The 112,571-nt window shown below is 60.1% G+C and carries 111 protein-coding genes, 3 tRNA genes and 1 other RNA gene (1 of these 115 running past the window's edge); 37 read left to right on the plus strand and 78 right to left on the minus strand.

The genetic code is table 11. The features are described from left to right. The 3 genes from ACXYMP_RS07175 to gabT all read right to left on the minus strand — a co-directional run. The coding region (locus ACXYMP_RS07175; protein ID WP_458905353.1) for a HAMP domain-containing protein at window positions 1-2,009 on the minus strand (2,009 nt) is incomplete at its 3' end. 186 nt (window positions 2,010-2,195) lie between these two features. Then, complete coding sequence (locus tag ACXYMP_RS07180; protein WP_298566121.1) at window positions 2,196-3,410, minus strand: acyl-CoA dehydrogenase; 1,215 nt, start codon at window positions 3,408-3,410, stop codon at window positions 2,196-2,198. 3 nt (window positions 3,411-3,413) lie between these two features. Next, window positions 3,414-4,709 carry a 4-aminobutyrate--2-oxoglutarate transaminase gene (gabT, locus tag ACXYMP_RS07185; protein WP_298566119.1) on the minus strand — a complete coding sequence of 432 codons (1,296 nt, stop codon included), beginning with the start codon at window positions 4,707-4,709 and terminating at the stop codon, window positions 3,414-3,416. A 137-nt stretch (window positions 4,710-4,846) separates the two neighbouring features. Between gabT and ACXYMP_RS07190 the strand changes: the two genes are divergently transcribed. Further along, entirely contained in the window at window positions 4,847-5,428 is a 582-nt protein-coding gene (locus ACXYMP_RS07190) for a cupin domain-containing protein (RefSeq protein ID WP_458905356.1), read from the plus strand. Window positions 5,429-5,436: 8 nt separating this feature from the next. After that, window positions 5,437-6,546: a CaiB/BaiF CoA transferase family protein gene (locus ACXYMP_RS07195; protein WP_298566116.1), complete on the plus strand. Its 1,110-nt coding sequence runs from the start codon at window positions 5,437-5,439 to the stop codon at window positions 6,544-6,546. A gap of 44 nt (window positions 6,547-6,590) precedes the next feature. On the opposite strand, the gene ACXYMP_RS07200 is transcribed toward ACXYMP_RS07195, so the two are convergent. The 15 genes from ACXYMP_RS07200 to ACXYMP_RS07270 all read right to left on the minus strand — a co-directional run bounded on the left by ACXYMP_RS07200 (window position 6,591) and on the right by ACXYMP_RS07270 (window position 22,424). Beyond that, window positions 6,591-7,316 (minus strand): hypothetical protein, encoded by a 726-nt coding sequence (locus ACXYMP_RS07200; protein WP_458905358.1) that lies wholly within the window; start codon window positions 7,314-7,316, stop codon window positions 6,591-6,593. Further along, the gene (locus ACXYMP_RS07205) at window positions 7,313-8,539 is read right to left on the minus strand and encodes an invasion associated locus B family protein (RefSeq protein WP_458905360.1); all 1,227 of its coding nucleotides are present in this window, start codon (window positions 8,537-8,539) and stop codon (window positions 7,313-7,315) included. Before ACXYMP_RS07205 ends, ACXYMP_RS07200 begins: the two co-directional genes overlap by 4 nt. Window positions 8,540-8,779: 240 nt before the next feature. Then, window positions 8,780-10,315, minus strand: a complete 1,536-nt coding sequence (locus tag ACXYMP_RS07210; protein WP_458905362.1) for a Stealth CR1 domain-containing protein — start codon at window positions 10,313-10,315, stop codon at window positions 8,780-8,782. 93 nt (window positions 10,316-10,408) lie between these two features. Beyond that, window positions 10,409-10,855: a homoprotocatechuate degradation operon regulator HpaR gene (gene hpaR, locus ACXYMP_RS07215; RefSeq protein WP_298566109.1), complete on the minus strand. Its 447-nt coding sequence runs from the start codon at window positions 10,853-10,855 to the stop codon at window positions 10,409-10,411. 199 nt (window positions 10,856-11,054) lie between these two features. Beyond that, window positions 11,055-11,537: a fasciclin domain-containing protein gene (locus ACXYMP_RS07220; RefSeq protein ID WP_298566107.1), complete on the minus strand. Its 483-nt coding sequence runs from the start codon at window positions 11,535-11,537 to the stop codon at window positions 11,055-11,057. 245 nt (window positions 11,538-11,782) lie between these two features. Next, a complete protein-coding gene (locus ACXYMP_RS07225; protein WP_458905365.1) occupies window positions 11,783-12,868 on the minus strand; it encodes an ABC transporter ATP-binding protein in 1,086 nt (361 codons plus the stop codon). 3 nt (window positions 12,869-12,871) lie between these two features. Then, window positions 12,872-13,675, minus strand: coding sequence for an ABC transporter permease (locus tag ACXYMP_RS07230; protein ID WP_458905367.1), 804 nt, complete (start codon window positions 13,673-13,675; stop codon window positions 12,872-12,874). Continuing rightward, entirely contained in the window at window positions 13,672-14,658 is a 987-nt protein-coding gene (locus ACXYMP_RS07235; RefSeq protein ID WP_298566103.1) for an ABC transporter permease, read from the minus strand. The genes ACXYMP_RS07230 and ACXYMP_RS07235 overlap by 4 nt, the downstream gene beginning before the upstream one ends. A 73-nt stretch (window positions 14,659-14,731) precedes the next feature. Continuing rightward, the gene (locus ACXYMP_RS07240; RefSeq protein WP_298566101.1) at window positions 14,732-15,841 is read right to left on the minus strand and encodes an ABC transporter substrate-binding protein; all 1,110 of its coding nucleotides are present in this window, start codon (window positions 15,839-15,841) and stop codon (window positions 14,732-14,734) included. Window positions 15,842-15,897: 56 nt separating this feature from the next. Beyond that, window positions 15,898-17,007, minus strand: coding sequence for an NAD/NADP octopine/nopaline dehydrogenase family protein (locus ACXYMP_RS07245; protein ID WP_458905370.1), 1,110 nt, complete (start codon window positions 17,005-17,007; stop codon window positions 15,898-15,900). 40 nt (window positions 17,008-17,047) lie between these two features. Next, window positions 17,048-17,638 (minus strand): peroxidase-related enzyme, encoded by a 591-nt coding sequence (locus tag ACXYMP_RS07250; RefSeq protein WP_298566098.1) that lies wholly within the window; start codon window positions 17,636-17,638, stop codon window positions 17,048-17,050. Beyond that, window positions 17,635-18,114: a hypothetical protein gene (locus ACXYMP_RS07255; protein ID WP_458905373.1), complete on the minus strand. Its 480-nt coding sequence runs from the start codon at window positions 18,112-18,114 to the stop codon at window positions 17,635-17,637. Before ACXYMP_RS07255 ends, ACXYMP_RS07250 begins: the two co-directional genes overlap by 4 nt. Then, a complete protein-coding gene (locus ACXYMP_RS07260) occupies window positions 18,114-19,580 on the minus strand; it encodes an NAD(P)-binding domain-containing protein (RefSeq protein WP_458905375.1) in 1,467 nt (488 codons plus the stop codon). The genes ACXYMP_RS07255 and ACXYMP_RS07260 overlap by 1 nt, the downstream gene beginning before the upstream one ends. Window positions 19,581-19,620: 40 nt before the next feature. Beyond that, on the minus strand, window positions 19,621-20,967 hold the full coding sequence (locus ACXYMP_RS07265; RefSeq protein WP_458905377.1) for an MFS transporter: 1,347 nt from the start codon (window positions 20,965-20,967) through the stop codon (window positions 19,621-19,623). Continuing rightward, window positions 20,964-22,424, minus strand: a complete 1,461-nt coding sequence (locus tag ACXYMP_RS07270) for an aminotransferase class V-fold PLP-dependent enzyme (protein WP_298566094.1) — start codon at window positions 22,422-22,424, stop codon at window positions 20,964-20,966. Before ACXYMP_RS07270 ends, ACXYMP_RS07265 begins: the two co-directional genes overlap by 4 nt. A gap of 101 nt (window positions 22,425-22,525) precedes the next feature. Here ACXYMP_RS07270 and ACXYMP_RS07275 point away from each other — a divergent pair, with 101 nt between their 5' ends. Continuing rightward, complete coding sequence (locus ACXYMP_RS07275; protein WP_298566093.1) at window positions 22,526-22,990, plus strand: Lrp/AsnC family transcriptional regulator; 465 nt, start codon at window positions 22,526-22,528, stop codon at window positions 22,988-22,990. 129 nt (window positions 22,991-23,119) lie between these two features. Here ACXYMP_RS07275 and tdh read toward each other — a convergent pair whose 3' ends face one another. The 14 genes from tdh to ACXYMP_RS07345 form a co-directional block, all read right to left on the minus strand. Next, window positions 23,120-24,148, minus strand: a complete 1,029-nt coding sequence (tdh, locus tag ACXYMP_RS07280; protein ID WP_458906487.1) for an L-threonine 3-dehydrogenase — start codon at window positions 24,146-24,148, stop codon at window positions 23,120-23,122. A gap of 14 nt (window positions 24,149-24,162) precedes the next feature. Beyond that, entirely contained in the window at window positions 24,163-25,350 is a 1,188-nt protein-coding gene (locus tag ACXYMP_RS07285) for a glycine C-acetyltransferase (protein WP_458905380.1), read from the minus strand. Between the two features lie 96 nt (window positions 25,351-25,446). After that, window positions 25,447-26,007 (minus strand): helix-turn-helix domain-containing protein, encoded by a 561-nt coding sequence (locus ACXYMP_RS07290; protein ID WP_458905382.1) that lies wholly within the window; start codon window positions 26,005-26,007, stop codon window positions 25,447-25,449. Between the two features lie 313 nt (window positions 26,008-26,320). Beyond that, window positions 26,321-26,410, minus strand: a tRNA-Ser gene (locus ACXYMP_RS07295). Between the two features lie 77 nt (window positions 26,411-26,487). Next, window positions 26,488-27,330, minus strand: a complete 843-nt coding sequence (locus ACXYMP_RS07300; RefSeq protein ID WP_458905384.1) for a class I SAM-dependent methyltransferase — start codon at window positions 27,328-27,330, stop codon at window positions 26,488-26,490. 28 nt (window positions 27,331-27,358) lie between these two features. Then, a complete protein-coding gene (locus ACXYMP_RS07305) occupies window positions 27,359-28,075 on the minus strand; it encodes an alanyl-tRNA editing protein (protein WP_298566078.1) in 717 nt (238 codons plus the stop codon). Further along, window positions 28,068-30,548, minus strand: a complete 2,481-nt coding sequence (locus ACXYMP_RS07310; RefSeq protein WP_458905387.1) for a DUF3772 domain-containing protein — start codon at window positions 30,546-30,548, stop codon at window positions 28,068-28,070. The genes ACXYMP_RS07305 and ACXYMP_RS07310 overlap by 8 nt, the downstream gene beginning before the upstream one ends. Beyond that, window positions 30,545-31,582 (minus strand): cysteine synthase A, encoded by a 1,038-nt coding sequence (locus ACXYMP_RS07315; RefSeq protein ID WP_458905389.1) that lies wholly within the window; start codon window positions 31,580-31,582, stop codon window positions 30,545-30,547. The genes ACXYMP_RS07310 and ACXYMP_RS07315 overlap by 4 nt, the downstream gene beginning before the upstream one ends. An 84-nt stretch (window positions 31,583-31,666) precedes the next feature. Beyond that, the gene (locus tag ACXYMP_RS07320) at window positions 31,667-32,797 is read right to left on the minus strand and encodes an NUDIX domain-containing protein (protein WP_458906489.1); all 1,131 of its coding nucleotides are present in this window, start codon (window positions 32,795-32,797) and stop codon (window positions 31,667-31,669) included. 13 nt (window positions 32,798-32,810) lie between these two features. After that, window positions 32,811-33,251: a TrgA family protein gene (locus tag ACXYMP_RS07325; RefSeq protein ID WP_298566075.1), complete on the minus strand. Its 441-nt coding sequence runs from the start codon at window positions 33,249-33,251 to the stop codon at window positions 32,811-32,813. 138 nt (window positions 33,252-33,389) lie between these two features. After that, on the minus strand, window positions 33,390-34,595 hold the full coding sequence (locus tag ACXYMP_RS07330; RefSeq protein ID WP_298566074.1) for an SAM-dependent methyltransferase: 1,206 nt from the start codon (window positions 34,593-34,595) through the stop codon (window positions 33,390-33,392). Between the two features lie 350 nt (window positions 34,596-34,945). Beyond that, the gene (locus tag ACXYMP_RS07335) at window positions 34,946-36,172 is read right to left on the minus strand and encodes an aminotransferase class V-fold PLP-dependent enzyme (protein ID WP_458905392.1); all 1,227 of its coding nucleotides are present in this window, start codon (window positions 36,170-36,172) and stop codon (window positions 34,946-34,948) included. A gap of 178 nt (window positions 36,173-36,350) precedes the next feature. Next, on the minus strand, window positions 36,351-37,985 hold the full coding sequence (locus ACXYMP_RS07340) for a BCCT family transporter (protein ID WP_298566072.1): 1,635 nt from the start codon (window positions 37,983-37,985) through the stop codon (window positions 36,351-36,353). A 47-nt stretch (window positions 37,986-38,032) separates the two neighbouring features. Beyond that, on the minus strand, window positions 38,033-38,446 hold the full coding sequence (locus tag ACXYMP_RS07345) for a universal stress protein (RefSeq protein WP_458905394.1): 414 nt from the start codon (window positions 38,444-38,446) through the stop codon (window positions 38,033-38,035). 410 nt (window positions 38,447-38,856) lie between these two features. Here ACXYMP_RS07345 and ACXYMP_RS07350 point away from each other — a divergent pair, with 410 nt between their 5' ends. Then, window positions 38,857-39,339 carry an Hsp20/alpha crystallin family protein gene (locus ACXYMP_RS07350; RefSeq protein WP_298566070.1) on the plus strand — a complete coding sequence of 161 codons (483 nt, stop codon included), beginning with the start codon at window positions 38,857-38,859 and terminating at the stop codon, window positions 39,337-39,339. 154 nt (window positions 39,340-39,493) lie between these two features. On the opposite strand, the gene ACXYMP_RS07355 is transcribed toward ACXYMP_RS07350, so the two are convergent. From ACXYMP_RS07355 to ACXYMP_RS07375, 5 genes are all read right to left on the minus strand, one after another. Further along, entirely contained in the window at window positions 39,494-39,943 is a 450-nt protein-coding gene (locus ACXYMP_RS07355; RefSeq protein WP_458905397.1) for a hypothetical protein, read from the minus strand. A 176-nt stretch (window positions 39,944-40,119) separates the two neighbouring features. Continuing rightward, entirely contained in the window at window positions 40,120-41,112 is a 993-nt protein-coding gene (gene acuI, locus ACXYMP_RS07360) for an acryloyl-CoA reductase (RefSeq protein ID WP_458905399.1), read from the minus strand. Between the two features lie 10 nt (window positions 41,113-41,122). Continuing rightward, window positions 41,123-42,223, minus strand: coding sequence for a dimethylsulfoniopropionate demethylase (locus tag ACXYMP_RS07365; RefSeq protein WP_458905401.1), 1,101 nt, complete (start codon window positions 42,221-42,223; stop codon window positions 41,123-41,125). 33 nt (window positions 42,224-42,256) lie between these two features. Beyond that, on the minus strand, window positions 42,257-42,892 hold the full coding sequence (locus ACXYMP_RS07370) for a DUF1326 domain-containing protein (protein ID WP_248365620.1): 636 nt from the start codon (window positions 42,890-42,892) through the stop codon (window positions 42,257-42,259). A 1-nt stretch (window position 42,893) separates the two neighbouring features. Next, window positions 42,894-43,646 (minus strand): DUF2182 domain-containing protein, encoded by a 753-nt coding sequence (locus ACXYMP_RS07375; RefSeq protein ID WP_458905404.1) that lies wholly within the window; start codon window positions 43,644-43,646, stop codon window positions 42,894-42,896. Between the two features lie 116 nt (window positions 43,647-43,762). Here ACXYMP_RS07375 and ACXYMP_RS07380 point away from each other — a divergent pair, with 116 nt between their 5' ends. Then, window positions 43,763-44,494, plus strand: coding sequence for a FadR/GntR family transcriptional regulator (locus ACXYMP_RS07380; protein ID WP_458905406.1), 732 nt, complete (start codon window positions 43,763-43,765; stop codon window positions 44,492-44,494). Here the strand turns inward: ACXYMP_RS07380 and ACXYMP_RS07385 are convergent. Continuing rightward, window positions 44,491-45,354: a hypothetical protein gene (locus ACXYMP_RS07385; protein WP_458905408.1), complete on the minus strand. Its 864-nt coding sequence runs from the start codon at window positions 45,352-45,354 to the stop codon at window positions 44,491-44,493. The two genes, ACXYMP_RS07380 and ACXYMP_RS07385, sit on opposite strands and share 4 nt — an antisense overlap. 3 nt (window positions 45,355-45,357) lie before the next feature. On the opposite strand from ACXYMP_RS07385, the gene ssrA reads away from it, so the two are divergent. The 8 genes from ssrA (at window position 45,358) to ACXYMP_RS07425 (ending at window position 50,450) form a co-directional block, all read left to right on the plus strand. Further along, window positions 45,358-45,709: a transfer-messenger RNA gene (gene ssrA / locus ACXYMP_RS07390) on the plus strand. 182 nt (window positions 45,710-45,891) lie between these two features. Further along, complete coding sequence (locus ACXYMP_RS07395; RefSeq protein ID WP_298566063.1) at window positions 45,892-46,323, plus strand: nuclear transport factor 2 family protein; 432 nt, start codon at window positions 45,892-45,894, stop codon at window positions 46,321-46,323. A 48-nt stretch (window positions 46,324-46,371) separates the two neighbouring features. Next, complete coding sequence (gene chrA, locus ACXYMP_RS07400) at window positions 46,372-47,646, plus strand: chromate efflux transporter (protein ID WP_458905410.1); 1,275 nt, start codon at window positions 46,372-46,374, stop codon at window positions 47,644-47,646. A gap of 67 nt (window positions 47,647-47,713) precedes the next feature. Then, complete coding sequence (locus tag ACXYMP_RS07405) at window positions 47,714-48,271, plus strand: SspB family protein (RefSeq protein ID WP_298566061.1); 558 nt, start codon at window positions 47,714-47,716, stop codon at window positions 48,269-48,271. 95 nt (window positions 48,272-48,366) lie between these two features. Next, a complete protein-coding gene (gene fumC / locus ACXYMP_RS07410; protein WP_298566060.1) occupies window positions 48,367-49,761 on the plus strand; it encodes a class II fumarate hydratase in 1,395 nt (464 codons plus the stop codon). Next, window positions 49,761-49,958 (plus strand): DUF4169 family protein, encoded by a 198-nt coding sequence (locus ACXYMP_RS07415; RefSeq protein WP_298566059.1) that lies wholly within the window; start codon window positions 49,761-49,763, stop codon window positions 49,956-49,958. Before fumC ends, ACXYMP_RS07415 begins: the two co-directional genes overlap by 1 nt. Then, window positions 49,955-50,185, plus strand: a complete 231-nt coding sequence (locus tag ACXYMP_RS07420) for a ribbon-helix-helix domain-containing protein (RefSeq protein WP_298566058.1) — start codon at window positions 49,955-49,957, stop codon at window positions 50,183-50,185. Before ACXYMP_RS07415 ends, ACXYMP_RS07420 begins: the two co-directional genes overlap by 4 nt. A 34-nt stretch (window positions 50,186-50,219) precedes the next feature. Further along, window positions 50,220-50,450 carry an N-(5'-phosphoribosyl)anthranilate isomerase gene (locus ACXYMP_RS07425; protein ID WP_298566057.1) on the plus strand — a complete coding sequence of 77 codons (231 nt, stop codon included), beginning with the start codon at window positions 50,220-50,222 and terminating at the stop codon, window positions 50,448-50,450. A gap of 13 nt (window positions 50,451-50,463) precedes the next feature. On the opposite strand, the gene ACXYMP_RS07430 is transcribed toward ACXYMP_RS07425, so the two are convergent. The 3 genes from ACXYMP_RS07430 to ACXYMP_RS07440 all read right to left on the minus strand — a co-directional run bounded on the left by ACXYMP_RS07430 (window position 50,464) and on the right by ACXYMP_RS07440 (window position 53,948). Continuing rightward, on the minus strand, window positions 50,464-51,837 hold the full coding sequence (locus ACXYMP_RS07430) for a cytochrome P450 (RefSeq protein WP_298566056.1): 1,374 nt from the start codon (window positions 51,835-51,837) through the stop codon (window positions 50,464-50,466). Next, complete coding sequence (locus ACXYMP_RS07435) at window positions 51,834-53,123, minus strand: hypothetical protein (protein WP_458905414.1); 1,290 nt, start codon at window positions 53,121-53,123, stop codon at window positions 51,834-51,836. The genes ACXYMP_RS07430 and ACXYMP_RS07435 overlap by 4 nt, the downstream gene beginning before the upstream one ends. Window positions 53,124-53,195: 72 nt before the next feature. Then, complete coding sequence (locus ACXYMP_RS07440) at window positions 53,196-53,948, minus strand: cytochrome c biogenesis CcdA family protein (protein ID WP_298566054.1); 753 nt, start codon at window positions 53,946-53,948, stop codon at window positions 53,196-53,198. Window positions 53,949-54,063: 115 nt separating this feature from the next. Between ACXYMP_RS07440 and ACXYMP_RS07445 the strand changes: the two genes are divergently transcribed. Beyond that, window positions 54,064-54,291, plus strand: coding sequence for a sulfurtransferase TusA family protein (locus tag ACXYMP_RS07445; protein WP_298566053.1), 228 nt, complete (start codon window positions 54,064-54,066; stop codon window positions 54,289-54,291). Between the two features lie 74 nt (window positions 54,292-54,365). Here the strand turns inward: ACXYMP_RS07445 and ACXYMP_RS07450 are convergent, their stop codons facing one another. Further along, window positions 54,366-57,179, minus strand: coding sequence for an Rne/Rng family ribonuclease (locus tag ACXYMP_RS07450; RefSeq protein WP_458905417.1), 2,814 nt, complete (start codon window positions 57,177-57,179; stop codon window positions 54,366-54,368). Window positions 57,180-57,765: 586 nt separating this feature from the next. Further along, window positions 57,766-60,306 (minus strand): penicillin-binding protein 1A, encoded by a 2,541-nt coding sequence (locus ACXYMP_RS07455; protein WP_298566051.1) that lies wholly within the window; start codon window positions 60,304-60,306, stop codon window positions 57,766-57,768. A gap of 198 nt (window positions 60,307-60,504) precedes the next feature. Here ACXYMP_RS07455 and ACXYMP_RS07460 point away from each other — a divergent pair, with 198 nt between their 5' ends. Both ACXYMP_RS07460 and ACXYMP_RS07465 read left to right on the plus strand, forming a co-directional pair. Next, window positions 60,505-62,331, plus strand: a complete 1,827-nt coding sequence (locus ACXYMP_RS07460; protein WP_458905420.1) for a M3 family oligoendopeptidase — start codon at window positions 60,505-60,507, stop codon at window positions 62,329-62,331. 260 nt (window positions 62,332-62,591) lie between these two features. Continuing rightward, window positions 62,592-63,371 (plus strand): NERD domain-containing protein, encoded by a 780-nt coding sequence (locus tag ACXYMP_RS07465; protein WP_458905422.1) that lies wholly within the window; start codon window positions 62,592-62,594, stop codon window positions 63,369-63,371. Between the two features lie 88 nt (window positions 63,372-63,459). On the opposite strand, the gene ACXYMP_RS07470 is transcribed toward ACXYMP_RS07465, so the two are convergent. The 4 genes from ACXYMP_RS07470 to ACXYMP_RS07485 all read right to left on the minus strand — a co-directional run bounded on the left by ACXYMP_RS07470 (window position 63,460) and on the right by ACXYMP_RS07485 (window position 67,524). Continuing rightward, a complete protein-coding gene (locus tag ACXYMP_RS07470) occupies window positions 63,460-63,729 on the minus strand; it encodes a DksA/TraR family C4-type zinc finger protein (RefSeq protein ID WP_298566047.1) in 270 nt (89 codons plus the stop codon). A gap of 203 nt (window positions 63,730-63,932) precedes the next feature. After that, window positions 63,933-64,829 (minus strand): RNA polymerase sigma factor RpoH, encoded by an 897-nt coding sequence (rpoH, locus tag ACXYMP_RS07475; protein ID WP_298566045.1) that lies wholly within the window; start codon window positions 64,827-64,829, stop codon window positions 63,933-63,935. A gap of 181 nt (window positions 64,830-65,010) precedes the next feature. After that, entirely contained in the window at window positions 65,011-66,456 is a 1,446-nt protein-coding gene (gene cls / locus ACXYMP_RS07480) for a cardiolipin synthase (RefSeq protein WP_458905424.1), read from the minus strand. A gap of 33 nt (window positions 66,457-66,489) precedes the next feature. Next, window positions 66,490-67,524 (minus strand): RluA family pseudouridine synthase, encoded by a 1,035-nt coding sequence (locus ACXYMP_RS07485; RefSeq protein ID WP_458905426.1) that lies wholly within the window; start codon window positions 67,522-67,524, stop codon window positions 66,490-66,492. On the opposite strand from ACXYMP_RS07485, the gene ACXYMP_RS07490 reads away from it, so the two are divergent. Then, complete coding sequence (locus ACXYMP_RS07490) at window positions 67,523-67,858, plus strand: DUF6476 family protein (protein ID WP_298566042.1); 336 nt, start codon at window positions 67,523-67,525, stop codon at window positions 67,856-67,858. The two genes, ACXYMP_RS07485 and ACXYMP_RS07490, sit on opposite strands and share 2 nt — an antisense overlap. A gap of 38 nt (window positions 67,859-67,896) precedes the next feature. Here ACXYMP_RS07490 and ACXYMP_RS07495 read toward each other — a convergent pair. Further along, window positions 67,897-67,973: transfer RNA gene (locus ACXYMP_RS07495), tRNA-His, on the minus strand. A gap of 106 nt (window positions 67,974-68,079) precedes the next feature. On the opposite strand from ACXYMP_RS07495, the gene ACXYMP_RS07500 reads away from it, so the two are divergent. Beyond that, window positions 68,080-68,292, plus strand: a complete 213-nt coding sequence (locus tag ACXYMP_RS07500; protein WP_298566041.1) for a DUF6324 family protein — start codon at window positions 68,080-68,082, stop codon at window positions 68,290-68,292. Window positions 68,293-68,307: 15 nt separating this feature from the next. On the opposite strand, the gene ACXYMP_RS07505 is transcribed toward ACXYMP_RS07500, so the two are convergent. Beyond that, the gene (locus ACXYMP_RS07505; RefSeq protein ID WP_458905429.1) at window positions 68,308-68,742 is read right to left on the minus strand and encodes an MmcB family DNA repair protein; all 435 of its coding nucleotides are present in this window, start codon (window positions 68,740-68,742) and stop codon (window positions 68,308-68,310) included. A gap of 396 nt (window positions 68,743-69,138) precedes the next feature. Continuing rightward, complete coding sequence (locus ACXYMP_RS07510; RefSeq protein ID WP_298566039.1) at window positions 69,139-69,615, minus strand: hypothetical protein; 477 nt, start codon at window positions 69,613-69,615, stop codon at window positions 69,139-69,141. A 227-nt stretch (window positions 69,616-69,842) separates the two neighbouring features. On the opposite strand from ACXYMP_RS07510, the gene ACXYMP_RS07515 reads away from it, so the two are divergent. After that, entirely contained in the window at window positions 69,843-70,280 is a 438-nt protein-coding gene (locus tag ACXYMP_RS07515) for a c-type cytochrome (protein ID WP_298566038.1), read from the plus strand. Between the two features lie 49 nt (window positions 70,281-70,329). On the opposite strand, the gene ACXYMP_RS07520 is transcribed toward ACXYMP_RS07515, so the two are convergent. The 8 genes from ACXYMP_RS07520 to ACXYMP_RS07555 form a co-directional block, all read right to left on the minus strand. Further along, a complete protein-coding gene (locus ACXYMP_RS07520) occupies window positions 70,330-71,121 on the minus strand; it encodes a DUF6782 family putative metallopeptidase (protein WP_458905432.1) in 792 nt (263 codons plus the stop codon). An 84-nt stretch (window positions 71,122-71,205) separates the two neighbouring features. Next, window positions 71,206-71,508, minus strand: coding sequence for a hypothetical protein (locus ACXYMP_RS07525; protein ID WP_298566036.1), 303 nt, complete (start codon window positions 71,506-71,508; stop codon window positions 71,206-71,208). Between the two features lie 154 nt (window positions 71,509-71,662). Beyond that, on the minus strand, window positions 71,663-72,130 hold the full coding sequence (gene nusB, locus ACXYMP_RS07530; protein ID WP_248365650.1) for a transcription antitermination factor NusB: 468 nt from the start codon (window positions 72,128-72,130) through the stop codon (window positions 71,663-71,665). After that, window positions 72,127-72,678, minus strand: a complete 552-nt coding sequence (locus ACXYMP_RS07535) for a 6,7-dimethyl-8-ribityllumazine synthase (RefSeq protein ID WP_248365651.1) — start codon at window positions 72,676-72,678, stop codon at window positions 72,127-72,129. Before ACXYMP_RS07535 ends, nusB begins: the two co-directional genes overlap by 4 nt. 3 nt (window positions 72,679-72,681) lie before the next feature. Next, the gene (ribB, locus tag ACXYMP_RS07540; protein WP_458905435.1) at window positions 72,682-73,815 is read right to left on the minus strand and encodes a 3,4-dihydroxy-2-butanone-4-phosphate synthase; all 1,134 of its coding nucleotides are present in this window, start codon (window positions 73,813-73,815) and stop codon (window positions 72,682-72,684) included. A gap of 86 nt (window positions 73,816-73,901) precedes the next feature. Beyond that, a complete protein-coding gene (locus ACXYMP_RS07545) occupies window positions 73,902-74,891 on the minus strand; it encodes an NYN domain-containing protein (RefSeq protein ID WP_458905437.1) in 990 nt (329 codons plus the stop codon). Between the two features lie 63 nt (window positions 74,892-74,954). Beyond that, window positions 74,955-75,920 (minus strand): MBL fold metallo-hydrolase, encoded by a 966-nt coding sequence (locus ACXYMP_RS07550; protein ID WP_298566031.1) that lies wholly within the window; start codon window positions 75,918-75,920, stop codon window positions 74,955-74,957. Window positions 75,921-75,997: 77 nt separating this feature from the next. Further along, window positions 75,998-76,585, minus strand: coding sequence for a riboflavin synthase (locus ACXYMP_RS07555; RefSeq protein ID WP_298566029.1), 588 nt, complete (start codon window positions 76,583-76,585; stop codon window positions 75,998-76,000). 253 nt (window positions 76,586-76,838) lie between these two features. Between ACXYMP_RS07555 and ACXYMP_RS07560 the strand changes: the two genes are divergently transcribed. From ACXYMP_RS07560 to ACXYMP_RS07570, 3 genes are all read left to right on the plus strand, one after another. Next, a complete protein-coding gene (locus tag ACXYMP_RS07560) occupies window positions 76,839-78,131 on the plus strand; it encodes a capsule biosynthesis protein (RefSeq protein WP_458905440.1) in 1,293 nt (430 codons plus the stop codon). 94 nt (window positions 78,132-78,225) lie between these two features. Further along, on the plus strand, window positions 78,226-79,374 hold the full coding sequence (locus tag ACXYMP_RS07565; protein ID WP_298566025.1) for a polysaccharide biosynthesis/export family protein: 1,149 nt from the start codon (window positions 78,226-78,228) through the stop codon (window positions 79,372-79,374). An 11-nt stretch (window positions 79,375-79,385) separates the two neighbouring features. After that, window positions 79,386-81,449, plus strand: a complete 2,064-nt coding sequence (locus tag ACXYMP_RS07570) for a capsular polysaccharide biosynthesis protein (protein WP_458905443.1) — start codon at window positions 79,386-79,388, stop codon at window positions 81,447-81,449. A gap of 16 nt (window positions 81,450-81,465) precedes the next feature. Here ACXYMP_RS07570 and ribD read toward each other — a convergent pair whose 3' ends face one another. Then, window positions 81,466-82,563: a bifunctional diaminohydroxyphosphoribosylaminopyrimidine deaminase/5-amino-6-(5-phosphoribosylamino)uracil reductase RibD gene (gene ribD, locus ACXYMP_RS07575; RefSeq protein ID WP_458905445.1), complete on the minus strand. Its 1,098-nt coding sequence runs from the start codon at window positions 82,561-82,563 to the stop codon at window positions 81,466-81,468. Next, entirely contained in the window at window positions 82,560-83,030 is a 471-nt protein-coding gene (nrdR, locus tag ACXYMP_RS07580; protein ID WP_298566019.1) for a transcriptional regulator NrdR, read from the minus strand. The genes ribD and nrdR overlap by 4 nt, the downstream gene beginning before the upstream one ends. A gap of 218 nt (window positions 83,031-83,248) precedes the next feature. On the opposite strand from nrdR, the gene ACXYMP_RS07585 reads away from it, so the two are divergent. After that, entirely contained in the window at window positions 83,249-83,452 is a 204-nt protein-coding gene (locus ACXYMP_RS07585) for a dodecin family protein (RefSeq protein ID WP_298566018.1), read from the plus strand. A 233-nt stretch (window positions 83,453-83,685) separates the two neighbouring features. Here the strand turns inward: ACXYMP_RS07585 and ACXYMP_RS07590 are convergent, their stop codons facing one another. The 5 genes from ACXYMP_RS07590 to ACXYMP_RS07610 all read right to left on the minus strand — a co-directional run bounded on the left by ACXYMP_RS07590 (window position 83,686) and on the right by ACXYMP_RS07610 (window position 90,392). Next, complete coding sequence (locus ACXYMP_RS07590) at window positions 83,686-84,111, minus strand: secondary thiamine-phosphate synthase enzyme YjbQ (RefSeq protein ID WP_298566179.1); 426 nt, start codon at window positions 84,109-84,111, stop codon at window positions 83,686-83,688. Window positions 84,112-84,676: 565 nt separating this feature from the next. Continuing rightward, complete coding sequence (locus ACXYMP_RS07595; RefSeq protein WP_298566017.1) at window positions 84,677-85,594, minus strand: Stf0 family sulfotransferase; 918 nt, start codon at window positions 85,592-85,594, stop codon at window positions 84,677-84,679. 21 nt (window positions 85,595-85,615) lie between these two features. Then, entirely contained in the window at window positions 85,616-87,604 is a 1,989-nt protein-coding gene (gene rpoD / locus ACXYMP_RS07600) for an RNA polymerase sigma factor RpoD (protein ID WP_298566015.1), read from the minus strand. 180 nt (window positions 87,605-87,784) lie between these two features. Next, the gene (dnaG, locus tag ACXYMP_RS07605; protein WP_458905450.1) at window positions 87,785-89,752 is read right to left on the minus strand and encodes a DNA primase; all 1,968 of its coding nucleotides are present in this window, start codon (window positions 89,750-89,752) and stop codon (window positions 87,785-87,787) included. Window positions 89,753-89,804: 52 nt separating this feature from the next. Next, the gene (locus tag ACXYMP_RS07610) at window positions 89,805-90,392 is read right to left on the minus strand and encodes a TetR/AcrR family transcriptional regulator (RefSeq protein ID WP_458905452.1); all 588 of its coding nucleotides are present in this window, start codon (window positions 90,390-90,392) and stop codon (window positions 89,805-89,807) included. A 141-nt stretch (window positions 90,393-90,533) separates the two neighbouring features. Here ACXYMP_RS07610 and ACXYMP_RS07615 point away from each other — a divergent pair, with 141 nt between their 5' ends. The 7 genes from ACXYMP_RS07615 to ACXYMP_RS07645 all read left to right on the plus strand — a co-directional run bounded on the left by ACXYMP_RS07615 (window position 90,534) and on the right by ACXYMP_RS07645 (window position 96,554). Further along, window positions 90,534-90,821, plus strand: a complete 288-nt coding sequence (locus ACXYMP_RS07615; RefSeq protein WP_298566010.1) for a hypothetical protein — start codon at window positions 90,534-90,536, stop codon at window positions 90,819-90,821. A gap of 131 nt (window positions 90,822-90,952) precedes the next feature. Then, a complete protein-coding gene (locus ACXYMP_RS07620) occupies window positions 90,953-92,239 on the plus strand; it encodes a homoserine dehydrogenase (RefSeq protein ID WP_298566178.1) in 1,287 nt (428 codons plus the stop codon). A gap of 7 nt (window positions 92,240-92,246) precedes the next feature. Next, window positions 92,247-93,017, plus strand: a complete 771-nt coding sequence (locus ACXYMP_RS07625; protein ID WP_458905454.1) for a ceramidase domain-containing protein — start codon at window positions 92,247-92,249, stop codon at window positions 93,015-93,017. 84 nt (window positions 93,018-93,101) lie between these two features. Continuing rightward, window positions 93,102-94,073 (plus strand): class II fructose-bisphosphatase, encoded by a 972-nt coding sequence (gene glpX / locus ACXYMP_RS07630; RefSeq protein ID WP_298566007.1) that lies wholly within the window; start codon window positions 93,102-93,104, stop codon window positions 94,071-94,073. After that, entirely contained in the window at window positions 94,073-94,642 is a 570-nt protein-coding gene (locus tag ACXYMP_RS07635; RefSeq protein WP_458905457.1) for a cysteine hydrolase family protein, read from the plus strand. The genes glpX and ACXYMP_RS07635 overlap by 1 nt, the downstream gene beginning before the upstream one ends. Next, window positions 94,639-96,387: a single-stranded-DNA-specific exonuclease RecJ gene (gene recJ, locus ACXYMP_RS07640; RefSeq protein ID WP_298566003.1), complete on the plus strand. Its 1,749-nt coding sequence runs from the start codon at window positions 94,639-94,641 to the stop codon at window positions 96,385-96,387. Before ACXYMP_RS07635 ends, recJ begins: the two co-directional genes overlap by 4 nt. 92 nt (window positions 96,388-96,479) lie before the next feature. Further along, window positions 96,480-96,554 (plus strand) — tRNA-Glu (locus ACXYMP_RS07645). 120 nt (window positions 96,555-96,674) lie between these two features. Here ACXYMP_RS07645 and ACXYMP_RS07650 read toward each other — a convergent pair. From ACXYMP_RS07650 to ACXYMP_RS07670, 5 genes are all read right to left on the minus strand, one after another. Next, window positions 96,675-97,031 carry a hypothetical protein gene (locus ACXYMP_RS07650; protein WP_298566001.1) on the minus strand — a complete coding sequence of 119 codons (357 nt, stop codon included), beginning with the start codon at window positions 97,029-97,031 and terminating at the stop codon, window positions 96,675-96,677. A gap of 45 nt (window positions 97,032-97,076) precedes the next feature. Then, on the minus strand, window positions 97,077-98,159 hold the full coding sequence (locus ACXYMP_RS07655; RefSeq protein ID WP_298565999.1) for a GGDEF domain-containing protein: 1,083 nt from the start codon (window positions 98,157-98,159) through the stop codon (window positions 97,077-97,079). Continuing rightward, complete coding sequence (locus ACXYMP_RS07660) at window positions 98,156-98,752, minus strand: heme NO-binding domain-containing protein (RefSeq protein WP_458905460.1); 597 nt, start codon at window positions 98,750-98,752, stop codon at window positions 98,156-98,158. The genes ACXYMP_RS07655 and ACXYMP_RS07660 overlap by 4 nt, the downstream gene beginning before the upstream one ends. Before the next feature lie 84 nt (window positions 98,753-98,836). After that, the gene (locus ACXYMP_RS07665) at window positions 98,837-99,532 is read right to left on the minus strand and encodes an HAD family hydrolase (protein ID WP_458905462.1); all 696 of its coding nucleotides are present in this window, start codon (window positions 99,530-99,532) and stop codon (window positions 98,837-98,839) included. Window positions 99,533-99,574: 42 nt separating this feature from the next. Beyond that, window positions 99,575-99,853, minus strand: coding sequence for a DUF3572 domain-containing protein (locus ACXYMP_RS07670; RefSeq protein ID WP_458905464.1), 279 nt, complete (start codon window positions 99,851-99,853; stop codon window positions 99,575-99,577). 100 nt (window positions 99,854-99,953) lie between these two features. Between ACXYMP_RS07670 and ACXYMP_RS07675 the strand changes: the two genes are divergently transcribed. Next, entirely contained in the window at window positions 99,954-101,339 is a 1,386-nt protein-coding gene (locus tag ACXYMP_RS07675; RefSeq protein WP_458905466.1) for a diguanylate cyclase domain-containing protein, read from the plus strand. A 63-nt stretch (window positions 101,340-101,402) separates the two neighbouring features. Here ACXYMP_RS07675 and ACXYMP_RS07680 read toward each other — a convergent pair whose 3' ends face one another. From ACXYMP_RS07680 to ACXYMP_RS07695, 4 genes are all read right to left on the minus strand, one after another. Next, complete coding sequence (locus tag ACXYMP_RS07680) at window positions 101,403-101,918, minus strand: periplasmic heavy metal sensor (RefSeq protein ID WP_458905468.1); 516 nt, start codon at window positions 101,916-101,918, stop codon at window positions 101,403-101,405. Next, the gene (locus tag ACXYMP_RS07685; protein WP_458905470.1) at window positions 101,915-102,334 is read right to left on the minus strand and encodes a hypothetical protein; all 420 of its coding nucleotides are present in this window, start codon (window positions 102,332-102,334) and stop codon (window positions 101,915-101,917) included. The genes ACXYMP_RS07680 and ACXYMP_RS07685 overlap by 4 nt, the downstream gene beginning before the upstream one ends. Then, window positions 102,321-102,908 (minus strand): RNA polymerase sigma factor, encoded by a 588-nt coding sequence (locus ACXYMP_RS07690; RefSeq protein ID WP_298565988.1) that lies wholly within the window; start codon window positions 102,906-102,908, stop codon window positions 102,321-102,323. Before ACXYMP_RS07690 ends, ACXYMP_RS07685 begins: the two co-directional genes overlap by 14 nt. Before the next feature lie 78 nt (window positions 102,909-102,986). Next, on the minus strand, window positions 102,987-103,631 hold the full coding sequence (locus tag ACXYMP_RS07695; RefSeq protein ID WP_458905473.1) for an EF-hand domain-containing protein: 645 nt from the start codon (window positions 103,629-103,631) through the stop codon (window positions 102,987-102,989). A gap of 198 nt (window positions 103,632-103,829) precedes the next feature. Between ACXYMP_RS07695 and ACXYMP_RS07700 the strand changes: the two genes are divergently transcribed. Further along, entirely contained in the window at window positions 103,830-104,249 is a 420-nt protein-coding gene (locus ACXYMP_RS07700; protein WP_298565985.1) for a DUF983 domain-containing protein, read from the plus strand. A gap of 9 nt (window positions 104,250-104,258) precedes the next feature. Further along, window positions 104,259-104,972 carry an NUDIX hydrolase gene (locus ACXYMP_RS07705; RefSeq protein WP_298565983.1) on the plus strand — a complete coding sequence of 238 codons (714 nt, stop codon included), beginning with the start codon at window positions 104,259-104,261 and terminating at the stop codon, window positions 104,970-104,972. A 3-nt stretch (window positions 104,973-104,975) separates the two neighbouring features. Here ACXYMP_RS07705 and ACXYMP_RS07710 read toward each other — a convergent pair whose 3' ends face one another. From ACXYMP_RS07710 to ACXYMP_RS07720, 3 genes are all read right to left on the minus strand, one after another. Further along, entirely contained in the window at window positions 104,976-105,881 is a 906-nt protein-coding gene (locus ACXYMP_RS07710; RefSeq protein WP_298565982.1) for an EamA family transporter, read from the minus strand. A gap of 41 nt (window positions 105,882-105,922) precedes the next feature. Further along, complete coding sequence (locus ACXYMP_RS07715) at window positions 105,923-106,444, minus strand: lipocalin family protein (protein WP_298565980.1); 522 nt, start codon at window positions 106,442-106,444, stop codon at window positions 105,923-105,925. A gap of 94 nt (window positions 106,445-106,538) precedes the next feature. Beyond that, window positions 106,539-107,582 carry an aldo/keto reductase gene (locus ACXYMP_RS07720; RefSeq protein WP_458905476.1) on the minus strand — a complete coding sequence of 348 codons (1,044 nt, stop codon included), beginning with the start codon at window positions 107,580-107,582 and terminating at the stop codon, window positions 106,539-106,541. 158 nt (window positions 107,583-107,740) lie between these two features. Here ACXYMP_RS07720 and ACXYMP_RS07725 point away from each other — a divergent pair, with 158 nt between their 5' ends. Then, on the plus strand, window positions 107,741-108,349 hold the full coding sequence (locus ACXYMP_RS07725; protein ID WP_298565977.1) for an ImuA family protein: 609 nt from the start codon (window positions 107,741-107,743) through the stop codon (window positions 108,347-108,349). A 21-nt stretch (window positions 108,350-108,370) separates the two neighbouring features. On the opposite strand, the gene ACXYMP_RS07730 is transcribed toward ACXYMP_RS07725, so the two are convergent. Further along, window positions 108,371-109,150 (minus strand): SDR family oxidoreductase, encoded by a 780-nt coding sequence (locus tag ACXYMP_RS07730; RefSeq protein ID WP_298565975.1) that lies wholly within the window; start codon window positions 109,148-109,150, stop codon window positions 108,371-108,373. 121 nt (window positions 109,151-109,271) lie between these two features. Between ACXYMP_RS07730 and ACXYMP_RS07735 the strand changes: the two genes are divergently transcribed. The 3 genes from ACXYMP_RS07735 to ACXYMP_RS07745 form a co-directional block, all read left to right on the plus strand. Beyond that, the gene (locus ACXYMP_RS07735; RefSeq protein WP_458905479.1) at window positions 109,272-110,879 is read left to right on the plus strand and encodes a peptide chain release factor 3; all 1,608 of its coding nucleotides are present in this window, start codon (window positions 109,272-109,274) and stop codon (window positions 110,877-110,879) included. 4 nt (window positions 110,880-110,883) lie between these two features. Continuing rightward, window positions 110,884-111,540, plus strand: coding sequence for a hypothetical protein (locus ACXYMP_RS07740; protein ID WP_458905481.1), 657 nt, complete (start codon window positions 110,884-110,886; stop codon window positions 111,538-111,540). 150 nt (window positions 111,541-111,690) lie between these two features. Beyond that, window positions 111,691-112,571: the 5' portion of a DEAD/DEAH box helicase gene (locus tag ACXYMP_RS07745; RefSeq protein ID WP_298565970.1), read on the plus strand. It continues 583 nt past the right edge of the window; 881 of the gene's 1,464 nt are visible here — the first part of the coding sequence; it begins with the start codon at window positions 111,691-111,693; its stop codon lies beyond the right edge, outside the window.

The following is a 112,571-nucleotide window of genomic DNA, read 5'->3' on the forward strand; positions in this document are numbered from 1 at the left end:
GCTGCGCGACGCGCCTCCGCCTCGGCCAGCGCGCGCTGCGCTGACGTCACGTCCTTGCCAAGAAACACAATCCGCAAAAGAACGCCCTTGCTGTCCAGAACAGGCGCAAAACTGCCTTCAACATCGATCTCTTTTTTCGACCCGAGCGACAATGTGAAAACACCGACGGTCGCGATGCCCTGCCCTGCCGCAGCGACAGCTTCCTTCACCCTTTCGTCGGAGGAAAGGTCCGAGAGCGCGACGGCCTCCAAGGCGCGCGCATCGCAATCAAGCGCTTCTCGCAACAGGCCATTGGCGCCAATCACGGTCCCCGACAGATCAATGTCCAACCGGATCTGGTGTGCTTCGATCGTGTCTTGCAAAGCCCGGTTCAGGAAGTCATTGGTGATGTCTTTAATTTCTACGACATATCCGATCAGGTTTTCGTCAGCATCCCATACCCTGTTGATATCTATTGTATTTCTAACCTCTCCCACAGCGTCTTCCATCTGAATTGGGAACTGGTCTGCGCCGGCCAACGCGTCGCGCAATCTTGGCTTCAAACCATCTGCCAGAAGGTTATCGAACGACGTGCCAACGACATTGCCTGCCGAAAACTCAGGACTGACAGATTGATAGGCAGCCTCGTTCTGGGCAAACATTTGCAATGCCGCAGCGTTTGCATGCGTGACGACCCCTGCCGGATCAAGCATCAGCATGGAGGAAGATGAGTTGCTGAACGCCGCCCCGCGAAAGCTGCTTTCCTCGTGGGTGTGCTTGGCCTCTGCCAGACTTGTTCGAAAATTTGCCAGTGTTCTGGCGATTGCGCCGATTTCGTCTTGGCGGTCTGTGCCTGCAATCTGCGTTGAAAATGCACCGCCCGCGACCGCGCTCATATCTGCGCCAACCTGCACCAGCGGCCGCGCCACCCCGCGTGCGATCATGACCGCAACGACCGAAACGGCCAACAGAACGGGCAACGCCTTCATGATGAGCAGCGACAAGACCCTGTTTGCAGACTGAAACACCTCTGCCTGGTGTTTCTGGGCGACGATGGCCCAACCCGTGCCATAGGCCGTGAGCGGCGCATAGGCGGTCACGATCGGCACACCCTTTGCGGACACCTCCTTCATGACCCCGCTTGACCCGCCAAGCGCAAGTCGGCTTGCTTCAGACGTTATTTCATGGCGCCCGACCCAGTTTTCTTCAGCAAATCGCGAGGTCGACCGGGCCAGCCCGTCAGGGCCGACAAGGATCACCTCTCCGCTTTCACCCAATTCTGCGGCCTGATTGGTGATGGCGTTGATCGGTTGGGACGCAAGCTGATACGCCAGCACACCTTCTCGTTCATTGCGGCGATTGAACACCGGCATCGCGATGAACGCCGCAGGGGCCGCGTTGCTGGGTGCATAGGCCTCATAGTCCGCGAACGCGATTTCACCATCTTCAAGCGTCATCGCTGCGCGATAGGCACGACCCAACCCACTGTCCTTGTAGGGGCCAGTGTTCAGATTTGTTGCAAAATCTCGTTCCTTGGACACCGAATAGATCAGGTTCCCGTCCAGATCCAAAAGAAACACATCATAATAGCCATAGGCCGTTTGCATCGACCGAAATTCCGGGTGAATTTGCGCATGAACCGTCGAATAGGTGCTGTCATCGCCGGCCCAGGCCAATTCATGCCGCAGCCCCTCTGCATGCGGGTTTTCGTCGATATATAGCCGCTGGAGCGCTTTTTCCCGATTGCCATCCAGAACTTTCCAGGCACGGGTCAGGCTTTTCAGCGCGCGCGCCGTCGCGCTGCGTTTTGCTGACACAACAAGGTCGGCGCGGTTTCGCTCCATCGCGCGTTCCACTTGCACACGGCGGCTTTCGACAAGCGCCTGCATCATCTGTTCGGTCCCCGCCAGCAGCGAAGCCCGGCTTTCGCGATAGGACACGAAAACCGCGCCACACACGGATATTCCGACCAGTAGGATCATCACCACCGGCAACAGGTGGGCGATCCGATAGCGTGCAAGATGGTGCATTGAAGCCTCCGTTCCCAACAAGTCGGCCTGCCGTCCGCACTAAGAGCGTCACAAACCGCTTCGATCAGTCCTGCGGTTCGCCTTCAGGCCATAGAGCAGGCATAGAAGTCGGGCGGTGAACATTGGCTTAAACCAAATGCAAAAAAGGCGCCCGAAGGCGCCCTTTTTATCTAAATTTGCTCGTATTCAGAAGAAAGCTTGCAGCCCCGTTTGCGCACGGCCAAGGATCAGCGCGTGCACGTCATGGGTGCCTTCATAGGTGTTCACCGTCTCAAGGTTGACCATGTGGCGGATCACGTGGAAATCCTGACTGATGCCGTTGCCACCATGCATATCACGGGCGTGGCGCGCGATCTCCAGCGCCTTGCCGCAATTGTTGCGTTTGATGATCGACACCATTTCGGGCGCGGCCTTGGCAACGTCCATCAAGCGCCCAACCCGCAGGGCAGCTTGCAGGCCAAGGCTGATCTCGGTCTGCATGTTGGCAAGTTTCAACTGAAACAGCTGTGTTTGCGCCAAGGGCTTACCGAATTGCTTCCGATCCAACCCATATTGACGCGCGGCGTGCCAACAGGCCTCTGCCGCCCCCATTGCCCCCCATGCGATGCCATAGCGCGCGCGATTCAGACATCCGAACGGACCCTTAAGGCCTTCCACATCAGGCAGCAGAGCGTCCTCGGACACTTCGACATTTGCCATGACAATCTCTCCGGTGATCGAGGCACGCAGGGACAGCTTGCCCTCGATTTTTGGAGCGCTCAGACCTTTCATGCCCTTCTCAAGCACGAAGCCTTTGATCTTGCCGCCATGGGCGTCTGATTTGGCCCAGACCACGAAGACATCCGCGATCGGCGCGTTCGAAATCCACATTTTGGACCCGTTCAGCACATAGCCGCCATCGACTTTCTTCGCCGTCGTTTTCAACGACCCGGGATCGGAGCCCGCATCCGGTTCGGTCAGACCAAAACAGCCGATCCATTCACCCGAGGCCAGTTTGGGCAGGTATTTCTTGCGCTGATCTTCCGTGCCGTAGGCATAGATCGGATACATCACCAGCGACGATTGCACCGACATCATCGACCGATAGCCGCTGTCCACACGCTCTACCTCGCGCGCCACAAGGCCATAGGTGACATAGCCGCCACCAAGCCCGCCATATTCTTCAGGGATGGTGGTGCCCAACAGGCCCATTTCACCCATCTCGGCGAAAATAGCCGGGTCGGTTTCTTCCTTGGCGAAGGCATCGGTGACACGCGGCATCAGTTTTTCCTGCGCATAGGCGAAGGCGCTGTCGCGGATCATGCGTTCGTCTTCTTCCAACTGGTCTTCCAGCAGAAACGGGTCTTCCCAGTTGAAACTTCCAAGTCCGGGCTGGGATTGCGGGGCGAGGGTCTTGGCCATGTGTCAGGCTCCTTTCGCGGTCATGGCGGCCTCGATCGAGGCCTCCAGAATATCGAGTGCTTCGTCAAGTTGGCCCATGGGCACCGTTAAAGGCGGCAACAGGCGCACGGCGTTGCCACGGGTGCCACAGGGCAGAATGATCAGCCCCCGCGCCTCGGCCTCGGCGACGATGGCTTGGGTCAGCGCCACATCGGGCGCGTTCGTTTCGCGGTCGGTGACCAGTTCGAACGCCACCATCGCGCCCAGCCCGCGCACGTCACCGATCGCTTCCATGCCTTGACGCGATGCGATGTCAGTCAGGCGGGCCTGGATCTTGTCCCCAATTTCAACCGCGCGGTCGCAAAGCTGTTCTTCCTCGATCACGTCCAGCACGGCATGGGCTGCGGCGACCGCCAGCGGATTGCCGGCATAGGTGCCCCCGACGCCGCCCACCGGCGCTGCGTCCACGATCTCTTTCCGGCCCGTGACGGCGGACAGCGGGAAGCCCCCTGCCAGACCTTTGGCCATGGTCACAAGATCTGCAGCGACGCCAGAATGTTCAAAGCCAAACATCTTGCCGGTCCGCGCCATGCCTGCCTGCACCTCGTCAGCAATCAGGACGATGCCATGTTCATCGCAGATTTTCCGCAACGCGCGCAGGAATTCTGGCGGGGCAATGTTGAACCCGCCTTCCCCTTGCACAGGCTCAATGATCATCGCAGCGACCCGTTCGGGGTCGATCGAGCTTTTGAACATGTTGTCGAGCACCGACAGCGACACCTCGACCGAGGTGCCGTGGAAGGCATTCGGGAAGGGAACATGCACGACTTCGGGTGGCATTGCGCCGAAGGCTTTCTTGTAAGGCGTCACCTTGCCACACAGCGCCATCCCCATCAGGGTGCGCCCGTGAAAGGCGCCGGTGAACGCGATCACACCCGACCGGCCGGTATGCGCGCGTGCCATTTTCACCGCGTTCTCGACCGCTTCTGCACCGGTGGTGACCAGCATGGTTTTCTTGGCAAAGTCGCCCGGCGTGACCGCGTTCAGGCGCTCGGCCAGCTTGACGTAACCTTCGTAGGGGGCGACGTGGAAACAGGTGTGGGTGAAGGCCTCGGCCTGCTGGGCCACGGCGGCCATCACCTTAGGGTGACGGTGGCCGGTGTTGTTCACCGCGATGCCCACGGCAAAGTCGATGAACCGCTTGCCGTCCACGTCCCAAAGCTCTGCATTTTCAGCGCGCGCGGCATAGATGCCCCGTGTGGCGACCCCATTGGCAACCGCGTCATTGCGCCGGGCCTTCAGTTGTTCGGTGTTCGACATGCGATCCCCCATTTCGAAATTTGATTCCGCACCATATTGCGCAAAATCCTGCGCAATGCTATCAAAATTTTGCGCAGGATTTACAAAGGCGATCAGTCGCGCAAGATCCGGCAAGATCGCAGCGGGAAGGAAAAGTGATGCAGGACGAGTTCGATGTCGGCACACGACTGAAATCGCTCAGACAGCAATTTGGCTTGTCTCAGAGGCAGTTGGCTGAAGCAGCAAATGTGCCGCATGGTCAGATCTCGATGATCGAGCGGAACCACTCCTCGCCCTCCGTCGCCTCTCTGCGCAAGATATTGGGCGGATTGAACATGTCCATGTCCGAGTTTTTTGAGCCCGAAGCGCCCGCGACTCATCAGGTGTTCTTCACGCCGTCCGAGCTACGCGACCTGACATCGGCGCTGTATCAGGACAACGAAGCCGCACGGCGGATGATCACCATCAAGCAGGTCGGTGACGCCAAGGCGCACGGGCTTCAGGTGCTGCAAGAGCTTTACGAACCCGGCGCAGATACCGGCGAGACGATGATCGAACACGAAGCCAATGAAGGCGGCATCGTCGTTGAAGGCGAGTTGGAAATCACCGTCGGCGACGACACCCGCGTGCTGAAAGCGGGTGACGCCTATCTGTTCAACTCGCGCGAACCGCACCGCTTTCGCAACATCTCGGACCGCCCTGCCCGCATCGTGTCCGCCTGCACCCCGCCATACCTCTAGGAGCCGCCATGCACCCGCTTGAAGGACTGAAAGTCGTAGAACTCGCCCGCATTCTGGCCGGACCGTGGATCGGTCAATCGCTGGCTGATCTGGGGGCTGACGTGGTGAAGGTGGAAAGCCCCGAGGGGGACGACACCCGCAAATGGGGGCCACCGTTCATTGAGCGTGAAGGCGACAAAACCGCCGCCTATTATTACTGCGCGAACCGGGGCAAAGAGTGCGTGACCGCCGATTTCCGCACCCAGGAAGGCCAGCAGATCGTGCGCGATCTGGTCAAGGACGCAGACATCCTGATCGAGAATTTCAAGGTCGGCGGGCTGGCCAAATACGGGCTGGATTACGACAGCCTCGCCAAGCTGAACCCGCGGCTGATCTACTGCTCGGTCACGGGGTTCGGGCAGGATGGGCCGTGGGCGAACCGCGCGGGTTATGACTTTCTGCTGCAAGGGCTGTCTGGGCTGATGTCGGTGACGGGCGACCCGGCAGGCCAGCCGCAAAAGGTGGGCGTCGCGATCACCGATATCGTCACCGGGCTTTACGGCACCATCGGTATTCTGGCCGCTGTCGAACAACGCCACCGCACCGGGCGGGGGCAACAAATTGACATGAGCCTTTTGGATTGCGCCACAGCCATCATGGCCAATCAGGCGATGAACTATCTGGCGACCGGCACCAGCCCAATGCGCATGGGCAATGAACACCCCAACATTGCGCCGTATCAGGTCTGTCCGGTGCAGGATGGACACATCATCCTGGCCGTGGGCAATGACGGACAGTTCCAGCGTTTTTGCCAGGTGATCGGGCGCGATGATCTGGCAGGCGACCCGCGCTTTGCCACCAATCAAGACCGCGTGGCCAATCGAGCCGCCCTGACACCGGAAATCGACGTTGGCCTTTCCAACTGGTTGATGGCGGACCTACTGGCGGCGTTGGAGGCAGCGACCGTTCCCGCAGGGCCGATCAACACGATGGCGCAAACCTTTGCCAACCCGCAGTTGGATCATCGCGGGATGCAAATTACCCCCGACGGTGTGCCGGGCGTGCGAGGACCGTGGGTCTTTTCAGACGCCGAGCTGAAGCTGAATAAAACCGCGCCACGCCTGCCAAAGGTGACCTGAGCAGGACGCGGGCGCAACTGGCAGTCAGCGCGACAAAAGGCTGATCACTTCTTTTTTCGCCCCGGCACGACCACGATCGGCGCGTCACCTCCGCCGATGATCCCCCGCGTGAACATCACCACCTGAAGCGCTTCAACAAGCTCGTTCGCCGCCTTTGCAGGCGCGTCCACGTCAAAGCCAAACACGTTGACTGTTGTCGCAGAACGCTTCAGCGCGCCAGACAAGGTGCGCAGATCCCGGCCCACTTCCGGCGTGACCTTGATCAAGATGACATGCGTGTTGTCTGGGAAGGTCAGTCCGGGGGCGTCAATCCTTGCCCCGCCGGGGCCCGTGTCGCGCACATCACCGCCCGACAGCACCACAATCACATTTGCTGGTGCCTTCACATCCAGCCCGCGCACGGCCACGGCCATCGCACGCAGCAAGGGGTCTTCGGGGTGCGATGCATCGTTGCGGAAGCTTAATAGCTTGTCCTTGACGTCATCCGCCGACACGCGGCTCAGCCGTTCCACCTTGGGGTCCATCCCGTTTGCAAATGCGACGGCCTGAAGGTCGATCTTCGCCCAATGATCCCCAAGGTTGCGCCGCAATGTTCTGGCAAAACGCTGTGCGGCCTGCGCTGTAAAGCCACGCGCATCCGCGCTGACATCGGCGACAATGGTCACCCCAACTTCCCCGTCTGCACGCGCCTTCTGGCCCGCCAAGAGCAGCACTGCACAAGACAGAACCACCACCGCAACGCCGTGTTTTAAGTGTTTCAATCCGATCATTTCAGCCACTCCCTGATCTCCGGGCGGTCGCAGTCACGCGCCATCTTGCGAAAAGCGGCGGTGAACCCCAGCGCCGAAAACTCGAAACTATGTTTGGATTTGCCGTTCAAGCCAGTGCCGCGGATCTGAACGGTCTTGCCGGCGCGGATGGCGCGCACGATTCTGGCCGACACAAAGCCATCGCCAATATCGACCGGTCGCACCCGCCCCTCGTCCAGCTTCAGCTTGATTTTGCGCCCATCCACGATGGCCGTGATCGGATAATCCTTGTGAAACCGATTGGGAGTCACGAAATCGAAATAGAGCGCGTTTCCCCGCTCGTTGGGATCGGTGTGAATTTCCATCCGTGGCGTCGAGAAGAAACGCACACCGTTGACTTGCTTGGCTTCGGTCACGATGGCACAGGTGCCAAGCTTGGTGTCGCGAAAACTGACCCAATCATCAAAACGCTTGAAGCGCGGATAGTCGGAAAAATCCTTGCGGTAGGGCCTGAATTTTTCGGCCAGCAGCGCATTGGCGACAGGACGGGTCAAATAGCGCGAAGGCTTGAAGCCGTTTTCCGTCGCATAGCGTTCAATCAGGTCGCGCTCTGCTGGCGACAGTGCCGCACGGTCGGCGGTCGTGGCGTTGGTATAGGTGCGCAGCAAAAACCAGCGTATGTGCAGCACATCGCGCGTCTTAAGATCCAAGGCCTGTTCGCGTGCCAAGGCCTTGGGGTCTTCGCGCGACGCGTTTAAAATGCCGCGAGGCAGACCGCAATTCTTGGTCAGTGCAGCGCCAATGCCCTTTGCCGTCAGACCAAGAAACCGACCCGAATGGTAGACCCCTGAGCTGGCGCGCACGGTCACGTCAAGTGGCGCCGCGTCACTGGCCCTGTTGGACAGCATCGTCCAGAACTTCGTCTTGGGCACGGCGCGCGCACGCGTGTCTTCAAAGGACGGAAAAGGCGCGCGGGTGTTGTCACGCACAAGCTCGACCGCTTCCCATCGTCTAGCATGTTCCACCCCGACCGAGATCAAATTCGACTTGCGGGATTTGCGAAAGCTCACGACAAGCCCCGGTGCTTTTTCGCTGGTCTTTCTGTCGGGCGCAAAGATCAGGCTGCAGGTATCGTCCTGTCCACGCTTCACGACATAGTCCGGCATCGCCGCAGCCTGCCCCGCACCTATCGCGCAGAACAGAACTGAGCTGACCAGTTGCAATCCAAACCTCAAACCACGCATCCGCACCTCCCAAGCACTGGCTGAACACTGGCGGCCGGACAGGTCTGGTCGCGCGCCAACCAAGGGCTTCCCCCCGTCAATGCGACCCGACCCCGAAGGCCAGCCTTGCCAAAACACTATCGCAGCATAGACGGCTATTTACCGGAAGGACAAAGGAAATATTATCTTGACCAGCGCAGGATCACCCCACCAAACCGACGGCCTGGAAGGGTCGCAAAGAGACCACCCACGCACGTGACCCTAGGGCAAGACCTTGCGCTTCACGTTGCCCAAAACCCGGCGGATCTTGCGCGGCAAGGGTGCCTTTTCCCATTCAGAGCGCATGTCGGTGTCCACCTGGGGCGCCTCTTGGGAATAAAGTTGCTCTAGCGTGTGTTCCATGACTTTTCGGTTCGCGCCGACGAATTCCGAGGGTTTCGTGTCATTCACGCAGAAGGTTTGCGGACGGGTCCATTCGCTGTCAAGAATACTTGGAAAGATGCTTTCAAACAGCGGATTGGCCAGATCGAAATAGCGATAGCGTATCCGCCCCAGAACCGATTTTCCCAACGATGCGGAGTAGTTCATATACAGGTGTCCGGCGATCGAATGATCGTCGACCGATCGGATCCGGTTGGGCAGCGTGCTCTGCCAGGCTTCGGGCAGATCGCGTTCCATCTGCTCCATGACAAGCCGGTCGACACAAACGGGGGTGTGTTTGTATTTGCGAAACGCGAAGGTGCCAAACAATTTCTCCAGCAGGCGCTGGTTATTGCGCGCCGCAGCATCGACGGCGTTCTCGGGCGTGAACAAGGGCTTGTGCGGAACGGCGGTTCGTTGCGACGGGAACTGATAGGCGCGGCCCAGTTCGTCAAAGAAGGTCGCGACAGAAACGGGCGCTCCCAACAGCACGTCGTCGTTGAAATAGAGATAGCGTTGCGACAGCCCCGGAATACGGTGAAGATTGGCCCCGATGGCGTGCGAATTGAAACAAGGCAGGTGATCATGCGACGGGAAGATTTCCCGGTGGTCGATGATCGAAACCTCGTCCAACAGATCCCCCAGAAAGTCAGGGGTTTGGTCATCGGTCACGATGTAGATCTTTCCCAGATCGACAAAATACCGCTGCAGCGAGCGGATCGAATACAGCAGCTCTTGCCCGGACAGAAACCGCGTCGGCGCGTTCGCGTTCAGGGTGCCCTGATTGAGCGGCGTGCCGTTCTTTTTGCTTTGCCATTTCGGGTCAGCCCCGTCGACCCAAGTGTAAACGACATCCACTTTTTCGTTGTATGGCGCTCGTTCGGAAAGCACTTTCGTATTGCCAAGAACCGGAAGTGTCTGGCCCAGATATTCAACCACCTCAAGATTTTGCAGATAGTCCTCTGAGGCTTCGATCTCGGCCACACCGCTGCCGGCGCGCCACACGTTCTGCTCCGGGACTTTTCGGCAAAACTCGATCTCGATCCCACTGTCAGCGCCGAAAAGCTCTACTTGATCAATGACATACCGTTTATAGGCAATGGTTGATATTGCGTCGGTGATGGCGGGATCAATCTCGATCAACTGGCGTCCCATTTGGTGCGAGATATGAATGCACTGGGCCTTGAACCGAGCGGTAATTTCGGTCCGTTCCGCGGGCGTGCAACACAGCCAAAGCTTGGGCCGCGGCGACATCGTGATGTCTGCAAGGATCGGTCGCTGCCCCAGATCGCGGCAGGTTTTAACGATTTCATCTAGCAAAACACGCTGAACATCGCGCACGGTCGCGCGGCCGGATACTGAAACTTTGTTTGACATGATGACCTCGAAAACGATGGCGCTGAGTAGGACAGAACAAGAGCCGTGTCAACGAACCCGCGGGCTTTGTTCATGCCTGCAAGCGCCCTTCTTCTATGCGAGTGTCTCTAGCAAATCCAGCAGGGCCTCGTAGCGGTCTTTGCCAAGTTTTTGCACGTAGCCATCGGCGATGCGCGCCGCGTGTTCAAGATTGTCGTCGATGATCTGTTGACCCACTGGGGTGATGGCAAGGGTCTGGCGCCGACGGTCTGATGCGTCGGGTGTGCGCGTCACCAGCCCTTTTGCAACCATGGTCTGAATAATCCGCGTCAAGCTGGGCAATAACAGACAGGTGCGTTCGCTCAGATGTGTCGCGTCTTGCGCGCCATGCTCTGACAGAACCCTTAGAATGCGCCACTGCTGTTCGGTGATACCAGTGTCGGCCAGCATCTCGCGCACCGGGCCCATCACGTTTTCACGCGCGCGCATCAGGGCAATCGGTAGCGACCGCCGGGTGGTCGGCAATCGGACCGGGGCTGTTTTGCCTTTGGTCGGGGACATGGAAGCTCCTGCAACAGGTTGATCATCACATAAGAAGATCCACGGGTCTTGGATACAACCAAAAAAATCGCCCCGCCCCACGCGCCCATTTTTTTGAAACAGGGCGTTTGGGACAGGGCGAGGTTGCGGGCCGAGGGGGATCATGCCCGCAGGGCCTGGGGGCGGCTTTGCGCCCCCAGGCCAGAAACGTTGACCTGCCTTACTTCGGCATGATCACGGCGTCGATCACGTGGATGACGCCATTTGACGCTTCGATATCGGCTTGAACGACGTTCGCGCCGTCAATCATCACACCAGACGTCGCATCGACCATTGCCATTGCGCCGTTGACGGTCGGCACTTCCATGCTTTTGCCTGCAATGTCACCTGACATCACTTTGCCTGACACCACGTGGTAAGTCAGGATCGCGGTCAGTTGGTCTTTGTTTTCTGGCATCAGAAGCGTTTCGACCGTGCCTTCGGGCAAAGCGGCAAAGGCTTCGTCTGTCGGAGCGAAGACGGTGAAGGGACCGTCACCTTTAAGGGTCTCAACGAGACCTGCGGCCTGAACAGCAGCAACAAGTGTTGAGAAGCTACCAGCTTCGACGGCTGTATCGACGATATCTTTGGAGTGGTTGTCCGCGAAGGCTGGGGTCGCCAGCAAAGCCACGGCCGAAAGCGAGAGAAAAGTTCTGCGAAACATTGTATTTCCTTTTCTTGGACAAGTTGTGATCTGTGAAAGGAATACGGTCCGCCATTGGATGCGGATCAAAAAAAATAAACAGGGGGGCGCAGAACAGCCAAAAAATCCCGCTTTAGAAAGCCCGCCTCTCAAGCCCTGCTGGACGGTTCTGCAACAGACAAATCTAAGTCCCCTTCAGAAATGTCGCTGGTTGCGCAAAGCACAAGTGTCCCCAAGAGGACTGACAGTCGCAAGGCTTGGCCCGCTCAGTCGTTCAGCACCGCCATGTTGTCCGCGTCCCAGCCGATCCACACCGGGTCGTTGCCGACGGACTGGCCGGTTTCGGCATCCACATAGGCCTTGAGCAGCGCATCGCCCCCGTCGCCCACCGCAATCTCCATCGCCATACGCGACCCAAGGAAGGTCTTGCCCACCACACGCCCTTGCACCGCGTTGCCGGTCTGCGGACGTTCGGCGTGGAAGTCGAGTTTTTCCAGACGCACCGAAGCGGTGATCTGTTGGCCTTCGCCGGGCAGTTTATCGGGTGCTTTGCCCATCAGCGTAGCGCCGTGCCAATCCATCACCACCTTGTCGCCCTCGGTGCCGCGCATCTGGCCCGACAACAGGTTGGTTTCGCCGATGAACTCGGCCACGAAACGACTGGCGGGGCGGAAATACAGCTCTTCTGGCGTGCCGTCTTGTTCCACCCGGCCCTGGTTCATCACCACGATCCGGTCGGACATGGTCAGCGCCTCTTCCTGATCGTGGGTGACGAAGAAGAAGGTCTTGTGGGTGCGGCGCTGGATCGACTTCAGCTCCTGCTGGACCTGTCCGCGCAACTTGGCATCCAACGCGCCCAGCGGTTCGTCCAGCAGCAACAGCGCCGGATCGGGCGCCAGCGCACGGGCCAGTGCGACGCGCTGCCGCTGGCCACCAGACAATTGAACCGGATAGCGGTCGCCAAAGGCGTCCAGCTCCAGAAAGGACATGATTTCGCCCGAGCGGCGTTTGATTTCCGCCTTGCTCATGCCCTTCAGCTCCAACCCGAACGAGATGTTCTGTGCCACGGTCATATGTGGAAACAGCGCGTAATCCTGAAACACCATGTTCACATGGCGCTTCTCAGGCGGTTGATTGGTCACGTCTTCACCGTCAAGGATCACGCGGCCGGTGGTCGGACGTTCGAACCCGCCAAGAATGCGCAGCGTCGTCGACTTGCCGCAGCCCGACGGGCCAAGGAAGGTCACGAACTCGCCCAGTGCGATGTCCAGCGTCAGGTTGTCCAGCGCGACGGTCGGGCCGAAATGTTTCGACAGCCCTTCGATGCGGACGAGTGGTGTCTGGTCGGTCATGGCTCAACTTTCCTTGTTCATGCGGCGGGTGAAACGCTCGGCCCAGATGCCGATGGCGGCAGTCAGGATCAGCGCAACGGTTGCGATGGCGTTGATCTCCGGGCTCATGCCAGACCGAAGTTTTGCAAAGATCAGCACCGGCAAGGTCGGCTCGTATCCACCCAGGAAGAACGAGCGGACGAAGTCGTCAAACGAGAGCAGCAGGCAGAAGATCGACGCGCCCAGAATGGCGGGCACCAGATAGGGCAAGGTGATGCGGATGAAGGTGACCAGCGGGTCGGCGCCTAGGTCACGCGCCGCCTCGATCTGGCTTTTGGGCAGGGTCGACAGCCGCGCCATTACCACCAGCACCACAAAGGGCACGTTGTGGACGGCGTGCGCCCAGACAATTGCGCCCATGCCCGGCTCGATCCCCAGATAGCGGGCATAGATGCGAAACGCGATCGCCGAGATGATCCCCGGCACCAGCGCAGGTAACACCGTCATGCCGAACATGACCGAACGTCCAATGAACTTGCGCCCCTCCAGCAACACCGCGATCCACGTGCCAACCATCACTGAAATCAGCGTCGACAGAACCGCGATGGCGATCGAATACCCGAAGGTCGACAGAACCTCAGCATTGGCGAACACACCTGTGTACCAGTCCAAAGTCCAAGACCGGATCGGGAAACCGATGAACTTTGAATCCTTGAAGCCCATGATGATCATCAGGATCAGCGGCACGAAGACATAAAGGACAAAGGCCCAATAGATGCAGCTCAGGAAAATGCGGTTGCCGCGGAAGAGTTCTGGGCGATCGTTCATTTCTGCTCTCCTTTGCGCAGCGCGTTCATTGCTTTCTGGAACGTCGCCGTGATGATAAGGGCGGCCATGAACATGATGGTGGCAAAGGCGGCCCCCGTGGGCCATTCATCGCCCGCCACATGGAAGAAACCCGCGATGGTTTCGGCAAACACCGTGGTCGACGGCCCGCCCAGCAGAACCGGCGTCGCGTAAAACCCGGTCGAGATCAGGAAAACCAGCGTGCAACCCGACGAGATGCCTTCGATGGTCAAGGGCAGCGACACCCGGCGAAACCGCGTCCACGCGCCTGCCCCAAGATCGGCCGCGGCTTCGTTCATACTTTGCGGCAGTTTTTCCAGCGCGGAATACAGCGGCAGCAGCATGTAAAGCGCGGTCAGATAGACGATGCCGACCCCCATCGAAAAGCTTGTATACATAAAGGGAATGGGCCGGTCGATCAGACCCAGCCATTTCAGGACAAGGTTCACTGCCCCCGTGTTGCCCAGCAGGATCATGATCGCATAGGTGCGCACGATCTCGCCCACCCAGAACGGGATCAGCAGAAGCAGCAGGAACAGCATCTGGTTCTTGCGGCTGACATGGCGGGCCAGAAAATAGGCGACCGGATAGGTGATGATCAGGGTGCAGAAGGTAAACACCCCGGCAAAGGCCAGCGTGCGGAAAAACGGCATCCAGAAGATACTATCCCCAAAGAAACGCGCATAGCTGTCCAGTGTGAAATGCTGTTCCACACCGGGTGCGACCGGATAGGCATCGGTCAGCGACACCCGAACCATCTGCAACATCGGCCCAAGGTGCTGGGTCAGCACCCAGAGAACCGGAAAGGCGGCAAGGATCAGGAACTGGCGGCGCGGCGAGGCCGTCGCCAGCCGCATCAGCGTGTGATACGGCCCCCATTCAACCAAGCGGCCCCAAAATGTGCGGCCCGAAGTGTCGTGCGTCTCAGCGCGCTTGCCCCGCTGCGAGGATGCGTCATAGGTCATTCGATGGTCTTTCGGAAGGTCAGGGCCCCTGCCCCGCACCGGGCGGGACAGGAACGGGTTTCCTGAAGCGGTATCAGGCGGCCTTGATCGCCTCGACCGCCGGGTCAACAAGCCCGTATTTCAACTCGTTCGCTTCGGCGCGGAAAAACTGCAGGTTGGCCAGCTGCTCTTCCGGGAACGAGGTCGACTTCTTCTCGAGGTCGCTGAGGTATTGTGATGCGTCCTTGTAGGTCGAGATGAAGCCCGACGCCTTGGTCATTGCCGCGCCAATCTCGGGCGAAGCAAGGATGGCATCAAGGAAGGTATAGGCGTTGTCCGCATTCGGCGCGTTGTTCGCGATGTTGTAGGTATAGACAAAGCCATACGACCCTTCGCGCGGGATGGTCATGGCCAACGGGAAGCCATCATTGATCAAGGCTGCTGCCGGACCGTTCCACGAATGGCCCAACGCGATGTCCTGATTGACCATCATCTGCTGGAATTCTGCCCCGCCATCATAATACTTGCGCACCAGAGGCTTCTTCTCGATCAGGAACTGCTTGGCCTCTTCGACGATCTGCGCGGCCTTCTCGGGGTCATCCATATATTCGACCATATTGCCGTCATACCCCTTCATCAGCATCACAATCGACATCATGTCCTGAATGATATAGGCGGTCTGACCGCTGTATTTCTCGCTAAACAGCGTGTCCCAGGTCAGCGCCTCTTCTTCGCTTACCAGTTCGGTGTTGTAGGACAGAACTTCCATCCCCGACAGGATCGGCGCGCCCCATTTGTTGCCATTGATCGTCGACCAATCGCTTTCCGAGAAAGTCGGGTTGATTTTGCCCCAGTTTGTCAGCCGGTCTGTGTCGAGCGGCGCCAGAAGGTCATTGTCGATGAACTGCAGGAACCGGTGGCCGGCGACGGTCATGATATCGACGGTCGGGTTCGGCTGTTCGGCGGCCAGCAGGTTGAACTGCTTGCCCTGGTCATCGACCAGACGGACATTGACCTTGATGCCGGTCTCGGCCTCGAACTGTTCCTTGAACGCTTCGGGCACGAAGTCGTTGTAGGTCCAGATGTTCACCTCACCGCCCGATTGGGCTGCAGCACGACGCAGATAGAACGGTGACGCCAGCGCTGCACCAGTGGTGGCGGCAGTGCCAAGAAAACGGCGGCGGCTGTAAAGCAGTTTTGACATATCAGGTCTCCTTGTTGGTTTAGTGGTCTTCTTCTTGGTTATTGTCTTGTCGTCGTTCAGGCGCTGGCAGGTTGGCGCAGCACACCCGTTTTTGCTGCCCTTCTCAGATCATCAAGGTCATAGCGGCCAAGGTCCAGCGCTTTCAGGATTTCATTTTCTGCTTCGAAGTCCCGGCCATACATGGCGGAAAAAATCTGAATGCCTGCCTCGTGCAGCTTCGCCGGGTGACCGGTCAGACGCCCAAGTGCTGCGGTCAGCACAAGCCCGTAAGGCACATCCTCGGTCACATAACGGCTGTCGGCGGTGGCCGGACCAACGCCCCCATTGCCCTGCGCGTGCATCTGTTGGTTCATCTCGGAAATCGAGGCGACGGGCACGTGAAACGACAGGTGGAAATGCTCAAAGATCGTTTTGACCTCCAGCCCCAGGGCCTGTGCGATCTCTAACCGTTCGCGGTCCAGTTCTTCCAGCAAACGACCCACTTTGGGGGTGACGTTCTGGCCCTGCGACCATGTTTCGCCCTGCTCCATCCGGGTGATGTTGCCCAAGGCAATCCCCATATGGTTCTGCGGATTGAGGTTGGACAACGAAATGGCCAAAAGCCCGTCGCGCGGCTGGAACCGATCGCCGAACAGCGCTTGACACAGGCTCAAGGCCTCCTCGGACCGGTCTTCCGGCACGGTGCACAGATCCACACGGCTGCGCACGGTGTTCACCCGCACCTCGGTGCCCGATTGCCGCCGTCCGGTGCAGATCGTGGTCCCCCAAGCGGTGATCGGGACCGTCACGCCACGCGCCGCCAGCAGTTGCATCAGATAGACCGCCCCAAGCGAGGCATGGGACGAGATGATCACCTGATGGCGCGGCTTGATATGCGGAGCCAGCGCGTCCAGCACGGCCTTATGGCCATAGCCGGGCAGTGCGATGATCAAAACGTCATTGTCGCGCGCCAGCATCGCGGCACTGTCAGCGATGCGAGGTGTCAGCGTAGTCTCGACCGCACCAATGGCGGTCAGGGGTGCACCGTCGGCAAGCTCCGACGTGCCCTCGCCCGACGGCGACCACAACATCGGATCGTGACCTGCCTTATGCAACAGCGCCGCCGTTCCAAACGCGATCGAGCCTGCGCCCGCCAATCCTACCGTTTTGCCCACCTGTTCTCCCATCGTTTTGCCTTGTAGCTCTCTTTCAAATTCGGGCGCCACCTTACGCCGCGTCTGTCGACACCCGCACCGGATCGCCCAGCACATGCATCAAGCGGTTGGCCCAGCCAAACAACGACGCCGACAGGATCAGGTCCAGCACCTCGGCCGCGTCCAGCCCGGCGGCTTTCAGCGCGTCCATATGCGCCAGTCCGGCCCGTGACGGCGCTTCAGACAGCGCCACGGCGAAGTCGAAGATCGCCCGGTCGCGTTCGGTCAGATCCGCCTTCGCACCGTCGCGGAACAGCTTGTCCGTCACCTCGGTCGATGTCTCTAGCTGCGCGTGGCGCGCGGCATGAACGGCGGCGCAATAGATGCAATGGTTGACCATCGAGGCCCCTAGTGCGCCCAGCTCCCGCTCGGCCCGGCTCATCCCGCCCGTGTCATACATAATGGCATTAAACAGCGGCGACCGCACCTTCAGGCTTTCCACGTCATGCGCAAGGGTCAGCACGTATTCCGACACCTTGGTGTTCGACGGCGTGACCTGCAGCGCATCCAGTTGCGCCTCGGTGGCGGCTTTCAGGTCCACCGGGGTCACGCGCGGCTGCCAATGCGGGACGTTGCGGGTGAATTTCGTGATCACCTTGGTCATGCAAACGCCCCCTTCATCAAACGCAGCCCGGCAATCACCCGGATCTGATAGGCCAGAAACGCGTTCAATTCCGCCAGCCGCACGATATCGGCATCCGCCACCCCGGCCGCTTGCAGGCCCGAAACATCAGCCGCCGCAACATTGCGCGTGTCAGCTGCGACCTTGTCCATGAATGCCACAACCTCGGCCAAACCCAGCGCTGCCCCGTCATTTTCCGGGTCAGCCAGATCGGCAAACGCACCTGCCCCGTCGGCATATTGCGCGGCAAGGTCCGCTTCATCGTTCAACGTCGCGATCCGCGCTGCCAACGCTGCCCGCAGGTCATGCGACCACGGGCCTTCATCTTTCGGGCGCAATACGGCGTCTTCGGCGGCCTGCGTCATCTCGAAGATCGCTGCACGCCCTTCGACGGCCGCCGCTAAACCACCTTCGGTCGTTATCCCTGCCTGACGCAGCGCAGTCGTGACCAAAGCCATCAGGCCACCTCCCCCTTCTCACTTTCCGTGATCAGGTCGGTGGGCACCCATTCGCTGCCATCCAGTTCCGGCTTGTCGTAGTCCAGCATGGCTTGCCAGTGCTTGGTGAGGTCCTCGGTGTAAAGCTTCGCCGCAATCTCGCGGGTCATCCAGTTTGCGCCCTCTGATATCCCCGGAATATCGCCCGAGACCTTGCCCAAACTCGCCGACGCACCGTAGTTGAAGCAGTAAACATTGGACAGCCACTGCGCGGTGCCCGGCACTTTTTCGCGGAACGTGAAATCGTGGTTCAAGTAGGGGAAGCGCCCCAGATCGCGCGACGGTTCATCCGCCGGCGGCGTGTAAACATCCTGCCACAGCAGGATATTGGTCGCCGCGTCGCCGAACTCGGTCCGCGACAGCGGGTCGATGGTGAAGCCGGTGCCAAGGATCACGAAATCCGCCTCATACGCCGTGCCATCGGCGAACCCCACTTCGACCGCGCCGTTCTTTTCGACCGTCGTTTGCACCGCTTTACCGAAGTGAAAATACGCGTTCGGATGACGACTGACCCGGTTGGTCGAGCCATGCGGCGGCGGCGTTTGCGTGGAGAAGGAATACTGCATGAAGCGCCAACGCCATTCATCCGGCAGGCTGGCATAACCCGCGGTGAACCCGAACGACCCGATCCCCATCATCTTGTTGATGGTCGGCATTTCTTTGCGGCGGATCAGGTGGCGCACTTCAGCCGCGCCATGCTCCAACGCCTCAGCGGCATTGTCCACGGCGGACGCGCCCACGCCCACCACCGCCACGCGCTTGCCTTTCAGATTGGCAAAGTCGATCTCGTCGGCACTATGCGCCCAGAACCTGCGGTCCAGACCCTGCACAAAGCCGGGAATGTTCGGCTGCCCGGTGCCATCGCGCCCGGTGGCAAAGACCAATTTACGGCACAGGATCGACTTCTCCTTCGCGCCGGACAGGTGCAGCCGCAACAAATCCCCCTCAGGCTCAACCAGATCGACGGCCACGTTGTTCTCGGTCGGGATGTCCAAAACCTGCCGATACCATTGCAGGTACTCCATCCACATCGGGCGCGGGATCTTGTCCAGCGCGTCCCATTCCTTTGTGCCGAACTGCGCGCGATACCACGCCTGAAAGCTCAACGCACCATGCCCAAAGGCCGGACCCGTCAGCTCTTTGGGCGAGCGCAACGTCTCCATCCGTGCATAGGTCAGCCACGGGCCTTCCAGCCCCTCGGGGCTGCGATCCAGCACCCGCATGTTGTGAATGCCACCGGTTTTCAGCGCCAGCCACGCCACCATGCCGCACATGCCACCACCGATGATCACCACATCATTGACCCCGTCACGCGCAGGCACCCAGGCCTTGCCGGGCCAGCAGAGGAACGTCAGATCCTCACGCAGCCGCGCCTCCAGTGCAGGCAAGCCTTGGCCATCTATCGGCGTTGCGGTGTCATGTGTCATGTCGTCTTTCCTTTAGGTATCAGATCCGGTCCCGAAGCGGTCAGGCAGACTGGCTGTCAGACCATTCCGGGTGGAGAACATCGATATGGAAGGGATGGGCATGCCGGTGCCGGGCCCCGTGCGCCGGAGTGTCGCGCAAATGTGGGTGATCGCTGGGCAAGTCGGGATGAACGTGTGAGCGGGTCAGCGGATCGGCGGCGGGCCAGACCCGTATTGCCAATAGGGCCACACCTGCGGTGAGCGCCGACAAAACCAGCAGCGATGGCGTCAACCCGGCAAGGGCCGCAAGTTGTCCAGCCAGCGGATACGCCACCAGCCATCCGACATGAGACAACGAGAATTGCGCCGCAAAGACCGACGCGCGGTCCACCGCACGGGCCGACCGTGCGATCACCAAGCCGCCCGGCGTCAGCACCAGTGACGCCGCCAAACCAAACGCCAGCCAAAGCGCCAAGTGGCCTACATAGCCCAACGGCAAAGCAATCCCGAACCCAAGCGCTGCATGCGTCATCGTGCCCACCGCCATCACGCGACGTTCATCCAGTCTTTCAATCAGGCGCGGCACCAGCACGGCACCGATCGCAGCCCCCAGCCCGTAGAGGGTCATCAGGATTGGGAAATGCCGCTCTGCATCGCCCAGCGTTGTGCCCGCCAGCACTACCGAGTTGACCAAAACCCAGGCCATGCTCAGCGACAGTGCAAAATTGAACAAGAACAGTCCCCGCAGCCGCGGCGTCTTGCGATAGATATGCAGTCCGTTCAGTGCACGGGTCAGGAACGGCCCCTTGCGCTGCGCGCCCGTGTCCGCTGGGAAACGCGTGATCAGCAGCCCCAGGATGGACCCCACGAAGGCCAGCGCAGCGACCCAGAACAGGAACTCTGCCTCGATCAGTTGCAGCACGATGGCGGCGATCACCGGTGACAGCACCGATTCCAGCGTGTAGGCGATGCGCGACCAGACCAATGCCCGGCTATAGGCGTGCTCGTCCGGCAGCACGTCCGGGATCACCGACTGAAACAGCGGCGTAAACCCGGACGAGACCGCGAAAAACACCAGCGCCAGTGCTGCGATCTGCCACGTCTCGGTGGCGAAGGCCATGGGCAGCAGCAGCAGCATCCGCGCCACGTTCAGCCCCACCATGACCCGCTTGCGCGGGGCGCCTGCCAACAAGGCTTCGGCCAGTGGCGCAATGCCCACATAGGCAACCATCTTCACCGCCAACAGAAAGCCAAGGATCTGCCCCGCCGCCGCAGCGCCACCGATACGGTAAGCCGCCAGCGACATTGCCACCGTCATCAGCCCGATCGCCAACAACGAACACACCTGCGCGGCGAAAAGCCGCCGGAAGGTCGGATTGGCAAGGGGGCTGATACGGGCTGCGGTCATGAGGCGAGCGTATCCTTGGGCAAGGCTTGGGCTTTGAACCGGGCGGTACTGGTATCGACGCAATACTGATCGGCCCAATCTTGGGCGATCCGCGACAGATCGTCCACAGCCTTGATGATAAAATCTGCCTTCTCGTCGGTCATCAAGGCAGATAGGTTCAGCCGCACCCAGCCGGGCTTCGCCGTCTCCTCGCCCTGTTCCAAAGCCGCGATGGTCGCATCGGAATCGGCCTTGCCCAGACCCAGCAAACGGTGGCCATACGGCCCGGCACAGGCACAGCCGCCACGTGCCTGCACGCCGGTCAGATCGCTGAGCAGTCGGGTGAAGAACTGGTGATGCACCTGCCCCCCTTCCCCGTCCTGCACGCGGAAGGAAAAGATCGGCAAAGCGTCGGCGTCGGGCAGGCCCAAAACCTCAAGCCGGTCGTTGCCAGCCCAGATTTTCAGGGCCCGCGCCCTAAGTGCCGCTTGCCGCTTGTCGAGCCAATCCTGCCCCAGCGCCTCTTTCACCAGCATCGCCAGTGCCGCGCGAATATCGCCGGTCACGTTGGGCGTGCCGCCTTCTTCGCGCGCCGCGAGGTTTTCAGAATAGACATGCCCCCACGGCGACACGAAACTGACCGTGCCACCTCCGGGCAGTGTCGGCGTGGCACGGCAGGCGATCGCGTCGCGGATCACCGCAACACCGCTGGACCCCGGACCGCCGGGAAACTTGTGCACGGAAAAGACGATGGCATCCTTCTGGGCATCACTGCCCGGCTTCATATCCATCGCGCAATAGGGTCCGGCACAGCCGTAGTCCCAGATCGCCAGCGCGCCATGGGCGCGCAGCATCCGGGTCACCGCGTCCACATCGGTCAGGATACCAGTGACATTGGACGCCGCCGAGAACGTGCCGACGATCCGCGCAGCCCCCTGCGCCGCCTGCAATGCACGCGCGAGGTCATCCAGATCGACGCCACCGCCCGGGGCTTCGGTCACCTCGATCACCTCGGCCCCGGTTTCGCGCCATGGCAGGATGTTGGAATGATGCTCATACGGGCCGGTCAAGACCACCACGCGCTGCCCGTCCCTGACCATTTTGGCCAGGTCCAGCAAGCCCACGATCCGGTTGATCCCGGCGGTCGAACCTGCGCCGGTGAACACCACGCTCATCCCCGGCCCCGCACCGGTCAGACGCGCAATCTCGGCCCGCGCAGCCTCGCGCAGCTTGGTCATATATTCGCCGCAAAACGACGCCTGCGTGTGGGTATTGGCGTAATAGGGCAGCACACGATCACGAATGAAATCCTCGACCTGCGCCAGCGCCCGGCCAGAGGCGACGTAGTCGGCATAGATCAGCGGTTTCGGCCCAAACGGCCCGTCGATCTGCACATTTTCACCGATCAGCCCCTTGCGGATCTGATCATGAACCTCAGCGCCCTTCAGCGCAGCCTTGAAATCGTCGAGAGCGGTCATGTTATCCCCTGAATTGATCCAACCATGATGACGCAAAATTTTGAAAAAACTTCACAGCTTTTCACCATTGCAAATCAAATTTTGGGTCATATGATCGCTTTATGGCGCATATATTAGATCAGTTTGATTATCACATCCTAGAGGAACTCCAACGCGACGCGGCACAGTCCCAAAGGGTTCTTGCCGACAAGATCGGCTTGTCGCAAAACGCCTGTTGGCGCAGGCTCAAGGCGCTGGAAGCCATGGGGGCAATCCGCAACCGCACCGTGGTGATCGACCGCGAAAGTCTAGGCGGCAGCTTCGTGGTATTCTCGTTGATCAAGACAAGGCACCATTCTGCCGACTGGCTGCGACAGTTCCGCAACCACGTCTCGGCGATCCCCGAGGTGATCGACTTCTTCCGCATCGGCGGCGAATACGACTATCTGTTGAAGATCGTTGTCAGCAACATGGCAGGCTATGATGATGTCTATAAGCGCCTGATCGGGAATATCGAGCTTGAGACCGTCACCTCCTATTTCGCGATGGAGGCGATCGAGGAACAGCGGCCCATTCCGCTCAGGTAAGGCACAACCGATCTTCTCGCATTGGCGAACAACGGAAGGGCGGACCCTGACCGCGGGTGGGGGTGAAGCCCCCGCCCATGGGGGCGGTCGGGGGCTGCCCGGCATGGCCGGACGGGGACCATCACGGACCTAGCGCCAGTTCAGCACCACCTTGCCCGACAGACCGGATTTCATCGCGGCGAACCCTTCCTTGAACTCGTCCACATGCATCCGGTGGGTGATCACGCGGCTCACATCCAGCCCGTTTTGCAACATCGCGATCATCTTGTACCAGGTCTCGAACATCTCGCGGCCATAGACGCCCTTGATGGTGATTGCCTTGAACACGATGCGCGACCAATCGACGGGGGACTTGCCGGGCGGAATGCCCAGAAGCGCGATCTTGCCGCCCATGATCAGGCTTTCCACCATTTGGTCCAGCGCCTGCTGACTGCCTGACATTTCAAGCCCGACATCAAAGCCCTGCTTCATCTTCAGTTCGCTGATCACATCGCGCAAATCTTCTTTCGTCACATCCACCGTGCGGATGTTTCGACAAACATGTTCGGCCAGCTTCAGGCGATCCGGGTTGATATCGGTGATCACAACATGCCGCGCGCCCGCGTGACGGGCGACCGCCGCGGCCATGATGCCAATCGGCCCGGCACCGGTGATCAACACATCCTCGCCCAGCAGATCGAAACTCAGCGCCGTGTGCACCGCGTTGCCAAGCGGGTCGAGGATCGCGCCAATCTCGTCCGGGATATCATCGGGCAGCGGCACCACGTTGAACGCAGGCAGGCGCAGATACTCCGCAAACGCCCCTTGCACATTCACCCCGATGCCGCGCGTGCCGGGGTCCAGATGGAACTTGCCCGACCGGCTTTGGCGGCTTTCCGTGCCGACCACATGGCCTTCGCCCGAGCACCGTTGCCCGATCTCAAGCCCGGTGACATTGCGGCCAAGTTCGACGATCTCGCCGGCAAACTCGTGGCCCGTGATCATCGGCACCGGCACTGTGGCAGCGGCCCAGTCATCCCAGTTCCAGATGTGAATGTCGGTGCCGCAAATCCCGGTGGCGTTGATGCGGATCAGCACCTCGTCGGGGCCGATCTCGGGGACCGGCGCCTGCACCATCCACAGCCCTTCCTCGGGCTTGGATTTTTCCAGGGCTTTCATGGTGTTGGGTAGGCTCATTTGATCACTCCCAAATCACGACCCACTTTGCCGAACGCAGCCAGCGCGCGGTCAAGCTGTTCGGTGGTCAAAGCGGCGCTCATCTGTGTGCGGATGCGCGCCTGTCCATGCGGCACGACCGGGAAAAAGAAGCCCGAGACATAGACGCCTTCGTCAAACAACCCGGCCGCCATTTTCTGTGCCAAGGGGGCATCACCCAGCATCACCGGAATGATCGGATGCTCGCCGTCCAGCAGCTTGAAGCCCAGCTTGCTCAGCCCGTCCCGCCAGTATCGCGCGTTTTCAAACAGCTTCGTGCGAAGGTCCGCGCCTTCTTCCACCAACCGGATCGCCTCAAGCCCCGCCGCAACAATCGACGGCGGCAAGGCGTTCGAGAACAGATAAGGTCGCGCCCGTTGGCGCAACAGGTCAATCACCGGCTGCGGCCCGGCAATATAGCCGCCAAGCGCGCCGCCAAGCGCCTTGCCCAGCGTGCCGGTCAGGATATCCACATCGACGCCGAAGTGATCCGGCGTCCCTGCCCCGTGTGGCCCCATGAAGCCGGTCGCGTGGCAGTCATCCACCATCACCACCGCGTCATATTCCTTTGCCAATCGGGTGATTTCCGGCAGGTTGGCCAGATAGCCATCCATCGAAAACACGCCATCGGTGGCGATCATCACATGCCGCGCGCCACCCTCGCGCGCCTCTTTCAGCTTCGCCTCCAGATCGCCCATGTCGTTGTTGGCGTAACGGAAGCGCCGCGCCTTGCACAGCCGGATCCCGTCAATGATCGACGCATGGTTCAGCGCATCCGAGACGATCGCATCCTCCGGCCCCAGCAGCGGTTCAAACAACCCGCCATTCGCATCGAAACAGGCGGCGAACAGGATTGAATCGTCCTTGCCCAGAAACGCCGCCAGTTTCTTCTCCAATTCGCGGTGCAAATCCTGCGTGCCGCAGATGAACCGGACCGAGGCCATGCCGAACCCCTTGTCCTTCATCACGTCGCACGCAGCGCGGATCAGGTCGGGGTGATCGGCCAGCCCCAGATAGTTGTTGGCGCACAGGTTGATCACCTCGTGCCCGCCCACGCTGATTTCCGCCCCCTGTGGCGAGGTGATCAGCCGCTCGCGCTTCATCAGCCCGTCGGCCTCGATCCCGGCAAGCGTGGATTGCAGTTCGGAAATGAAACGGTCGGACATGGGAGGCTCCTGTGTTTTGATACCGAAACGCTACTATAGCGGACAAATGTCCACAATATGGGATTTCACCTTGGCAAACAACTGTCCGCCAGTTCGTTACCCGCCTTTGACGACAAGGAAGGCGCGCGCGCGCCCTTCGGCCTGCAACCGGTGTGGCACGTCCGCCGCATAACGCGCGGTTTCACCTGTGTTCAGCCGGTCAGACACATCACCGCTGGTCACGGTCAGCACACCTTCGATCACGGTCAGGTTCTCTTGCGTGCCGTGGGCGTGGGGCGCTGACTCCAAAACGCCATCCTTGGCAAAGCGCAGCTCGTAGACCTCGTGTTGGCCTGCATCCTCGGGCGGCGACAGAATGCGGATCGTGCAGCCTGCGCCGTGGTTCTCGATGGTCGGCACTTCCTGCGCGCGCAAAACGTCGATCTGGTTGCCTGCCTGATCCTCCAGGAGCCCCGCGAAATCGACCTGCAATGCGCGCGTCAGGTTCCACAGCGTTGACACCGTGGGCGAGGATACGCCCCGCTCGATCTGGCTGACCATGCTGCGCGACACACCTGATAGCCTGGCCACCGCTTCAAGCGACAGCCCTTGCGTCCGCCGCGCCTGTTTCAGGCGGGCCGGAAGACGCGAGAGGATCGAGTCAGGTTTGTCCATCATATTGGACGGTAAGGCCGGCTTGGTTGGCTTTCCAGTGGAAAATGGTGAACGGCGCGCAGGTTCGGATGGCTTTATGCCTTGGGTCAACCAGTTCGCATACGCTTTCGGCGAGGGCGCATTCCCTTAGCTGCTGCCTTTGCTGACCTTGGCTATCCGACCAACGGATCGCCTGAATTCACGCGCTCTGGCAAACATGCACTCCAAGAAATGGCGGATGCACGACCTGCCGCGACCAAGCCGCCAACGCGCCACCGGCGGAGGTCATAAGCGCAGTGGTCGGAACATCGGTCCAAGCAGTATCGGTCGGGTAAGGTGGCGGAGCGGAAGGGATTCGAACCCTCGAGACGGTTCCCCGCCTACACACTTTCCAGGCGTGCGCCTTCGACCACTCGGCCACCGCTCCGCCGCCGTTGCTACAGCAAAAGCCCAAGCGGGTTCAAGCGGTCATTGCAAATTTTGTGGTCGGCATTCTGAGGGGCTTTAGCGGTGTGCGAAAAGCGAGAACGACAGGGGCAACCAGCGCTTGTCGGGCCAGCCATACATCCCGTCGCCGGTGGGTGTCAGGCAGCTGAAAAGTGGCCATGGCACGCTGTCATGTTCGTTGAAGCATTCCAACGTAAGCCCAGCCCCGATGATCGCGTTCAGGATGTCCGAAAGCGTGTGATCAAACCAGTATTCGTGGCCCGCCTGAAGCGTGGGGAAATCGCCGGTATAGTCGCGCGGGGCGTCATCTTTCCATGTTTTGCGGTCGAAATATGGGGCCAGGTAGCCGGGGCGCCCGTCAGGTAACGCCATGGTTTCGTCGTCAAACACCATTGCCGCCGGGTGCCCTTCGGCCAGATAGAGCCGCCCACCGGGCTTCAGAAGCCCCGCGACAATCCCGGCCCAACGCGGCAGATCGGGCAGCCACCCAACAGCCCCCCACGTGATGAACACCAGGTCGAACTGGCCAAACCGGGCCAGCGCGTCTGGGGCGTCATACAGGTCAGCCTCTACGAATTGGGCGCGGGGTGACAGATCCAGCTCCTCTGCCAATGCCCTGGCCAGCTCTACGGCCTTGGGCGAGAAGTCCAACCCCACAACGTCGGCACCCTGTTGCGCCAAGGTTAAACTGTCACGCCCGAAATGGCATTGAAGGTGGGCGATCTTCAGACCCGCGACGTCGCCGATATCGGCACGTTCGATCGGGTGCAGGGTTGCACGACCTTCGCGCAGCGGCGTCAGGTCATAGGCGTCCGCCTTCAAATGAATCGCGACGCGCTCATCCCACGTGGCCTTGTTGGCGGTTGCCCAGTCGTCGGGGACGTTTCTACGATCTGCCATTGTTATCCCCTTGCGTCTGAGTTCCGTTTCAATCGTCAAGATGGATGCTGAACCGCCGGTTCAACCGGCTTTTCTTTTCCACCTTGCCAAAGCGAATGCGGCCAATCTCGGCGCTGCGGGCCACATGGGTGCCGCCACAGGGTTGCAGATCGACCTGTTCATCATCGGTGCCAATACGCACCAGTCGCACGCGCCCAGCCCCCTTGGGAGGCTGCACGGACATGGTTTTGACCAGGCCCGGATTGGCCGCAAGCTCGGCATCTGTGATCCATGTTTCGGATACCGTCAAATCGCGCGCAATCAAGGCGTTCAACGCGTCTTCCAGCGCCTGTTTGTCCTCGGGTGGTTCCTCCATCGCGAAATCAAGGCGCGACTTCTCCGCCCCGATCTGTCCCCCCGTGACCGGCAAGGGGATGACAACGGACAACAGGTGCAAGGCCGTGTGCATACGCATGTGGCGCAGGCGCAGATCCCAATCCAGCGCCTGCGTGACTGTGGCACCGACGGGCGGCAATTCGGCGCCGTCCTCCGGAACCAAGGCAATCGCGTCTCCGTCACCCTTCAAGGTGTTTACCACTGTGGTCGTGGTGCCTTCCCAGCTGATCTGCCCACGGTCGCCCGGCTGACCACCCCCGTTGGGATAGAACAGGCTGCGATCAACAACAATGCCGCGGTCCGTGTGGGCCAGCACCCTGCCCTGCGCCTCGCGCAGATAGGCGTCATCGCGAAAGAGCGGCTCAGTCATCGCCATCTCCGTCGTCGCTTTCGTGCATGTCTTCGACCGTCAATGCCGAAACCGCAGGGGGTTCGTTGGTCGTGGCCGGAGGTGAGGCGGGCGCTGTTGGTGCGGCCAAAGGAGCGGCCGCGGCGGCGGTCAGAACCTCTGGGTTACGCAACCAGATGTCACGCTGCGCATAGGGAATTTCGATCCCCTCTTCCACAAAGCGGCGCGCGATTTCGTGGTTAATCTCACTTTTGACCGTCAGCATGTAGTTCACGTCGCTCAGGATCGCGCGGATCTCGAAATCAAGGCTGTCCGCCCCGAAACCCTGAAACACGACATTGGGTGGCGGGTTGACGGTGACCATCGGATGGTTCTCGGCAATCTCGCGCAGGATCTCTTCGATCCGGCGGGTGTCAGAGCCATAGGCAACCCCCACCGGCACGATCACCCGGCCGATGGAATTGCCGCGGGTGTAGTTGGTGACAACACCTGACACCAGATCGCTGTTGGGCAGGATCACATCGGTGCGGTCGAAGGTTTCGATCCGGGTCGCGCGCACGGAAATGTCACGCACATAGCCCATCTGTCCGCCCACCTCGATCCAGTCGCCTTCGGAAATCGGCCGTTCGATCAGAAGGATGATACCGGACACGAAGTTCGACACGATGGTTTGCAGACCGAAGCCGATCCCGACCGACAGCGCGCCGGCGATAATGGCAATCGAGCTCAGGTCAATCCCGGCCGACGTGATCGCGATCACTGCCGCCAGAAAAATGCCGACATAGCCGACACCGACGGAAATGGCGTTCTGCCCGCCCTTGTCCAGCTTGGTCTTAGGCAAAATCGAAGCCTTAAGCGCCGATTGTGTGGCCCGCGTCGCGGCATAGCCGACGCCGAATATCAACGCGAACACCACGAAGGTGCGCGGCGTTACACGCGCCTCGCCCAGCTGGAACCCTTGCAGGAACGTGGTCCACAGCTCGGTCAGGTCCGTAGGACGCGCGCCCCACACAAGCGCAAGAAGCGGGAGCGACAACAACACCAAAACGGTGGTCATCAAGACCGGCAGAAGCGCCTGACCCGCCTCTTCTTCACTAAGCTTGCGCACCACACCATAGAGGTTGGTCAAGAAGACGTGCAACAGTGCCAGCACCGCAATGATACCCATCGTTGTCACTGTGGGGAACATGGTCGATACGGCCAGACTGGTATACCCAATCGCCGCCAAAACAGGCGAGGCGATGCCCACCAGTTCGCAGCTGCGTCCGATCAGCACGACGATACGTTCGCGGAAGGTCTTTCCTTCAGTGCCGGTCTGTTCGTCGGCATGGCGGCGCAAAAGGCGGCCGATCCGCACGAGCAGATAGCCAGAGCCGACCAGGATCGGGAAAACCAAAACGGCGAGCGTCCCGTCAGAGTAGTTTTCGTTCTTGGCCAGCCGGGACAGCACCACCCAGACGCCAAGCAAAAGCCCAAGAAGCGCGACATTTACCCGGGCCTCGGCACGTTGTGCGACGCGCGGCAGTTCAATCAGCGACCCGCCGCTTGTTTCGGCTGAGAACAACCGGGTTCCAATCCACAACCCGCCAAACAGCAGGAAGCCGAACCAAGGCAGCGCATCCACGATGACCTGCCCGCGAAGCCCAAGCACACCGGCAAGGTTCAATGCCTTGATCAGTGCGAAGATACCAATCAGTGGCGCGACCACCTGCCCCAGCGACATGGCAAACCCCACAACGCCGCGCGACGGCCCGCTGCGCTGGTTCCTGACGCGGCTGCCAAGGCGGATGATCCAGACACGGCTGAAGAAAATCAACACGAAGGCGATGATCAGCAGCAAAAGGGTCAGCGGCAAATCCGCGTTGAGGTCGGCACGCTGCGCGTCACTGCCCCATGCTTTTCGCACTTCGTTGACCGCCAGGTCCAAAGAGGTCTTCAGATCCAAAAAAGCTTGTGGCCATATCGCCGGATTGACCGGGCTTGGACCCAGCTTCAGGATCTGATCCGCCTGACGCGCGCGCACCAGACTGTCTATTTCACGGATCAATACATCGGCGCGGGAAAACGCCTCTTCTGCCTCTTGCACCGGCAGTTGCGCAGAATTCAGCTTGTTGGTCAGTTCGCTGCGGCGCTGTGTCAGGACGGCAGGTTCCGACCCTGCGGTCTCGGGTTCTGGGCCAAGCGTCGAAAGTTGGGTCTTCAACGTATTGATACGGATAGAGTTTTCGGCCTGAGCATCCGCAAAAAGGTCACGCCAGTCGGACAGTTCCTGACGCAAATCCGCCAAGACCTGATCCGAAGCGCGCCCGACCTCGACCGCGCCTTCCACCCGCTCGGCCACGCGGTCCCATGCCGCATAGTCCGGCGCACCGCTGGTCGTCACCACATAAGACGGCGTGCGCTCCTCTTTCTCAAGGCGCGCGTCCTGCGCGAAGGCGAACGACGAAAGGGCCAGCCAGAAGGCGGCCAGAAAAAACGTAAGGCTGCGGGTCATTCGACCTCCTCGAACGCTTCCGGCAGAAAGGCGGGACCGCGATCAAGCCATTCTGGCACCGGCAGCTCTTTTTCACGCAGAAACTCGGGGTTGAACAGTTTTGACTGATAGCGCGTGCCATAATCGCACAAGACCGTCACAATGGTGTGGCCCGGTCCCATTTCCTGCGCCATGCGAAGGGCGCCTGCAACGTTGATGCCGGACGATCCGCCCAGACACAGACCTTCGTTTGCAAGCAGATCGAAGATGATCGGCAGCGCCTCTTCATCGGGCACCTGCCACGCCATGTCGGGGGTGAACCCTTCAAGGTTCTTGGTGATCCGCACTTGTCCGATGCCCTCGGCGATCGACCCGCCTTCCATCGCGATTTCGCCGGTGGTGTAGTAGCTGTAAAGGCCCGCCCCCATCGGATCGGCGATGCCGATCTTCACCCCCTTGGGCTGAAGCGCCATGCCGACACCCGCCAGCGTGCCGCCTGATCCGACCGCGCAGACGAACCCGTCCACCTTGCCGCCGGTCTGGTCCCAGATTTCGGGGCCGGTGGTTTCGACATGGGCCTGACGGTTGGCAACATTGTCAAACTGGTTGGCCCAGATCACGCCGTTGGGTTCAGTTATCGCCAGCTTTTCGGCCAGACGGCGCGAATAGTGGATGAAATTGTTCGGGTTGCGATAGGGCGCGGCCGGAACCTGCACCAGTTCTGCCCCGGCCAGGCGCAACATGTCTTTCTTTTCCTCGGACTGGGTTTCCGGGATCACGATCACCGTTTTGAACCCCATCGAGGCACCAACCAGCGCCAGACCAATGCCCGTATTGCCCGCCGTGCCTTCCACAATCGTGCCGCCGGGTTTCAGGTCACCGCGTGCGACGGCATCTTTGATGATATACAGCGCCGCCCGGTCTTTGACGGACTGGCCGGGGTTCATAAATTCGGCCTTGCCAAGAATTTCGCACCCGGTCGCCTCCGAGGCGGCTTTCAGGCGGATCAGGGGCGTATTGCCCACTGTAGCCTCGAGGTCTTTCTTGATGTCCATTTTCTGCCCCTTGTTCGCGCGTTGTCCCTACAATCTGTAGGGGCTGACACCTAGGGGTTCAAGGGGCCGTTGACGGCGGAACCGTCAGCATCCGGCCCGAAGTCGATCACGGTTATGCGAGAGCCAAAGCGCGCTTAGAACCAATGGCCCGCAACCCGCCTCGCCGCTCTGCACCAGACCCATCAGCTTGTCGAACGCGATGACATGGGTTCGGATGTCTTCGGCTTCGTCCACGACACCGCCAAAACCGGCCACATCGTCGGGCAGGTCGCACAGGGCGACATAGGTGTAAAAGAATTCGGTGCTGGCACCGGGGCTGGGATAGTGGTGCGGCAAGGGCAGCAAGCGGTCTAGCGTCAGGCCGGCTTCCTCTTGCGCTTCACGGTGGGCGCAGGCCTCAGGCGTTTCGCCGGGGTCGATCCGACCTGCGATGGGTTCCAGCAGCCAAGGGGACGGATCGCCCCGCATATGCGGCCCCATGCGGAACTGTTCAATCACCATCACCCGATCGCGCACCGGGTCATAGGGCAAAACGATCACCGCATCCCCGCCGACAAAGGCGGATCGGGTCACTGTCTCGCTCATCTCGCCTGAATAGCGGCGAAAGGACAGGGTTTGCTCTTTCATGGCGAAAAAGCCGGTATAGGGCTGGGCTTCTGCAGTAACGCGCACATCCTGAGCGCCGTATGCCGCCCTGAGCGTGGTGGGCGAGGCATTGTTGCGCGCGCGCAACCGGCTGGCGGCACGCACACGGATCATCGCAAACCGCTCGGCGATCTGTTTGGGGGTCAGCGTGCCGAAGGTGCCCATGACCTCGCGCGCGGCCTCAAGCGTGAGATCACCCCACGCCGCAACCCAATCGTCCAACGACCATGGGTCACCGGCAGTCCAGAGGCCGGGATCGGGGAAATAGACCTGCGCCGTTACGGGGGCCGCCTGCCCGTCAGGATGGACGGCAAGCGCCTGCAGCGTGTAGTCGAAACCACCTTCGTAGAAATCAAGCCGCGCTTTGGCTGTGTCCGACAGTTCTTCGACCAACAGCCCCTGCGCCACGGCGTCTGGATCGTTCGGACAAGCCTGGATCATCGGAAACGGCTGATCTTTGACCCAGCTGACCTTGTGCGCGGGCAAACAGGCCGGTTTCGCCTGATAGGACTGGCCTTGCAACACCAGCTCCAACAAGGGGCGGTAACACAAGGTTCCATAGAAAAACATGGCGCTCACGGGGTCAGCCCCACGCGCGCGCCGCCCGGAACGCACACCAAGCGCCGATCGCGCCGCCCAGAACGGCCGTGGCAATGACCTCGCCAGTGAAATATTCCAAAAACAGTTCGGTCCCGATGACAAAGATGTCCTGCACCGCTTCGACCGGCCCATCATAGGCTTTTCGCATGCTTTCCCCGATCATGTGGGCAAAGGCAAACACGAACAGCGTCACGCCGACCTGCACCAACGTCGTCGTCACCGCATTCGCGCCAACGCTGCCAAGGCGTCGATCTGCACGCGGGCCAAGGAACTTCCAGCCCACCGCCAACCCGATCGCGGCACAGATCGGCGAAAACTTGGACAGGTCGCGCCCCTCTTCCATCAGGGGTTTGATCATTTCGGCACAAAACCAGCCAGTGACGGCCAGGATAATCGCGGCAACAAGTTTCGCGGCTGTGGGCATGGGTCTCTCCTGCGCATGCGACGCTTTTTCAGGCACTTTTCTCAGGGGGGTATGGCCATTTTATGGCGCATTTGGCGCGAAGTTGCGCAATGTTGTCCTGACGCCACGCTTCCATGAGCCGTCTGACCGGCGTTCCCGTCAGGCCGGGTTCTTGAGCGTCACCTGCACCACATCGCAATTGCCCGAATGAAACGCCGCCGCGCAGGAGGTCAGATAAAAGTTCCACATGCGGCGGAAACGGTCGTCAAACCCCAGCGTGGCGACGCGCGCCCATTGGGCGTTGAAGACATCGTGCCACCGCCTGAGCGTCATCGAATAGCTTTCCCCGAACGTGATCTGATCACGGAAAGCCAACCCGGCCTTCTCGACCTCGGCGCGCAACGCGGTCTTTGACGGAAGCATCCCGCCAGGGAAGATGTATTTCTGTATGAAATCAACGCCTTTGCGGTAGGTCTCGAACCGCTTTTCCGTGATCGTGATGATCTGCAGGACCGCTTGGGCGCCGGGGCGCAGGCACTTTCGCAGGGTGCCAAAATAGACCGGCCAGTATTTCTCGCCCACCGCCTCGAACATCTCGATTGAGGCGATCCCGTCATAGCGTCCCGTCTCGTCGCGGTAGTCCTGCATCTTGATGTCGACCAGATCCGACAAGCCGGCCTTGCGGATGCGTTCGACCGCGAAGTCATGTTGCTCCTGGCTTATTGTCAGACCCGTGACGCGGATGCCACGGCGCGCGGCATGTTCTGCAAATCCGCCCCAACCACAGCCGATTTCCAGCACATGATCGCCCGGACCCACGCCCATCTGGTCGATCATCGAGGCATATTTCTGCGCTTGCGCCGCCTCAAGACTGTCCTGTCCGCTTTTGAACAGGGCCGAGGAATAGGTCATCGTGTCATCCAGCCAAAGCGCATAAAAATCATTGCCCAGATCATAGTGGTAACTGATGTTTTTCTTGGCCCGCTTCTTGCTGTTGGAATTCATCAGATGGCGCATGCGTTCATAGGCGCGCAGGAATATCTGGCCGGGAAAGCCGTCATACAGCATGTCATTGTCATCTTGCAGCAGATCCAGAAACGCCTGCAAATCCGGTGTGGACCAGCCACCGTCGATATAGGCGTCGCAAAAGCCAAGATCGCCTTCGCGGATCAAGCGCGCAAAGACGTCGGGATCATGCACGCACAGTTCAGCCACATAGCCCGGATGCGCCCCGTCCGCACGAAAGCGGCGCCCGTCGGGCAAAACGAAATCAAGACGGCCGCGGTTCATCCGACACGCGGCGTCAAAAACGCTTGGGAAATAACGAGGCAGTCCATCCTGCCCCGATGTGCTTTTCAGGATCATCGCGCCCCCCATGGTCTGGCCCTGACAGGGAAAGGCTAGGCCCTCGTTGGCCGGGCTGGCAAGATGGTTGCCATGCAGATGCAGCGCATATGCGCTGCGGATGCGAAGGCGGCGGGCACACGCGCAACCGCGTTTCGCACCGTCTCAAGGCAAGCGATGTTGGCCTTTTCAAGCGCGCTATTCGCCCGCGCAGGGCCAGCGGGGCAACAGGCAATAGGGTGCAAAACGGTCCCTGCGCGTGCAGAAGATTGCCAGCATCTGGCGCAATAAATTGCCAGTCGCACCTGTTTCAGGGCACCTAAAAAGTAGATCAAAAAGCGCCGCCAACTTCATGTTTTTAAGCTATTAACTTAAAGCACCTGATCCAGCGCAGTGATCAGTTTCGTCACTTCCGCCTCTGTCGTGTAATGCGTGAAGCTTACCCGCAGCACGCCGTTTGCAGGATCGACCCCTTGCGCGCGCAACGCGCGTTCAGCATAGAAATCTCCGCCGCCGGCCATGATGCCATGGGCCGCGAGTTTCTGTGCCAGCACAAGGCCCGGCACCTGCGCTGCCATTGCAACCGTCGGCGCGCGGTTTTCCGCCTGTGACGGCCCCAACACGCGCACCGAGTTTTTCGAAGACAGATAGTCCAGAAGGGGTTGCAACAGTCTCACCTCGTGCGCGCGTTGCAGATCATGGACCCCGGCGGTTCGCCCGGCCGTGTCCCCGCTTAGCCCGTGATGGTCGGCCAGAGCGTCGACATAATCTGCCATGCCGGCCGAGGCCGCGATTTGCGCATGGTCAGGTCCGGCAGGGGTGAACCGCTTGTAAAGCGCGCCCGCATTGAAGAAATGCCCCTGATTGGGCAGCACCTCCCCCAAGGCGCGGCGGATGACCATCAGCCCCTGATGCGGCCCATAGGTCTTGTAGGCTGAGAACAGATAGATATCCGCGCCCAGCGTGTCCACGTTAACAAACCCATGTGGGACATAACTGACGCCGTCGACGCAGCTATAGGCCCCTGCGGCCTTTGCCATGGCGCAGATGGTGGCGACGTCATTGATCTCTCCGACCACGTTGGAACAATGGGGAAAGCAGACCAGCTTGACCTTGGCGTCGCTCAGCAGGTCGGCAAGATCGGCAAGGGACAACTGGCCTGTTTCGGCGTCAAGCTGCCATTCGCGCACCTCGACCCCTTCGTCGGCCAGTCGCCGCCATGGGCCTGTGTTGGCCTCGTGGTCCTGATTGGTGACAATGATGGCATCGCCGGGCGCGAGGTGCTGCTGGAAGGCCTGTGCCAGAACATAGGTGTTCTGGGTGGTCGAGGGGCCAAAGCTCAACTCATCCGTGGCCACGCCCAACATGGCGGCCAGCCTGCTGCGGGCCTCGTCCATTTCCTCGCCCGCCAGCCGCGACGCCTCATACGGCCCATAGGGCTGCACCTTGCGTTGATGGTAAAAGCGGGTCAGCCGGTCAATTACGGGCTTGCATGTATATGACCCGCCCGCGTTTTCAAAGAACGCCTGCCCCTGCAGGCTTGGCTCGGCAAAAGCGGGAAACTGCGCCCGCACCCAGTTGATATCAAGTTCGGCCACGCCAAAGCTCCTTGCAATTTGAAACGCCCGCCCCTCGCAAGGGCGCGGCGACGGTTGACGTAACCCGCGCGCGGACCACATCGAAAAGCAGCCCCATCGCTAGGGGTCACCTTTGCCCTGGTCAAGAAAAAAGCCCCACCAGAGCGATCCGGCGGGGCTTTCGTTTGATCTTAGGTGGTTAGCGTTTCTCGGCCATCAGCCCGCGCAGGATTGACCAGCACATCAGCAACAGCACGAGTGTGAAGGGCAAACCCGTCGAAATCACCATCGCCTGCAAGGATCCAAGCCCCCCACCGATCAGCAATGCAATCGCCACAGCACCTTCGAAGATGCACCAGAAGACACGCTGCGGGACCGGGGCGTCAACTTTGCCGCCGGCTGTGATCGTATCAATCACCAGCGATCCGGAATCCGACGAGGTCACGAAGAACACGACGACAAGCACGATGCCGATGAAGCTGGTGATCTGTGCAAAGGGAAGCTCTTTGAGCATGGCAAACAGCTTCAGTTCCAGCGGGGCTTCGTTGACAGCCTGATACCCGTCCTGAACGAATTGGGTGATCGCGGTGCCACCAAAGACGGCCATCCACAGAACACAGACAAAAGTCGGGATCAGAAGCACGCAGATGATGAATTCACGCACCGTGCGGCCACGCGAAACGCGGGCGATAAACATGCCGACGAAGGGTGACCAGGAAATCCACCACGCCCAATAGAACGCGGTCCAGCCTTGCGAATAATTCGCGTCCTCGCGTCCGAAGGGTTGGGACAACGGAACGATGTTCGCGAAATAGCTGACGATTGAATCCCAAAACAGGGTCAGGATCGCGACGGTCGGTCCAACCAGAAGAACGAAGAACAGAAGCAAAAAGGCCAGCCCCATATTCAGTTCTGACAGCACCTTGACCCCGCCATCCAAGCCGCGGACGACCGACACAAGGGCCACCGCGGTGATCAACGTGATCAAGATGACTTGCGTTGTGGTGCCGATGGGCACGCCGAACAGCTCGTTCAGACCAGCATTCGCCTGTGTCGCGCCATAGCCAAGCGATGTGGCCAGACCGAACAACGTGGCAAACACGGCAAGCGTGTCGATGACATGGCCGGTCCAGCCCCAGACCCGCTCCCCGAAGATCGGGTAGAACGCCGAGCGAATGGTAAGCGGCAGCCCTTTGTTATAGGAAAACAGCGCCAGAGCGAGCGCGACAACAGCATACATCGCCCAAGGGTGTAGCCCCCAGTGATAGATCGTTGCGGCCATGCCCAGCTTGATTGCGGCCTCTTGATCGCCCGCAGCCGCCCCCAAGGGCGCCCAGTCGGTGCGCGCACCGCCTTCACTTGCCGTCCCGCCAAGTGAGGAAGAGAAATGGCTCATCGGTTCGGAAACGCCATAGAACATCAGCCCGATGCCCATGCCTGCGGCAAACAGCATGGCAAACCAGCCAGCATAGCCATAGTCGGGTGTCGCGTCCTCTCCGCCCAATCGCACGCCGCCCCACGGGCTTACGATCAGAAACAGGCAGAAAAGCACAAAGAAGTTGCCGGCACTGAAGAAGAACCAATCGAAATTCGACGTGAGCCACGGTCGCATCGCGCCAAAGATCGCTTCTGCCTGTTCCGGCAGGGCAAGCGCATAGAAAACGAATGCGACGATTGACAGACCCGAGATCAGAAAGACCGGGTTGTGAATATCAAGCCCGAACGGGCCCATTTGCGTTTGGATATTGTCCTGACCAATTTCGTAATCGGTATCGATGATGTCATACGCCCCTTCGGGCTCGGGTATGCCTTGTGGTTCGCTGGATTCAGCCATCACGGCCTCCTATATTCGTTTCTGACATGTTTCTGATCGCATCGCGTTCAGCGGACCAGAAACACCGATGCCTTGGTGTGTGCGGCAAGCTTGGTGCCGTTGGATGGCCAAATGACATCCAACAGGCCCGGTGCATGGGTCGCCATGACCACAAGATCCGCGCCCGTTTCTTTGACCGCCTCGATCAAGGCATCATCGACATCTGTCACGACATCGTGGCTCAGCATGGATTTATGCACTGCGGCGTGGCCGTGTTTTGCGCTTTGCTCTGCAGCGAATGCCGCAAGTTTTTCATCGTATTCTTTGGGATTGTGCCCAAGAGGCGAAGGCGTTTCGGCGGTTACGCCGACGTAACACACTTCGATCCCATATTGCGCGGCAAGCTTCGCCGCACAGGTCAAGGATTTTTCAAGCTTGTCCGCATGGGCAAGATCGACGGGAACCATGATCCGATTAAACACATGTCCCTCCCTTTTTTCTTTGGTTGGGGTGTGCCCCAATCCATGGGCGTCAGTTCCCCCCCGGCCAAGGGCAACGAACTTTGATGACCCCGAAGTCGGGGCCACAACGAGGTTTTCACGAACCGGTTCGCAGGGCCACGCTACACCGAAAAGCTTCGAACTCGCAAACAGCCCCCTTCCGGACATCTCTGACACCGACCCAAAACCTTCGGGGCTCTGGCCGGACAGGTGGCTTTTCGGATTTCCCAGCGCAGGGTTGCGGCGCGTCGCGCCTGCGACCTTGTCAGATCGCTTGGGCGACACCAGACCTGCAGCCGGAGCGCGTAGGTCTGACGCAGATCAAGGCGATTTCAGGCGAATTGATATACAATAATTGCATTGTCTGAAGATTAACCTGAAAGGAGGAAACAATGTCACAACGTGAATGGCTTCCGAAGATGTGGGGCGACTGGGGCGAAGACGAGGACAGCCCGTTTCATGCCTTACGCAAGCAGGTGGATACGCTGTTTGAGGATTTCGACAAGGGGTTCCCAGCCCGCGTGTCCGGGTTCTCTTTGCGCACAAATGTCAGCGAAACCGACAAGGAAATCTGCATCACTGCAGAGTTACCGGGCGTCGAAATGAAAGATGTCGATGTCGAGATCACGGGCGACAAGATTTCGATCAGGGGCGAGAAAAAGTCCGAGAAAGATGAGACGACCGAGAAAGACGGTCGGACATTTCATCGGATCGAACGAAGTTCTGGTGCATTCCAGCGGATGACTCGCCTGCCTTTCGAGATTGATCCTGAAACGGTGCAGGCAGGCGTCGCAAACGGCGTTTTGACCGTGACCATTCCGAAGCCCGCCAAAGAGCAGCAAAAAACCAAGAAGGTTGAAGTCAAGCAAGGTTGACGGGGCACTGGCCACTCCAAGTGGGCCAGCGCGCAACCAAAGGCGCCCGCGGAAGATCCCGCGGGCGCTGTTTCTTTGTTGTGCCCGATAAGCTTGACCTTTTGGCCTGTCTTACCCCGCCAGACACGCGGTCAAGGCGACGGGCGTTCTGGGTCTAGAAGCTCATCCGCGCATCAGCGTCCAGCATCGCGGCAGCCATGGCGTCGGGCGCAGCGACGGTGACACCGTCAAGCAGCACCTCGGGCCCAGCGCCTTTGTTGGGCAGATAGATCGCGCAAACCTCAACCTTGGCACCGGGCAGGCCCATGATCTTTTGCACAAGTTGTTGCGGACCAACGCCCAGCGGTTTTTGCGGGGCGGTCGCGCTTTCAGGGGCCTCTTTCAGCGCCAGATCAGCAGCGGGACCGCACAGCATCACATGAGGCATGGCGCCTTGTTCGGCAGATTTCATGGTCAGCACCATGGCCATCATCTGGGTCTGGGCTTCGGGCGCGGTCAGGATCGTGACAAGCGTGTCCGCTTCATCGGCATGGGCCGTGCCAGCAAACGCCGCCAGCCCAAGGGCGGCGGCGGTCAGGGTGGTTTTGATCGAGAATTTGGTCATGTGATCTATCCTTGAAAACGGGTGAACCCGGCCCGGCGTCGAACAGACACGGAGCGGGCGAGGCTGTGCGCCTCACCACATGACCTAGGCCTTACATTCCAAGAAAAGAATGCGTCATTTCGCACCGCGACCAACCGCCTCATGCAGAGGCACATGGCGGGTGGTCACAACAGCCGTCAGCCGTTCACATCGACAACCACGCGCCCCTTGACCTGACCTTTCAGGATATCCGCGCCAAGGCCCGGCAGGTCCGCCAGCGTTGCGGGTTGGACCATCGCTTCAAGCTTGTCCATCGGCAGATCACTCGCAATCCGTGTCCAGGCGCGCAAGCGGTTCTCGTAAGGCTGCATCACACTGTCGATGCCTAGCAGGTTCACACCACGCAACAGGAACGGGATGACGGTGGCAGGCAGCCCAGCGCCACCGGCCAGACCAACCGCCGACACGCTCGCCCCGTATTTCATCTGACCCAAGACGCGCGCCAGCATGTCGCCGCCCACGGCATCCACGCAACCAGCCCAAGTCTCGGCCTCAAGCGGGCGCTTGACGGTCTCGTTCAGCTCTTCGCGCGGCACGATAGTGGTGGCACCAAGGCCTTTCAGATAGTCCGCCTGATCGGGGCGCCCGGTGACGGCGGCGACCTCGTAACCCAGATTGGCCAGAATGGCGGTTGCAACCGAGCCGACGCCACCAGCAGCCCCGGTGACCAGCACCGGTCCCTGCCCCGGTTTCAACCCGTGATCTTCCAGCGCCATCACGGCCAGCATCGCCGTGAACCCCGCCGTGCCCACGGCCATCGCTTGGCGCGTGTCCAGCCCCTTGGGCAACGGCACCAGCTTGTCTGCCGCGATCCGGGCCTTCTGGGCATAGCCGCCCCACGACACCTCGCCCACGCGCCAGCCGGTCAGCACCACTTTGTCGCCGGACGTGTAGCGGTCGTCGTCGGACGCTTCCACTGTGCCGGCAAAGTCGATCCCCGGCACGTGGGGATAATTGCGCACCAGCCCACCGCCTTTGGGGGACATGCACAGCCCATCCTTATAGTTCACGGTCGAGTATTCGACGGCGACGGTCACGTTGCCTTCGGGCAGTTGATCCTCGCTGAGTTCCTTGATCTCTGCCGAGGCCAGCCCGTCGTCATTCTGCTCCATCACAAGTGCTTTAAACATCGTTGTTTCCCTATATCCAGAAAGTCTCATAGACGGTCGCGGCACGCGGCCCGTCAGGCGTCATCACATCCAGTTCGGTGCCCGTATCCCAATGGGTCATACGCACCATACCTATGGCGACACCGGTGTTGAAATCAGGCGAGTTCGCGGCCGAAGTCACCTGCCCCACCTGCTTATCCCCATCCATCAGGGGCCACGCCCGATCACAGGGGGGCACGCCACCCAAAATCTCGATCGCGCGTATTTGTTGCACCGGGCCTTCCTTGGCCACGCGCAAAAGCGCATCGCGCCCGACACAACCCAGCGCGCTTTGGGTCGAACAAAAGCGCCCAAGCCCGGCCTCGTGCGGGGTATTTTCGCGGGTCATGTCATTACCATAGCTTAAAAGCCCGCCCTCGACCCGTTCGATCCCATTGGGGCAGCCGGCATGCACATCCATACTTTTGCCCGCCTCCATCAGCGCGTTCCACAGCGGCATGGCGATGTCAGCGCCTTCGACGTAAACCTCAAACCCGCCCTGCTTGGAATAGCCCGAGCGCGCCACCACAAGGCTGCGCCCTTGGAACGCCAGCCGCTTGTAGCGGAAGAACCGGATATCACGCACCGCGTCGCCAAAGACAGCCGCCGCCAGATCGTCGGACTTCGGCCCCTGAATAGCCAAAGGCGAGACGTCGGGTTCATCCACCAGCACATCCAGCCGAAACCCATAGGCCAGCCCCTTGACCCAAAAGAGAAGATCACTGTCCGCGATCGAGATCCAGAACCGGTTGTCATCCAGCTTCACCGCCACAGGGTCATTCAGCAAGCCCCCGGTTTCATCCACCATAGGCACATAGAAACACTGCCCGTCCTGCATCTTTGACAGGTCGCGCGGGGTCAGCATCTGGATCAAGCGGGCGGCATCCGGGCCGCGCAGCTCGACCTGCCGTTCGCAGGCCACATCCCAGACCTGCACGGCGTCTTTCAGGTGGCGATAATCCTCTTCCACCGACCGAAAAACGGTCGGCAGCAGCATGTGATTGTAAACCGTATAGCCTTTCACCCCGGCAGCTTCGACACCGGGGCTGAAGGGCGTGCGCCGCAAACGGCGTGAGGGTGAGATCAGGGCCATGGGTCGCGCTTCCGTGCCAGAACTCCGGCCGCCTTAGCGACCGGGGCCTTTCCAGTCGATCTGGCAAATCTCGGCCGAGCGGCCATCGAAGTCCCACACCCGCCCATGCGCGCGCAGCTTGCCTTTTGTGGCTGTGGCGACGGTGATGTCCGGCCCCATCCAGTATTGGGTGTTACGGATGACAATATCCTCGTCGGGGTCCGCCCCGCCAACCGGGTGCACCACACCGTCGATCTTGCGCCCCACCGTGATGTGGCGGGTCTTGCCCTCGGTCTCATACGTGACCGGTTGGCGTTCTGCGCCAAGGAATTCGCCCACCAACATTTGGAACAGCCCTGTCGTGCCTTTGGCGGCACCCGAGAAGATCGTGACCAGCGCCTCATAGGCATCGTCACTGGCGCGCTCATCAACGAACAGCGCGACCTTCCAGTTGCCGCGCCCCATATTGCCGGGGATTTCGATCATCAGACCAAGGTTCAAGCCTGACAGGTCAATATCGCCATATTGCCCGCTATCAATCCGCACCCCACCCCATGTCTGGCAATGCCCTTCTGTGGGCGGGTGTTTGCCAAGGCTCACCACACACGGGCAAAAGACCGTGCAGTTACAGTTGAGGATCAGCTCCCCTTTGATGGTCCATTCGACCTGACCGACTTGTGTTCCGTCCATGTTATCCTCCCTGGACAAGCACCAGGACCCCGCCCGCGATCAGCGCCCAGCCCAAGGGGCGGGTCAGATAGCGGCCAAGATCTGGCAGTTTTTCAAAAATCATGATGAGAGTGGCGAGCCCCATGAAGGCAAGGTTCATCACCCCGCCGACAAAGCCCAAAAGCATCAGCGCCCAGCAGCAACCAAGGCAGAGCGCGCCAAGGCGCAAGCCCAGCACGGCGTCGTTCCACCGCGTCGCACGCCAGTATTGCATGAAGAAACTCATCGGCTGGCGGCATTTGGACAGGCAGGCGTCCTTGAGGGTCGAGAACTGATACGCCCCCGCCCCGATCAACAGCGCACCCGTGAGCCAAGGCGAGATGCTTTGACCCAGAGGCGACAACAGCCCCGCGCGAAACAGCATCAACTGTCCCGCAGCAGCGATTACGGCAAAGCCAAGCCAAATGACCAGATAGCCCGAGACCAATTCCCCAAACCCGCGCCGTGACCCCGCGCCCGAGGCGATCATGTCGTCATATGTGGCAAAGGTCGGCAAGGCGGTGGGGGCCATCATCGCCGCCGACATCACCGCCCACATGGCGAAGAGTCCAAGGAACCCAGCCTTGTCGGGTTCAACCAGACAAAGCGACCGCCAGAAGTCCGCCCCATAGATGCGCGACAATTCCAGCGAGTCCGGCGGAAGCGCCATCGCATAAAGCAGCCCCCACCCCACAAGGATCAACCCAAACAGCGCCAGCCAATGCGGCGCGCTCATGGTTCTTATCCTTGACGAAACGGACATGCTTCCCCCATCTTGCGAGTCGGAATGATAATGTCTGACAATTGCTGTTCGGGCAAATGAATTGTCAGACAATTGAAAGGTGACGCCGCGTGAAAACCGATCTGGACGAAAACCAAGACCTGTCAGCCCAGATCGCCGAGGCCATTCGCGACGCTATTATCAACGGCAGCCTGCTGGTCGATCAGCGCCTGCCGTCTGAGGCAGAGCTGTGCGAGAAATTCAGCGTTGGAAGGTCCACAGTTCGCGAAGCGTTGAAACGTCTGGCCGCGCAGAACCTGATCCGCACCCAGCGCGGCGCCGCCGGCGGGGCCTTCGTCAACCGCATGTCATTTGAAGAGGCGTATGGCCAGCAGATCACCACCTCAACCTTGCTTCTTTCGATGAACGAGGTCGATTTTGAGACCGCCTGCGAGGCCCGCTATGCGCTGGAACGTTCCTGCGCACCCCTGTCGGCCCAGCGGCGCACCCCCGACCACCTCGCGACCATGCGCGCTGAAATCCACCGCCAGTCACAGCCCGGCCTCACCGACGAGGCCTTCTGCGCCTCGGACGTGGCCTTTCACCGGGCCTTGGTCGATGGCGCGGGCAACCCGGTGCTGTCCTATCAACTGGCCGGTGCGGTTGAAGCCATGCAGCCCCTGATGAACATGATCACCTATACTCAAAGGGATCGGGAGCGGATCGTAGGGCTGCACACAAGGTTGGCGGATGCGATCGAGGCGCAGGTTGGCGATCAGGCCGCCACCATTCTGGGCGATCTGGCGGCGTATACTGCCGAATTGGGGCGCAGCCGCGCCTTGCAATCAAAGCGCGCGGATTAACGATCTGGCTGTGGCGCGCCGCCAATGCGGCGATAGATCTCGGTCAGCAGGGCGGCACCGATCAGGGTTTGTAGGACGACAGACACGGCCTCGATCAAGGCCGTCCACAGATCAAAGCGCGCAACACTGATCTTGTCGGCGTCATATGCCTGCATCAAAACCTCGCCCAGCCAGACTTGCACGCCAAACACCGCCGCCATTCCCGCCATCACGATCAGCGACGTCACCGCAAGCGGACCGGCCAGTGGGGCCGTTCGGCGATACCCGTCGCGCAAGGACATCGTTTCGCGCCGCAGGGCACCATGGGGCAGCACGTAACTGATCCGGTGCACCAGATAAGTTGCCACAAAGCCCAGCAATACGGCCAACGCGCCGACCAGAAGCGGCGCAAGCTGACCGTCGCGCAATGCCCCAAACGACAGGCCAAGCCAGGCGCCATCCAGAAAGGCCGCAAACCAGCCATCCACCCCCGGCATCATCGACATCGCCAACCCGAGCACGACAAGGCCCATGACGGCAATCAGCCCGACCAGAAAGGAAACGAGGAGCCATTTGAACGTATAGCGCCCGAGATCGCCAAAGGTCAGCCGCAGGTCAGGCGTGATCATCATCTCGGGCAGGACATGCCGATGCCACAACACAGCGATGACCGGGACCATAACGATATCCAGCAGTGGGATCAGCGGCGAACCAAAGGCTTCGGCGCGGTAGAGCCAAAAGCTGACGGCAGCCGAGATCACGACCCATGGCAGGCAAATCAGAACGGCGAACCGCGCGTGCTGCACAATGGCGCGCACCGCCCCGGTGAAAATCAAAACGCCGTCCGCAACCACATCCAACCCCTTACAAAAGCTCGCCACCCGCCCCTTTTCAAATACCGGCAGACCTCCTATATATGCAATGTCCTTTCGGGGACTATGGACATAAACGCGCTCGCAATAAGCGGATCGGACCCGGGGGCGGTACCCGGCGTCTCCACCAAACATCCTTCATTTGGGGATCATGGGGACGAAATAGGATCGACGGACGTCTAAAGGGGTTTGCTTTGTCTCGGTGAGTTACCACCGTTATCGGTACATTTAAGCTAGTTGCAAATGACAACAAAGCTCCGGCTATGGCTCTGGCTGCGTAAGCAGTTCGAGTTGCCGATTTAAGCCCTTGCGCCTAGCAGCGTAAGGCGGGGTTCGCAGGCACCTGGCAACAGAAGCCTGCACTTTCCAAACTGTCTTGCACCACCTGTCTGTCCCGTGATGGCGTCAGAAGAACAGAAGTTTTTCTCTCCTGCTCACACATCGTTAAGGGGTCGCACCCTAAACTGTGGCGATCGCAAAGAGCCCTTCAGGGCAACCGGAAGGCGACCTGCCTACGGTGCCCACAACATCGCAAACGGACAGAGCATGACCCAGACATCCCTTGAGCTTTTGAATGAATGGTATGACCGCATCTGGGTGCGTCAGGATCTGGAAGCCATCAACCTGCTGTTCACCCCTGACACCGAAGCCATGGGGATGATGGATTTCGCCGTCGGGCCCGAGGATTTTCGCGTTCTGGCCGAAGCAATACTGGCCCAGATCGACGTAACCGGCGTGCAGTTTGAACGCGCCATTGAAATGGGCGACTGGGCTTGGGCGACTTTCACAGCGCAAGCGGTGGCCTTGCGCGACCGTAGCCCAATTGCGGTGTCCGGTCAGATCATGGCACGCGTCACCGATGGGCGGATCGTCGAAGCCTACAATCAGGTCGACTTTCTGTCGTTGTTCGAACAGTTGGGATATCTTCCGAAAGACAGCCTGGCGTTATGTCTTTCGGGTGAAGGGCTGGGGCTCTAACACCAAAAGACCCTTGCTTTCGGGTGTTCCACGCGGCCCTATCCGGCCATGAGACCGACAATTGCTGACCTTACCCGTGTTTTTGCCCGCATCGGACTGATGTCTTTTGGCGGTCCAGCCGCGCAAATCGCCGTCATGCACCGCGAACTGGTCGATAATCGACCATGGCTGAACGAGCGGCAGTTCCTGAACGCCCTGTCGTTTTGCATGCTGTTGCCGGGGCCAGAAGCGATGCAGTTGTGCACTTATGCCGGATGGCGGTTGCGCGGTGTGCTTGGCGGGGTGATCGCGGGTCTTTTGTTTGTGCTGCCGGGGGCGGCGCTGATGCTGGCGCTTGCCTATGCCTATGCGACCTGGGGCCAGACCCCGATTGTCGAGGCAGTGTTCAACGGGATCAAAGCCGCGGTCATCATCGTGGTGATCCAGGCGCTTTACCGACTGGCACGCAAAACGCTGAAACATGCCGGCGACTGGTCCGTCGCCATCCTGTGCTTTGCCGCGCTCTTTCTCTTTGACATGCCCTTCCCCTTGGTGATCCTTGGGGCCGCCAGCTATGGCCTTGTGCGCAATCGAGGTGCTCGCTCCAAGCTGGCTGCAGACACGGTCGAGGCTCAGACGCAGCCCGCCTCCTTGCCGCGCAGCCTGATGCAGGTTGCGATCTGGCTTGCTCTGTGGTGGCTTCCCATTGCTGCGGCGGCTGCGTTCGGAGCGGACACGCTGGCCGAAATCGGGCTGTTCTTTTCAAAGCTCGCCGTGGTCAGTTTCGGCGGGGCCTACGCCGTTCTGGCCTATATGGCGCAAGAGGCCGTGACCACGCAGGGTTGGATCAGCCCCGCGCAGATGATGGATGGGCTTGGTCTTGCGGAAACCACCCCTGGCCCTCTGATCTTGGTGACCGAGTTCGTGGGCTACATGGCTGGTCACAGGGTCGGTGGCGTGGGGCTTGCCCTGGCGGCCGCATTCATGACGCTTTGGGCGACCTTCGTGCCGTGCTTTCTGTGGATCTTTGCCGCAGCCCCCCATGTCGAATGGTTGACCACGCGACCGCGCCTGACCTCGGCGCTGTCTGCCATCACCGCAGCTGTGGTCGGGGTGATCGCCAATTTGTCCTTGTGGTTTGCCCTGCATGTGTTTTTCAACCAAACGACCCCCGCTCCTGCGCCGTTCGCGACCTCGCTTCCGGTTCTGCACAGCGTGGATCTGGCAGCGCTGGCGTTGTCAGCGCTCGCGGCTGTGTTGCTTCTGTGGCGCGGTTTGGCTTTGCCGGTTACGCTTTTGATCATGGCCGCAGCGGGGGCTGGGTTGGGCGTCGTCTCGGGCTAAGTGCTTCTTGGCTTTTCTTCACGCCCGAATCCCCTATTCTGGACAAAACCGGCGGGAGATATTTTTGATGTCCGACAAGATCGACTATGGCAACCTGATGCATGACGCGATGCGCGACCTGATCCGCAAGGTGCTTGAGGACGTGTCAGAACACGGGCTGCCCGGACAACACCATTTCTTCATCAATTTTGACACCCGCCACGACGGCGTTGAACTTGCCGACTGGATGCAGGACCGCTTTCCCGAAGATATGACAATCGTGTTGCAGCACTGGTTTGAAAACCTGGCGGTTGATGCGAATGGCTTTGGCGTGACGCTGAATTTCGGCGATGCGCCAGAGACGCTTTATGTTCCGTATGATGCGATCAACACCTTTGTCGATCCCTCGGTCGAGTTTGGCCTGCGCTTTGAAATGCAAGACCCCCATCATCCGGACCTGCACATTGCAGGCGAAGAGGATCAGGCAGACCCAAGCGACATCGCAGAAGAAGCAGCCCCCGTTGAAGACCCCGAACGCGACGCTGGCGGGACTGCAGCTGAGGCGACCGCCAATGATGATGGCGAAGATGACAGCGAAGATCACCACGACGCCGAGATTGTGAGCCTGGACAGTTTCCGCAAGTAACCGCGCAAGCGGCGTCGGTTCGGGCGCTACCAGCATTGATCTTGGTGTACAATAGGGTACAACGGCGTCGGTTTATGCAGAAAAGGCGCCAAGATATGACCCAGACCCGCACCGAATCCGACAGCTTTGGCCCTCTTGAGGTTCCCGCAGACAAATATTGGGGCGCGCAGACGCAGCGCTCACTGATGAATTTCCCTATCGGCTGGGAGCGTCAGCCCGTCGCCATCGTGCGCGCCCTTGGCGTGATCAAACAGGCCTGTGCCGAAGCGAACAAGAAATCCGGTGCGATGGACGGCGCAATTGCCGACGCGGTTATTCAGGCGGCCTCGGAAGTGGTCGCCGGCAAGTTTGACGACAACTTCCCGTTGGTCGTCTGGCAGACCGGGTCCGGCACCCAGTCCAACATGAACGCCAACGAGGTTATCGCCAACCGTGCCATTGAAATCATGGGCGGCGTGATCGGGTCGAAAGACCCCGTCCACCCCAATGATCACTGCAATATGGGCCAGTCGTCAAACGACACCTTCCCCACCGCCATGCACATCGCCACCGCGATGTCTGTGCGCGACGTGCTGTTGCCCGGTCTGGAAAAACTGCTGGCGGGGCTTGAGGCCAAAGAGGCTGAGTTCAAAGACATCATCAAGATCGGGCGCACCCATACGCAGGACGCAACCCCACTGACCTTGGGGCAGGAATTTTCGGGCTATGCCCACATGATCCGTCAAGGGATCGCGCGGGTGAAGCTTGCCCTGCCCGGCATCTATGAGCTTGCCCAAGGCGGCACCGCCGTCGGCACCGGGCTGAACACCAAGGTTGGTTGGGGCGAAGAGGTTGCCGCCAACATGGCGCGCATCACCGACCTGCCCTTCGTCACCGCCCCCAACAAGTTCGAGGCACTGGCCGCCCATGACGCGATGGTCTTCATGTCGGGCGCTTTGGCGACCGTGGCAGGCAGCTGCTATAAGATCGCCAACGACATCCGTTTCCTTGGCTCCGGCCCGCGCTCGGGTCTGGGCGAGCTGATCTTGCCGGAAAACGAACCCGGCTCGTCGATCATGCCGGGCAAAGTGAACCCCACACAGGCCGAGGCGCTGACCCAAGTCGCCGCGCATGTCATGGGCAACAATGCGGCGATGACCTTCGCCGGTTCGCAGGGGCATTTCGAACTGAACGTCTATAATCCGATGATGAGCTATAATTTGCTTCAGTCGATCCAGCTTCTGGGCGACGCGACGGACAGCTTCACCGAACGGATGTTGAACGGCATTCAAGCCAACGAACCCCGCATCGACAAGCTGATGAAGGAAAGCCTGATGCTGGTCACGGCCCTGGCCCCGACGATCGGTTACGACAACGCAACGAAAGTGGCCAAGACCGCGCATAAGAACGGCACCACCCTGAAGGAAGAGGCCATCGCTCTGGGCTTCGTGGACGCGGAAACCTTCGACAAGGTCGTGCGCCCCGAGCAGATGATCGGCCCCAAGGCCTGATGGGGAAACCGGTCAGCCTGTCCAAACACCGCAAGGCGCAGGCGCGCTTGAAGAAGCGCGCCCAAGCCAATGAAAATGCAGTAAAGTTTGGGCGCACGCTGGCCGAGAAAAAGCTAAACCAAGCGCGGGCTGAGAAGTCGGCCCGCGACCTTGATGGCCACCAGAGCGACGGTGACACGCAGCCGGACAAGACATGAGCGCACGGCCGGAAAAACACTCCCTCACCCTGCACGGGCACCGCACATCGGTGTCGCTGGAGCCGGAGTTCTGGGACGCCTTCCGTCGCATCGCAAAGGCGCGCGGGATGCCGTTGAATGCACTGGCTGCAGAGGTGGACGAAGCCCGCGGGGTAGATGCTGGTCTTGCTTCGGCAATCCGGGTGTATGTTTTGACGCATTTTCAGGCCCAGCTGCGCTCGGATTAACCCCACGTTAATCTACGGCTGGCAGAGTGGCGGTATGACCGATATGACCCCCTTTCCGCGCCCCGAAACCTGGCTGATGCAGCTGTTCACCTCGCCAGCCGCGATGAAAGGCGGGATCGTGCGCCGCCAAACCTGTGATGTGGACAGCATCATCGGTCGCAAGCGCCTGTTGCAAGAAGTCGCGCGGCGTGGATTTCATGTGATCGAAAACGCAGGTCAGTATATCATTTTCTGCAATACTGATCCGGTGCGCGTATTGGCCTGACAGGCCCCCACGATCAGGCGCGCGGCGTCAGCCGCAGCCAGATACCGTCCTTGCCGCGCACCGTCAAATGCGCAACTGGAACGGCTGGACGATCATCGACCAGATCGAAATGGAAGGCGCGCACCAACATCGACAGGATCAGCGGCCCTTCGACCATCGCAAACCCGGCACCCGGGCAGACACGCTGCCCGGCGGAAAACGGCAGAAAGGCGTTGCGCAAACAGGCCTTGCCATTTTGGGTTTGAAACCGAGCAGGATCGAAAGCATCAGGGCGATCCCAAAGCCGTTCGTGACGGTGCAAATGCCAAGGACTTAGGACGATCTGGCTGGATTTTGGCACATCGCGCCCGCGAAACTGCTCAGGACATGCAGCTTGGCGCACCATCATTGGCACCGGTGGATACAGACGCAGGGCTTCGCGAAACACGTCGCGCGACAGGCGCAACTTGGACATGGTCGAGAAATAGATCTTTTCGGGATCAATCGCACCTTGCGCCTCTGCTGCGATGCGGTCCTGCCAATCAGGGTAAAGCGCCAACAGATACAACGCCCACGCCAGCGCCGAGGCACTGGTTTCGTGCCCCGCCAGGAAAAAGATCGCCACCTGGTCGACCATTTCTTCCATATCGAAACGATCGCCGGTTTCGGGATCTGTCGTGGTCATGATCTTGGTGGCCAGGTCGTCCGGCGCCCGACCGGCATTGATATCCGCCGTCCGTTCAGCCGTCAGTTGCGTGATCAACCCGCGGATCTGGCGCGCTGTGCGTTTGGTTTGCCGTTTGTGAAACCGCGGAAACCAGTGCGGCAGCGGCAAAACAGCCCCTAGGTTAAGAACCGGCTGCGCGCGCTGGTGGTCGCGGAACTTGTCAAAGACCTGTCCGGCCACCTCGTGTTCGATCGGGATCGAGAAAAGCGTGCGAAAGATGACGTCCGCCGCCGCATGGCTGGTCTGCGCTTCGATCTCGGTTGGCGAGCCATCTGCCAACGGGCGCAAACGCTCGACCGCAGCGGTCGCGGCATCCCACATGGCAGGGAAAACCTCTTTCAAGCGCCCCCCTTCAAAGGCTGGGTCAATGATGCGGCGTTGGCGTTTCCAGATCGCGCCATTGGTCACAAAAACCGAGTTGCCCAAAAGCGGTGCCAGCCCTTCGCGGATGCGATCGGATTTGGGAAAATCGTCAGGTCGTTCCTTCAGGACCAGATCAACCAGTGTCGGGTCGTTGCACAGATAGCTGCGGAAAAACGGCGTGCGAAACTCGGCCATCCATGCGCGGTAAAGCCGAGCGGGCTGCGCCGACAGGATATCGCGACGAAAAAGCCGCGCATATCGCCACAGCGACACGCGCCCCTCGCGGGCTTTTGGTTTGGGGGGCAGGAGGTCGGTCATGGGGCTGTGCTCGTGTATTTTGACATCGGCACCTCGATCCGGCTGTTCGAGGGGCGACGGTTTTGGTAGCGCTGGCCCAATGTCATCGGCCCGGCCGTGATGCGGAAATAGTCGTAGTCGCCGGGTTGGTCGAACGCACAAAGATATTGAAAATGAAGGCGAAAAAAGCGCCAGCGCAGCGTCTTCCAGCGTTCCGGGCTCAGCGTTTTTTTGAAAGCGGCCGACACCACCAGCGGCCAGCGCTTGCCCGTGACTGGCGCGACACCTGTCACCGAAACCGGATCGCACAACGCAAACGCACAGCCATCGCCAGGGGCGGTGATATCCACCCATGTAATTCCCGCCTGACCACTCAGATAGTGCAGATCGCGGCGCAGCCGATGGGCGTCCGGCAGAAAACTGACCATCGGCACCACCTGCCCAAGGGTCAGAAAGCCCAACGTTGGCCCCGAAGGCGCCACCTGCCCCTCGCGCAGCAAGTCCGCCAAAACCGACACACCGATATGAGCGCCTGAACTGTGTCCGACGACCAACACTTCGTCCACGTCAGATCGCAAGGCCTCGGCGATTTGATCGACAAACAGCGCCATGCGCGCCTCGAGCGCTGCTGAGTTTGCCCCCTTGGAGCGCGCCGAATAGGCATAGTCATGCATCAGATAGTAAACATAGAGCTTGTTATCGACCTTGCGAAACCAGCGCAGCACCACAACCAGCGTCGTCAGGAAGACAGCCCAATAGCTTAGCGCTGCCACCATCTGGCGGACCGCGAACCCGGTGCTTTCGCCCGACAGCGCCAGACGCCCGACCGCAAAGCTGATGACCCCACCCAGCACATGACCAAGCAGCAGCGCCAACACCAACTGCAAGATCAGCATGCCAACCGGGTAAAGCGCGGCGATCACTGGGCCTTTTCGAAGCTGCATGAGCCGCCAAAGCGTGCCAGACGCAATATAGGTCCACGCCGTGCGCATCATCAGAAGGTAGGTCTGCACGATGTTCAACTGCATGCTGTCGCGCACGATGTCAGACCAGACCAGAACGTCAAACTCGGCTTCGGTCTCGGTCCCGTCCATGCGACCTGTTACCTGCCAGCCATAGCTTCCCGGTCCCTGACGCCCAATCAGGCTGACCTCATAGCCTGACACGGCCGCCTGTGCAGCACCTTCCTTGCGGTAAAGTTCGCGGTATCTGCGGGGATGAATGGGGTCGTAGCCTGGAATGTAGAAAACCCGGCGGCGGCGCACCTGTTGGGTGGCAGAGGACTGAGGGGCGGCTTCATCTTCCATTGGCCCGACCTAGCTGTTTCGGACCAGACACTAGCCGGGTAACTCGGCAAAAATAAGTCCTTTTCTGAAAGATCAGCCCAAAGCCGCCAGCGCTGGGAAAGTTTCCAGCAGCCAATAGGAAAAGCGCGAAAACCCGCCCGTCAGCATCATCAGACCAATGGTCCACAACAGCAGCCCCATGATCCGCTCGATCCGCTCCATATGGCGCTTCATGAACGCCATGAGGCCCGTCATGCGCGGGAAAAAGGCGGCCACCAGCAAGAAGGGGATGCCCAGTCCGGCGGCATAGACCGCCAGAAGCGTCGTGCCGCGCGTCACCGATCCCTCAGAGGCAGCCAGTGACAGGATGGCGCCAAGCTGTGGGCCGATGCAGGGGGTCCAACCGAAGGCGAAGGCAAGGCCAAGCAGATAGGCACCGAACGCGCTACCGCCTTGGTCGCCCGCGTCGATCCGGGCCTCGCGGTTCAGAAACGGGATAGAGATCACGCCCAGAAAATGCGCGCCGAACACCATCACCAAAACGCCCGCAAAACTCGCGAATAAAGTTTGGTTTTGTAAAAAGAACGCCCCAAAGGCCGAGGCTGCGAACCCAAGAAACAAGAACACCGTGGACAGACCCATGACGAAGAACAAGGCGGCCACGGTCGCCTTGCGCGCAGCCCCTTTCCCTTCGCTCATTTCGCCCATGCTGACGCCAGACATATACGCCAGATAGGGGGGAACGATGGGAAGAACACAGGGGCTGAGAAAACTCAGAATCCCCGCCGCAAAGGCGATAAACAGCGCAGGCAGAAGGCTTGCATCAATGAGATCAAATCCAAACATGCCTTCACATAGCGCGGGAATTGTCCGCCGTCACGTGCCGGTTTGTCACAACTGCGCGACAAATTAGTGCCTCGGGCCGGATAGACAGCGCCAAGCGAAAACCTTATGGGAAGATATGGAGTTCGACGACGACCTTGACGCAGTGGGGCTGCTTTGCCCCCTGCCCGTTCTGAAGGCGCGCAAGCGACTGAAATCGCTGGCTTCTGGTCAGGTTTTGCGTCTTCAAGCGACAGATCCGGCCGCCGTGATTGACGTGCCGCATTTCTGCGCGGAACAAGGCCACATTCTGGTCGGTCAGGAAGAGCACGAAGCAGTTACGCTGTATTTCATCCGCAAAGGCTAACAGGTAAGCCGCGTCGATATTGAACAAAAAAGGCCGGGCGCGATGCCCGGCCTCTTTGTTTCCGCTTCAGGGCATTACTTCCCCAAAGACCACCACCCCTTGCGCTTGGGCTTGGCCGGAGTGTCGGCCTTCGGCTCAGGCTGGGCCGTGGGCGCCGGGGCGCTGGCCATTGCTGGTTCTGGCGCCGGCGCGGGCTTCGCTTTGGCTTTCCCCTCGGCTGGCGCGCTGTCGGCGATGGCATCGGTGGCGTCGGCTGTGCTGTCCTCGGCCTTCTTCTTTCGGCTGGTCGGTGCCCGCTTGCGGGTGACCTTCTTGGGCTTCTCCACAGCGTCTTTGCTGTCCGGGGTTGCCTCGTCAGCCACTGCATCCGCCGCCTTGGCCGGTTTTGCCCGAGACTTGCGCGCAGGCTTCTTCTCTGCGTTTTCGGTCGTCGCATCGGCCGGCGCGCTTTCGTCAGCTTTGACTTTCGGTGTGCGCTTGCGCGGGGCCCGTTTGGGCTTGGCGGGCGCGTCCCCGTCTGCGTCGGGCGCTACGTCGGCAGTGACATCAGACTTTGCCGCATCCGCGGATGCTTCATCATCTTTCTTCTTCGATGTCCGCGTGCGCGACCGCTTGGGTTTCGGCGCATCTTCGCCCGCGTCCGCTGCATCCTTGCCACCACTGTCTTGCTTGACGTCGCCCGCTTCTGCAGGCTCTCCACCGGCATCATCATCCGAGCGGCTGTCGTCATCCTGACCGTTTTGACGATCGTCACCATTGCGCGACGAAGACCGGCGCCGACGCCGACGCCGGCGGCGTTTTTTCGGCTTGTTTTCGTCGTCTGCATTCTCGTCAGAGACAACTTCGGCTTCGACGACCTCTTCGGCCTCGTCGATCTCATCCATCAGTGACGCATTCACCGACACGACCGGGGCTGTTGCCTCGGGCACCGAACGCGTCGCGGTCTTGAACTTCTCGATCGAATAGTCGGGCGAGATCAGGAACGGATCGGCTTCGATCCGAACCGCCATGCCATAGCGCGCTTCGATCTGCGCGATATGTTCGCGCTTGTTGTTCATCAGGAAGTTGACGATGCCAACCGGGGCCTTGACCAGAACCTCGCGTGACCGGCGGCGAACACCTTCTTCTTCCAGCTGGCGCAGGATATTCAGCGCAAGGTTGTCGTCCGAACGGATCAAGCCGGTGCCGTGACAGTGGTTGCACGGTTGGGTGGTGGCCTCGATCATGCCGGGGCGCAGGCGCTGGCGTGACATCTCGGCCAAGCCGAAGCCCGAGATACGACCCACTTGGATGCGCGCTCGGTCCGTTTTCAGCTTGTCTTTCAGACGCTTTTCAACCGCGTTGTTGTTGCGGCGTTCTTCCATGTCGATGAAGTCGATCACGATCAGACCGGCAAGGTCGCGCAGACGCAGTTGGCGGGCGACTTCTTCGGCGGCTTCAAGGTTGGTCTTCAGCGCCGTTTCTTCGATCGAGCCTTCTTTGGTGGCCCGACCGGAGTTCACGTCGATGGCAACCAGTGCCTCGGTGACGCCAATCACGATATAGCCGCCCGAACGCAGTTGAACCGTCGGGTTGAACATGGCCGACAGGTAGCTTTCGACCTGATAGCGGGCGAAAAGCGGCATCGGTTCGTTGTAAAGCTTCACGTTCTTGGCGTGGGACGGCATGATCATTTTCATGAAGTCCTTGGCGATGCGGTATCCGGCCTCGCCTTCCACGAAAACTTCGTCAATCTCGCGCGAATACAGATCGCGGATCGAGCGTTTGATCAAGTTGCCTTCTTCATAAATCTTGGCGGGCGCGGTGGAGTTCAAAGTGAATTCCCGGATCTGCTCCCACAGGCGCTGCAAGTATTCATAGTCGCGCTTGATCTCTGACTTGGTGCGTTTGGCACCTGCGGTGCGCACGATCAACCCGGCCCCTTTGGGCACGTCGATCTCGGTGGCGATTTCCTTCAGTTTCTTGCGGTCAGCGGCATTGGTGATTTTGCGGCTGATCCCGCCGCCCCGTGCTGTGTTCGGCATCAGGACGCAATACCGGCCTGCCAGTGACAGATAGGTGGTCAGGGCCGCGCCCTTGTTGCCACGTTCTTCCTTAACGACCTGCACCAGAAGGATCTGGCGCACTTTGACGACTTCTTGGATCTTGTAGCGTTTGGCGCGTGGCTTGCGGCGCGGGCGAATTTCTTCGGCCACATCATCATCGGCGACGCTTTCGATCTGGTCGTCCTTTTCAGACGCGTCCAGCGGTTCGTCGTCGTCATCGTCGTCATCGTCGCCGTTGTCGTCGGTCTGGCTGTCCGCGTCACTGTCTTGGGCCACGGACTGCTTGTCCGCTTTGCCCTGCGCGACTGTCGTGTCATCGTCCGACGGTTCTTCGACCGGCGTTTCATGGACCAGCTCCATCGGGGATTGCCCTTCAAGCGGGTCGCTCGCACCTTCATCAAGGTCGATCACGTCCAAAGCCGAGCTTGTGGCTTCGACGTCCTTGGTTGCAACCGCATCGTCCGTGCTTGCTTCTTCCGCCTTGGAGCGCGACCGGGGACGTGACCGGCGACGGCGCGATTTGGGCTTTTCATCCTCAGCGGCCATCGCTTCGGCATAGGCGCGTTCTTCTTCTAACAGCGCCTCGCGATCTGCGACGGGGATCTGATAATAGTCCGGGTGAATTTCCGAAAAGGCCAGGAAACCATGCCGGTTTCCGCCATAATCCACAAAGGCCGCTTGCAACGAGGGTTCAACCCGCGTGACCTTTGCCAGATAAATGTTACCAGCTAGCTGGCGTTTGTTTTCTGATTCAAAGTCAAATTCCTCGACCTTGTTTCCATCCACCACCACAACGCGCGTTTCTTCCGCGTGGGTGGCGTCGATTAGCATCTTCTTTGCCATTATGTCTTTCTGCACCCAAATCCGGCGCCCTTCCTGGTGGAAGCGCGCGGTTCATCGGGTGACTTGTCAGGGCGAAGCGATGCAGGGGAAGCGGCAACGCGGCAAGGGGCATGCGCCCCACCGTTCTAGATTGCTCGATCCTCACACGCATCATCGCGTTTCTTCTCCGGTCAAGTGGCGGGTTCCGAGTGATCGGAAGCCAGTGCTTGACCCATTCATTACCCTATCCCAGTCCGGGCATCGGGCGCATTATCCGACAAAGCTGGCTGGCGTTTCGGCCCGGTCCATCCTTGGTCTTCAATTTCCGGCTCCGGCAGCCAGCCCATCTTTTGGGTGCGTTCCGGGGCGCTCTCGGTCTGATTCATCCCGGCCTGCGACTCTTTGGCCTGCAGTCGGTCGATAAAGCAGCGTAACTTTTCGGTGGCCGGGCGCGTCGGCGCGGATCACCTTCCTTGAACATAAGTGGTCCGGCCCCACAAATACAATGGGCAAAATGCGGTTGGCCGCACAAGAATAGTTAACAAAGCGCCGATCCCCCTGCCCGGCAGGGGTTTCGCGTGTCAACAATCTGGCGTTTTGGTGCGCCTTAATACAATCCGCCAGATGACAGCGAACCAAAATCGGCCTTACCGGGCACAACCACACTTTTGCCGGTCGATGTCGTAACCTCGCTGGCCCCGTCGTCCCCTTCGCCACGATTGAACATCGGCAAGTTCACCCCCATGGCAAACCCACCGTCAAACATCACCCCGAACAGAGGCTCTTCGCCGTCACGGAAATATTCAGCAACCACATGATCGCCCGAGGCGTTGTCCGGCAGGCGGGCGCCTGAGAAGCGGTCGATCTTAATGAAATGCCCCCCCGGCGGCACTTTGAATTCCCCGCCGCCATATTCCTTGACGGCTTCCGTCATGAAGCGTTGGAACACAGGCCCGCACATCCCCCCACCCGAGGCGCCGGGCATGGTGCGCGGACGATCATAGCCGATATAACAGCCTGCTACGATGTTCGACGTGAAGCCAATGAACCAGGCATCGCGTTCATCGTTGGTGGTGCCGGTCTTGCCCGCTGTGGGCACAGGCAGATTGACCGCCCGACGCGCGGTGCCGCGTTCCACGACCCCCCGCATCATCGAGGTCAGCTGATAGGCGGTGATCGCGTCCATCACCCGTTCGCGGTTGGACACGATGGTGGGCGCTTCGCCGGCCCCCAGCATCGGGTCGTCGCAATCCGCGCAATCGCGCCGGTCGTGGCGATACACGGTCTCGCCCCAGCGGTCCTGCACCCGGTCGACCAAGGTGGGTTCGACCCGCTCGCCCCCATTGGCAAACATTGCATAGGCGGCAACCATGCGAAACAGCGTCGTTTCCTCGGCCCCCAGAGAGTTCGCAAGGAACGGGTTCATGCGGTCGTAAACTCCGAACCGTTCGGCATAGCCTGCGACCGTATCCATCCCGATTTCCTGTGCCAGCCGCACCGTCATCAGGTTGCGCGATTGCTCGATCCCGGTGCGCAAAGGTGTCGGGCCATAAAACTTGTTCGAATAGTTCTTGGGGCGCCAGATCTTGCCTCCGGCCATAACCTCGATCGGCGCGTCGATGACGATGGTGGCGGGGGAAAACCCGCTGTCCAGAGCAGCCGCATAGACGAAGGGCTTGAAGCTTGATCCCGGCTGGCGCGTGGCCTGCGTGGCGCGGTTGAACACCGAATGCTGATAGCTAAACCCGCCCTGCATCGCCAGAACACGGCCGGTGTTCACATCCATCGCCATGAAACCGCCCTGCACTTCCGGCACCTGCCGCAGGGTCCAGCGAATAAAGCTGCCGTCCTCGTCGCTGGTCATTTGGCGCACGTGGACGACCTCGCCCACCTTCAGAAGATCGCCGGCGACCTGTGCGCGGCGGCCAAGGCTGCCGTCTTCATTGCGACGTCGCGCCCAGGTCACGTCCTTGGCGGGGATCCAGTGGCCGTCGTCATCTTCGTCGACGCCCTCGATGCCCACGCGCGCGTCATTGCCGCCGACCTCCAACACCACGGCCGGGTGCCAGCCAAGGATGTCGCGCGGAAACTTCGTGTCGCCCAAAGCGGCGCGCCATGCGGCCTCGTCGCCCAAAACGTCTTGCGGCAAGGTCACACCAGAGGGGCGATAGACGCCGCGCCCGCGGTCATATTGCTCCAACCCAATGCGAAGGCTTTGGGCTGCAACCTCTTGCAGGTCCGGATCCACAGTGGCGCGAACGGTCAGACCACCGGTGAAAAACTCCTCTTCCCCGAAATCGCGGCTCAACTGACGGCGAATTTCATCCGAGAAGTAGTCGCGCGGCGGCAGCGCGTCGCGGAACGCCGGGAAATCGCCGTTCTGGACGGACCGCAACGGCAGTTCGATCTCGGCCTCATAGGTCGCCTTGTCGATATAGCCGTTCTGAAACATCTCGCGCAGAACATAGTTGCGGCGTTGGAACACCACGTCCTTGGCGCGCACCGGGTGATATTTGCCCGGCGCCTGCGGCATCGCCGCCAGTGTTGCGGCTTCGTGCGGCTGCAGGTCATCAAGCGTTTTGTTGAAATAGGTCTGTGCGGCAGCGGTCACGCCATATGAGTTCTGGCCCAGAAAGATCTCGTTCAGATACAGCGCAAGGATATCTTCTTTGGACAAGGTGCTTTCCAGCCGCACTGACAAGATCAGCTCTTTGATCTTGCGTTCCGCCGACCGTTCCGAGCTGAGCAGGAAGTTTTTCACCACCTGCTGCGGAATGGTCGAGGCGCCCCGCAACTTTCCCCCGCGCGCCGCTTCAAGGGCGGCGGCGGCAATGCCGCGCGGATCAAACCCGGCATGGGTGTAGAAGTTTTTATCCTCGGCCGAGATGAAGGCGTGCTTCACGAGGTCGGGAATCTCTGCCGCTGGGGTGAACAGTCGACGTTCGCGGGCGAACTCATCCATCATCTGGCCTTCACCGGAATAGACCCGGCTGATGGTCGCAGGCGTATAGGTGGCCAATTGCTCGTGGCTTGGCAAGTCCCTGGAATACATCCAGAAAATGCCACCAATCGCCAGCGCGCCCATAAAGACGGCCAAGGTGATGCCCGTAAAGACGGCACCGAATATGCCAAGGATAAATCTGATCACGCGCGCGCCCTCGTGGAAACTGTTGCCTACCTATAAAGGGCGCGCAAGGCCGGGTCAAAACCCCCAAGGGGGGAAAATCGGCTATTTTACGCCCGTGACATCATGCCCAAACATCTGGGCTGCGCCATGGCCGCGCAATGATTGCAACTGCCCTGCCCCCGTCCTATGTCTTGAGCCAGACAACAACCCGGAGGCCCGATGCTTACCACCCTTCCCTTCCCCGTCCGCGATGCCAATGCACAAACCGGTGATATCCCGCTTGAAGGGCTGCCCGAATGGGATCTGAGCGACCTTTATACCTCGCAGGATGCACCAGAACTGGACCGTGATCTGGCGTGGCTGGAAAAAGCCTGTGCGGACTTTGCGGCCACCTATGAAGGCAAACTGGCCGATCTGGACGCGGCGGGCATGTTGGGCTGTGTCGAGGCGTATGAAAAGATCGACCTGATCGGTGGGCGTATCATGTCCTTCGCAGGGCTGCGCTATTACCAGCAGACCACCGATGCCGACCGCGCGCAGTTTTTCCAGAACTGTCAGGAAAAGATCACCGTGTTCACCGCGCCGCTGGTGTTTTTCTCGCTTGAAGTGAACCGGATCGACGACACGGTGCTGGACGGTTGGTTTGCCGCAGACGCGGCCCTTGCGCGTTACAAACCCATCTTCGACCGCCTGCGCGCCATGCGCCCCTATCAACTCTCGGACGAGTTGGAGCGGTTCTTGCACGACAAGTCCTCGGTCGGGGCGTCGGCCTGGAACACGCTGTTTGACGAAACCGTCGCGGGTCTGATGTTTACCGTGAATGGCGAGGAACGCGGGCTGGAAGCCACGGCGAACCTTCTGACCGATCAGGACCGCGAAACCCGTGAAGCCGCATCGCGCGAAATCGCGCGTGTCTTGGGCGAGAACATCAAGATTTTCGCCCGCGTTCACAACACCTTGGTCAAGGAAAAGGATATCGAGGATACGTGGCGCAAGATGCCCAGCCCGCAGACCGGGCGGCACTTGTCCAACCACGTCGAACCCGAAGTGGTCGAGGCCCTGCGCAACGCCGTGGTCGCCGCCTATCCGCGCCTGAGCCACCGCTATTACGAGCTAAAGCGCAAATGGCTGGGGCTGGACGTGATGCAGGTCTGGGATCGCAACGCGCCCCTGCCAATGGAAGATGACAAGCTGGTCGACTGGCCTGCGGCCGAGAAAATCGTCATGGACGCCTATGCCGATTTTGATCCGCGCATGGCCGAAATCGCCGCGCCCTTCTTCTCGAAGGGTTGGATTGATGCGGGCGTAAAACCAGGCAAGGCGCCGGGCGCGTTTGCGCACCCCACGGTCACCAATGTTCACCCCTACGTGATGCTGAACTATCTGGGCAAACCCCGCGACGTGATGACGCTGGCGCATGAACTGGGCCACGGTGTCCACCAAGTGCTGGCAGCTGATCAGGGCGAGATGCTGTCATCCACCCCGCTGACGCTGGCTGAAACAGCCTCTGTCTTCGGTGAAATGCTGACCTTCCGCAAGCTATTGAGCGAAGCCAAGACCAAGGCGGAAAAGAAGGTCATGCTGGCGGGCAAGGTCGAGGACATGATCAACACCGTCGTGCGCCAGATCGCCTTTTATGACTTCGAATGCAAACTGCACGAAGCCCGCGCGGGCGGCGAGTTGACCCCCGACCAGATCAACGCAATCTGGATGAGCGTTCAGGGCGAAAGCCTTGGCCCGGCATTCGAATTCATGGACGGGTATGAAACCTTCTGGTCCTACATCCCGCATTTCGTCCATTCGCCCTTCTATGTCTATGCCTATGCCTTCGGTGACGGGCTCGTGAACGCGCTTTATGCGGTCTACGAAGAAGGCGACGCGGATTTTCAGGACAAGTATTTCGAGATGCTGAAAGCCGGCGGTTCAAAACATCACAAAGAGCTTCTGGCCCCGTTCGGCCTTGACGCCTCGGACCCGAAATTCTGGGACAAGGGGCTGGCGATGATCGAAGGCTTCATTGATGAGCTGGAAGCGATGGAGGATTGATGCTTAAGCAACAACGCAGCCTAATATTTTGGAATGACCGCTTAGCGGGACGAAGCTGCCGTTTATCCTGTGCGCACGAAGGGCTGCTATGGAACTGAAAGTAATTTCGATTGGAGATGCGCCTTGCATGTTCACTAAGAAGGACGTTGCAGTTTCTCAAGTTGCTAAAACATGAACTAAATCATTGGAAACAATCGACAGAGGCGCCATCCAAGATGATAGTGGATGCAATCGGTGACAAAATAATGGCGTGAGTTCTAATGCTAAAGTTCCTTCTAAAGTCCGCAATCTGGGCGGTCGAATCTAGTTACAACACGCCTGAAAGAAAGGGGGCCAGAGGTGAACGGCTGGTTCACAATGCGCTCACATCTGTTCTGAACGAACAAGAGTATCGGGTTTTGACGGATATAATCTTGCCAATCGCCGGTGGCACAACTCAGATTGACCATCTTGTGCTATCTCGCCATGGGATATTTGTGATCGAAACCAAGAATATGTCTGGCTGGATTTTTGGTGGTGCCGACCAACAGAAATGGACGCAGGTGCAAAAGCGCAGCAAACGTAGATTTCAAAATCCACTTCGACAGAACTATGCACACGTAAAGGCCGTGCAGGAAATTCTACAGATCGATCAAGAAGCTCTACACAATCTTATTGTGTTTACCGGGACAGCCGAACCAAAGACGGCAATGCCGGATAGCGTTGCTTGGGGTTTGGAAGACCTTGGCAGACTTATCGCGCTTCAAAGGAAGCAGATACTAACTGATGTGCAAGTTAACGCCTACGTGAAAAAACTGCGCGATCAGGCTCTGGATAACACGAAGGCAATGCGCAATGAGCACCTGAAAAATTTGGAAACGAAGGCGGCAGCCAAGAAGCAGACCCCAGTCAAAAAAAACGCTGTCAACTTGGATCAATCAGCATGCCCGAAGTGTGGCAAAGAGATGGTTAAACGGACTAACGGCAAGACAGGTGATGCTTTCTGGGGCTGTGCGAGTTTTCCTAAGTGCAGAGGTACTCGAAAAGCTGCAAATCGTTGACGGCTTGTCCAGTCGCATAGCGGACATCCGTACAAGTCGCAGCATTCGTTGAAATGGGCTCAAACCAGCCGTTGCCAGCAAGTCTCCCTCACTTCAACTGGCTGTCTTTCGAGCCGCGCCTGTTGAACCCCGGACGCGACTTGAAGGCTTCATCCCTGTCCTGCATGCAATCGATGCACAGCTTCACGCCGGGCAAGGCCATGCGCCGGGCCTCGGGGATTTCTTCCTCGCATTCTGCGCAGTGGGTGCGGCTTTCGCCCACAGGCGACTTTCGCGCGCGTATCCGCGCAAGCTCATCCTGAACCGACGCGTCAATTTGTTCCTGAACCGCGCCGTCGCGCGCCCAACCTCCTGCCATAGTGCCCTCCGTCTGTAGATAGACCCAGCGTTCAGTATAAATTGGTGCAAACAGGGTCCCGTTTCAATGGGACGGCTATGATCTCGGCGGTCTGGGCCAGCTTGCGCCTGTTCGCGACTTGCCCCTATCCAACCAGATGACATGAGAAAACCGACCCGGCGGACCGGGTCGGTCATGTTGTAATCTGCGAGGCGCGCGTGGGGTCAGGCGTCCTCGAACAGACCTTTTTCCGACGCGAGTTCCTGCATCCGCTTTTGCAGTTTTTCAAAAGCGCGCACTTCGATCTGGCGAATACGTTCGCGGCTGACATCGTAGACGCCCGACAGATCCTCAAGCGTGACAGGTTTGTCTTTCAGCCGACGCTGGGTCAGGATGTCTTTTTCGCGATCGTTCAAAACATCCATGGCTTGCGCCAAAAGCTCGCGGCGCACCGTAAGCTCGTCATGTTCGGCATAGTCGCCCGCCTGATCGGCGCTTTCATCTTCAAGCCAGTCCTGCCACTGCATCGCCCCTTCGCCATCGGCCGAGACGGTTGCATTCAAAGACGCGTCCCCGCCCGACAGGCGCCGGTTCATCGAGATCACCTCGTCTTCGGTGACATTCAGGTCATTTGCGATCCGGGCCACGTTTTCCGGGCGCAGATCGCCGTCTTCCAACGCACCAATGCGCGATTTCGCTTTGCGCAGGTTGAAAAACAGCTTCTTTTGCGCCGACGTCGTGCCCAGCTTGACCAGGGACCACGACCGCAGGATGTATTCCTGAATGGCCGCGCGAATCCACCACATGGCATAGGTCGCCAAACGGAAACCTTTTTCAGGGTCAAAGCGCTTTACGGCCTGCATCAGGCCGACATTCGCTTCGGAAATCACTTCGGCCTGTGGCAAGCCATAGCCGCGATATCCCATCGCAATTTTCGCCGCCAGACGAAGGTGCGAATTCACCATCTGGTGGGCCGCATCGCGGTCTTGGTGATCCACCCAGCGCTTGGCCAGCATGTATTCCTGCTCCGGTTCCAGCATCGGGAATTTCCGAATCTCCTGAAGATAGCGGTTCAATCCACCTTCTGGCGTCGGGGCCGGCAAGTTCTTATAGTTGCTCATCTTCGCATAACTCTCCCACTTGTCCCGTCAATGTTGCGGGGCTTAACATTGAAATAAGACCCCGCTCAAAGATTTCAAGTGCTGTGTCCGTCATTTTCATGAACAATACATGAACTTGTTTGTTGCGTTTTGGAAGGGTTTGACATGAATTCTCACGCGGTCGTGCAGAAAGTTGCAGCCCCTACAGAAGCGGCGCAAGCATCCCGATCGAGTTGATCAGAATCCGGCGCGGAACGGACCAGGCGATGACGTTTTCGCGCTGCACGCTGATCGACATCGACAAGAAGGCCTCTTGCCGCTGCCGGATCTCACCAACGACATCCGTGTCGACCAGCATGACACTGTTTTCATAGTTCAAATCGAAACTGCGCCGATCCAGATTGGCCGACCCGACCAAGGCGGCCCGCCCATCGACGCTGATGACTTTGGCATGCAGCAAGCCCGGCTGAAACTCGTGAATTTCCACCCCGGCGTTCAGCATTGCGCGGTAGAAACTACGCGAGGCAAAGGCAACCACGTGGCTGTCATTGTTGGCCGGTAGGTTGATCTGCACCCGCACACCGCGCAGGGCGGTGGCGCAGATCTGCTGATGCAACGCTTCCGAGGGCACATAGTAGGGCGTGGTGATCACCACCTCGTCCTGCGCTGAGGCCAAAAGCATCTGGATCATGTCGGGCACGGCCTGAATGCTTTCTGTCGGGCCGGACCCTGCCATCACGGCCGGGAACCCGCCCTCGTTCGTCAAGCTATCCCGATCCAGGATGGCCGAAATGTCGTCACCGCCATGCACCATCCAGTCCGACACGAAAAGCCGCTGCGCCTGCCACGCCACCGGGCCTTTGATGCGCATCATCAGATCGACCCAAGGCGCGAATTTTGCTTTCACCCGAAACGCCGCATCTGCGCAGTTCTGGCTGCCGACATATGTGATGTCGTGGTCGATCACCACAATCTTGCGGTGATTGCGGATGTCGAGCCTACGGAAAAACGCCGACACCAGCGGAAACCGAAAGGCGAAGGCCACGACCGTGTCCACGCCACCTTCTTTCAGGCGCGTCCAAAGCGGATCAGACAACAGGCGCCGTGACCCCAAGCCATCGACGATCACGCGCGCCTTGACGCCACGGGCGGCGGCACGGATCAGTGCCTCGGCTACGCGGGTGCCGTTGTTGTCGGCCAGCCAGATATAGAACAGCACATGCGCGTGATCCGTCGCCGCGTCGATGTCAGCGACCAGCCAATCGATGCTTTCGTCGCTGTTGCTGGTGACGGTCGCCCGGTTGCCGGGCACCGGCTTAAACCCGTTGACGGACGCCGCGCGAGCAAACGCCTGCCGATACAAAAGTGGCAATTGCGCGACCTGCGGCTCTCCTTTCGGAAGCTTAGGGAGTTCGTGATGGAGGTCTTTGAGTTTCTTGTCTGATCGTCGGTCTGCGCTGGTATCACCCAGAAAGAAATAGGCAATGACGCCAACCAGCGGCAAGGTCAGGATCACCACGCTCCACGCCAGTCTGGACGCCGCCGAGCGGTGTTCGCGTGTCACGGCGCGGGCAATGGTCGCAAGGTCCAGAAAGAACAGGACCACGGCCCAGATCGCGCCCCACGACCCCCAAGAAAGCTCTGTCATACCTGCCTTTGCCCCACCGATGCCGGTGCGCGATCAACCGTCGCGCAGGATTTCGATCAACTCTACCATATCTGCGGGGATGGGCGCTTCAAAGCTTAACTTCTCGGCGGTGATTGGATGTTCGAACCCCAACGTCGCGGCATGGAGCGCCTGACGTGGAAAGGTGCGTGCGGCCTCGATCGCGGCGGGTCCGATCGCCTTGGCGTTCAGTTTGCGGCGTCCGCCATAGGTTGGATCACCGATCAGGCCATGACCCGCATGGGCCATGTGGACACGAATTTGGTGGGTGCGTCCGGTTTCAAGCCAGCATTCGATCAGCGCAGCCTGCGCAGGCGCGCCGTAAGTTTGAAGAATGCGTGCACGGGTCACCGCATGACGCCCACCGGAAAACAGGACCGCCTGTTTTTGCCGGTCGGTCTTGTGGCGCGCCAACTGCGTGGTGATCTTCAGGATGTTGCCCTTCTCAAAGCTTGCCCCCTTGATCCCGCCCAAACGCGGGTCGGCCTGATCAGGGGCACCGTGCACGACCGCCAGATAGTGACGTTCGGCGGTGTGGGCCTCGAACTGTTTGGCCAACCCGTGATGGGCTGCGTCCGACTTGGCCACCACCAGAAGGCCTGATGTGTCCTTGTCGATCCGGTGCACGATACCGGGGCGTTTTTCGCCACCCACACCCGACAGTTCACCGCCAAAATGGTGCAAAAGCGCGTTGACCAGCGTGCCTGTGGGCGTGCCGGGCGCGGGATGCACCACCATGCCGGCGGGTTTGTTGACCACAATCAGGTCAGCATCTTCATAGACAATGTTCAGCGGGATATCTTCGGGGCCGATATGGCTTTCTTCGGCCTCGGGCACGTGGATCTCAAACAGGTCACCTTCGGCCACCTTGGCGCGGGGGTCGTCGATGACGACGCCGTCGCGCATGACCGCCCCGTCTGCGATCAACCGTGCCAGCCGCGACCGCGACAGGCTTGCTACCTCTGGCACATCGCGGGCAATCGCCTTATCAAGGCGCTTGGGTGGGTTTTCCGCGATGGTAACCCCGACGATACGGTGCGATGACGACATGAACGACACTCCTGAACAGGATCTGGACGCGGCGCTTGAGGCATCTGTGGGCCACGGCACCGTGCGGTATCTGAAAACTCTGGTGACGGCCATGACCCTCACCACGATTGTGGGCCTTGTAGTGCTGGTGGGCGTGGTTGTCATGCGTTTCTCGCAAACCACACCCGATCAGACAACGGCCCCCGCCCTGCCCGACCATATCACCCTGCCAGATGGGGTCACGGCGAACGCGGTCACGTTTGGCCCGGACTGGTATGCAATTGTGTCAGGCGACGAAATACTGGTTTTTGACCAAGGCTCAGGTGATCTGATCAAGCGCATACAGGTCCGCTGATCCTTTGCGATCTGACCAATATTTCCGGCTTTGGAAGATGGTACCGACACCCCGGCTCGAACGGGGGACCTCTTGATCCACAATCAAGCGCTCTAACCTACTGAGCTATGTCGGCACGCAGGACGCATTTACCCGCCACGCGCAGGCATTGCAAGAGGTCGCCGCTTGAAAAATGCATGAAAGGCCTCTAACCCCAAAGGGATAGTTTCAGGAGGCCAGACATGGGCATCAACGACGAAAGCGAAATCGACGCGAACCTTCAGATCGGACCAACTTCGCTTGGGATGGTGCGGCTTTACGTCGAAGGCGGCGGCGTCGAGCTGCCGATGGATTTTGAGCCGGAAGAGGCCGAAGAGATCGCCGAAGAACTGCGCGTGGCCGCCGCACAGGCGCGCGCGATGGCTGAGGGTGGAAAAGGCAAAAAGGGTAAGTAGGGGTCATAACCCCTTTCAGACATTGACCAATCCCGCCACGCCCGGATCGCGAAACCCCTGCAGGCGCCGCGCCGCGTGGGCCGCAAATTTCTGCACCATCACCTTGCGGCGCGCCGGCGCCAGCTTGTCCTCAGGCCCCATGCGAATAATCTCGGCGTCATAGCTGTCGGCAATGATCAACCCGGTGCCGTCGGGCAGAAGCTCGGTCGGGAAATCGGCGTCCACCGCCCAAAAATACCTATCGCACCAATCCAGATAGCCCTGCCATTTCTGATCCGATGTGAAGTCAACCCGCGAGGATTTGCATTCGATCACCCAGACCTCACCCTTCGGGCCAAGCGCCATTACATCGACGCGCAGCCCACGCGTCGGCACCAGCTCTTCGACTGTGACAAAGCCGTGGCCAAGCATGTGGCGACACACACCGCGCGCGAGCAACTGGCCAGGCATCAGGGATTGGTTTGGCATCTCCATGGGCCTAACATGAACAATTGGTGAACAAAATGTCAATGGGGCGCGCTGGCGTGCCAAATCTCTCCCCTTGTAACAGCCCGCTTTGCAACCTATCTAGGCTGTGGCGGCTTCTGCCCTTCTCGTCCCATGCGGGTACAATTCCAGTGGCCTTAAGCAATTCCGAGGGAGCTGGCTCTGTCCGGACCCTGGTTCGGTTACCCGGCGCCCACCTGTATATACAGGTCCTCGGGAATTCAGACCCCGACGGATGCGTGCGGTTCCGCCACCTTCTATCTCTCTTTCGTGGGTCCCGGTTTGTGGGCCACCGCACTGCGTGACAGGACCCAACCGGCGCATCACTCCGCTTACAGAAGCAACACCGCCGTGCGCAGCTTAGCTTTGCGCGGCACAGGTATAGACGAACCTGTCACCCTTGTTGGTGAACCACGTGGCTTGCCCCGTGCGCCTGTCCAACGTGAACTTCCATTCGTAACTTAGGTTGCTGCCAATCCCCACACCGTGCTGTGCGTTGAAGCGAACGGCCTTGGGGCCGGCAATCGCTGTCACTTTGCTTGAAGCATGGGTGTGTGCGGTCTTCCAGTCGCTGGTAATCTCCACCAGCGTGGGTGGTGCGTCGCTGCCGTTCAGCCCCCATCCACCATTTGGAGCGCAGGCGACGGCATCCCCGAGATAGCTTGCCTGAATGCAATGCAGGGGTTCGTCAAATTGCGAAGGAGCCCAAAGCTCCAAGGTCACTGTGTCGCCCGCTTCTCCACTGCAAATGATCCGCTCTACTGCGGTTTGCGCCTGTGCGGCACATGGCAAAAACGCTGAAGCCAAACAATAGCCAGCCAATATGAACTGTCTCATGGGGTCGTGTCCTCGCAATTTAGTCTGCGTAGTCGCAATAAGCTTAGGCCCCGTCAGAACGCACTACAATGAGGCAAATCATGGCACCAATTCGTGCGAGGCGCATAATGGGAGTGTTCACCTGAAAGGACTTAGATCTCGGTGACATCCTACGTTCCCAAATCGGTTCTTTCACATCAACCGCGCTTTGCGACGCCTCGCAAGCGCAGAGAAGGAGGAGCGTACCAATGTTTGTTTTTACACATTTCACCAAAGCAGCGAGCGCTATCGCAATGGTCAGTGGGCTTACCCTATTGGTGGGATTGGCCCCTGCAATCGCCGACGGACACGAGGTAGGTGCAAAAGAATACAGTATTTCCTGTCAATCGTGCCACGGAGCCAAAGGCCTTGGCGACGGGGAAATGGCGATGCACCTGAACGTCCGACCATCAAATCTGACGCTGATCTCAAAAGAGAACGATGGAGTCTTTCCGTTGCTCGAAGTGTTTCAGATCATCGACGGCCGCCAAGAGGTCAGGGGCCATGGTGCGGAAGCGATGCCAGTCTGGGGCGCGCGCTATTCCGAGGATATCGGCGACACCTACGGGCCATATGGTGGCGAACAGGTGATACGCGCCCGCGTTCTGGAGTTGGTGTTCTATCTCCAGTCGATCCAGAAAATGTGAACTTTGGGGCTTTCTTTAACCGGAAAGCCCTTCACCACGGCCGGGGTATTTACCGCGATCTGGCGTGCCCGTTCGCATCATCACACGGATAGCGCGCACCATCTGACAGCACGCATAGATCGTTCAGGAAGCTTTGTGGCAACGACTTGTAGCTCGGCAACAGGTGTGTTTCGTCTTGGCGATCCAGAAAATCGCTGCAACTGGCGACATAGTATGAACGCCAACGCAGATCCAGATCATACCATTGTGCGAATGCCTTCGTCACCGCGACCGTCGTGTTGCCTGTCGCTTTCATCTCCTGTGCAAATCGATCAGCAATATCGCTTTGCATGGACCAGGACGAAAGCGCCTCCCATGTCAGCGGGTGGCCCATAGCAGACAGCTCCCACGCGGCCAGCAAACTGATCGCACTGGCATCGGCCTCCATCGCCGCGACGGCCCGCGCGTTGGCTTCCATTGAGATGTCGTTTGATGGGCAAAATCCGCGCCGGAACTGGTCTGCGTGGCGCAGTTCATGAAGCAATACTCCTTGTTTTAGCGCGTTGGGCATATCACGCTGCAAAACAATGGTGTGTTCTGCACCAACATATTCCCCCAATGACGTATGAGCAAAATCGGTAAGGCAGATTTTCGGCATCTTGTCAGGCGACGCATCCAGACCGCGAAAAACCGTGTCGAGCACGGGTGCGATCGCCGCATGGAGCTGGGATATCTGTTTTTGATCAGCTGAAGTCGCAGGCTCGGTCGCCGGGACAAGACACGATGTCGTTGGCGGCACGGATGTTTGCCCGCTGCAAAGCGTTGGCAGGGCCGCCAGAAGTGGCGCGACAAGAAACCTCATTCTGCGCAGACTGCTAATCTTTCAAAGCGCATCCGCCTGAAAGACGATGGCCTTGTCGCAACACGGGGCTGACGGAAAGCGATATCACTGACGAGGCGCGTGCACTTCCACGCGCACGGGAATAGTCGTGGCAACGGGTTGGCGTTTGCCCCCTTTCGGGGTGTCGTCACGTTCCATTCGCATGATCACGATGGCAAACTGAACGCCGGCAAACACAATGCCGTTGAACATGAACAACATGGTCACGGCGATCCAGCCAATGTCGGACGTGGTCACAAGGTGCCAGAGATTGCCAACATTGGTATAAAGCAGAAGGCCCACGAAGCTCGCGGACAAGCCAAATCCGATGAGCACCTGCTTGATATATAGGCTGACGAGTTTTGGCATGACGCTCCCTTTCTTGGCTCACTCTTTCAACTTAGCGCAATCACGCAGGACTTAAAGAGGCAAGCCGTCGCAGGCGCGCGCTCGGCGGGCGGATGCTCAGAACGCTTCGGGCTTCGCCTCAAAGCGATAAACTGGTCGGACGTCGCCCGCTGCGTTAAAACGCTTCGGGCTTTGCCTCGCGGGCCATATGATCCAGCACGGCGTTGGCAAATTTGCCCTCGTCGCTTTCCGGGAAGAAGGCTTTGGCGATGTCCACGAACTCGGTGATCACCACTTTTGGGGGCGCTTCGCCTTGGATTAACTCGGCGCCTGCCGCACGGAACAAGGCGCGCAGGGTCGGGTCGATACGCCCCAGCGGCCATTTCGCCACCAGCGCCCGATCGGTCATTTGGTCGATTTTCGCCTGATGGGTCAGCGCATCCTCGACCAGTTTTCGAAACAGGCGGCTGTCGCCTTCGACCATCGCATAGTCGTCGAATTCCTCGCCGAAGCGGTGGTTTTCGAACTCAACCATCACCCGGTCGGCCGTTTGCCCCGAGGCTTCCATCTGGAACAGCGCCTGCACCGCGAAAAAGCGGGCGGCGGATTTCATCTGGCGTTTCTGATTGCCGGAAAGCGTCATGCGGTTGGGGTATCCTTCGTGTCACCGGCAAGCTTGATCGAGTCCGAGATCGACTTGAACCCGATACCTTTGCTTGCGCCGGCCCATTTGCGCGAAAGCGCGACCAGATGCAAGGCCGCAGCCGCCGCCCCGCCGCCTTTATTTTGATCTTTGGTGTCCGCGCGCACCTCGGCCTGCTTTCGGTTTTCCACCGTCAGGATGCCATTGCCGATGCACAGCCCTTGCAGCCCCATCATCTGGATCGCGCGCGAGCTGTCATTGCAGACCGTGTCGTAATGGGTGGTTTCGCCCCGGATCACACAGCCCAGCGCCACGTAGCCATCGAAATTCGACAGACGATCGGCCATCGCTATCGCGGTGGGCACTTCCAGTGCACCGGGCACCTCGACCAGATCCCATGTACCGCCTGCGGCTTCGATTTCGGCCTTCGCACCGGCGACCAGATTGTCGGCAATGTCTTTGTAGTAAGGCGCCACGACGATCAGAAGTTTCACCGGCTTATCGAAGCTCGGACGGTCGAGAACGTAATGCTGTTCAGCTTTGGCCATGGGTCAATCCTTCTGAATAGGGCGAGTGCCGGTGATGGTCAGGCCATAGGCATCCAACCCCACATAGCGGGTATCAGGGCTGTCGGTCAGAAGCACCATATCATGCAGACCGAGGGCTGACAGGATTTGCGAGCCAAGCCCGATTTGGCGCACCGTGCGCGGGCCGTCATCATCGTCATTGGCATGCAGCGTCTTGCGGGGTTCACGGAACAGGCAGACCACGCCCCTGCCCTCGTCCGCGATGATCTGCATGGCGCGGGGCAACTCATCTGCGGGGCGTGGGCCAAGGCCCAGCACATCCTGCGCTTCCTGCAGCGCATGGGTCCGCACCAGAACCGGGTCCGGCGTGGTGATGTCGCCCTTGATCAGCACCACATGTTCGATGTCGTGGGTCAGGTCGGTGAAAATCCGCATCTCCCAGTCACCACCATATTGCGAGGTGACGTTTTCGCGCGAGGTCTCGCGCACCAGATTGTCGTGACGGCGGCGATAAGCGATCAGGTCCGAAATGGTGCCGATCTTCAACCCATGTTTTTGGGCGATGTCCACCAGTTCCGGCAGCCGTGCCATCGTCCCGTCTTCGTTCATGATCTCGCAGATCACACCGGCAGGGGTGCGCCCGGCCAGACGCGAGATATCCACCGCGGCCTCGGTATGCCCTGCCCGCACCAACACGCCACCATTGCGGGCGCGCAGGGGGAAAACGTGACCGGGGGTCGCGATTTCGGCTGGGCCGTTTTCGGGGTCGATGGCAACTGACACGGTCAACGCGCGGTCAGCGGCGGAGATACCTGTGCTCACGCCTTCGCGGGCCTCGATCGAGGTGGTGAACGCGGTTTCGTGGCGCGAGGAGTTATGCATCGACATCATCGGCAGGCCCAGCGCTTCGATCCGCGCGGCCTCCATCGGCAGGCAGATCAGCCCGCGCCCGTAAGTGGCCATGAAATTGATGGCGTCGGCGGTGCAGGCATCGGCGGGAATGACGAAATCGCCCTCGTTCTCGCGATCTTCGTGATCGACAAGAATATACATCCGACCCGCCCGCGCGTCTTCGATGATCTCTTCTGCGGACGAGATGGCATCCGACAAGCTGGCCTCGACCGGGCCGGGCGTTTCATATGTGCTACGATCAGACATGGCGCATTCCCCTCAGGTTCGCGCCTGTGACTAGCGCAGGCGGGATGCGTTTGCCAGTGGAAAGCCATAATCGGGAAAGTATCACGTCACGCTTTGTTCAGCCTGATCCGAGTATCCTGACCAGTACCTTTCACCGAATAAAGGTTTGGCCGCGCTTTAAAATACTGCCGCCATGTATTTTCCATCACATCTGCAAGCCTTACGTCAGCGTTTTTTACCATCTGCGTGTTTATTTGACCGATCAACAAGCCATCGGGGTGGCCTTCAATACAGGCCGCAATGCGCGAATCCGCATGGGAAACGTCCCGGATTAGGCTTGGAGAGGCTGACCTGTCGATTGCGTATTGGCCTGGACGAGCTTTGAAATAGGATTCCCACGTTTTCTGCTTCTGATCCGAAATCCTTCCCGAAAGACCGGAACGTATTTGTATGTTTACACCAGACATGGTGATCCCTTCCGGATGGGCGCGGACAATCCGCTGCACTTCATCATCAAACGAGGGAGCAACGGGGTTGTTTGGGCTAATCGCTGCCCAGCAACTAACACCTGCCTTACTCGCCACCTTGTCATCGGTGGGACGTTTCGCTGCCGTTGTCTTTGTGACTGCTGTTTTGGTAGCCGAAATACCATTCGCTTTAGGGGCGACAGGGGCCGCAAGCGTCACCCAAGAGCTACACGATTTCCTAAAACAATCTGGTGCTTTTTTCTCACCGATCCCAACCACCTTAAAACCGCGCTCCCTCAGCCGATCGGCCAGATGCATGAAACCCCCGTCAGAACTGACAAGAGCGAACACATCTATTTTGCTTTCGTAGCTCAGCTCCATGGCGTCCAAAGCCAGAACAATATCGGCTGCATTTTTCCCAGTGCCGGAATGCACCAACCTTATCCCGGTTGCCGTGTCCCAGCCCTTGACCAGTGTGGCATTCCCGTAAACACGCCGAAGCCGCAATTCGCCCAGCTTGCCGGACTCGACAATGATCTTGCCCGCCAAGGCGCTTGAAATATTTTCACCATCAATCAGCAACGCGACTTTTGGCAGGTCGGTTTTCGGCGCTAAACCATTCTCGAACATAAACAACTCTCCACTCAATCAAGGGGAGAGTTATGTGTGACGAGAGAAAAATCAAGCCGGAAGTTAAAACTGCCAAAGCGCCGGAACGAACTGGAACGCCTCGCCCACGCGGCGCACATGACCCACGCCAGGGAACGGGAAGTGATAGCCCAGCACGGCAATCCGGTCAGACGCCGCCATGTCGAGGATCTTGCGGCGGCTCGTCACCGTCATTTCGCCGTCCGTGTCGGTCTCGTTATACCAGTCGGGATGGGCGAAATTGGTATAGGCGTTGGTCAGCGCGTCGCCGGTGGCGATCAATTGCTGCCCGCCGCTGTCGATCATGACCGACAGATGGCCCGGCGTGTGGCCGGGGCTGTCGAGCAGTCGCACGCCCGGCACGACCTCGGTCCCGTCACCTGCCAAAGTCCATTCCACACCTTCCGCGTTGATCGAGTTGACCGCGCCCACCACGAATTGCTGGCGTTCGGCGCTGACCTGATCCACCAGACCGTCTTGCAGCCAATAGGCGCGCTCGGCCTCGCCGATGATGTATTCGGCGTCGGGGATAATTGGTTCGTCGAAGTCGTCGCGAATGCCCCAGATATGGTCCGGGTGCGCGTGCGTGATCACCACATGGGTGATCCCCATTGGGTCGATCCCTGCGGCTTCCAAGTTGCCCATCAACCGCCCGGTCGTGTCAAACCAACGGGTGCCAGAGCCGACATCGATCAGCACCCGCGCATCGCCTATTTCGATATAAAGGTGGTTGGTGTGGGAATAGCCACGTTCGGGGTCGAGGAAATGATCTTTCAGGAAGGCGATCTTTTCATCCTCGGGCGCGTTGATCGCAAGCCCGCTGCCGGGCAGCGAGAAATAGCCATCCGACACCACGGTCAGTCGCGCGTCGCCCAGCGTGAAGCTGAAATGTGCCGGGTTGCCAGCGGTCGGCGCCCCCAACATGGCGCGCGCGGTGGCGGGCATGGCGAAGGCGGGTGCGATGGCGGCTAAGCGCAGAAGGTCACGGCGGGTCGGGCGGATCAGGGTCATGGATGGCTCCGTCTTGGGTCAGGCGTTCAGCCGATCATATGCCCGCTTCCGAATATGTCAAAGAGAACCGCGTCCGGTTACCCGTAGTCCGCAAGCCGCGCCACGTAGCGCGCCAGCGTGTCGATCTCCAGGTTCACCCGGTCGCCGACCTTCGCCTGCCCCCAATTTGTCACCTCTTTCGTATGCGAAATTAGGTTCACGCCAAATTCGTCGCCTTCAACCTCGTTCACCGTCAGCGATGTGCCGTTCAGCGCGACCGAGCCCTTGGGCGCAATGAACCGCGCCAGATCGGACGGCGCGCGGAACCGCACACGGGTGCTGTCGCCTTCGTCGGTCATCGCAACGATCTCGGCCACGCCATCCACATGGCCCGACACGATATGCCCGCCAAGCTCGTCGCCCACCTTCAGCGCACGCTCAAGGTTTACCTTGTGCCCGACGGCCCAATCACCCAGGTTGGTTTTCGACACGGTTTCTGCCGATATTTCAACATCATACCAACCCTCGCCCAACGCCACGACCGTCAGGCACACCCCGTCCGAGGCAATGGACGCACCAATGTCGATGCCGCTTGTGTCATAGGCAGTTTCGATACGCGCGCGCATGTCGCCCGCTTGTTCCAACGCGGCGATGCGCCCGATATCGGTGATGATCCCTGTGAACATGGCCTCTCCTTCCCGGTCGATTGCTGCGTCAGACCTAGCCCGGCTGTGCGGACTTGCCAAGCGCTTCACACCGCTACATTTGCCAGTCTGCCAGCCCCAACCTGTCATCCGTGTCATATTTTTGCCAATTGCCGAGGTTAACACCACGGAAATCTTCCCCTTCCATATTGGGGACAAAAAGGACAGAAACGGGAAAACGCTTGACCCGGGCTTGGCGCGGGCGCTGTTCCCGAGGACACCGAAAAGGACGCTCATGGCGACGATCACCGGGCAAAAAAGACGCTTCTTGTTGCTGCAAGGACCGCATGGACCGTTTTTTGCGCAGCTGGGCAGAATGCTGGGCGCAGCCGGGGCTGAGGTCTGGCGCGTCGGCTTCAATATGGGCGATCAGGTGTTCTGGCACGACAGACGCAGCTTCATCCCCTTTACCGACCCACAGGACCAGTGGCCCACACATCTTCAAACCCTGCTCGACACGCACGACATCACCGATATCGTCCTTTACGGCGACACGCGCCCGGTCCACGCCCAAGCGGTCGAGATCGCTAAAGCGCGCGGGCTCGGTGTTCATGTCTTCGAAGAGGGCTATCTTCGCCCCTATTGGGTCACCTATGAACGTGACGGGTCGAACGGTAATTCGCGCCTGATGACAACAGATATCGCCCAAATGCAAGCCGCGCTGGAAAACGTCGAACTGGACCTGCCTGAAGCGCCTTCACATTGGGGGGACATGCGCCACCACGTGTTCTACGGCGCGCTTTACCATTGGTTTGTGATGTTCTGGAACCAGCGATATTCCCATTTTCGCCCGCATCGCGCCTTCGCCGTCAGCAAAGAGTTTCGGCTCTATTTCAAGCGCCTCATCTTGATGCCGTTTCTGGCTGCAAACCGGATTGCTGCGACGCTCAGGATCAAGTTTGGCGGCTACCCCTATCACTTGGTGCTGTTGCAACTGGAACATGATGCAAGCTTCCAGATGCACAGCCCGTTCACGACCATGAACGAGTTTCTGGACCTTGTGATCGATGGCTTTCGCAAAGGGGCGCCCCGCCATCATCATCTGGTGTTCAAAGCGCACCCGCTCGAAAATGGGCGCATCCCATTTCGGAATGAAATCAAACGAATAGCGCAAGAACATGATGTTGCGGACCGGGTTCATTACGTGCCGGGCGGCAAGCTGGCGCAGCTTCTGGACCATGCGCGGTCGGCGGTCACCGTGAACTCGACCGCGGCGCAACAGGTGTTGTGGCGCGGGTTGCCGCTCAAGGTTTTTGGCCGCGCGGTGTTTGACAAGCCCGCCTTTGTTTCAACCCAGAGCCTGCCGGAGTTTTTCGACCTGCCGACCCGCCCAGACAACCGCGCCTATCGCGACTACCGCCACTATCTGCTGGAAACCAGTCAGGTCACGGGCGGGTTCTATTCATCGCGCGGACGGCAGCGGCTGTTGCGACAGGTCGTTGACATGATGCTGGCCGCCGACGACCCCTATGCCGCGCTGGCGCGTGGGACCGCGGCACCACGGCAACAGGTGCGTGCCGTGAAGTAGCCAATCGCCAATGAAACACTGGATTTACGCCCCTCCTGCGCGTAGTCTTCAAGGAAATAAATTCGAGGCATCACTCCAAGAAGGAGCCCGAGCAGTGAACATCGTTGGCAAGGTCTGGGTCCGCAAAGCGGCCCTTTTTGCGTTGGTTGCATCAATCAGCGCCTGTGGGTTGCCGCGTGTCGGCCCCACCAAAAACGAAATCTTTGCAGGCTCGGTCCAGCGCAACGGTGACGCGTTCGTCGTCGCGGTCAATGATCGGGTCACGCGTGCCACTGCCGTCGTCCCCGCACTTGGCTTCAGTCCTGATTTCCAGAATGCGGGCCTTGTCGGGTCCGACACGATCCAACCGGGCGACACGCTTGGCATTTCGATCTGGGAAAACGTCGAAGCCGGTATACTGACAACCGCTGGCGCACCCGCGTCGCTTGAAGAGGTTCAGGTCGACGGGGCGGGCTTCATCTTCATCCCCTATGCTGGGCGCATCAAGGCGTCGGGCAATTCACCCGAAGCGATCCGCCGTGTGATCACCGGCAAGCTGGCCGAGCAAACCCCCGACCCGCAAGTCGTGGTGCGGCGTTTGGCCGGTGACGGGTCAACCGTGACCATAACCGGTAGCGTGGGCGCGCAGGGTGTCTATCCGATTGAACGCCCAACCCGCACGTTGAACGCGATGCTTGCCCGCGCGGGCGGCGTCGCAATCGCGCCCGAGATCGCCAAGATCAAGGTCAATCGCGGCAACCAAACTGGCGAGGTCTGGTTCCAGGATCTGTTCAACCAACCCGAAACGAACATCGCCTTGCGTGGGGGTGATCGCATTCTGGTCGAAGAGGACACCCGATCCTTCACCGCCCTTGGCGCCACCGGGTCGCAAAGCCGCGTTCGGTTTGAAACGCAGACCTTGTCGGCGCTGGAAGCCATCGCGCAAGTGGGCGGGCTGTCGGCTGCCTCGGCTGACCCGACGGGCGTCTTTGTTTTACGCAACGAAAGCGCGGAAGTGTCCAACAGCGTGCTTGGCCGCGCGGACCTTCAAGGCGACCAGCGGATGGTCTATGTGCTGAACCTGACCGAACCCAATGGCATGTTCATGGCGCGTGACTTCGTGATCCGGGACGGTGACACCGTTTACGTGACCGAAGCCCCCTACGTTCAGTGGAGCAAAGTTCTGTCCGTCGTGACCGGATCCCTCGCCACGGCCGGGTCGATTTCGGCCCTGAACGACGCACTTGGCAACACCACGAATTGATCCGGGGCATCATGGCCCCCCGCTTGGAAACCTCAAACGCCGCCGATCAGGGCCACCCTGCCCGGCGGCTGTTTGTTTACAATGGCGGCTTTCTGACCCAGCACCGCATCAAGCGCATACTGGCCCTGTCGGGCTGGGAGGTGCGCCTTGGCTTGCCCAGAGATGGCGACTGGGTCGGCACATGGGGCAAAAGCCCCACCTCGGCGCGCGGAGAAGCGGTTGCAGGGCAGCGTAACGCGCCTGTCCTGCGCATCGAAGACGCGTTTCTGCGGTCGGTTTTGCCGGGACGGTCGGGCGAGCCACCGCTTGGCCTACTGATCGACGACATGGGCGTGCATTTTGACAGCGCGCAGCCGTCGCGGCTGGAACATATCCTGACCCATGACCCGCTGGACAACACCGACACCCTGCGCCGCGCGCGCGATGCCATGGACCGGATGCGTCGGGCGCATTTGTCCAAATACAACGCCTTCGACCCGGCCCTGCCGGTGCCCGATGCGCCTTATGTGTTGGTGATCGACCAGACACGTGGCGATGCCTCGATCCGGCACGCCGGCGCGTCTGAAACCACGTTCCGCGAAATGCTGGTCAGCGCCCGGCTGGACCACCCTGCGGCGCGCATCCTGATCAAGACCCATCCCGAAACCACTCAGGGCCATCGCGCAGGGCATTTTGGCCCCGAGGACGAAAACGAACAGGTCCGCCTGATCACCGACCCGGTCAGCCCATGGGCCCTGCTGGAAGGCGCGCAGGCCGTCTATACCGTCAGCTCCGGGTTAGGGTTCGAGGCGATCCTGGCCGGTCACAAACCCCGCGTCTTCGGCCAGCCCTTTTATGCAGGCTGGGGGCTGACCGTTGATGATCAACCCGTCGACCGCCGCCAGCGCAATCTGACGCGCGCGCAGCTTTTTGCCGGTGCGATGATCCTATATCCAACCTATTACGACCCCTACCGCGATCAATTGTGCGAGATCGAGCAGGTGCTGGATACGCTTGAAGCCCGTGCGCGCGCCTGGCGCGAGGATCGTCACGGCTATGTCGCCAGCGGCATGCGGCTTTGGAAACGCCGACCCTTGGCTGATTTCTTCAGCGACGGTCCCGCAATGGTGTTCGACGACACCCCCGCCCGCGCGGCACAGGGGGCTGCCACGCTGGGGCGCCCGCTGATGGTCTGGGCGGGCAAGGAACACCCCGATCACCACGGACCGGCCCCGCTTTTTCGGATCGAGGACGGCGTGCTTCGGTCACGTGGGCTGGGCGCAGAGCTAGTGGCCCCCCTGTCGCTGGTGCGCGATGATCTGGGCATCTACTACGACCCGACACGCGAAAGCCGGTTGGAACGGCTGATTGCCGCATCACCCACCCTGCCGGATCACGCCCGCGCACGCGCCGACGCGTTGGTCGCTGCGATCCTTGCGGCCGGGCTGGCCAAATACAATCTTTCGCGTCCACAGCCCACGGGATTGGCCACCCTTCCCAAGGGGCGGCGCATTCTTGTGCCGGGTCAGGTGGAAGACGATGCCTCGATCCGGTTGGGGACCAATGAGGTTTCGACCAACCTTGCCTTGTTGCAGCGCACACGGGCTGAAAACCCGGACGCGATCATCATCTACAAGCCCCACCCGGATGTAGAGGCAGGCCTGCGCAAGGGTGCGATCCCCGCCGAAATCGCCCGAGGTCTGGCCGATCTGGTGGCGGAAGATGCCGACCCCATCGCTTTGATCGACGCGGTTGATGAGGTGTGGACGATGACCTCGACCCTTGGGTTTGAAGCCCTGCTGCGCCGCCGCACCGTCACCTGCCTTGGCACGCCGTTCTATGCCGGTTGGGGGCTGACCCGCGATCTGGGAGAGGTGCCTGACAGGCGCACCGCCCATCCGGATCTGACCGCGCTGGCCCATGCCGTGTTGATCGACTATCCGCGGTATTTCGACCCGGAAACCGGCTCTGCCTGCCCGGTCGAAATCATTGTCGAACGTTTGGCGACCGGCACGGCGCCCAAGACAAGGCTTGGCACGCGGCTGTTGTCAAAGCTGCAAGGCGTCTTCGCAAGCTACGCCTATCTTTGGCGCTAGGCGTTGACCCAGGCGGTCAGTCGCACGCGCGCCAGCGGTGCAGGACATCGCCGCCAATCGCACGGGTTTCGACCAGATCGAACCGCGGCGCTTCCGCCAGTCGGCTTAACCCCAAAGCCGCAAGCGATGGCCGGCCCTCGGCGCCAAGCGCCACCCCGGCAGTGTATCCAACAAGCTCGTCCACAACACGCGCCGCCAACAAAGATGCCGCCAACGCCCCCCCACCTTCGCAATAGACACGGGTGAGGCCACGCGCACCAAGCGCATTCAGAACTGCCACGGGATCAAGCGCGCCGGCGGCTTCGGGCGCCTCGATCATCTCGGCGCCAAGACCCGCCCAAGCCGACACAAGCTCCGGCGTGGCGCGCGGCCCATGGCAGATCCAGACCGGATGGTCGCGGGCCGTTTGGGCAAGTTGGCTGTTCAAAGGCAGGTCCAGATGACGCGACAGCACCACACGGATGGGCTGATCCGCCATGCCAAGCCCGCGCACGGTCAGCGAAGGGTCGTCTGCGCGCACGGTGCCTGCGCCGACCATCACTGCGTCATGACCGGCGCGCATTGCATGCACATGGCGCCGCGCCGCAGGGCCGGTAATCCATTGGCTTTCGCCCGAGGCCGTCGCAATGCGCCCATCAAATGAGCTGGCAAGCTTTAGCGTGACCAGCGGGCGACCCGTTGTCACGCGCGACAAAAATCCCTGCAGATCAGCGCGCGCCTCTGCCGCGCAAAGCCCGGTTTCAACAGGAACGCCCGCGTCACGCAGCATCTTCAACCCGCCGCCATTGACGCGCGGGTCAGGATCGCCAAGCGCAACAACCACCCGCGCAATGCCCGCGTCGATCAGCGCGCCAGCGCAAGGGGGCGTTTGGCCGTGATGGGCGCAAGGTTCAAGGGTGACATACGCGGTCGCGCCACGTGCGGCCTTGCCAGCCTGCGCCAAGGCAATGGTTTCTGCGTGCGGCCGCCCGCCCGGCTGGGTCCAGCCACGCCCCACGATCCGGCCGTCATTCACAATCACGCAGCCCACTGCAGGGTTCGGTGCACAGCGCCCAAGTCCCCGCCGCCCAAGCGACAGGGCCAACTGCATGAAACGCGTGTCGGTTCGGGTCACTCGTCTTCTGGCGGGACGTCGGGACGAAGCTCGCTTACGAACTTGTCGAAATCATCAGCCGCCTGAAAGTTTTTATAAACGCTGGCAAATCGCACATAGGCCACGGTGTCGATCCGGGCCAGACTCTCCATCACAATCTCACCGATTGTCTTGGAGGGGATGTCCGTTTCACCCAAGCTTTCCAGCCGTCGCACGATGCCGGAAATCATCTGGTCAATCCGCTCGGGCTCGACGGGCCGTTTTTGCATCGAGATACGGATCGAGCGCTCCAGCTTTTCGCGGTCGAAATCTTCGCGGCGGCCATTTGATTTCACCACCACAAGGTCACGCAATTGCACGCGCTCATACGTGGTGAACCGTCCGCCACAAGCTGGGCAGAACCGGCGCCGCCGGATCGCGACGTGGTCTTCGGCTGGACGGCTGTCCTTTACCTGGGTGTCGATATTTCCGCAAAACGGGCAGCGCATCAGCGTTCTCTTTCTCTGTTCTGGCCTCGGTCCATGGGTCTTTCGCCCAGTTATCCACAGGCACTATAGGCCAGCCGCTAAGTCTTGTGTAGAGGGAAATACACGCCCCAAGATGAAGCCCACAAAGCGTCAAGGGAGAAAGTAATCCTCCCCGCCCCATGACGGATGCCAGCAGCCATGACATAGTGAAGCTTCATCCCAACCAAAGGAGCCAATCCATGTCCATCGCACGTGTGACCGAAATTTCCGCCACCTCGCCGAAAAGCTTCGACGACGCCGTCGCAAAAGGAGTTGAGCGCGCCTCTGACACTCTGCGCAATGTCGTCAGCGCTTGGGTGAAAGAGCAATCCGTGAAAGTCGAAAACGGCAAGGTTGCCCATTACCAAGTGAACCTGATGGTGACTTTCCTGCTGGAAGACTGATCGGACCAGAAAAGACAAATGGAAGCGCCCCGTTGCACAATGGACGGGGCGCTTTTCGTTTTCCGAGCGCCCCGTCCACTCACTGCTGAATCGACTGAAGGGGCGTTCTTGAAACAACTGCGCGCTGTCACTGTCCCCTAACCCGACGGTGCGGTGGCAAGTGGCACTGCTTCGCTCGAAAGAGCGGCTAACTTCAGTTTACGATCGTATTCAGGTTGGCACGTCGCGGAGGATCAATCGTCGCTTGCGACATGGGCAGCGACGTGTCGCGTGTGCGGCGCATGGCGGTGCTCAAACAAATAAATGCCCTGCCACGTTCCCAAAACCAAGCGCCCTTCAGACACCGGAATGGACAAGCTGACCGGCAACAAAGCGGCCTTGATATGCGCAGGCATGTCATCCGGGCCCTCATAGGTATGGGTCAGATAGGACATGCTTGGATCAGTGGTTGGCGGCACGAGCCGATGGAAAAAGTTATGCAGATCCGTCTGCACCTCTGGGTCGGCGTTCTCCTGAATAAGAAGCGAACACGAGGTATGACGCACGAACAACGTCAGCACGCCCTCACGGACCCCACGCTGCGCGACCCATGCGGTCACATGTGCGGTGAAATCATACAGACCTGCACCATTGGTGTTCAGTGTAAAGAGATGCGCCATTACGGCGTTATGGCGGTGTTTCCGCGCGCCGTCAAAAAGCGTATGGCGAAGGCCTGTTGCAGACAGCACCTTGTTCGCGACGGTGTTCAAGCCTTACCAACGCCCGCAACCGACCGATCCGGGCGGCGATCAAGCTGCCGCGCTGCACGGGTTTCGTTTCGCGTTTCGTTTCGGGTTTCACAACCATTGCTTCAGGTTTCAGAATACACGGTGACGTAGCTATCGCTTTTTGCATTTTTTTACCCAGTCTTTCCGGCCAGCCTAATTTCTGGCCCCCACAAGCCCACGCCCTGATTTTGCCACATTTCAGCCCAAAACCAAAACGTCGCCGTCCATTTCGGCGCAATGTGTGGTGGAAACAAATTGTTTCCACACTCAGCTCAGCTTCCGGCGGTCTAAATCAGCGGCCAATACGCCTATAAATAGAGAAATCAAGGGCCTAGGCCGACCGAATCACCAGAGCTTTGTCGGATTGCGCGTGCTGCTGGGGTCAGGATTGAATGCGGTCTAAATGTGGCAAGAAAGCGGCGGGGGCGCCGTCACAGCCCGCCCTCGCACGTCCTTTTCAAAACCCAGCGCTGTTCAGAAGGTCGTGACGGAAGCGGTCGGCAAATGCCACGTTCTGCGACGTCGCCTGCTTTTTCAGGCGCGTTTTTACAGGCGCTGTCCAACTGTCGCAGGGCTGGTCGACAAAACGCGCAACGGCACGGATCACCTGGGTTGGGTCGCGTGACAGGTTTTCATAACTGGTGTGAAACACGTCGATATCAAAGGCCGATACAAGCAGATCCATCAGGGCGTTTTGCTGATCCGTCATCTTGATGAAGCGCGCGATCTCGCGGGGGCGGTATTCGGGATCAGGTGGCGGGCTGTCAGGCCCATGGCGCTGATCTGAGGACCATTGCTGCGTCTGAGAGGCGATGGAAAACGAAACACCTTGAGCGATCCGGTCGGCCCGGCTGATCGCAATCAGCTTGACGCCCCCGGCAAACATCGCGGGAATATTCCAACGATAAAGCATCCGCACCTGATCAGCGCTGGCCTTGAACCCCACCCGGCGGTCGGGTTGGTCACGCGCATCGAACCTGCTTTTGAATCGGGTCCACATTCCTTCGACATAAGCGGGGAATGTATCAAAACCCAAACGATTGGCATGTTTGGCAACCGTGAAGTGATTGTATTCTTCGCCCAGCGCGCCAACCGCGCCCGCGCGTTTGAGGTATTCTGTCAATAGGGTCGAGCCTGAGCGGTTGGTAAACCCCACGATCACCAAAGGGGCGTCGATCACCGGCTGCTCGCCTGAAAAGCGGACGCGCCCTTCGAACAGCTTTTCAATCTCGACCTCGTGGCGGGCTTTGGTGGCCAGCGACGCGACCAGTTGCGACCGTCCGGTCACGGCAGTGGTCGCTGCTTTCAGCCGCCCCACCCCACCAAAGACCAGCGCCTGCGGGGCGCGTGGGTCTGGTGTGTCGGCGTCGGACATGGGGGGCCTTTCCGCGCGGCGTTACTGGTCCAGGAAGCTGCGCAATTTGCGTGACCGGCTGGGGTGCTTGAGCTTGCGAAGCGCCTTTGCTTCGATCTGCCGGATCCGTTCGCGGGTGACCGAGAACTGTTGGCCCACCTCTTCCAGCGTGTGGTCGGTGTTCATACCGATGCCAAACCGCATCCGCAGCACACGTTCTTCACGCGGGGTGAGCGAGGCCAGAACCCGCGTCGTCGTTTCCTTCAGGTTTTCCTGAATGGCGCTGTCCAAAGGCAGCACGGCGTTCTTATCCTCGATGAAATCACCAAGCTGGCTGTCTTCCTCATCGCCAATCGGTGTTTCAAGACTGATCGGTTCCTTGGCGATCTTCATCACCTTGCGGACCTTCTCAAGCGGCATTTGCAGCTTCTCGGCCAGCTCTTCCGGCGTCGGTTCGCGACCGATCTCGTGCAGCATCTGGCGACCGGTCCGGACCAGCTTGTTGATCGTTTCGATCATGTGCACCGGAATACGGATCGTGCGGGCCTGATCCGCGATCGAACGGGTGATCGCCTGACGGATCCACCACGTCGCATAAGTCGAGAACTTATAGCCGCGGCGGTATTCGAACTTGTCGACCGCTTTCATCAGGCCGATGTTACCTTCCTGAATAAGATCAAGGAATTGCAGGCCGCGGTTGGTGTATTTCTTGGCAATCGAGATGACCAGCCGAAGGTTGGCTTCGACCATTTCCTTCTTGGCCTGACGCGCCTCTTTTTCGCCCTTCTGAACCTGCTGAACGATGCGGCGAAATTCCGGGATGTCGACGCCGACATATTGGCCAACCTGCGCCATGTCACCGCGCAACTGTTCGACCTTATCGGTGGACCGTTCAATAAAGCTTTGCCACGCACGGCCAGAGTTTTCGGTCATTTCCTCAAGCCAGGTCGGGTCAAGTTCGCGACCGCGATAGGCGTCTACGAATTCACGGCGGTTGATACGGGCCTGATCGGCCAGTTTCACCATCGCCGAGTCAATCGACATGATGCGGCGGTTGATGCCGTAAAGCTGGTCGACCAGCGCTTCGATCCGGTTGTTGTGCAGGTGAAGCTCGTTCACCAGCTCGACAATTTCTGACCGCAGCTTCTGATATGCGCCCTCTTCTTTTTTCGAGAAACTGTCATCCTCGTTTAGGGTCGCGGACATCCGCAAATCCTGCATTTCCGACAGTTTGTTATAGTCGCGCGCGATCAACTCCAACGTTTCAAGCACACGCGGCTTCAGCGCGGCCTCCATCGCGGCAAGCGACATGTTCGCGGCTTCATCTTCGTCATCATCATCGTCATCAGTGACAATCGGGTTACCGTCTGCATCGAGTTCAGGCTGATCCTTCTTGGTCTCGCCCGAAGCTGGGGTTTCCGTGGTGGTCCCGCCAACGACGTTTTCTTCTTCCTCGTCCTCTTCCAGCGTGTTGCCGAAAGTCGCATCAAGGTCGATGACGTCGCGCAAAAGAATGTCTTCGCTCAGAAGTTCGTCGCGCCAGATCGTGATGGCCTGGAAGGTCAGAGGGCTTTCGCACAGCCCTGCAATCATCGTGTTGCGACCGGCTTCGATCCGTTTGGCAATCGCGATCTCGCCCTCGCGGCTCAACAGTTCGACCGAGCCCATTTCGCGCAGATACATGCGGACGGGGTCGTCGGTGCGGTCCAGTTTTTCGGTTTCAGCGGTGGCGACGGTGACTTCGCGCGCGCCTGCCTGTGTCACCAGATCGGTCGAGCCCTTCTCTTCCTCTTCCGCCTCTTCATCTTCGATGATGTTGATGCCCATCTCGGACAACATCGACATCACGTCTTCGATTTGTTCAGAACTGACCTGATCGGGCGGCAACACCTGGTTGAGCTGATCGTAGGTGATGTAGCCCTTTTCGCGCGCCTCGGCGATCATCTTTTTGACCGCTGTTTGGCTTACGTCACCAATGGCGTCGTCGTCCTGGTCGTCCTTGCGGTCGTTGGCGGTGTCCTTGGCGGCCATGGGCCCTCCTTGCACTTGGCTTGGCGGATATGGGCCATCGGGCGTCGCCCTTTTGATGTCCCACCACGTCGGTGATTCGGGTTGGCCGAATCATCACTCCGAATCGGTGATTCGCCAACCCATGTATCGCGTATTCTTTGCCGGGTCTTTAGCAAAAGGCCAGACCCCCTAGCGGAGTTGTTATTTCCTTTTCCCCTTTGTGGGGTCGATTTGCGCCAACAACTTGTCCAGCGCATCACGTTCATCGCGGTTCAAAAGAGACCCGTTATCGGCAACCTCATAGGTGGCTTTGTCCTCGGTCTGGCTGCGCTGCGCGTTGCGTTGCGCCTCGGCCGCCTGCCCCAGGCGCCATGTGACGCCCTCGTCCGGCAGCGTGTCCATATCTTGGGCCGCATCGGCCACCTCGCGTTGCAAGCCGCGTAGCGCCTCGAGCTTCGTCAACTCCTGAATAAGACAAGCCCCAACCGTCTCGTCATCATCGGGATGACGCAGCGCGGGGGTGATCCGCACATGGTTGAGCGCGTATAGTTTTTCAAGGGCAGACGCCCCCATTCGTTCGGTGATCGTGCGTTCGAGCACCTCTGCCCCTTCATGGGCGTGACGAAGCAAGATGCGCTGCAATGCGCCGTGGCCCGGGCCGATCATATCCAACCGCTCCATCCGGCTTTCCACCAGTTCAAGCTTGTCGGGTCGGCGGATCAGCACGGCCAGAATAACCGCCTCGCGCAGCACCTCTTGCGCTTGATCATCCGCCATCGCCAGCAACGAGCTTTTGGTGGATTGCAGCACCGGCGGTGTTTGCGACCAGCCGCGCCCTTTGCCGGGTGTCCATGAACCACGCGCTGCGCCCTGCCCTTTGGGCCGCGCCCGGAACAACTCCCACCGTTTGTCTTTGATCGCCTGACCATAATGCGACCGGATCGAGGGGTCTTGAATACGCGCAATTGCCGTGCGCAGATCCTTGTCCAGCGCGGCCTTGCGTTCGGGGCTGTCAAAGTTCTTGCCTTCGGTTTCACGCCGCCACAGCAGATCAACCATGGGGATTGCCGCGTCGATCAGGGTTTGCATCGCCGCCGGCCCGCTTTCCTTCAGCAAATCGTCAGGGTCTTTGCCTTCGGGCATAATAGCAAAGCGCAGACTCTGCCCGGCTTCCAGCAGGGGCAGCGCGTTGTCGATCACCCGCATGGCGGCTTGCAAACCGGCATTGTCCCCATCCAGCGCGATGATCGGTTCGGGCGCGATGCGCCACAAAAGCCGCAACTGGTCTTCGGTGATCGCGGTGCCAAGGGGCGCGACGGTTGCCTCGAACCCGGCCTCGGACAGGGCGATCACGTCCATATAGCCTTCGGCCACGATCAGAGGCTGGCCTTTGCCTGCCGCCTCTCGGGCGGGTCCGTGGTTGAACAGGCTGCGGCCCTTATCAAACAGATCAGTTTGCGGAGAGTTCAGGTATTTCGCGCTTTCCTCGGGGTCCATCGCACGACCCCCGAACGCGATTGCGCGGCCACGGGCATCGCGGATCGGAAACAGGATGCGCCCCCGGAACGTGTCATAGGGTTTGCCGCCCTTCGAACTGGGTTTGGCCAGCCCGGCCCCAAGGATCAGGTCATCCGCGACACCCTTACCTTTCAGGTGGTCCCAAAGCCCCTGCCACGCGTCCGGCGCAAAGCCGATTTCCCACCGTTCCAGAGCGGCCTCATTCAAGCCGCGGCGGGTCAAATACTCGCGTGCGGCCGTGCCAGCGCCGGTTTTCAGCATCAGGCGGAAATGGTTCACGGCCATCTCCATCACCTCGACCAATTGGGTGCGATGGTCTGCCTTTTCCTGTGCTTTCGGGTCGCGGGCGGGCATTTGCATCCCGGCCTCACCTGCCAGAATTTCGACCGCTTCCATGAAGCCGACATTCTCGGTTTCACGCACAAAGGAAATCGCGTCGCCCTTTTGGTGGCAGCCAAAACAATAGTAATAGCCTTTACGATCATCCACGTGAAAGGACGGCGTTGCTTCCTGATGGAACGGGCAAGGTGCCCACATATCGCCCTTGGCCTGATTGGATTTTCGCTTGTCCCATATGACCTTGCGCCCGACGACCTGTGACAGGCTCAGACGATTGCGCAATTCATCTAGGAAACCGGGTGGAAGCGACATGTTCTATATATCGGCGCGAAGGCTGTCAGAGTCCAGTGGGTCAGGTGCCTGATTAAGCGCCAACCGCGCCGCGCACCATGTCCCAATAAATATCGGCCACAGCGTCGCGCGACAGCCGTCCACCGTCACGATACCAGGTGTTCACCCCCGTCAGCATGGCAATGAGCGCCATGGTGGTCAGGCGGATATCGGGCGCGGACAAGACCCCTTCGGCCTGCCCGGCTTGCAGTATCGCTTCCAGCTCGCCCTCGTAGCGGCGGCGCAACGCCTCGATCGCTGCGAAATTTTCGTCCGACAGGTTGCGCAGCTCCATATAGGCGATGAATACGGCATCGGGGCGTTCCAGATGGAACTGGATGTGAAACCGCGCAAAAGCCTCCAGCCGGGACACTGCGTCATCGGCCTTAGGCTGCGCGGCCCATGCGGACAAAAGTTCATCCATATGCGCCTGCATTAGATCGAAAAGCAGGCTTTGCTTGTCCTTGGTGTAGAGATACAGCGCCCCTGCCTGCACGCCCACCTCGGCCGCGATCTGGCGCATGGACACGGCGGCAAAGCCGTGACGCGCAAAAAGCTTGAGCGCCGCAGCGCGAACGCGCGGCCCTGTGATTTCGCTGTGAGATCCGGTTTTACGTGCCATTGAGCCTTGATAACTGAACGGTCGTTCAAATCATAGCCCGGATTGCACCCCCTTTGCGGCGTCCGGGTGGCGGCTTGCGGCCCCCTTCGCCCACGGCTAAAGTCGATCCAGCCCGATGGGCCGAAACGGAGATCACACGCAATGACCCGCCCCCTTCTGCCCTGTGTTGTCGCGGCGCTGCTGGCGCTTGTCGGCTGCGCGCCCGGCCCGGATTTCGCGGCGGGCGACGCGGCATTGGCCCCTTTTCCGACCATCCAACCCATCGGTGATCTGTTGGCGCAAATCCCGCCAGATCAGGGCGATTACGGAACCGCCGATCTGGCAGCACGAGCGGCCAGTTTGCGCGCGCGCGCGGACGCTTTGCGCGGCACAGATGTGATTGACCCCGCGACCGAGGCCCAGATGGACGATGCGCTGGCGCAACGCTAGACGCTGCCCAACACGGCGGAATATTTCCCCATTCGTCGCCCGCGCGGATTGCACCCTTCGCAGCCATTGGCTACACGTCGCCTGATGACGATCACAGCCGACGGAGAAGCAACATGAGTGACACAAGCCCCCTGCGCACCCCCTTGCGCCTTGGGATTGCAGGTCTTGGCACCGTCGGCATCGGCGTGATCAAGATCATTCGCCGTCAAGCCGCCCTGCTTGAAGATCGCGCGGGACGCGCCGTGGTGGTCACCGCCGTTTCGGCCCGATCGCGCGACAAGGATCGTGGTGTCGATCTGTCAGACTACGCGTGGGAAGACGACCCCGTCGCGCTGGCAAAACGCGATGATGTGGACGTATTCGTCGAATTGATGGGTGGTCACGAAGGCCCCGCCAAAGACGCTTGTGAAGCGGCGATAGCAGCAGGCAAAGACATCGTCACCGCCAACAAGGCGCTTTTGGCCCATCACGGGCAGGAACTGGCGCTGGCTGCCGAAGCTGCGGACGTTCGCCTGCGGTTTGAGGCCGCCGTGGCAGGCGGCATCCCGATCATCAAAGCCTTGACCGAAGGGTTGGCAGGTAATGAAATCACCCGCGTCATGGGCGTGATGAACGGCACTTGCAATTACATCCTGACCCAGATGCAGGCCACCGGACGCGGCTATAACGCCTTGTTCGAAGAATGCGCCGAGTTGGGCTATCTGGAAGCCGACCCCAACCTTGACGTGGGCGGCATCGACGCGGGCCACAAGCTGGCGATCCTGTCCTCCATCGCCTTTGGCACGCAGGTCAATTTCGACGCGGTCGAGCTTGAGGGCATCCAGCGCATCCAGTTGGAAGACATCGAACACGCCGCCGAAATGGGCTATCGCATCAAGCTTTTGGGTGTGGCACAGATGACGGGGCGCGGGCTGGAACAACGCATGACACCCTGCCTCGTGCCTGACAGCTCTCCGCTTGGGCAGTTGGAAGGCGGCACCAACATGGTCGTCGTCGAAGGCGACGCCATAGAGCAGGTTGTGCTGCGTGGCCCCGGTGCGGGCGAAGGCCCGACCGCCAGCGCTGTCATGGGCGACGTGATGGACATTGCGCGCGGCTTGCGTATCCCGACCTTTGGACAACCTGCAGACACCCTGCGCCCGGTCACGGGTGTGAAGGCGATGAAACCTGCGCCGTTCTATCTGCGCATGGTGTTGCTCGATAAACCCGGCGCACTGGCGAAGGTGGCGGCAGTTCTGGGCGATGCCGGCATCTCGATCGACCGGATGCGCCAGATCAGCCACGACCAGAAGTTGGCGCCCGTGCTGATCGTGACCCATAAATGCACACGCGACGCGCTGGACACTGCTCTGGCTGGTTTGGCCAAAACCAAGGTGGTCGACGGCGAACCTGTGGCCATTCGCATCGAAAAGGTCTGACCCCTCGATGGACTGGTTCGCCGCCGTCGACATCTACTGTGAACGCACCGGGGCCGACTTCTGGTCCGAGCCGCTGAACGCCTTGTCCAACTTGTCGTTCGTCGTCGCCGCACTCTGGGGCTGGCGCGAGGCCCGCCGGCGCGACCGCACCGACGTGATGACCGTCGTGCTGATTGCGCTGGCCGCCGCGATCGGGGTTGGCAGCTTTCTGTTTCACACCTTCGCCAATGCGTGGTCCAGCCTTGCCGACGTGGTGCCGATCTGGACCTTCGTCGCCCTGTTCGTGCTGGTCGCCATCCACCGGATCGGCGGCGTGCGTCCCGGTCGCATCGGGTTCGGGCTGGCCATTGCGATTGGCGTCGCGGCTGTGCTGTTTGCCTTTGGAGGAGATGGCAGCGGCAGCCAGACCAGCGCGGCGCAAACCGCAACCACAGCCACAGCCACAGCCCTAAACGCAGCCCCGACGACAGCCACGCAAGCACATGACCACGCCAGCCCCGCAAACTCGTTGCTGAACGGATCTGAACAATACCTGCCGGCCGTTTTGGCCCTGTTGGCGTTCACCGCACTGAGCCGCCGCAACGGACACCCAATCGCCCCGTGGATCGCGGCGGCCACCGCGACCTTCATGGTGTCGCTTACGCTGCGCACTTTGGACATGCACCTGTGCGCGATCTGGCCTGCTGGCACGCATTTCATTTGGCACATTCTGAACGGTCTGATGATCGCGCTTTTGTTTCAGGGCCTGATCCGAAGCCCCGTCACACGCCCAGCTTAGTCTGGCAAAAACCCGGCAAATCCCTTGCCCCTGCCCCCTGCTGGCTCTAAACCGAGATCAACTTTTACAGTAAGGATTGCCCTCATGGCCGATAAAGTCGTTTTTCTGGACCGAATGCTTTCGCTGGGTCTGGCTCGTGTATCTGAAGCCGCCGCCATGGCCAGCGCAAACCTTGTTGGGCGCGGGGATGAAAAAGCCGCGGATCAGGCCGCCGTCAACGCCATGCGCGATCAGCTGAACCTGCTGGAAATACACGGCACCGTGGTGATCGGCGAAGGCGAACGGGACGAAGCCCCGATGCTCTATATCGGGGAAGAGGTCGGCACTGGCGAAGGCCCCGCTGTGGACATCGCGCTTGACCCGCTGGAAGGCACCACGCTGACGGCGAAAGACATGCCCAACGCGCTGACCGTCATCGCCATGGCCCCGCGCGGCACGCTGTTGCACGCCCCGGACGTCTATATGGAGAAGCTGGCCATCGGGCCGGGCTATCCGAAAGACGTTGTCAGCCTGGAGATGTCGCCCGCAGACCGCGTCAAGGCGCTGGCGAAAGCGCGCGGATGCGACATGTCGGACATCACCGTTTGCGTGTTGGAACGCCCCCGCCACGAGGAAATGATCGAAGGCATCCGGTCAACCGGCGCGGCGATCCGCCTAATCACCGATGGTGACGTGGCTGGCGTCATCCACTGTGCCGAAGCCGACATAACCGGCATCGACATGTATATGGGCAGCGGCGGTGCACCCGAAGGCGTTCTGGCGGCCTCGGCCCTAAAATGCATGGGCGGGCAGATGTGGGGTCAGTTGACCTTCCGCAACGACGACGAACGCGGCCGCGCGGCCAAGGCCGGGATCACCGACCTGAACCGCATCTATACCCGCGACGAAATGGTCACCGCCGATGTGATCTTTGCCGCCACCGGCGTCACCGACGGCTCGATTGTGTCCGGCATCAAACGCGAGCCGGGCTTTCTGACGACGGAAACCATTCTGATGCGGTCGAAAACCGGATCGGTGCGGCGCATGATCTATCGCAATCCCGTCTCGGCCAGCTGATGACAGACTCGCGGGCGCTGATCTTGATTGATATCCAGAAGGGGTTTGATGATCCCTTCTGGGGCGCTCGTAACAACCCGGAAGCCGAAGCGTATGCCGCCCGGCTGCTTACCCATTGGCGGGCCAAAAGCTGGCCCGTTTTCCACATTCAGCACCTGTCCACCACGCCTGGCAGCCCGTTGAACCCGGATGGTGGTGCCGTTGACTTCAAACCCGAAGTGACGCCGCTGCCGAACGAGCCTGTGCTCACCAAACACGTAAACGCGGCTTTCATTGGCACGGATCTCGAAGCCCGGCTTCGCGCGGCCTCGGTCACCTCGGTGGTGATCTGTGGTTTGACCACGCCGCATTGCGTCTCGACCACCAGCCGTATGGCCGCAAACCTTGGATTTGACGTGACGCTGCCCCATGACGCCTGCGCGGCCTTCACAGGAAATGCAGACGCGGGCTGGCGCAACGTCACCACCCCGACGCGCCCCCCGACAGCCCACGACATCCACGTCGCCGCCCTTGATCACCTGAACGGCGAATTCGCCTGTGTGTGCACAACGGATGAGGTGATGGGGTGAGCAGTTTTCTGGGTGTCGACAGCTCGGTCACCGGGCGGCGCTGGGTTGGCCCCTCGTCTGAAATCGACCGCCAATCCGAAGCGTTGGAGCAGAAAACCGGACTGCCCGCACCCCTTTGCAAAGTGCTGGCCCGGCGCGGTGTGCCCGCCGAAGAAGCCCCGGGATATCTTGACCCAACCATGCGCGACCTGCTGCCCGATCCACGCAAGATGAAGGACATGCAAGCCGCGGCCACCCGCGTTCTGCAAGCGCTTGACCAGAAAGAAGCGGTCGCCATCTTTGCCGACTATGACGTTGACGGCGCGACCTCGGCGGCGCTGCTGATCGACTGGTTTCGACAGTTCCAGCGCGATGTTACGCTGTATATCCCTGACAGGATCGACGAAGGTTATGGCCCCAACACCCCGGCGATGGAGGCACTGGCGGCCGATCACAGCCTGATCATCTGCGTTGATTGTGGCACGCTGAGCTTCGAGCCGATTGCTGCGGCGCGCGCGAAAGGCGCCGATGTTGTCGTGCTGGATCACCACCTTGGTGGCGAAACGCTTCCCGACGCCAACGCCGTGGTGAACCCCAACCGGCAGGATGAACTGGACGCGCCGGGATACTTGTGTGCCGCTGGTGTCGTCTTCTTGCTGCTGGTCGAACTGGGGCGCGTGTTGCGCGAAGCGGGGCGCACTGGCCCCGACCTGATTTCAATGCTTGATCTGGTCGCCCTTGGCACCGTCGCCGATGTGGCCCCGCTGACCGATGCCAACCGTGCCTTTGTGCGGCAGGGATTGAAGATCATGGCTCGGCGCACCCGCCCCGGCATGGTTGCGCTGGCCGACGTGGCGGGCCTGAACGAGGCCCCACGCGCCTATCATCTTGGCTACCTGATGGGGCCACGGGTGAACGCGGGCGGGCGGATCGGCAAGGCCGATCTTGGCGCGCGGCTGTTGTCCACCACCGATCTGAACGAAGCTCGTTCCATCGCTGAAAAGCTGAATGAACTCAACGCAGAACGGCGCGAAATTGAAGCCCGTGTCCAGGACGCCGCGATGGATCAGGCCACCCAACGCGGGTTGGACGCCCCGCTGGTCTGGGCCGCCGCAGATGGCTGGCATCCCGGCGTGGTCGGCATCGTCGCCAGCCGCTTGAAGGAAGCCACCAATCGCCCCGCCATCGTGATCGGCTTTGACGGGGATGACGGTAAAGGATCGGGCCGATCCGTCAGGGGCATCGACCTGGGCGCGGCGATCCATCGGCTGGCTGCGGACGGGTTGATCAGCAAAGGAGGTGGTCACAAGATGGCGGCCGGGCTCAGCCTGTCACGCGATCAGTTGTCCCCCGCAATGGCACGCCTGTCCGAAATGCTGGCCGCACAGGGTGCAGGAGATTTGGGAGCGGCAGATCTTGTGATTGACGGGGTTCTGATGCCTGCCGCCGCAACCGTCGATTTGATTGAAACGTTGGAGCAAGCCGGTCCATTTGGTGCCGCGGCCCCCGCCCCGCGGTTCGCCTTTCCCGATGTACAGATCCTCTTTGCAAAGCGCGTCGGGCAAACGCATCTCAAAGTCAGCTTTGGGGATGGGCTGGGAACCCGCATTGACGCCATTGCGTTTGGGGCATTCGATGGTCCGATGGGGCCAATGCTAGAACAACATGGCGGCGCGCGGTTCCACTTGGCAGGGCGACTTGAAATCAACCAGTGGCAAGGTCGCTGCAGCCCGCAACTGCGGCTTGAAGACGCTGCCAAAGCCTGATTTTGACGGGCCCGTTAGTTTTTTCAAAAAAGCGCCGAAACCCTCTTGCGCGCTTTGAACCTTTCTCATAGAACCCCCCTCACCGACAGAGTGGCCCGTTCGTCTATCGGTTAGGACGCCAGGTTTTCAACCTGGAAAGAGGGGTTCGATTCCCCTACGGGCTGCCACTTTTCCCAAAAACATCTCAGACAATGCCACTGCCAATGCGCGGCTGTCGTTTCGACACCTTAGACCTGTAGGTGCGACGGTTCTGTGCAACCACCTGCAAATGCGTGCAAATATTGCGGTCAATCCATCAAGTGGAATTGCGTTCGGTAGCCATCGCCCACGAAGATCACCCCAACAATTCGGCCCGCCGCATCGCGGTCAGCGCGCACCTGCACACAAGACTGGGCAAGGGCAATCCCGCGCGTGAACTCGCGACAGTATTGGTCGCCGTCCAGATACCATTTTCCCGAAAACGCGATACCGTTATAGCGCCCCTCGAGTGACCCGTCGGCATGGATGATCGAATGCGACGCCTCGGACCCGACAAGCGTGCGCCCAATGATGGACTGAACGACCTCGCCTGTGTCGGCCGCAAGCGGTTGCGACAGACACAACAGAGCGACAGCGCGGGCCAATGTCGGGCAAAGAAAGGTCAATGCGCAGTCCTGCACCAAAGGTTCATCAATAGGATCGCTCCCCTGCTAGGGCTCCGGTAAGGTCGTGTCAATGGCCGCTTTGTCTGTCCCCAATCCCTGTTTCATCGTGCCTTGTTTCACCTCTTCTGCGTCGCAGTCGGACGGATGATCTGGCGTGAACATCGTATAGCAGGCGCGCCCTCGTTTTTTTGACATATAGAGTGCCCGATCAGCGTCTTCGGCCAGCTGGTCCGCGTCAATCGTGTCATAAAGTGAGCTGCGCACGATCCCGATGCTTGCAGAAATGCGGCACAGGTCTGTTTTGTAGGGGATTGGCTGTTCGAGTTTTGAAATGATCCTTCGGGCGATACTCTGCAAACGGTCTGCATCCGTCAGACCACCAAAAAGTATGACGAATTCATCTCCCCCGACGCGGGCAACCGAATCGGTATCGCGCGTTTCCTCGGACAGAATGGTTGCGACCTTGCGCAAAACCGCGTCACCTGCCGCGTGGCCATAGGTGTCGTTCACGGCCTTGAAGAAGTCGAGGTCGATATGCATCAGCGAAAAGGAAAGACCCCGCGAAATCTGCCGATCCAATGTGTCATCCAATGCCCGCCGATTGCACACCCCGGTCAGCCCGTCGGTCATGGCGACCTCTTGCGCTTCGGCCTTTTCCCCGTGCAGGCGATGCGCCAACTGGCTTGTTGCTTCCATCGCGGCGGTCTTTGCTTCCACCAGATACAACATCTCGACCGTCAGGTCTGTTGGCGCAAAATCCGAACCGGCAAGATCATAGCGCGCCACCGCATCGACAATGGCGTAGCCAAAGGAAAGGTTGATCAGAACATGATTTGCCTCCGGAAGCACCGCGACCGTTCCCACCATCGGGGTGCCGAAGCCATCTTTCAGGCGCAAATAGACCTTGGCATCACCCAAGGCGCGCACATCCTGCATCGAGTTCACGAAACGTGGCCGACGTAATTCGAAGAGCGAAAAGACGACCCGGCCCACCAGGTCGGATGACAGCACCTTGGTGATGGTTGGTCCCGCATGCAATACGCGCGCGGTTTCGTCGACGATAAGATGCATCGGCATCAACTGATCAAGCGTGTGAGCGGCAAGCCGGAAGGGCGTTTCGGCGTTCATGTGCCGCCCCCCATAGCCAGTTGAAAGGCGCGCCCTTCCCCGTGCTGCATCGCCAGCAAGTGAACGGACAACGTTTCGGTTTGGTCCTCACGGCCCAGATGTTCCAGAAAGGCCAATGTACCATAGTCGTCGGCAAGGGCGCGCAACACGCCCAGCAGCACATGGCCCAGATCCTTTGGCACGTCCCGGCAGGTTACCACATACTCATCTGCTCGGATTTCATCCAGTTCGATCACGGGCAGATCAAGGTCGGGAACAGCCAGTTGCGCCCGGCCGCTTAGATCTTCAAGCGAGTGTAGGAAATCAACAAAGCTGGTGCCGCCAAAGCGCAGCAGGCGCCGCACCCTGCCGGCGCGATCATCTGTCACCAGAAACGTGCCGAAATCCTCCAACACCATATCGCGGGGCTTTTCAAGCTGCGCTGCGGTCGCGTCGACGACAGCGGTGGCCATACTGGCCTCGTAGCGGAACATCGGGACAAAACTATCATACGACAGGTCGAGGTCGCGCATTATGTCGCGCCACCGCCCGTGCCCATAGGTCAGGCACATAAACCGTTCAAAAGACCACAAGATCAGCCCGTGCATCATCATCACATATTGTTAGGTGAGGTGACGCTAACAGTCGTTTGTTAACAAACAGGAAATCTCAGACCGAAGATAATTCAGAGCAGCCGTTCAGCTTTGCTGGTCGTCCAGCCAAGGAGAGATATGTCCGATATGGTCCAAGACTATGTCGGCGTGGGGCGACAGCTCATCTCGCGTTGCAAGCCCGGTTAATACGCCAATCGTTCTCATGCCAGCGGCCCGTCCGGCGTGCAGGTCATGCAAGCTGTCACCCACCATGGCGATGCGGTCGGGGGCGATCCCGCAAGCTTGGGCAAAGGCATTGCAGGGCCCCGGAGCGGGTTTGGACCCATAGCCGCTGTCATAACCCGCGATGAAGTCAAAATGGGCAACAACCCCAGCCGCTGTCAAATGCGCGCGCGCCGGGCGCTCTGCATCATTGGTGGCGACCCCAAGCTTCAACCCGCGCCCGCGCAGGTTTTCAAGAAATTGCGTCAACGGAACGGCTTCGACTTGTGGCGCGACGGCGGCTTCGTCGTTAAGAAGTCTTTCCAGCGCGCTTGCCTCAATGTCGATATGGGCCTGCAATGCAGAGACAACCTGTGACGGGGTGCCGGCGATGACGACGCTGTCACGCTCGAACCGTTGCGCCGGCAAGTCGAAACCGATGGCGCGGCCCAAGACCTCGGCCCGGCTCAGATCACCATCCGACAGACGCAACAGCACCGCGCGCGCCCAGCTTTCCCAAGTTGCCTCAAACAGGAACAGCGTTCCGTCCTTGTCGAAAAGTAAGGCGTCTATGGACATAAAACTTCTTTCTATCTTGTTGAGATTGAACGCTTTCCGGGATCAGGTCCAATGAACTTGCGCACCACCGGGAAGCAGTTGCCGGGCCCGGCCCAACGTTTCATAAGGTAGCTTCAGCGCGTCGCAAGCCTGGATCACCCAAGCATCATCCATCAGTACGAAGTCCAGAACCGAACCCATGAAGTCCGGGGCCCCTGCCTGTTGGCGGAGCGCCTCTTGATCAATCCCTGTCGCCCCCATGAAAACGGGCAGCAATTCGTCATTGGTGACCAGCCAGCCCAGCACATTCAGGGCGGTGGTTTCTGCAATTTCGGGCGTCATACGGAAACTCCTTAAGACTTGGAAAGGATTTCTTAACCAATCTGACGACACAATGAACAGAACTACTGGGCTGATGCAATCACAAGGGCAACGTGACGATATGAGTGGGAGAATCCTGATCGCGGATGACCTTGCGACCAATCGCATCGTCCTGAAGGTCAAACTGACCGTCGCGTGTTATGAGGTCATTCAGGCTGATCGCTGTGCGGATGTGGACGCATTGGCGCGCCGCACGCAACCTGATCTGATCTTGTTGGGGCGCGGACGGTCAGATGTCTGCATCGACACCTGCCGACGCGTGAAAGCCGATCCGGTGCTCAAACGCATTCCGATCATCGTGATTTCGGATCAGGAAGACCGCGATGGTCGGCTTGAGATCCTGAAATCCGGCGCGGATGATGTGTTTTCTCGGCCGCAAGATGATGCAACACTGCTGGCGATGGTGCGCAGCCTGATCCGCACACGCGGCACGGATGACGAGGTTTTGCGGCGGCGCGACATCTCGCGCGAATTTGGCTGTGCCGAAGCCCCCCTGACTTTTGATCACGCGGCGAAAATCGCGCTGATTGCGCCGGACGCCGAAACTGGCATCCTCTGGCGTATGCATCTGTCTGCTGAAACGCGCAATAAAATCAGCATCATGACACAAACGCAGGCCTTGGAAGACCTTGGCGCGCTGTCTGCTGTGCCGGACGCTTTTGTCATTGGGTCGACACTTGGAACCACTTCGGACGGATTGCGGCTGGTCAGCGAACTCCGGTCGCGCCAGACGACCCGCCATTCGGTCATCATCGTTCAGGATTGCGGCGAAACGCCGTCACCCAGCTCGATGGCGCTGGATTTGGGGGCAAATGCGGTCCTGCGCCCGGAATTCGATGCCCGCGAACTGGCCGAACGCTTGCGCAAGCTGCTGGCGCGAAAGCTTGAAGGCGATGCATTGCGCAAAAGCTTTGACACCAATCTGGCCTTGGCCGCGCAAGACCCCCTGACCGGGCTTCACAACAGGCGCTATGCGCAAAGCTATCTTGAACGGCTGGAGCGCGAAGCGCATGCAAGCGGCCAACCCTTCGCCCTTATGGTGCTGGATCTGGATCGCTTCAAATCCATCAACGACCGCTTTGGCCACCCCGTTGGCGACGAGGTTCTGATCGAGGTGGCGCAGCGCCTGAAATCCAACTTGCGTGAACATGATCTGCTGGCGCGATATGGCGGAGAAGAGTTTCTGATCGCGTTGCCCGGCATTTCCCGCAAGCAGGCGCAACACATGGCTGAACGGCTGCGCCGTGCCGTCGGGGACACCCCAGTCGCGTCCTCTTCGTCGCGCCAAGACGTGCCGGTCACCCTTTCGATCGGTGTCGCTGTGTCACCGGAGGGCCGGGGCAATTTGCGTAGCGCGCACGAGCTTTTGCAAGCTGCGGACCGGGCGCTTTATGTCTCAAAATCCGACGGGCGCAATCTGGTCACCTTCGTTCCCAACGCGGCCTGACCTGCGCCACCCTACCCGGCAAAAAACCGTGCAAAGCTGGGGCAGTCATGGCGCAGAGTTCCGTCACTTTGTGTGTCGGCGGACCGAGCGTTCAAGCCGGTCGGCAAAGGCGCGCCGTTCCTCGGTGCTCATCGCGCCTAACCGTTCGACAACAAGTTCGCGCAGGGTGCTGCCACGGTCGCGCAATCGGTCGGATTGGGCCACCATCAGACCTGCCAGCGCCTCCGGGGCAAAGGCGTCGGCGCGCAGAATGTCGAGCATTGACTGAAAATCACGTTCCAGCGACTTTCGGTTGTCCTCAAACGACCCCGAGCGGTCGCGTAAGGCACGCCCGATTTTGCGACGATCCTCGCGGTCAAGCGCCCCGGCCAGCGGCCCAAACCCCAGATCGCGGATCGCGCCCCGGTCAGGTCCGCGCGTGTCAAACCCGTGGTCACGATGGTCGCCAAGTTTGGCACCAACCACAAGCCCCAGCACCAGCAGGTTGAAGGTCAGCGACACGGCCAGCAAAATCCGCGGCCATTTGCGCGGTTTGGTCGGCGGGGTCACATTGGGGGTGTGGGTTTGATCGGCACTCATCCGTCATCCTCCATCAAAAACGCGGTTCCGAAATAGCTGGGGGCCATGTCCTCCAGGGCGTAAACCTCTTCATTGGCCGCGTATTCGCCAGACAACACCAAGCCGCCCGACAAAGTTTCAAGTTGCGTGGGTGCTGCAAACCCGATCCAGACGCCCGCAAGCGTTGCTGTGGCCATCCCGGCCAGCGCGGGCCAGCCACCGATGGCTGATGTGATGCGGGACCAGACATTGGGTTGCTGGCGGGTGTCGCGCCCGTCCGATACACCACGGCCTGCTGCGCCGGGCTGATGCGCTGCGGCATCCGCCAAGATCGCCGACACAAGCCCGGCCGAAGGCTCTGTCACCTCGGATCGTGCCGCGTCAAAAAATGCGTCAAGCATTTGATCGTCCAGCATATCTTTGTCAGTCTTTGCCATATCCCAACTCCTCGCGTCGGCCTGCCAATGCGACAGCCAGCGCCTTCTTGCCACGGGCCGTCAAGCTTTCGACGGCCTCGGTGCTTATCTCCATGATCTCGGCGATCTCGGGGTTTGTCGCCCCTTCGATATGCCGAAGCGTCACGGCCATTCTTTGCCGCTCGGGCAGCGCGTTCAGCGCCTGTTGCAAGGCGGCCGCCCGGTCGGACTGGATCATCCGATCAACTGCGCCCGGTGCGTCGTCTTGCGGTTCTTCGATCGCGTCGATGTCAACCGTGCGTCGTTTGCGCAGCCGATCTGTGCACAGGTTCGACACCACCCGAAACAGCCATGTCGACACTTTCGCCTCGCCGGTGCGCCAGTCGGGCGCGATCTTCCAAAGGCGCAGCATCGCTTCTTGCGCGACATCTTCGGCTTCGGCCCGGTCGCCGCCCAATAGGCGCGTGGCATAGCCCAATACCCGCGGCACAAGCCGGCGGGTCAGAAGCTCTGCGGCCATCGGATCCCCGTTCCCGTAAAGCACAAGAAGCGTGTCGTCCGAGGCCCCTGCATACGCGTCCAAGGCCATTTCCATCCAATCTGCCTAGCCGGTCCCCGGTTGCCTGACAACCGGCGAAGCGGCCCCCGCGCCACCCGCGGGAGCCAATCTGTTTTAGCCGCCGTTGCGCTTGCCTTGGCCGCCCTTACCGTGCCCGCCTTTGCCATGCCCGCCTTTGCGGCTGCGCAGGAACGCTTCCTTCTGCGCCTCGTCAAACTCAGCTTGCGAGATCGCGTTGTCATCATCGGTGTCGAACCGGTCAATCATGCGATCCATCCGGGCGGTGTCAGGGGTCATTTCCTCAAGGCTTAGGCTGCCATTGCCATTGGTGTCGCGCTTGGAAATCATGCGCTCCATCATCCAACCCTTTTGCCTTTGCGTCATAGACCCTTTGCCATCAGGCCCCTTTGCGGTCTTCCCGCCACCTTGCTGGCCACTGCCTTGCTGGCCTGCACCCTGACGGGCGGCCATCTTGGCGTCGCGATGGGCTTGCATCTCTTCAAGGGACAGCTCGCCGTTTCCATCCGTATCGACAGCCGCAAATTCTGCGCTGAAATGGGCTTGCAGGTCTTCGGCCGTGATCAGGCCGCTTTTGTCCATGTCCAGATCCGCAAACTCCATCTGCATGAACCCACCTTTCGGACCCTGCATGCCGCGATCTTTTCCGCCGAACGCGACCGCAGAGGTCGCCGTCAGCGTCAGCGCCGCCCCAAGGGCCAGTGCAATCGCGGTGGTCGTGGTTTTTTTGCTAAGTGTCATAACGTCATCCTTCTGTCTTGCCTGTTTGCGCCGCGCCACGTATTGCCCGACGTTCTGTATCTTGAACGGGTCAGACCCGGCATTCCGTCGCTGGACGCGCGAAAAAAACGCGACATCCCGACGCAATGGCAAAAGGTGACATGATTTTCGGCCTCGCTTTCCTTAGGATGGCTTGATACGCGACGAAGGACACGACAGATGAGTGATGCCATGGCATTTACCGAAAACGACCTGCAAGATGACGGCCAGGAACGCGAGCTGAAGCCCGCGATCTGGAAAGGCTGGCGCAAGCGCTGTCCCAGTTGCGGGACCGGCAAGATGTTTCAGGGCTATCTGAAGGTCCATGACAGTTGCACCGTGTGCGGCGAAGAGCTGATGCACCAGCGCGCCGATGACGGCCCAGCCTATTTGACGATCATCGTCGTCGGGCACGTGATGGCCCCCATGCTGCATATCGTCTATGTGAATTTTGTGCAGGACCCTATGATGCTGGCGTCGATCTTCACGGTTGGCACGGTTGCGGCCTCGCTTTATCTGTTGCCCAGGTTCAAGGGGTTCATGGTTGGCTTTCAATGGGCCAAACGCATGCATGGGTTTGCACTCAAACGCTCGCAATAGGGATTGGTAATGGACAAGACGCTGGACAAGTCGAAAATCATTCGAGACGCGGCGACGGTGATCCTGATCCGTGACAAGACCACGCGCCCGCAGGTGTTGATGGGTCAGCGCGGCGCCAAGGCGGCCTTCATGCCCAACAAGTTTGTCTTTCCCGGCGGGGCACTTGATGCAGAGGATGCGAAGGTGCCGTTGGCCGAGGCGGGCGCCGAGCCTTGTCTGACCCGCTTGGGCGAACACGCCGACCCCTCGATCGCATCAGCCTTGCTGGTGACTGCGATACGCGAGCTTTGGGAAGAAACCGGCCAGATACTGGGCGCGCCCGGCGAATGGCCCGGCGCGGTTCCCGATGATTGGGCATCGTTTGCCGATGCAGGCTTTATCCCATCCGCCCTTGGCATGGCGTTCGTGTTCCGCGCGATCACACCGAAAGGCCGCCCGCGTCGGTTTGATGCGCGCTTCTTCGCGATAGACGCCGACATGCTGCGCACAGATATCGACGATTTCTCGCGCGCATCGGACGAGCTGAGCCATCTACAGTGGATCCCGTTGGACGACGTGCGCCGGTTTGACCTGCCTTTCATCACCGAAGTCGTGCTGGCAGAAATCGTCGGCAACCTGCCCGATCTGGGCGCACCTGCCGAAGTGCCGTTTTTCAACAATTCGGACGAGGAAAGCTTGTTTGAACGTCTGGGCGGCGTTGGCCCGTTAACGGCGGCTGGCTGACGGCTATTTAAGAAACAGCACCAGAACCAGCACAGACAGCAGGATCAACGCGGTCCCGGCATATTCGCGCCCGGTGACCTTTTCGCGGAACACAAACAGCGTCGCGGCATAAGAAAACAACAGCTCCACTTGCCCCAACGCTTTCACCAGTGCCGCGTTTTGCAGCGCGAATGCGGTGAACCAGCAAAAGCTGCCGATCATTGAGCTGAGGCCCACTAGAACGCCGACCCGCCATGCGGTGAAAACGCGCGTGATCTCGCCCTTTTCGCGCAGGGACATCCAGATCATCATCACAACGGACTGAAACGCCGTGACGACGGCCAAGGTGAACCCGGCACGCGCAATCACGTCTTGCGCTGGCAAGGACAAGGCCGCGCCGCGATACCCGATGGCTGAGATTGAAAACAGGAACCCTGCCCCCAGCCCCAACGCAGCCGCCCTGTTAAAGAAACGTTTCCACCCGGTCTTGCCGCCTGCGGGCGGGTCCGACAACAAGATCAGACCCAGAAAGCCCACCGCGATGGCCAATCCACCTGCCAGCCCAACGCCTTCGCCCAACACTGCCAGTCCGACCAGCGCGGTCAGAACGACCTCGGTCTTCTTGAAGGTGATGCCGACGGCGAAATTGCGTTCGGCAAACAAGGCGACAACGCAGATCGTGGCAAGGATTTGCGCAATGCCGCCGGTGAAAGCGAACAGGAAGAAACGCCCCCCCGGCACCGGCGCGCTTTGGTCTGTTGCACCCAGATAGACCACAAGGATCAGCGCCACCAACGGCGCGGAATAGACAAACCGCGCAAGTGTCGCGCCGGTCGACGACAAGCGCGTATCCTTCAGCCGCTTTTGCAGCATGAAGCGCAGGTTTTGCGAAAACGCCGCAGCGATCGTTATGGGGATCCAAGCTTGCATCTACGCCATTTGACATGGCGGGGGCGAAAACGCCAGCGTGCTTAGCTGATCTTCAGCCGCGACAGGTCATAGCCGTTGAACCCCAACACATCGCGCGCGGCCTTGATCCGGTCTTCACCGCCAGATTTCGCGCGGTCGATGATCCAGCCAAAACTGCCCGAGGGCGTGCCGATCGCAGCCGTGCGGTAATCGGCATCGACCCAAAGCACCCAGTATTGAGTGTCAAATGGGGCCATCCCGACAGAAATGCGGCCCGCTGCGGGTTGTTTCGCTGGGTAACGCTCCAACAGCCCGCCGGGACCATAGACATCCAATGCGGTGATCTTGCCGCCGCTTTGTGCGAAGTTCACCGCCCCGAACGACGGCGTTTCGCCGGGATAGACAAATTCGCCCCGGATCACCCAACGGCCAGCAAAACGAGCCGCATCAAACCGCGTGGTCGAGCTGAGGGTCCGTTTCTTGCTGCGGTGAAATTCGACACCGGTGCCGCCACCAACGCAGGCGGTCATGCCCGCGCCAACAGTCAGCGCCACTGCCGCTTTCAATACCTGCCGCCGTTTCATGGCCTGCTCCTTCCGGTTCGGGATGTCACATATGTCTGGTGGGTAAGGCTACGGTGTAAGCCCACCGTGACGCAAGCGCGCGGGGCGCATCGGGTCAGAACGGCATTGGATGGGCGCGGTGGGCGGTATCGATGTCTTTCATCACCTCGTCCGACAAGGTCAGGTTCCTGCCGTCCAACACGCGGGCCAGTTGCTCCATCGACGAGGCGCCAAAAATGGTCGACCCCATAAAGGGCCGCGAAACGACGAATGCCAGCGCCATATGGACCGGGTCCAGCCCGTGTTTCTTTGCCACCTCAAGATAGGCGTCCACGGCTTCAAACGCGCGCGCAGTGGCCCGCCCGCCCAACCCCGGCGACAGGTCCATCCGCGACCATTTGGGCACGGCGTTGCCTTGGTATTTTCCGGTCAACAGTCCCGTCGCCAAAGGCGAAAAGGATAACACACCCACGTCTTCGTTCACGCAAAGCTCGGCCAGGTCGGTGTCTGCCAGACGGTGCATCAGGCTGTATTCATTCTGGATTGAGATGACTTCGGGCGCGCCCATTTCGCGTGCGATGCGCAACCATTGTGCCGTGCCCCACGCGCTCTCATTGGACAGACCGAAATGACGCACCTTGCCGGCGGCCACGACCTCAGCCATCGCGCCCAGAACGTCGCGCATATGCGCCTCGATCTCAGCCTTGTTCTGGGCTGATGGATCAAACGTCCAGTTTTGCCGAAACGCATAGCTGCCGCGAATGGGCCAGTGGGTCTGGTAGATGTCGATATAGTCGGTGTTCAGTTTGGTCAGGCTGTCGTCGACCGCCTCGCGAATGATCGCGCCGTCATAGCCCTTGCCGTCCCGCTTCCAGCCCGGATTGTCGCCCGACACTTTGGTGGCGATGACCACATCATCGCGCCGCCCGCTTTTGGCGATCCAGCTTCCGATTATCTGCTCAGACCGACCGCATCTTTCCGCCTTGATCGGGTTGACCGGATACATCTCGGCGCTGTCGATGAAGTTGATACCGTGATCCAGCGACATATCAATCTGGGCGTGGCCGTCGGCCTCGGTGTTGGTGGAGCCCCACAGCATCGAGCCCAGGCACAGCGCACTCACTTCGAGCTGTCCACCTGCCAGTTTGTTCATCCTCATCGCGCATCTCCGTGTCGTTTTGCCTTTGCGGGCGTTGGCAGTTTCCCTGTCGTGGCAAGGTTGCCGATCGCGCGGGCAAGGGCAAGACCCCATTCCAGCGCAAGACCGGACTTGAGAACGCGCTTGAGAACATTAAGCGAACATCGTAATCTGCCCCCATGCAACACGTGACCCTTGATCGCCGCCCACATCGCCCGGCACGCGGGCTTGCCTTTCTGGGCGACCTGACGCTGACACCGGCGCGGGTGCACGAGTTTTGCGGCCCTGCACGCCAGACGCTGGCAATGATGGTGGCCGGTGCCAACGAAGGGCCGGTTTTCTGGATCGCGCCCGGATGGGGGACATCCCGACTGCATGGGCCGGGCATGGTGCCCTTTGCCGACCCCGCGCGGTTCATCTTCGTGCAGGTGGACCGGGCCGAGGACGTGCTGTGGGCGTTGCAGGAAACATTGCGCGCAGGTGTCGTGCCGCTGGTGGTCGGTGAAATGGACAAGCCCCCCGCCCTGACCCCGATCCGCCGATTGCACTTGGCCGCCGAAACCGGAACACAACTGTCCGGCCGCGCTCCGACGGCGCTGCTGCTGACCCCGGATGGTGGGGCGCAGGGGGTGGAAAGCCGCTGGCACATGGCACCAGATCACTGGCCCGACCCGGACCGTTGGGCGCTGAGCCGACAGCGGGCGCGGTCGGACCCGCCGCGCCACTGGTCCGTGCGCCCACAGGGCAACGGCTTTGCCTTGACCCCACCGCGCTCCGAACGGCCATAGCTCCGGTCTGTCAAAAGCAGATCAGAAGGTGGCGTTCACCGCGCCGCCATCCAGGAGCACGTTCTGCCCCACCATGAAACCAGCATGTTGGGAACACAGAAAGGCACAGGTCGCGCCAAACTCCTCCGCCGTGCCATAGCGACCGGCCGGGATCGTGGCCGCACGCGCCGCGCGGGCTTCGTCAACCGATCCGCCATGCGCCTCGACCACGCCCTTGTCCAGCGCGGCGGCACGGTCGGTGTCATGGATCCCCGGCAAAAGGTTGTTGATGATCACACCCTGCCCGGCGACCTGACGCGCGGTGCCAGCCACAAAGCCCGTCAGGCCCGTGCGCGCGGTGTTGGACAGGCCAAGCACAGGGATTGGTGCCTTGACCGAGAAGCTGGTGATATTCACCACCCGGCCCCATCCCTGATCCGCCATGCCGGGAACAAGCGCCTGCATCAGTGCAATCGGCGCCAGCAAATTGGCGTCAAACGCCGCGATGAAATCGTCGCGATCCCAATCCGACCACATGCCGGGGGGTGGGCCACCTGCGTTGGTTACTAGAATTTCGACGTCGCCTGCAGTGTCCAGCACCCGTTTGCGCCCATCCTCTGTCGTCACGTCCGCGGCAACCGTCACCACGTCCACGCCTGTTTCTGCACGGATCGCCTTGGCCGCGTCCAACAATGGCCCTTCGGTGCGCGCATTCATCACCAGCGACACGCCTTCCCGCGCCAAAGCCCGCGCGCATCCAAGCCCCAACCCTTTAGAGGACGCACATACCAGCGCCCGCTTGCCTGAAATTCCCAGATCCATCGGTCTCTCCCATCTTCCGGCATCACGTGCCCAGTTCATCCCAGACCTAGCAGGGCCACCCACACGAGGAAAGCACCCATGCTTGTTGCGCGCGCCCGCGCCCGTCGCTATATGCGATCCCATGTTAGACACAGCATCAAACCGCCCCAACTTGCCGCCCGAGATTGCGCGCCGTCGCACCTTTGCGATCATCAGCCACCCGGACGCCGGCAAGACGACCCTGACCGAGAAATTCCTTCTGTATGGTGGCGCCATTCAGATGGCCGGACAGGTGCGCGCCAAGGGTGAATCGCGCCGCACCCGGTCGGACTTCATGAAGATGGAGCAGGATCGCGGCATTTCCGTCTCGGCCTCGGCCATGTCGTTTGATTTCGGCAAGTATCGCTTCAATCTGGTCGACACGCCCGGCCACTCGGATTTTTCGGAAGACACCTACCGCACGCTGACCGCCGTGGACGCCGCTGTCATGGTGATCGACGGGGCGAAAGGCGTGGAAAGCCAGACGCAGAAACTGTTCGAGGTCTGCCGCCTGCGCGATCTGCCGATCTTGACGTTTTGTAACAAGATGGACCGCGAAAGCCGCGATACGTTTGATATCATTGATGAAATTCAAGAAAATCTCGCGATTGACGTGACGCCCGCAAGCTGGCCGATCGGCATGGGCCGCGATTTTCTGGGCTGCTACGACCTGCTGAACGACCGGCTGGAACTGATGGACCGCGCCGACCGCAATGTGGTTGCCGAAACCATCGAGATCAACGGGCTGGACGACCCCAAACTGGCCGAGCACGTCCCCGCGCACATGCTTGAGAAGTTTCTGGAAGAGGTTGAGATGGCGCGCGAATTGCTGCCCACCCTTGACCCCAAATCTGTGCTGGAAGGCCACATGACCCCGATCTGGTTCGGCTCGGCGATCAATTCGTTCGGGGTGCAGGAACTGATGCAAGGCATCGCCCAATACGGTCCCGAACCGCAGCCCCAACAGGCCAGCCCCCGCGCCATTGCGCCCGAGGAAGGCAAAGTCGCGGGCTTTGTGTTCAAGGTGCAGGCGAATATGGACCCCAAACACCGCGACCGCGTGGCCTTCGTGCGGCTGGCGTCAGGCCATTTCAAACGCGGGATGAAGCTGACCCATGTGCGCACGAAAAAGCCGATGGCGGTGTCAAACCCTGTGCTGTTCCTCGCCTCTGACCGCGAATTGGCGGAAGAGGCTTGGGCCGGCGACATTATCGGCATCCCCAACCACGGCCAGTTGCGCATCGGCGACACGCTGACCGAAGGCGAGATGATCCGCGCCACCGGCATCCCCTCCTTCGCGCCCGAGCTTCTTCAAGGCGTGCGCGCGGGTGATCCGATGAAGGCCAAGCACCTTGAAAAGGCGCTAATGCAATTCGCCGAAGAAGGTGCGGCCAAGGTGTTCAAACCCAATATCGGGTCCGGCTTCATCGTCGGCGTCGTCGGCGCGCTTCAGTTTGAAGTGCTCGCCAGCCGGATCGAACTGGAATACGGCCTGCCGGTGCGGTTCGAGGCGTCCCAGTTCACCTCGGCCCGCTGGATCATCGGCGACAAGGACGAGGTTGAAAAACTGGTCGAAGCCAACAAGCAGCACATCGCCCATGACAACGACGGAGATCCGGTGTTTCTGACGCGTCTTCAATGGGATATCGACCGTGTTGAACGTGATTATCCGGCACTGAAATTGTCTGCGACGAAGGAAATGATGGTCTGACTCCATGCCCACGCATCGCCCCTCGCCCTTGCAAAACCGCGTTTTACCAACGGGTGAGATTGTAGCGGACCGCGCCCGCGGGATGTTCACCGGCAACCGGGGTATTCTGCCCTTCACCCATGGCCGCCTTGGCACGTCACGCTGGAAGCACCACCACTGGATCATTTGCACGCTGACCCATCCCAAGGGGCGCTATCATGGCCCCATGCCCGCACGCGGCTGGACGCCGCTGTTCTTTCTGGACGAGGCGGTAGGCTTGGCCGCGGGCCACCGCCCCTGCGCCTATTGCCGTCCAGAAGCTTACCGCGCGTTCAAGGCCGCTTGGGCAACCGCCACAGGTCGAAACGAGGGTCACAAAGCGATTGATAAATGTCTGCATCATGACCGGGTCGATCGAACGCGCACGCAAATCCGTCACAAGGCCGCACTGGATACCCTGCCGAACAGCAGCTTTGTGCTGCACGATGGCGCGCCACATCTTGTCGTCGATGACCACCTTCTTCCTTTTCGATCAATGACCTATGGCCCGCAGATTCGCAGACCATCTGGCGTGGCAATCGTGCTGACCCCGGCGCCGCTGGTGCAGGTTCTGCGCGCGGGTTACACGCCGGTCTTGCACGAATCCGCTCAAACCCGGCAACAATCACACCGCTTTGCTTGAATTGTTCGCAAACGCACCCATGTTGTTGACCATAGCCCGGTTTTTCTTTACCCACATGGCATATTGAAGGGGCGCAAGCTTTGTGCACCGGCCATACGGGCCTTCCCTTCCCATCCGCACGGGCGAAGATGTCCGTGAAACAGGACATACATGATAAAATTTTCTGACCTAAAGCTCAGCCCTAAAGTGCTGAAAGCCATTGATGAAGCGGGCTATACCAGCCCTACCCCGATCCAAGAAGGTGCCATCCCGCCCGCGCTTGAAGGGCGCGATGTTTTGGGGATTGCCCAGACCGGCACGGGTAAAACCGCCAGCTTCACGCTGCCAATGATCACGGCTCTTGCCCGTGGCCGTGCCCGTGCGCGCATGCCACGGTCATTGGTTTTGTGCCCGACACGCGAATTGGCCGCGCAGGTGGCTGAAAACTTCGACACCTATGCCAAACACGTGAAACTGACCAAGGCCCTTTTGATCGGCGGCGTCAGCTTCAAGGAACAAGACCAACTGATCGACCGCGGCGTTGACGTTCTGATCGCCACCCCCGGCCGTCTGCTGGACCATTTCGAACGCGGCAAGCTTTTGCTGACCGGCGTGCAAATCATGGTGGTGGATGAAGCTGACCGGATGCTCGACATGGGCTTCATCCCGGATATCGAAAAGATCTTCTCGCTGACGCCGTTCACCCGGCAAACGCTTTTCTTCTCGGCCACGATGGCGCCCGAGATTGAGCGGATCACCAACACGTTCCTGTCGAACCCCGCCCGGATCGAAGTAGCACGCCAAGCCACCGCGTCAGAGACGATCACCCAAGAGCTTTGCATGTTCAAGGCGTCACGCCGTGATCGCGCTGCGACGGAAAAACGCAAAATCCTGCGCGCCCTGATCGACCGCGAAGGTGACGCCTGCACCAACGCTATCATCTTCTGCAATCGCAAGACCGATGTGGATACCACCGCCAAAAGTCTGAAGAAATACGGCTATGACGCGGCCCCGATCCACGGTGATCTGGAACAATCCAAGCGAACCGAAGT

The sequence above is a fragment of the Aliiroseovarius sp. CAU 1755 genome (assembly GCF_054482655.1).

Excerpts from the sequence above, each read along its gene's own strand:
- ACXYMP_RS07190 (WP_458905356.1), top strand. The coding sequence starts at position 4,847 with ATGCAGGACGAGTTCGATGTCGGCACACGACTGAAATCGCTCAGACAG.
- ACXYMP_RS07535 (WP_248365651.1), bottom strand. The coding sequence starts at position 72,678 with ATGGCCAAAGCTGAACAGCATTACGTTCTCGACCGTCCGAGCTTCGAT.
- ACXYMP_RS07320 (WP_458906489.1), bottom strand. The coding sequence starts at position 32,797 with ATGTTTTTCTATGGAACCTTGTGTTACCGCCCCTTGTTGGAGCTGGTG.
- ACXYMP_RS07300 (WP_458905384.1), bottom strand. The coding sequence starts at position 27,330 with ATGGCAGATCGTAGAAACGTCCCCGACGACTGGGCAACCGCCAACAAG.
- dnaG (WP_458905450.1), bottom strand. The coding sequence starts at position 89,752 with ATGTCGCTTCCACCCGGTTTCCTAGATGAATTGCGCAATCGTCTGAGC.
- ACXYMP_RS07635 (WP_458905457.1), top strand. The coding sequence starts at position 94,073 with ATGACAGACTCGCGGGCGCTGATCTTGATTGATATCCAGAAGGGGTTT.
- ACXYMP_RS07350 (WP_298566070.1), top strand. The coding sequence starts at position 38,857 with ATGTCACAACGTGAATGGCTTCCGAAGATGTGGGGCGACTGGGGCGAA.
- ACXYMP_RS07715 (WP_298565980.1), bottom strand. The coding sequence starts at position 106,444 with ATGAAACGGCGGCAGGTATTGAAAGCGGCAGTGGCGCTGACTGTTGGC.
- ACXYMP_RS07665 (WP_458905462.1), bottom strand. The coding sequence starts at position 99,532 with ATGTCCATAGACGCCTTACTTTTCGACAAGGACGGAACGCTGTTCCTG.
- nusB (WP_248365650.1), bottom strand. The coding sequence starts at position 72,130 with ATGACGCTTTCCGGCAATCAGAAACGCCAGATGAAATCCGCCGCCCGC.
- ACXYMP_RS07520 (WP_458905432.1), bottom strand. The coding sequence starts at position 71,121 with ATGAGGTTTCTTGTCGCGCCACTTCTGGCGGCCCTGCCAACGCTTTGC.
- fumC (WP_298566060.1), top strand. The coding sequence starts at position 48,367 with ATGACCCAGACCCGCACCGAATCCGACAGCTTTGGCCCTCTTGAGGTT.
- ACXYMP_RS07255 (WP_458905373.1), bottom strand. The coding sequence starts at position 18,114 with ATGGCTTTGGTCACGACTGCGCTGCGTCAGGCAGGGATAACGACCGAA.
- ACXYMP_RS07225 (WP_458905365.1), bottom strand. The coding sequence starts at position 12,868 with ATGACCGACCAGACACCACTCGTCCGCATCGAAGGGCTGTCGAAACAT.
- ACXYMP_RS07700 (WP_298565985.1), top strand. The coding sequence starts at position 103,830 with ATGAGTGATGCCATGGCATTTACCGAAAACGACCTGCAAGATGACGGC.
- ACXYMP_RS07435 (WP_458905414.1), bottom strand. The coding sequence starts at position 53,123 with ATGGAAGATGAAGCCGCCCCTCAGTCCTCTGCCACCCAACAGGTGCGC.
- ACXYMP_RS07460 (WP_458905420.1), top strand. The coding sequence starts at position 60,505 with ATGCTTACCACCCTTCCCTTCCCCGTCCGCGATGCCAATGCACAAACC.
- ACXYMP_RS07240 (WP_298566101.1), bottom strand. The coding sequence starts at position 15,841 with ATGTCAAAACTGCTTTACAGCCGCCGCCGTTTTCTTGGCACTGCCGCC.
- ACXYMP_RS07585 (WP_298566018.1), top strand. The coding sequence starts at position 83,249 with ATGTCCATCGCACGTGTGACCGAAATTTCCGCCACCTCGCCGAAAAGC.
- acuI (WP_458905399.1), bottom strand. The coding sequence starts at position 41,112 with ATGTTTAAAGCACTTGTGATGGAGCAGAATGACGACGGGCTGGCCTCG.
- ACXYMP_RS07710 (WP_298565982.1), bottom strand. The coding sequence starts at position 105,881 with ATGCAAGCTTGGATCCCCATAACGATCGCTGCGGCGTTTTCGCAAAAC.
- ACXYMP_RS07625 (WP_458905454.1), top strand. The coding sequence starts at position 92,247 with ATGGACTGGTTCGCCGCCGTCGACATCTACTGTGAACGCACCGGGGCC.
- ACXYMP_RS07220 (WP_298566107.1), bottom strand. The coding sequence starts at position 11,537 with ATGTTTCGCAGAACTTTTCTCTCGCTTTCGGCCGTGGCTTTGCTGGCG.
- nrdR (WP_298566019.1), bottom strand. The coding sequence starts at position 83,030 with ATGCGCTGCCCGTTTTGCGGAAATATCGACACCCAGGTAAAGGACAGC.
- ACXYMP_RS07595 (WP_298566017.1), bottom strand. The coding sequence starts at position 85,594 with ATGTCCGACGCCGACACACCAGACCCACGCGCCCCGCAGGCGCTGGTC.
- chrA (WP_458905410.1), top strand. The coding sequence starts at position 46,372 with ATGAGACCGACAATTGCTGACCTTACCCGTGTTTTTGCCCGCATCGGA.
- ACXYMP_RS07365 (WP_458905401.1), bottom strand. The coding sequence starts at position 42,223 with ATGGCCCTGATCTCACCCTCACGCCGTTTGCGGCGCACGCCCTTCAGC.
- ACXYMP_RS07425 (WP_298566057.1), top strand. The coding sequence starts at position 50,220 with ATGACCGATATGACCCCCTTTCCGCGCCCCGAAACCTGGCTGATGCAG.
- ACXYMP_RS07265 (WP_458905377.1), bottom strand. The coding sequence starts at position 20,967 with ATGACCGCAGCCCGTATCAGCCCCCTTGCCAATCCGACCTTCCGGCGG.
- ACXYMP_RS07560 (WP_458905440.1), top strand. The coding sequence starts at position 76,839 with ATGGCGACGATCACCGGGCAAAAAAGACGCTTCTTGTTGCTGCAAGGA.
- ACXYMP_RS07510 (WP_298566039.1), bottom strand. The coding sequence starts at position 69,615 with ATGAGACAGTTCATATTGGCTGGCTATTGTTTGGCTTCAGCGTTTTTG.
- ACXYMP_RS07505 (WP_458905429.1), bottom strand. The coding sequence starts at position 68,742 with ATGCCTGGCCAGTTGCTCGCGCGCGGTGTGTGTCGCCACATGCTTGGC.
- ACXYMP_RS07395 (WP_298566063.1), top strand. The coding sequence starts at position 45,892 with ATGACCCAGACATCCCTTGAGCTTTTGAATGAATGGTATGACCGCATC.
- hpaR (WP_298566109.1), bottom strand. The coding sequence starts at position 10,855 with ATGTCCCCGACCAAAGGCAAAACAGCCCCGGTCCGATTGCCGACCACC.
- ACXYMP_RS07325 (WP_298566075.1), bottom strand. The coding sequence starts at position 33,251 with ATGCCCACAGCCGCGAAACTTGTTGCCGCGATTATCCTGGCCGTCACT.
- ACXYMP_RS07445 (WP_298566053.1), top strand. The coding sequence starts at position 54,064 with ATGGAGTTCGACGACGACCTTGACGCAGTGGGGCTGCTTTGCCCCCTG.
- gabT (WP_298566119.1), bottom strand. The coding sequence starts at position 4,709 with ATGTCGAACACCGAACAACTGAAGGCCCGGCGCAATGACGCGGTTGCC.
- ACXYMP_RS07730 (WP_298565975.1), bottom strand. The coding sequence starts at position 109,150 with ATGGATCTGGGAATTTCAGGCAAGCGGGCGCTGGTATGTGCGTCCTCT.
- ACXYMP_RS07660 (WP_458905460.1), bottom strand. The coding sequence starts at position 98,752 with ATGATGATGCACGGGCTGATCTTGTGGTCTTTTGAACGGTTTATGTGC.
- ACXYMP_RS07680 (WP_458905468.1), bottom strand. The coding sequence starts at position 101,918 with ATGAGTGCCGATCAAACCCACACCCCCAATGTGACCCCGCCGACCAAA.
- ACXYMP_RS07485 (WP_458905426.1), bottom strand. The coding sequence starts at position 67,524 with ATGTCGTCATCGCACCGTATCGTCGGGGTTACCATCGCGGAAAACCCA.
- ACXYMP_RS07740 (WP_458905481.1), top strand. The coding sequence starts at position 110,884 with ATGCCCACGCATCGCCCCTCGCCCTTGCAAAACCGCGTTTTACCAACG.
- ACXYMP_RS07415 (WP_298566059.1), top strand. The coding sequence starts at position 49,761 with ATGGGGAAACCGGTCAGCCTGTCCAAACACCGCAAGGCGCAGGCGCGC.
- ribB (WP_458905435.1), bottom strand. The coding sequence starts at position 73,815 with ATGTCTGATCGTAGCACATATGAAACGCCCGGCCCGGTCGAGGCCAGC.
- ACXYMP_RS07430 (WP_298566056.1), bottom strand. The coding sequence starts at position 51,837 with ATGACCGACCTCCTGCCCCCCAAACCAAAAGCCCGCGAGGGGCGCGTG.
- ACXYMP_RS07210 (WP_458905362.1), bottom strand. The coding sequence starts at position 10,315 with ATGTCAAACAAAGTTTCAGTATCCGGCCGCGCGACCGTGCGCGATGTT.
- ACXYMP_RS07290 (WP_458905382.1), bottom strand. The coding sequence starts at position 26,007 with ATGATGGACAAACCTGACTCGATCCTCTCGCGTCTTCCGGCCCGCCTG.
- ACXYMP_RS07330 (WP_298566074.1), bottom strand. The coding sequence starts at position 34,595 with ATGATCCTGAAAAGCACATCGGGGCAGGATGGACTGCCTCGTTATTTC.
- ACXYMP_RS07500 (WP_298566041.1), top strand. The coding sequence starts at position 68,080 with ATGGGCATCAACGACGAAAGCGAAATCGACGCGAACCTTCAGATCGGA.
- ACXYMP_RS07555 (WP_298566029.1), bottom strand. The coding sequence starts at position 76,585 with ATGTTCACAGGGATCATCACCGATATCGGGCGCATCGCCGCGTTGGAA.
- ACXYMP_RS07245 (WP_458905370.1), bottom strand. The coding sequence starts at position 17,007 with ATGGGAGAACAGGTGGGCAAAACGGTAGGATTGGCGGGCGCAGGCTCG.
- ACXYMP_RS07685 (WP_458905470.1), bottom strand. The coding sequence starts at position 102,334 with ATGGCAAAGACTGACAAAGATATGCTGGACGATCAAATGCTTGACGCA.
- ACXYMP_RS07405 (WP_298566061.1), top strand. The coding sequence starts at position 47,714 with ATGTCCGACAAGATCGACTATGGCAACCTGATGCATGACGCGATGCGC.
- rpoD (WP_298566015.1), bottom strand. The coding sequence starts at position 87,604 with ATGGCCGCCAAGGACACCGCCAACGACCGCAAGGACGACCAGGACGAC.
- ACXYMP_RS07720 (WP_458905476.1), bottom strand. The coding sequence starts at position 107,582 with ATGAGGATGAACAAACTGGCAGGTGGACAGCTCGAAGTGAGTGCGCTG.
- ACXYMP_RS07615 (WP_298566010.1), top strand. The coding sequence starts at position 90,534 with ATGACCCGCCCCCTTCTGCCCTGTGTTGTCGCGGCGCTGCTGGCGCTT.
- ACXYMP_RS07340 (WP_298566072.1), bottom strand. The coding sequence starts at position 37,985 with ATGGCTGAATCCAGCGAACCACAAGGCATACCCGAGCCCGAAGGGGCG.
- ACXYMP_RS07545 (WP_458905437.1), bottom strand. The coding sequence starts at position 74,891 with ATGTTCGAGAATGGTTTAGCGCCGAAAACCGACCTGCCAAAAGTCGCG.
- ACXYMP_RS07655 (WP_298565999.1), bottom strand. The coding sequence starts at position 98,159 with ATGAACGCCGAAACGCCCTTCCGGCTTGCCGCTCACACGCTTGATCAG.
- ACXYMP_RS07315 (WP_458905389.1), bottom strand. The coding sequence starts at position 31,582 with ATGGACATCAAGAAAGACCTCGAGGCTACAGTGGGCAATACGCCCCTG.
- ACXYMP_RS07200 (WP_458905358.1), bottom strand. The coding sequence starts at position 7,316 with ATGATCGGATTGAAACACTTAAAACACGGCGTTGCGGTGGTGGTTCTG.
- ACXYMP_RS07195 (WP_298566116.1), top strand. The coding sequence starts at position 5,437 with ATGCACCCGCTTGAAGGACTGAAAGTCGTAGAACTCGCCCGCATTCTG.
- ACXYMP_RS07735 (WP_458905479.1), top strand. The coding sequence starts at position 109,272 with ATGTTAGACACAGCATCAAACCGCCCCAACTTGCCGCCCGAGATTGCG.
- ACXYMP_RS07705 (WP_298565983.1), top strand. The coding sequence starts at position 104,259 with ATGGACAAGACGCTGGACAAGTCGAAAATCATTCGAGACGCGGCGACG.
- ACXYMP_RS07470 (WP_298566047.1), bottom strand. The coding sequence starts at position 63,729 with ATGGCAGGAGGTTGGGCGCGCGACGGCGCGGTTCAGGAACAAATTGAC.
- ACXYMP_RS07725 (WP_298565977.1), top strand. The coding sequence starts at position 107,741 with ATGCAACACGTGACCCTTGATCGCCGCCCACATCGCCCGGCACGCGGG.
- ACXYMP_RS07440 (WP_298566054.1), bottom strand. The coding sequence starts at position 53,948 with ATGTTTGGATTTGATCTCATTGATGCAAGCCTTCTGCCTGCGCTGTTT.
- ACXYMP_RS07450 (WP_458905417.1), bottom strand. The coding sequence starts at position 57,179 with ATGGCAAAGAAGATGCTAATCGACGCCACCCACGCGGAAGAAACGCGC.
- ACXYMP_RS07355 (WP_458905397.1), bottom strand. The coding sequence starts at position 39,943 with ATGACCAAATTCTCGATCAAAACCACCCTGACCGCCGCCGCCCTTGGG.
- ACXYMP_RS07570 (WP_458905443.1), top strand. The coding sequence starts at position 79,386 with ATGGCCCCCCGCTTGGAAACCTCAAACGCCGCCGATCAGGGCCACCCT.
- ACXYMP_RS07375 (WP_458905404.1), bottom strand. The coding sequence starts at position 43,646 with ATGAGCGCGCCGCATTGGCTGGCGCTGTTTGGGTTGATCCTTGTGGGG.
- ACXYMP_RS07670 (WP_458905464.1), bottom strand. The coding sequence starts at position 99,853 with ATGACGCCCGAAATTGCAGAAACCACCGCCCTGAATGTGCTGGGCTGG.
- ACXYMP_RS07230 (WP_458905367.1), bottom strand. The coding sequence starts at position 13,675 with ATGAACGATCGCCCAGAACTCTTCCGCGGCAACCGCATTTTCCTGAGC.
- ACXYMP_RS07370 (WP_248365620.1), bottom strand. The coding sequence starts at position 42,892 with ATGGACGGAACACAAGTCGGTCAGGTCGAATGGACCATCAAAGGGGAG.
- cls (WP_458905424.1), bottom strand. The coding sequence starts at position 66,456 with ATGACAGAGCTTTCTTGGGGGTCGTGGGGCGCGATCTGGGCCGTGGTC.
- ACXYMP_RS07260 (WP_458905375.1), bottom strand. The coding sequence starts at position 19,580 with ATGACACATGACACCGCAACGCCGATAGATGGCCAAGGCTTGCCTGCA.
- ACXYMP_RS07515 (WP_298566038.1), top strand. The coding sequence starts at position 69,843 with ATGTTTGTTTTTACACATTTCACCAAAGCAGCGAGCGCTATCGCAATG.
- rpoH (WP_298566045.1), bottom strand. The coding sequence starts at position 64,829 with ATGAGCAACTATAAGAACTTGCCGGCCCCGACGCCAGAAGGTGGATTG.
- ACXYMP_RS07550 (WP_298566031.1), bottom strand. The coding sequence starts at position 75,920 with ATGACCCTGATCCGCCCGACCCGCCGTGACCTTCTGCGCTTAGCCGCC.
- ACXYMP_RS07690 (WP_298565988.1), bottom strand. The coding sequence starts at position 102,908 with ATGGAAATGGCCTTGGACGCGTATGCAGGGGCCTCGGACGACACGCTT.
- ACXYMP_RS07275 (WP_298566093.1), top strand. The coding sequence starts at position 22,526 with ATGGCGCATATATTAGATCAGTTTGATTATCACATCCTAGAGGAACTC.
- ACXYMP_RS07205 (WP_458905360.1), bottom strand. The coding sequence starts at position 8,539 with ATGCGTGGTTTGAGGTTTGGATTGCAACTGGTCAGCTCAGTTCTGTTC.
- tdh (WP_458906487.1), bottom strand. The coding sequence starts at position 24,148 with ATGAAAGCCCTGGAAAAATCCAAGCCCGAGGAAGGGCTGTGGATGGTG.
- ACXYMP_RS07180 (WP_298566121.1), bottom strand. The coding sequence starts at position 3,410 with ATGGCCAAGACCCTCGCCCCGCAATCCCAGCCCGGACTTGGAAGTTTC.
- ACXYMP_RS07270 (WP_298566094.1), bottom strand. The coding sequence starts at position 22,424 with ATGACCGCTCTCGACGATTTCAAGGCTGCGCTGAAGGGCGCTGAGGTT.
- ACXYMP_RS07305 (WP_298566078.1), bottom strand. The coding sequence starts at position 28,075 with ATGACTGAGCCGCTCTTTCGCGATGACGCCTATCTGCGCGAGGCGCAG.
- ACXYMP_RS07610 (WP_458905452.1), bottom strand. The coding sequence starts at position 90,392 with ATGGCACGTAAAACCGGATCTCACAGCGAAATCACAGGGCCGCGCGTT.
- ACXYMP_RS07490 (WP_298566042.1), top strand. The coding sequence starts at position 67,523 with ATGAACGACACTCCTGAACAGGATCTGGACGCGGCGCTTGAGGCATCT.
- ACXYMP_RS07420 (WP_298566058.1), top strand. The coding sequence starts at position 49,955 with ATGAGCGCACGGCCGGAAAAACACTCCCTCACCCTGCACGGGCACCGC.
- ACXYMP_RS07285 (WP_458905380.1), bottom strand. The coding sequence starts at position 25,350 with ATGTCCGACCGTTTCATTTCCGAACTGCAATCCACGCTTGCCGGGATC.
- ACXYMP_RS07525 (WP_298566036.1), bottom strand. The coding sequence starts at position 71,508 with ATGCCAAAACTCGTCAGCCTATATATCAAGCAGGTGCTCATCGGATTT.
- ACXYMP_RS07695 (WP_458905473.1), bottom strand. The coding sequence starts at position 103,631 with ATGACACTTAGCAAAAAAACCACGACCACCGCGATTGCACTGGCCCTT.
- ACXYMP_RS07250 (WP_298566098.1), bottom strand. The coding sequence starts at position 17,638 with ATGACCAAGGTGATCACGAAATTCACCCGCAACGTCCCGCATTGGCAG.
- ACXYMP_RS07310 (WP_458905387.1), bottom strand. The coding sequence starts at position 30,548 with ATGACCCGCAGCCTTACGTTTTTTCTGGCCGCCTTCTGGCTGGCCCTT.
- ACXYMP_RS07235 (WP_298566103.1), bottom strand. The coding sequence starts at position 14,658 with ATGACCTATGACGCATCCTCGCAGCGGGGCAAGCGCGCTGAGACGCAC.
- ACXYMP_RS07590 (WP_298566179.1), bottom strand. The coding sequence starts at position 84,111 with ATGGCGCATCTCTTTACACTGAACACCAATGGTGCAGGTCTGTATGAT.
- ACXYMP_RS07675 (WP_458905466.1), top strand. The coding sequence starts at position 99,954 with ATGAGTGGGAGAATCCTGATCGCGGATGACCTTGCGACCAATCGCATC.
- glpX (WP_298566007.1), top strand. The coding sequence starts at position 93,102 with ATGGCCGATAAAGTCGTTTTTCTGGACCGAATGCTTTCGCTGGGTCTG.
- ACXYMP_RS07465 (WP_458905422.1), top strand. The coding sequence starts at position 62,592 with ATGCTAAAGTTCCTTCTAAAGTCCGCAATCTGGGCGGTCGAATCTAGT.